Source organism: Sediminivirga luteola (genome assembly GCF_014639315.1).
GTDB classification, from domain to species: Bacteria; Actinomycetota; Actinomycetes; order Actinomycetales; family Brevibacteriaceae; genus Sediminivirga; species Sediminivirga luteola.
Genome location: NZ_BMFY01000003.1, coordinates 112,100 through 225,188 on the forward strand (window position 1 = coordinate 112,100; position 113,089 = coordinate 225,188).

The following is a 113,089-nucleotide window of genomic DNA, read 5'->3' on the forward strand; positions in this document are numbered from 1 at the left end:
ATCCTCGGCACCGGCATGTTCGTCGCCGCCGAGTTCTCCCTCCTGGCGCTGGACAAGCACACGGTGGCGGAGTCCCAGGCCCGCGGCGAGCGGGGCTCCGGCATCGTCGCCAACGGCATGCGGCACCTGTCCACCCAGCTGTCCACCGCGCAGGTGGGCATCACCGTGACCACCCTGCTGACCGGCTACCTGATGGAGCCCTCACTGGGCTCCCTGCTGCAGGGACCGCTGGCGGCGCTCGGCGTGCCCGAAGCCGCCGTCGGCACGATCAGCCTGACGCTGGCGATGCTGGCCGCCACTGCCATGTCGATGGTGTTCGGCGAACTGGTCCCCAAGAACCTCGCCATCTCGGTGCCGCTGCCCACCGGCCGTTTCGCGGTGCCCTTCCAGACGGCCGTCATGATCGCCCTGCGGCCGGTGATCGCGGTGCTGAACGGCACCGCGAACCGCGCGCTGCGCGCAATGGGCATCGAGCCGCAGGAGGAGGGCTCCTCGGGCCGCTCGCCGGAGGAGCTGACCGCCCTGGTGCGGCACTCGGCCCGTTCGGGCACCCTGGACGTCCACACGGCCGACCTGCTGGCCCATACTCTGGCGTTCTCCACGCGCACGGCCGAGGACGTCATGACACCGCGCACCCGGATGTCGACCGTGCCCCGGGACGCCACGGCCAGGGAGATCCTGGACCTGGCCCGGCAGACGGGGTATTCCCGGTTCCCGGTGACGGGTGATGGCCGGGACGATCTGGTCGGCGTCGTGCATATGAAGCAGGCACTCGCCGTTCCGCTGGAGAACCGCGACGACGCCTACGCGGCGGGCCTGATGAGCCCGGCCATCCGCGTGCCGGAGACGCTGCCGCTCGATCCGCTCCTGATGGAGCTTCGCGGGCAGGGCCTGCAGATGGCGGTCGTCGTCGACGAATTCGGCGGCACCGCCGGCATGGTCACCCTCGAAGACGTCGTGGAGGAACTCGTCGGCGAGGTGGCCGACGAGCACGACCGGATGCGCATCACCGTGCGCCCTGCCCGCGACGGCTCGTGGCTGGTGCCGGGCCTGATGCGCCCGGACGAGGTCAACGGCGTCATCCCCGCGCAGATCGCGGAGGATCCGGGGTATGAGACGGTCGGCGGTTTCGTGATGACCGCGCTCGGCCGGATCCCCGAGGTGGGGGACACGGTCGAGATCACCGGCGGCGTCCTCCGGGTGGAGCGCATGCAGCGGCGGCGGGTGGACCGGGTGCGGTTCATCCCGGCGTCTCTGCTGACGGAGGAGGCCTCGTGAGCGACTGGATGGGACTCGTCTGGCTGGTCGTCCTGCTGGCGGGCAACGCCTACTTCGTGGGCGCGGAGTTCGCCGTGGTGGCGGCCAAGCGCTCCCAGATCGAACCACGGGTGGACGCCGGCTCCAAGGCGGCCAAGACCACCCTGTACGCCATGGAGCACGTCTCGGAGATGCTCGCCATCTGCCAGCTGGGCATCACCGTGTGCTCCCTGCTGCTGGGCAACATCGCCGAGCCGGCCATCCACCACCTGCTGGAGGGGCCCCTGGAGTTCCTGGGCGTCCCGGCGGCGCTGTCCGGCGTGATCGGGTTCGTCATCGCGCTGTCGGTGGTGACCTATCTGCACGTCGTGGTGGGAGAAATGATCCCGAAGAACATCTCCCTGGCGGTCTCGGACCGGGCCGCTCTGCTGCTGGCGCCGCCTCTGGTGGCCCTCTCACGGGTGTTCGCCTTCGTGATCGTCCCGCTCAACGGCCTGGCGAACCTGGTGCTGCGGCTGATGCGAGTGGAGCCCAAGGACGAGGTGAACGCGGCCTACACGGTTGAGGAGGTGCAGTCGATCGTCGCCGAGTCCAAGCGCGAGGGCAAGCTCAGCGACGAGGTCGGCCTGCTCTCCGGGGCGCTGGAGTTCTCGGACAAGACCGCGCGGGACGTCATGGTGCCGCGGGACGAACTCGTGACCGTCCCGGCCGGTTCCACCCCGAAGGATCTGGAGCGGCTGGTCGGCAAGCGCGGCTTCAGCCGGTACCTGCTCTCGGACGCCGACGGTGACCTGGTCGCCTATGTCCATCTGAAGGACGTCCTCTACGCGGACAACCCCGAGGACTACTACGCCCCGATCCCGGAGAAGCGGTACCGCTCGCTCGTGAACATCGACGAGAACGAGGAGATCGAGGAGGCTCTGGCGGAGATGCAGCGTCAGGGCAATCATCTCGGCCGGGTGCTCAGCCGCACGGGCGAGTTGAAGGGCGTGCTGTTCCTGGAGGACGTGCTGGAGGAACTGGTCGGCGAAGTGCGCGACGCCATGCAGCGCCGCGCCTAGCGCCGCGGGCCCGTACCGGCCGCTCCGATGCAGGAAGCCGGCCACCAGAATCCTTGGTGGCCGGCTTCCTGCATGGACCCGGTGCCCCGCGCGGACGGGGACGCCGGCTGGTCCTGCCTGAGCACTTCACGATGGCAGCGCGGTGCCCCGCGCGGACGGGGACGCCGGTAGCGCAGCCGCAGCGCTGTCAGCGGTGCTGTTCCGGCTCCTCGCCGCGGGCCAGCTTGTCCGCTCGTTCCTCCCAGAACCCGGCGTTCTTGATGCCCAGCGTGCGGGGATCGAACTGCGGGTCCTTACCCGCCTTGAGCTGGGCGCGGTAGTCGTTGAGCGCCTTGAAGGCCGGCTGCTGGATGACCAGGATGCCCACGATGTTCAGCCAGGCCATGATGCCCACGCCGATGTCGCCGATCGCCCAGGCGCGCCCTTCGGCACCCATCGCCCCGTAGAAGACGATGATCAGGATGGCCACCTGCAGAGCCGCCAGCACGCCGCGCTGGACGGTAGGGCTGCTGACCCCGCGCATCGCGTAGGTCAGGTTGGTCTCCGCCATGTAGTAGTAATAGACCAGCGTGGAGAACGCGAAGAAGGTCAGCGCGATTGCCACGAAGGCCGGCCCGGCTCCAGAGAACACGGTGCTCAACGCGAACTGGGTGTACTCGGCTCCGGGTTCGACGCCCTCGGGCAGGTTGGTGGCCTGGGAGATGACGTCATCGCCGTCGAAGACCTGGAACATTCCGGTGGAGAGCACCAGGAACGCGGTGGCCGAGCAGACCAGCAGGGTGTCGATGTAGACCGCGAAGGCCTGGACCACGCCCTGCTTTGCCGGGTGTGAGACCTCGGTGGCGGCCGCGGCGTGCGGGCCGGTTCCCTGCCCGGCCTCGTTGGAGTAGATGCCGCGGCGCACGCCCTGGTCGATGGCCGCGCCGAGGATGCCGCCGAAGACGGCGTGGGCGCCGAAGGCCGATTCGAAGATCAGTCCCAGCATCGCCGGGATGGCGGAGGCGTTGGCCAGCAGCACGATCAGCGCGATGAGGATGTAGCCGACGGCCATGAACGGCACCACCACGGAGGTGAAGTGCGCGATGCGCTTGACGCCGCCGATGATGATCACGCCGAGGACGAGGGCCAGCACGACGCCGATCATCCAGCGGTCCAGCACCGGGAAGGCGGAGGTGAGCGCCCCGGACATGGTGTCGGTCTGGATGCCCGGCAGGAAGATGCCCAGGGCGACGACCGAGACGACGGCGAAGATCCAGGCGTAGACCTTCATCGGCGTTGCCGCGCGGGTGTGACGGTAGGCCTTCTCGAAGTAGAAGGCCGGGCCGCCGCGGTACTCGCCGGTGCGGGGGTCGCGTTCCTTGAAGATCTGGCCGAGGGTGGACTCCACGAATGACGTCGCCGCACCCAGCAGCGCCACGACCCACATCCAGAAGACGGCGCCGGGGCCGCCGGAGGCGATCGCGACGGCGACGCCGGCGATGTTGCCCGCGCCCACGCGGCCGGACAGCGACATGGTCAGCGCCTGAAAGGAGGAGATGCCGTCCTTCGAACTGCCGCCCTCGCGCAGGTTCCTGATCATATTGGGGATCTGGCTGAACTGCACCAGCTTTGCCCTGATGGTGAAGAACAGGCCTGCCAGGAGGCAGAGCCAGACCAGCCCTGGGCTCCAGACGACGCTGTCCGCCCATTCCAGTATTGCGTCCATTGAGTTCTCTCCTGTGGGGATGCTCACCGTGTGGGGTACGCCCTGTGGGGCGCATCACGTTGAAACCGCGAACTGCACCTTAGCAGGCTTCGGGGCAGGTGAGAGACATGCTGCGCGAGCCGCGTCCTGGTAGCAGGTACGGCTGCCGGATCAGCGCGGTTGCGGGACCGGCTGCGCCGGACCGGCATGGGGCGGCCGCGGTGCGCGAGTCCCGCCGCCGGACCCTTCCGCTGCGATGCCCGGTACGGCTCGCCGCCGTATCCGGTGCCGTTCGGGTTAGACTGAGCCAGCCAGGCGGCACGAGGGCCGGTGTGACGCGGCCCGGTGCGTTGTCTGCGAGGCCGGTCGGGCACATCGAGTGCGAGCAGCGCCTGCCACGGGCCCATGTCAACATCGCCGTTGCAGTTTCGTGATCGTCCCGTGACTGCCACGCGCCGAAGCGTGACTCAGGTCACTGATATGGCCGCTCTTTCCGGGGTGAAGGTCTCGAAACGTGCATGATCCCGCGATCTGTATTACGATCTTGTGACATAGCGCTTCCCCGCCCACCGGTCCCGCGTACGCACTCCTGGGTGTTCCGCGGCCGGTTGCCCAGTGCCCAGATGGATTTTGGAGTCTTATTGTGAGTTCGCAGCTGGATGCGAGTGCGCCGATGACCCGGCGCGAGCGCCGCGCACTCGAGGAAGCTGCCAAGCGGGAGGATGTTCGTCCCGCGTTCCGGAAGGCTACTGCACCCGCTGGTCGCGAGGACGGCGGGAATGAGGGAGAGCCGCCCTCTCTCGCGCCGGTGCCGGCGATCGAGCTGCGGCCCCGGGGATCGGCCCGCAAAGCGCTCAAGCCGCGCCAGCCCGGGCGTTTCGCCGCCGTGGGCGCCGTGGCCGGCGTCGGGGCGGCCGGAGTCGCCCTGGCAGCCGTCCTGATGACCGGTGGCACCCAGCCCGAGCCCGTCCCGGCCGAGGCGAAGGCCGCTCCGGAGCTGAATCCGCTTCAGCCCGCGGCGGTCGGTGGCCAGGGCTCCGAGGGCGACGCCGTCTCCGGCGGCGACCCCGAGGCTGGCGGCGAGCGGATGTCCTCCTTCGCCGGAGGCGTCCCGGACGTCTCCGAGCGCGATCAGGGTGATGCGGCGTCGCGCTCCATCACCCGCACGGTCCTTCCCGGCTGCGACGGCGAGCGCCCGCAGGGCGAGGTGCAGAATGGCCAGCTGCCGGAGGAATGGTTGTGCGAGATCGGCATCGACGGTCATAAGCTCCGTGCGGATGCCGCGGTGGCATTCGCGAAGATGAACGCCGCCTACAAGGCGGACACCGGCAAAGACCTGATCGTCACGGACAGCTATCGCTCCCTGGAGGGGCAGATCTCCGTGGCCGCCCGCAAGCCCGGCTTCGCGGCCCGCCCCGGCACCTCTCAGCACGGCTGGGGCCTGGCCATCGACTTCGGCGGCGGCATGTCCTCGGGAACCGGCCAGCAGTATGAGTGGCTGGTGGCCAACGGCGAGCGGTTCGGCTGGGAGAACCCGGACTGGGCCGCGAGGAACAACTACGAACTCTGGCACTGGGAGTACTTCCCGGGCCGGGACTGACAGCGGCCGGCGCGCCTCCGGCGAGCGGTCTGGGCGCGGTCTTTTCGTGCTAGACTAGCTCAGGCTGCTACGCCGCAGCCCCGCCCCCTTAGCTCAGTGGATAGAGCGTCTGCCTCCGGAGCAGAAGGCCGCAGGTTCGAATCCTGCAGGGGGCACTCATGTGAAGTGTCAGGACATCGTTTCCCAGGTGCCCTGGCACTTTTCTTTTGTCTGGCGCAGGGCTCTGTGTCGGGGACCGCGGGTTATAGGAACAAATGTGTGTACAGGAGGGCGATGGATCGTTGATCTGACACCGATGTAGAGGGTTACACATGCTTTGAAAGCATGTGGAGTGACTCCTGCTTCGAATCAGCCGGCATGTGGTGTATGCGGCACCAAGCTGGTGCGCAACGGTAACCCGGGACCGCAACAGCAGACCGCGCTGCCGGGAGCGCTTCCCGGTGAGGGGTACTGACAGGGTCTCCCTCGGCCGGCCTCGCGGTGGTGAAGTGGAGCAGTACCTTCTCGCGAGCAAGGAGAATCCATGCCTGCTGTTACAGCACTTACCGCACCCTCCGCCCACGCGCCGCTCACCCGGGGCACCGTGTACCGCCGCGATCCGGGCCCGCACGATGTGCAGATCGAGATCCGCTGGGCCGGGATCTGCCACTCCGACATCCACACCGTCCGCGGCGACTGGGGGCCGGTGCCCTACCCGCTGACCGTCGGGCACGAGATCGCCGGCGTCGTCTCCGCCATCGGCGACCAGGTCACTGCCTATGCGGTGGGGGACCGGGTCGGCGTGGGCTGCATGGTCGGCTCCTGCCGGGAATGCGAGAACTGCCGCAACGGCTTCGAGCAGCACTGCCGGAACGGGATGCTGGACACCTACAACGGCAAGCTCCCGGACGGCGCCGTCACGCAGGGCGGTTACTCCCGCTCGATCGTGGTCGATGAGAACTACGTCCTGCGCATCCCGGAGAACCTGCCGTTCGAGAAGACCGCCCCGCTGCTGTGCGCCGGGATCACCACCTACTCCCCGCTGCGGCAGTGGGGCGCCGGCCCGGGCAAGCGGGTCGCCATCGTCGGTATGGGCGGCCTGGGGCACATGGGCGTGAAGCTCGCCCATGCCATGGGTGCCGAGGTCACGGTGCTCTCCCAGACCCTGAGCAAGAAGGAGGACGGGTTGCGGTTGGGAGCGGACCACTACCATGCCACCGGCGACCCGCAGACCTTCGCCGCGCTGCGGGACGCCTTCGACATCATCCTCAACACCGTCAGCGTCCCCATCGACCACAACGAGTACCTGCGGCTGCTGCGCTTCGACGGGGTCATGGTCAGTGTGGGAGTGCCGCCCGAGCCGGCCAGCCTGGATAGCATGACGCTGTTCGACAACCGGCGGATCTACACCGGCTCCAAGATCGGCGGAATAGAGGCGACCCAGGAGATGCTGGACTTCTGCGGGGAGCACGGCATCGTCCCCGAGGTGGAGATCATCGGCGCCGACGAGGTCACTCGGGCCTGGGAGAATGTCCTGGCCTCCAAGGTCCGGTACCGCTACGTGATCGACATCTCCACCCTCAGCTGAGACGGAGGCATCGCGGATGAACGACAAGGACAGCGTACGGGACTTCCTGATGAGCCGCCGGGCGCGCGTGCGGCCGGAAGAGGCGGGATTCCCCCGCCCCGGGCGCTCCCGCAGGGTACCGGGCCTGCGGCGTGAGGAGGTCGCGGTCCGGGCCGGAGTGAGCGTGGAGTACTACACCCGCTTGGAGCGCGGGCACATCGCCGGCGCCTCCGACGCCGTGCTCAACGCACTGGCCCGAGCGCTGCGACTGAGCGAGGCCGAGCGGGTCCACCTGTTTGACCTGGCCGGCCGGGCGCCGGCTCCTCTCACCGCGAGCGCTTCGGTCCCGGAGCGAGTACGGGAGTCCGTGCAGCGCCTGCTCGACGGCATGGACTCCGCTGCCGTCGTGGAGAACCACAGGGCTGACATCATCGCCACCAACGCGATCGGCAGGCTGCTCTACTCCCCGCAACTGGAGATGGACGGCAGACCCAACTCGGTGCGCTTCGCCTTCCTGGACCCCAGGGCCGAGGAGTACTTCGTCGAGTGGGCGGATATCCGGCGCATGTGCGCGGCGTCGCTGCGCATGGCCGCCGGCAGCAATCCGCTGGATGAAAAGCTCACCGCGCTCATCGGCGAGCTGTCCATTCGCAGCCCGCTGTTCCGTCAGGAATGGGCGGGCCACCACGTCCACATCCACCAGACCGGCATCAAGCGCTTCCGCCATCCGGAGGTCGGCCGGCTGGACCTGCAGTTCGACGTCCTGGAGATGCCCGGTGAGCCCGGACTGAAGATCGTCACCTATCACGTGGCTGAGAACAACCCGACTGAGCAGAACTGGCGGCTCCTCGCCTCTCTTGCGCTCACGAAGGAGAGGGGCCAGGAAGGGCACGGGCCGGGCCAGCGCGGGACCGGCCCGGCGCCGGTGCCTGCCCGGTGGCCGGAGGAAGCAGGAGCAGACGGCTGAAACCGCGGTCGTCACGGGGAGGCCGCGCGGCTGCACGTGTGAACCGGTGATCGACCCAATGAACTTCTGGGCGGCTGGGAACTGAGCGGCGTCCGGCTCAGTCCGCGCGGTGGAGCGCGGGACCGCGACGGGCGCGGTGGACGTTCCCCTCGGAGTCGGCTTTCGGCTCCGGCAGCACGGGCCAGCGTTTCAGGAGCGCGTTGCGCAGCTCGTGGTTTTTGCCGCTGGACGCCGCGTTCCATCCGAACGCCGCCACCAGCGCGGCGAGCGAGGCAGCCAGCGTGATGCCGGCGACCGGGCGCAGATCGGCGAAGATGGTCTCGGCGTCGGAGTAGAGGTTGCTCAGATCGCTGATGACCCCACTGCCGAGGACGAGGATCGCGGCCCCGACGGTCGTGCCCGCCCCCGCAAGTCCGGACAGGGCCTGCGCGGCCGCGACGGCATGGCGTTCGGCGTGCCGCCCCAGGAGATCCTCGTCCGGCCGGGCGGCCGAGGGGTCGGCGAGCGCCTGTTGGAGGGATGCCTGTTCCCGGCGCTGGACGGCGCCCTCGACGAGTGTGCCGGCAAGCGCGGCTGCGACGGCCAGCGTCAGGCAGATCGCGAAGCCCCACAGCCCCACGTCGATGAGGCGCTCGACATCGGCCCCGTAGGTGGCGCGGGTACCGGCCCGGCCGCCGGGCCATCGTTCGGCGTCGGGGTGCGTCACTGCAAGCAGCGCGTGCAGCAGCATGAACGCCAGCGCGGCGAGACCGCCGCCGGCGTAACTCAGCAGCGCGCCAAGACCCGGGCGGTGGGCCGGACTGCTCCGGACGGTCTCGTGCGCGGCATCCCAGGCGGCCTGTTCGTCCTCGGTGCGCCAGTGGGCGGCGATCGCCTCGCGGCCGGCCTCGTGCGCGGGGCGGACCGTGTGCAGGACGGACCGGGCGAGCCAGCCGATGCCGGCCAGGTAGGCCACGCCGACGCCGAAGACGATCCATCCTGACACGAAGGGCTCGTCGTAGGTGAGCGTGAAGATCCCCAGGAAGATCACCAGGAAGCCGCCGATGATCAGGTTGATGAGGGCGAAACCCGTGAACGAGCCGAAGGCCTTGCGCACAGTCGCCTCGACTTGCTGCGGATGCGGCACGGCATTCCTGGGCGCGCCTGCCGCTGCCGCGGCGGCCAGCGCACGCGAGGTCGCGACCTCCTTGACTCCCCGGGCCAGGACGACGGCGAGCCAGCCCAGATAGGCGCCGCCCAGGGCAAGGCCGACGCCGACCCTGCTGAGCTGGTCCACGGCGCTGGACAGTACGGGATGGCTCAGCAGGCCCTCTTCGGCGAGGAGACCGGCGGCGAAAGCAAGCACAGTTGCCGCACCGACCCCGGCCAGGAAGGGGATCAGTGTGCGAATCGTCATACCGGCAAGCTCACCGACAAAGCCGGTCGGGTAATCGTGCCAATGTGCGGTGCTCCTGGGCGCCTGCGAGCCTGTCGCAGGCGCATCCGTCGCGGAGGAACCGGCTGTCGGCAGATCTGCTGCCGGCGTGCCAGCTGCCGGAGTGTCAGGGCTCCGGGGGCCGACCGTCGCGGGTGCCGGAGGGGTGGACGGCGGGGATCCGGGCGTTCGCGACGCCGAGGCGAGCGGGCGTGCGTCCGCATCCGCGGCGGGGGAGCCGGAAGAGCCCGGCCGGCCCGTCTCATCGGGCCCGCCGGGCTCGTGGCTCCCAGGGGGAGAAGCGCTCATGACGGCTACTGTAGCCGCACCTGAGCGGGGGTGCGCTTGACGATCAGGAGGCGAGCAGCTCCAGGGTGTCGATCACGCGGTTGGAGAAGCCCCACTCGTTGTCGTACCAGGCGACGACCTTGATGTGGCGTCCGTCGACGCGGGTGAGCGCGGAGTCGAAGATGGACGAGTGCGGATTGCCGACGATGTCGGAGGAGACCAAGGCGTCCTCGGAGTACTCCAGGATACCCTTCAGACGTCTCTCGGCGGCCTCACGGTAGGCGGCCAGCACCTCGTCGACCGTGACGTCACGCGAGACCGTGGTGTTCAGCTCGACGATCGAGCCGACCGGCACCGGCACGCGGATCGAGTCGCCGTTCAGCTTGCCGTCCAGCTGGGGCAGCACCAGGCCGATGGCCTTAGCGGCACCGGTCGTGGTGGGCACGATGTTCTCCGCCGCGGCGCGCGCCCGGCGCGGATCGCGGTGCGGGCCGTCCTGCAGGTTCTGCTCCTGAGTGTAAGCGTGCACCGTGGTCATGAAGCCGTGCTCGATGCCGGCCAGATCGTCCAGCACGGACGCCAGCGGCGCCAGCGCATTGGTGGTACAGGACGCATTGGAGACGATGGTGTGGGACTGGGCGTCGTAGGCCTCGGTGTTCACGCCGTAGGCGAGGGTGACGTCCGCACCGGAGGACGGTGCGCTGACCAGGACCTTCTTGGCGCCAGCGGTCAAGTGGGCGCGGGCGGCCTCAGCGGAGGTGAACCGGCCGGTGGACTCCAGGACGATGTCGACGCCCAGCTCCGCCCAGGGGAGCTTTTCCGGCTCGCGCTCGGCGGTCACGGCGATGCGGCGGCCGTCGACGATGAGGGCGTCCGACTCCGCCTGTACCGGGCGGCCGAGCCGTCCGGCGGTGGTGTCGAAGGCCAGCAGGCGTGCCAGCGCGGCGGGGTCCGTCAGGTCGTTGACGGCCACCAGCTCCAGGGAGCTGTCCCGCTCCAGCAGGGCGCGCAGCACATTGCGGCCGATCCGGCCGAATCCGTTGATCGCGATGCGAGTCAAGGCGTGTCCTCTCTCATGCGTATCTCATGCGTATCGGGTCACTACCAGGGTGGCGCCGCCGATGGAGGAGAGACAGTGGCCGTAACGCCATCGTTCGAAAGGATCTCGCCAAGGCGCCGCGCGCAGCCGCGCCGATGTGAAACGCCTCACCTCGCGGCGTGTGAAGCGGCCCGTTCGTCCCGAAAAACACCATCGTGTTGCCAGGACACCACCGTCTACGGTGTCGTTCTGGCAACACGGTGGTGTCTGGCGAATCCGGGCTCTCTGCCGGAGGGTGCGCCCGTTTCGGTTCCAGCGCCGCGCCGCAGTGCGTTGAACGAGGACGAGCGATGGCCGCACCGGCCCGCGCTCTCTGACCTCAGCCGTGCTGCGAGAAGGTGTGCCGGTACTCCCGCGGCGTGGTCCCCAGGATCTGCTGGAAGTGGCGGCGCAGATTGGCCGCCGTGCCCAGGCCGACATCGGCGGCGATCTGCTCGATGCTGCGCTCCGAGCGCTCCAGCAGTTCCCTGGCCACATCGATGCGCGCGCGCAGGATCCACTGCATGGGCGTGTACCCGGTCTCCTCGACGAAACGCCGGGAGAAGGTGCGCGGGGAGACCGCGGCGTGCTCGGCCAGGTCCTCCAGGGTGAGCGGCTCGCCCAGGTGCAGGAGGGCCCACTCACGGGTGGCGGCGAACCGCTCGCCCAGCGGTTCGGGCACGCTGCGCGGCAGGTACTGGGCCTGCCCGCCGCTGCGGTACGGGGCGGCCACCAGGCGGCGGGCGGCATGGTTCGACGCTGCCACGCCCAGATCGCGCCGCAGGATGTGCAGACACAGGTCCAGCCCCGAGGCCGCGCCGGCGGAGGTGAGCACCTGCCCCTCGTCCACGAAGAGCACGTTCTCGTCCACCAGGATCTGCGGGTGGCGGGCGCGCAGCGCGCGGGAGTAGTGCCAGTGCGTGGTGGCACGGCGCCCGTCGAGCAGGCCCGTGGCGGCCAGTGCGAAGGCGCCGGTGGAGATGGCCGCCAGCCTGGCGCCGCCCCGGTGCGCGTCCAATAGCGCCGTCACGACCGCGGCGGGCGGTTCCTCCCGGTCGGGAAACCGGTAGCCCGGGATGAAGACGGTCTGGGCCCAGGACAGTGCGTCCAGGCCGTGCGCCACATGGTACGAGAGCCCGTCGGCGCCCGAGACCAGGCCCGGCTGGGCGGCGCAGACCCGCACCTCGTAGGGCATGCTGGCGCGGGTGGTGAAGACCTGCGCGGGAATGCCCACATCGAGGGGCTTGGCGCCTTCGAGTACCAGGACGGCGACGCGCCGCAGAGGAGAGCCGGACACCCTCGAAAGTGTAGTCCGCGCGGGCGATCCGCCCCTCCGGAATCCGAGTGCGGGAGGAGGTCTGCCCGCAGCCGCCGCGCTTGAGCCGACGCTTTAGGTGAGGCTACACTTCCACGGGGTCGCGAGGACGCGGCTCACGATCAGGCGCCCCGGGCCCCGGGGCTGACGAAAGGCTCACGACCCGTGACCGTACAGAGGACCCGCATGCTCCGTCTCCTGCGTTCCGGTGCTGCGCTGAGCGCCGCAGCGCTGCTGCTGACCGGATGCCAGTCCGCCTCCCCGGAGGAGGAGACATCCGCGGGCGGCGACTTCGAGCCCGTCGAGATCGAGCATGCCCTGGGTACCGCCACGATCACGGAGGAACCCGAGCGGATCGTCACCCTCGGGCAGGGTTCCACCGAGACCGCGATCGCGCTGGGGACCATCCCGGTGGGCATGGAGGAGTACCCCTGGGGCAGCGACGAGACCGGGTACATGCCCTGGATCCACGAGGCCGTCACGGAAGCGGGCGGCGAGCTGCCGGAGCAGTTCACCGGCGCGGAGGAACTCGATGCCGAGGCGATCGCCGCGCTCGACCCCGACCTCATCCTGGCGCCCTGGTCCGGCCTGACGCAGGAGCAGTACGACGCCATCTCCCAGATCGCGCCCACGGTCGCCTACCCGGAACTGCCCTGGACGATCACCTGGGAGGAGCAGATCACCACGATCGGCGCCGCGATGGGGCAGGACGAGGAGGCCGCGGGGCTCATCGAGGACATCGAGGCGCAGTTCGCCGCCGCCTCCCGGCCGGAGTACGAGGGCATCACGTTCTCCTTCATCTACACCACCGGCCCGGGCACGCTCGGCGTCTTCATGCCGACCGAGCAGCGGGTGGCGATGGTCTCCGCGCTGGGCCTGACGGTTGATCCCGTGGCGGAGACCCTGGAGGAGACCGAGGGCACCGATTCGGCGCTGCTGAGCCTGGAGAACGCCGATGTCCTGGCCGACTCGGACCTCATCTTCACCTTCTACTCCGACCCCGGCACCCGCCAGGAGATCGAATCGCAGGCCGCCTACGCGGCCATCCCGGCCATCGCGCGCGGCTCGGTCGTCGCCCCGGAGGATCAGCCGTTCGTCACGGGCTCGTCCATGATCAATCCGCTCACCGTGCCGTGGGCGCTCGAACGCTACGTCCCGATGATCGACGAGGCCATCGACAAGCTCGACGACTGATTCAGCGGGGCGCCTGCACCTCGTCGGAGGCGTGCCGCCCCAGCTCCTCGACCTCCCAGGTGCCGGCGCCGAAGTGGCGCAGGGTGGTGAGGGAGACATTGCGCACCGGGGGCAGTGAATAGGGATCGGCCTGGAGCAGGTACTCGGCGATCACGCGGATCACCGCGCCGTGCGTCACCGCCCCGACGGCGCCTCCCGGGTGGGCCGCGGCCAGGCGCTCCAGCGCCGCCAGGGCGCGCACCCGCACCTCGTGATCGGCCTCCTGCCCTTCGACCAGACCCGGCCCGAAGGCCTCGCCGCGTTCCGCCCAGGTCATGCCCTCGGCCAGCCCGAAGCTCCGTTCGCGCAGCTCCGGCACCCGCGCGGCGACCTCCAGGCCGAGTTCCCGGCCGATCAGATCCGCGGTGACGGCGGCGCGCATCAGCGGCGAGGAGTACAGCACCTCGAACGGCGGCGCAGGCTGGGCGGCGAGGGCACGCCCGGTCAGCGCCGCCTGCGCCCGGCCGTCGGCGTTGAGAGGGATGTCCGAGGCGCCCTGCAGGCGGCCCAGGACGTTCCAGTCGGTTTCCCCGTGCCGGATCAGCACGATCCGGGTGGGTCCGGATGGCGAGGGCGCCGCCGCGCCGGGCGAGGGAACTGCCGGAGGAGAGACGTCGTCATGTTGCGGGTCGTGGATGTGCATGCTCCCATTGTCCCGTGATTGTCCTGTGAGACAGATTCGCCCCCTCGCGGGCGTGCCAGTAACCTTGGGACAGTGACCCCTGAAGACCTGAAACACGCCATTCGTGCCGCCCTGGAGGCCGCCCACGCGAGCGGCCGCATCGGCGTCCCCGCCCCGGAGACCATCACCGTCGAACGGCCTAAGAACCGCGATCACGGTGACTGGTCCAGCAACATCGCCCTGCAGCTGGCCAAGCCCGCCGGGATGCCGCCGCGGGACCTGGCCGGGATGCTGGCGGAGGAGCTGCGCGCGCACGAGGGCATCGAGGCCGTCGAGATCGCCGGGCCGGGCTTCCTGAACATCACCTTCGCCTCCGGCGCGGCCGGGGCGCTGGCGACCGCGATCGTGGAGGCCGGTGCCGGGTACGGCCGCGGCGACGCCCTCAACGGGCACGTCATCAACCTGGAGTTCGTCTCCGCGAATCCGACCGGGCCGCTGCACCTGGGTCACACCCGCTGGGCAGCGCTCGGCGACGCCATCGCCCGGGTGCTGCGGGCGGCTGGCGCCGAGGTCACCAGCGAGTACTACATCAACGACGCCGGCTCCCAGATGGACGTCTTCGCCGCGTCCGTGCTGGCCAGCCTGCGTGGCGAGCCCACCCCGGAGGGCGGTTACCCGGGCGCCTACATCGACGAGCTCGCCGCCCGCGTGCGCCAGGAGCGCCCAGAGGCAGCGGACCTGCCGTACGAGGAGGCCCTCCCGGTGGTCCGGGAGATCGCCTACACCGGCCAGATGGAGGACATCCGCGCCACGCTGGAGCGGTTCGGGGTGTCCTTCGACGTGTGGTTCTCCGAGCGCGAGCTGCACGAGACCGGTGCGGTGGAGCAGGCCGTGGCCCGGCTGCGCGAGCAGGGGCACGTCTACGACTCCGGCGGCGCGGTGTGGCTGCGCACCACGGACTTCGGCGATGACAAGGACCGGGTGCTCATCCGCGCCGACGGGAACCCGACCTACTTCGCCGCCGACGCCGCCTACTACCTGAGCAAGCGGGATCGTGGCTTCCCCGAGAAGATCTACCTGCTGGGCGCGGACCACCACGGCTACGTGGGCCGGCTCAAGGCCATCGCCGCCTGCGCCGGCGACGATCCGGACGTCAATATCGAGATCCTCATCGGCCAGCTCATCAAGGTCAACGGGGCCCGGTTGTCCAAGCGCGCCGGGAACATCATTGAGCTGGCCGATCTGATCGACTGGCTCGGCGCCGACGCCGTGCGCTACTCCCTGGCCCGCACTCCCGCGGACTCCCCGCTCACCCTGGAGCCGGAGGTGCTGCGCAGCCGCAGCAACGACAATCCCGTCTACTACGTGCAGTACGCCCACGCCCGGACCTGCGGCGTGGCCAGGAATGCCGCCGACGCGGGGGTCGACACTGCCGGCGGCGTCCAGGCAGAGCTCCTGGAACACCCCAGCGAGGCGCTGTTGCTGGCGGCGCTTGCGGACTACCCGCGGGTCGTCGCGCAGGCCGCTGAGCTGCGCGAGCCGCATCGCGTGGCGCGGTACCTGGAGTCCCTGGCCGGGCTGTTCCACAAGTGGTACGACTCCTGCCGCGTGACGCCCCAGGGCGACGCCCCCGTCGAGCCCGTGCACCGGGCACGCCTGCAGCTCAACCGCGCCACCGGCCAGGTGCTCGCCAACGGCCTGGGCCTGCTGGGCGTGAGCGCGCCGGAGCGGATGTGATGGCCGGGCACGTCGCGGGCCCGCTGCACAGCGCTCCCTCACCGGTGTGGCTGCCCTATCCGGAGGACGTCAACGCCCTCCTGCCGCAGTTGTGGTCCCGGAACATCACCCGCGGGACGGACGGGGCGCTGCGGGTGGCCGGGCACTCGGTGAACGATCTGGCCCGTGACTACGGCACGCCGACGTTCGTGCTGGACGTCGACGACTTCCGCTCCCGGGCCCGGGAGTTCCGCACCGCCTTTGAGAAGGCCTTCGCGGCGGCCGGCACTCAGGCGCGCAGCTACTACGCCGGCAAGGCGTTCCTGTGCACTCAGGTGGCCCGGTGGGCGCTTCAGGACGGCCTGGGACTGGACGTCTGCTCGCTCGGCGAGCTCCTGGTGGCCCAGCGCGCCGGGGTGCCGGGGGAGCGGATGACGATGCACGGCAACAACAAATCTCCGCAAGAACTGAGTGCCGCGCTCGACCACGGCGTGAACCAGATCGTGGTGGACTCGCTCGACGAGATCGGCCGGCTCTCCGCCCTCGCCGCCCAGAAGGGCGTCACGGCGCCGGTCGTGATCCGGGTGACCGTCGGCGTGGAGGCCCACACCCACGACTTCATCGCCACCGCCCACGAGGACCAGAAGTTCGGTTTCTCCCTCGCCTCCGGGGCGGCCCGCGAAGCCGCCGAGCGGGTGCACCGGGACCCGCACCTGAACCTGCTGGGCCTGCACAGCCACATCGGCTCGCAGATCTTCGACGCGAGCGCCTTCGAGGTGGCCGCCGCCCGGCTGATGGGCCTGCGCGCCGAACTGCGCCGCGATCTGGGCGCCGGCTGCGAAGAGCTGATCCTCGGCGGCGGCTTCGGAATCTCCTACACCTCCCAGGACACCCCGCAGCCGGTGGACGAACTCGCCGCGGGCATGGCCCGGGCCGTGGTCCGCGCCTGTGAGGACCTGGGCGATCCGCTGCCGCGCACGGTGTCCTTCGAGCCCGGGCGCTCGCTCATCGGCCCGGCCATGTTCACGCTGTACACGGTCGGCACCGTCAAGCCGGTCGAGACCGGCCACGGCGAGCGGCTCTACGTCGCCGTGGACGGCGGGATGAGCGACAACCCCCGCACGGCGCTCTACGACGCCGACTACTCCTGCACCGTCGCCGGGCGCGCCTCGGGCGCGGAGCCGCGGGTCACTCGGGTGGTCGGCATGCACTGTGAGAGCGGCGACATCATCGTGCGCGACGAGTACGCCCCGGCCGACATCGCCGCCGGGGATCTCCTCGCGGTCCCCGGCACGGGCGCCTACTGCCGCCCGCTCGCCTCGAACTACAACCACGTGCCCAGGCCCGGCGTACTCGCCGTGACCGCCGATGCCATCGGCTGGATCGTCCGGCCCGAGACCCATGAGGACCTGCTGTCCACCGATGTGGCGGAGAGCTGGAACGAACGAGGATGAAGGAGTAGGACTACCATGACGCAACCGTTGCGCGTGGCGCTGCTGGGCTGCGGCGTCGTCGGCTCGGAGGTCGCCCGTCAGCTGCTCGGCCGGCCGGAGGAGTTCGCGGCCCGCACCGGGGCCTCGCTGGAGCTGTCCGGCATCGCCGTGCGCAGCCTGGACCGTGAGCGTCCGGGAATTCCCGCCGGGCTGCTGACCACGGACGCCCGGGCGCTCGTCGCCGACGCCGACATCGTCGTCGAGGTGATGGGCGGCATCGAGCCTGCCCGTTCGCTGATCCTGTCGGCGCTGGAGTCCGGCGCCTCGGTCGTGACCGCCAATAAGGCGCTGCTGGCGCAGCACGGCACCGAGCTGATCAAAGCCGCCCACGACGCCGGGGTCCGGCTGGAGTACGAGGCCGCGGTGGCCGGCGCGATCCCCATCGTCCGGCCGCTCGACGACTCCCTTGCCGGTGATCGCGTCACCCGCATCCTCGGCATCGTCAACGGCACCACCAACTTCATCCTGGACAAGATGGACGCCGAGGGCAGCGCCTTCGACGAGGTCCTCGCCGAAGCCCAGGAGCTCGGCTACGCGGAGGCCGATCCCACCGCCGACGTCGACGGGCACGACGCCGCCGCCAAGGCCGCCATCCTTTCCTCCCTGGCGTTCCACACCCCGGTGCAGCTGGACGATGTGCACGTCGAGGGCATCCGGGACGTCTCCCCGCAGTCGGTGGAACTTGCCCGAGAACAGGGCTATGTCATCAAGCTGCTGGCCATCTGCGAGCGGGTGGCCGCCGATGACGCGGCGGGCATGGAACCAGGCGTCTCGGCACGCGTGTACCCGGCGCTGATCCCGCGCGGCCACGCCCTTGCTGCGGTGCGCGGCGCCTACAACGCGGTGTTCGTGCAGGCCGAGCAGGCCGGCAGCCTGATGTTCTACGGCCAGGGAGCCGGGGGAGCGCCCACCTCCTCGGCGATCCTCGGCGACATCGTCTCCGTCGCCCGCCGGCGGGTGCTCGGCGGCCGCGGCAAGTACTCCCCGGCGACCGGCAGGCTCCGGATCGTGCCGCTGGACGAGATCCCCACGCAGTATCACGTCACGCTCGACGTAGCAGACAAGTCCGGCGTGCTCAGCAGAGTCACCGAGGTCTTCGCGGCCCGCGGCGTGTCAATCGAGTCCGTGCGGCAGACCGTCAGCGAGCAGGAGGCCGCCGAAGGGCGCGCCACCCTGGTGATCTCCACCCACCGCAGCGTGGAGTCCGCCCTCGCCGGCACCGTCGGCGATCTGAAGGACCTGGACGTCGTCAACGACATCCGGGCGACGCTCAGGATCGAAGGAGCAGCATGACCCAGGCGAGCCGGCTCTGGCGCGGTGTGATCGAGGAATACCGCGACCTCCTCCCGGTCAGCGAGTCCACCCCCGTCGTCACCCTGGGGGAGGGCGGCACCCCGCTCATCCCCGCCCCGGTGCTGTCCGAGCTCACCGGAGCGCGCGTCTTCGTGAAGTACGAGGGCATGAACCCCACCGGTTCCTTCAAGGACCGCGGCATGACGATGGCAATCTCCCGGGCCGCGGAACAGGGCGCCAAGGCGGTCATCTGCGCCTCCACGGGGAACACCTCCGCCTCCGCTGCGGCCTACGCCACCCGGGCGGGCCTGACCTGCGCGGTGCTGGTGCCGGACGGACGGATCGCGATGGGCAAACTGGCCCAGGCCGTCGCCCACGGCGCCACCATCCTGGCGGTGGACGGGAACTTCGACGACTGCCTCCAGCTGTGCCGCAAGCTCTCCGAGTCGTACCCGGTGCACCTGGTGAACTCCGTCAACCCCGACCGGATCGAGGGGCAGAAGACCGCGGCCTTCGAGGTGGCCGACGTCCTCGGCGACGCGCCGGACGTGCATGTGCTGCCGGTCGGCAACGCCGGGAACATCACGGCCTACTGGAAGGGCTACCGGGAGTACCGCGAGGCCGGCCGCACCACCAGGCTGCCGGCGATGTGGGGCTTCCAGGCGGAAGGCGCCGCGCCGATCGTGGCCGGTCACCCGGTGACCGAGCCGGAGACGGTGGCCACCGCCATCCGCATCGGCAATCCCGCCTCCTGGAAGCAGGCGGAAGCCGCCCGCGACGACTCCGGCGGCCTGATCGACGCGGTGAGCGACCGTGAGATCCTCGAAGCGCAGCGTCTCCTGTCCTCGCGCGAGGGCGTCTTCGTTGAGCCTGGCTCGGCGGCTTCCGTCGCCGGGCTGCTCAAGCGCGCCGGGGACCTGCCGGCGGGCGCCACCGTCGCGGTGACCGTCACCGGCCACGGCCTGAAGGACCCGCAGTGGGGCGCGCAGCTCCCCGACGGCTCGGCCGTGGAACCGGTCCGGGTGCCGGTGGATGCGGTCAGCGCGGCCAGGCAGCTGGGCCTGGAGGACTGACGCGTGCCGGTGACCGCTGGCGCGGGACTCCCCGCCGGCACGGTGGTGGAGGTCTCCGTCCCCGCCACGAGTGCGAACCTGGGACCCGGCTATGACAGCTTCGGGCTGGCCATCGACATCCGGGACACCCTGCGGCTGACCGTCACGGACCGGCAGGAGGCCGAGTTCGTCGCCGTGAGCGGCGAGGACGCGGCGCAGATTCCGCGGGACGAACGGCATCTGATCGCCCGGGCCATCAGGAAGGCGCTGCCGGAGTTCGGCCTGGACCCCGCCCTGCCCCTGCGGCTGGAGTGCCGCAACCTGATCCCGCATTCACGCGGGCTCGGCTCCTCGGCCAGCGCCGTGGTGGCCGGGGTCGCCGCGGCCGGTGCGCTCGCCAAGGCCGCCGGCACCGCGGAACCCTGCGACGAGGACTTCCTGCAGCTCGCCTGCGCCTGGGAGGGGCATCCGGACAACGCCGCGCCCGCCATCTACGGCGGCGTCACGCTCAGCTGGATGTCCGGGCCCCGCGCCCGGACGGCGTGCCTGGCGGCGCATCCCGACCTGGAGCTGGCCCAGCTGGTCCCCGCCACGCGGCTGGACACCGCCGTCGCCCGGGAACTGCTGCCGGCCACGGTGCCGCACGCCGACGCGGCCGCGAACTCCGCGCGCGCGGGTCTGCTGGTGCACGCCCTGACGCGTGAGCCCGCGCTGCTGCTGGAGGCCACCGCGGACCTGCTGCATCAGGAGTACCGCCGCCCGGCGATGCCCGAGACGCTCGGCCTGGTAGACCGGCTGCGCCAGGCGGGGATCGCCGCCACGGTCTCCGGTGCGGGGCCGACCGTCCTGGTACTGGGCACCGGGGGGCTGGCCGCGGCCGTGGAAAGCATTCTCGGCGCGCAGGAGGTTTTCGCCCTGCACCGTGGACGGCTCGCCGCGGAGGGTGTCACGGCCGAGGTGACGAGGATGCTATAGTGGAGTCGTCTCCATCCGAACCGGTCCGTCATGCACGGCCTGGACGGGCGTGATCGGCGCGCGACTGCGCTTTCCAAACGGGCGCGGGCGTCCAGTCGTCCCGAGGATCGGAGCCCCTGAGACTCCAGCACGAACTCCCTGCGGAGCCTGCTGATCTCTTCGATTTTCCACACCGGTTCCGGGTGCGTATCCACGTGTTCCGGACTGTCCATTGCGGCTTCCACCACAGTATCGACTGTGCGGTCTTGACGCCGAGCCGCCAAACGAGGGGGAAGGATCCTTCGTGACTGAATCCACCACGACTTCCGAACAGCCTGCTGTGCGTTCCGGGAGCCTGACCGCCCTGCGGCTTCCCCAGCTGCAGCAGATCGCCGGCGATCTCGGCCTCAAGGGCGTTCGCCGGATGCGCAAGGGCGAGCTCATCGAGGCCATCCAGGCCGCCCAGAGCAACGGTTCCGGCCGCGGCGCCCAGTCCGGCCAGACCCAGGGCAAGCAGAACAACCAGAGCGCCCCGGCACCGTCCGCCGCGCCCGAGGCGCCCGCCGCCGAGCAGGCCCCCGAGGCCGCGCAGCGCGAGCAGAAGACCGAGGAGGGCGGCCGCGCCCCGCGCCGCCAGCGGGCCCCGCGCAAGTCCGCCACTGATGTATCAGCGGCGGTGGCGACTCAGGCCCCCGCTGCCGAGCAGGCTCCGGCCGCCGGCACGCTGGACCAGCCCGGCACCGACTCCGCGGTCCAGACCGACAGCGCCACCCCGGCCGCGCAGGGGCAGCAGCCCGAGGCTCGGGACAACCGCGAGAACCAGGGCAGGGGCAACGGCGGTAACGAGCGCCGGGACCGCCAGCGCGGGGACAATCGTGACAACCGTTCGGGCGATCGCCAGGACGGGCGCGGCAACGACCGCCAGAGGGACGGCGGCCGCGACAACCGCGATGGCGACCGTCAGAACGGCGGCCGTGACAACCGGGACAACCGTGACGGGAGCAAGGACACCCGCGAGGATCGCTCTGGCGAGCAGCAGGGCCAGCGCGGCGGTGACAACCGCGACAACCGTGGCGATGACCGTGACGACCGCCGCGGCGGCCGCGGGCGCCGCGACCGCAAGCGCCGTGGCCGCGGCCGCGAGACCGAGGACGAGCCGCGCGCCGGCGAAGTGCTCATCCCGGTGGCCGGCATCCTGGACGTGCACGACAACTACGCATTCCTGCGCACCTCCGGATACCTTCCCGGCCCCAATGACGTGTACGTCTCCATGGGCCAGATCAAGAAGAACGGCCTGCGCAAGGGCGATGCCATCACCGGTGCCGTACGGCAGCCGCGCGAGGACGAGAAGCCGGGCAAGCGGGAGAAGTTCAACGCCCTGGTGCGCCTGGACACCGTCAACGGCCTGCCCGCCTCCGAATCCGGCCGCCGGGTGGAGTTCGGCAAGCTGACGCCGCTCTACCCCCAGGAGCGGCTGCGCCTGGAGAGCGCTCCGGAACTGCTGGCGCCGCGCATCATCGACCTGGTCTCGCCCATCGGCAAGGGCCAGCGCGGTCTGGTCGTCGCCCCGCCCAAGGCGGGCAAGACGACGGTGCTGCAGCAGATCGCCAACGCCATCACCACGAACAACCCTGAGGTCCACCTCATGGTGGTGCTCGTCGACGAGCGCCCCGAGGAGGTCACGGACATGCAGCGCACGGTGAAGGGCGAGGTCATCGCCTCGACCTTCGACCGTCCCGCCGACGACCACACCTCCGTGGCCGAACTGGCCATCGAGCGCGCCAAGCGGCTCGTGGAGATGGGCTCGGACGTCGTGGTGCTGCTGGACTCCATCACCCGCCTCGGACGCGCCTACAACCTGGCGCAGCCGGCCTCGGGACGCATCCTCTCCGGCGGCGTGGACGCCAATGCGCTCTACCCGCCCAAGCGGTTCTTCGGCGCGGCCCGGAACATCGAGGGCGGCGGTTCGCTGACCATCCTCGCCACCGCGCTGGTGGAGACCGGATCCAAGATGGACGAGGTCATCTTCGAGGAGTTCAAGGGCACCGGCAACATGGAGCTGCGGCTCTCGCGCCACCTCGCTGACAAGCGGATCTACCCGGCCGTCGACGTGAACGCCTCGGGCACCCGCCGCGAGGAGAACCTCATGAGCGGCGAGGAGACGAAGGTCATGTGGAAGCTCCGCCGGGTGCTCTCCGGCCTGGAGCAGCAGCAGGCGATCGAGCTCCTGCTGGGCAAGCTGAAGGACACCGGCTCCAACGCTGAGTTCCTGATGCAGGTGCAGAAGACGACGCCGCTGCCCAAGTCGGCCGCCGACGAGCACTAGCGAAGCACGTACACGCGCATCCGCCCCGTGGCCTTTCCCAGGCTGCCGGGCGGGTGCGCGTGTCTCGTTGTGAGCGTGTAGCCGCCGTCCGCCGAAGGAGCCTTGAACACGATGTCATCCCAGCCGTCCCCGCAGGAGTTCGCAGCGGTCAAGCCGCTGCTGGACGAACATCTCCGCGTGCAGGAGGAGCTCAGCGATCCCGAGGTGCACGCCAAGCCAGGCCTGGCCCGTAAGCTCGGTCGGCGCTACGCCGAGCTGAACGCGATCGTCGCCGGGTACCGGCGCTGGGAGCAAGCCGCGGCCGATCTCGCCGATGCCCGCGAGCTGGCCGCCGAGGATCCGGCGTTCGCGGAGGAAGCGGCGCGCCTGGAGACCGAGGTGGCGCAGTCCGCCGGTGAACTGCGCGAACTCCTCGTCCCGCGCGACCCCGACGACGGCCGGGACGTCATCCTGGAGATCAAGGCGGGCGAGGGCGGCGACGAATCGGCGCTGTTCGCCGGTGACCTGTACCGGATGTACGTCCGGTACGCCGAGTCCCGGGGCTGGCGCACCGAGCTGGTGGACGCCACGCCGAGCGATCTGGGCGGCTGGCGGGATGTCTCGCTCGCGATCTCCAGCTCCAGCACCGAGCCGGGACAGGGCGTCTGGGGGCGGCTGAAGTTCGAGGGCGGGGTGCACCGGGTCCAGCGCGTGCCCGTCACCGAGTCCCAGGGGCGCATCCACACCTCCGCCGCCGGCGTGCTGGTGTTCCCCGAGGTGGAGGTGCCCGAGGAGGTCGACATCTCCCCGAACGACCTGCGCATCGACGTCTACCGCTCCTCCGGGCCCGGCGGCCAGTCGGTGAACACCACGGATTCGGCCGTGCGCATCACCCACCTGCCCACCGGGATCGTGGCCAGCTGCCAGAACGAGAAGTCCCAGCTGCAGAACCGGGAGCAGGCCATGCGGATCCTCCGGGCGCGTCTGCTGGCGCGGCAGCAGGAGGAGGCCGAGGCCGAGGCCAGCGCCCACCGGAAGTCGCAGATCCGCACCGTGGACCGGTCCGAGCGGATCCGCACCTACAACTTCCCGGAGAACCGGATCGTGGATCACCGGACCGGCTACAAGGCCTACAACCTGGACGCGGTCCTCGACGGCGATCTGGAACCGGTGATCGAGTCCTGCCTGCGCGCCGACCAGCAGGCCAGGCTGGACGAGGCCACGGATCCCGCCACCCCGGGGGCGTGATGACCGGCTACGACGCCGTGCTCGCCGAGGCCGCGCGCCGGCTCGCGGAGGCTGGTCTGCCGAGCCCCCGCGCCGATGCGGAACTCCTCGCCGCGCACGCCGCCGGCGTGGAGCGCGGTGCCGTGCGCCGCGCCGCGCTGATGGCCGAGCCCATGCCGGGGGAGGTGCGCCGTCGCTTCGAGGAGCTGGTGGACGAGCGCCGCGCCCGCATCCCGCTCCAGCACCTGACCGGCACGGCCGCCTTCCGCACGCTGACCGTCGAGGTGGGCCCCGGCGTCTTCGTGCCGCGGCCGGAGACCGAGCTGATCGTGGACCTGGTCGCGAGTCTGAGCCCGGAGGCGAGGCGGATCGTCGATCTGTGCGCCGGCTCTGCCGCGTTGACCATCTCCCTGGCCGCCGAACTTCCCGGCACCGAGGTCTACGGGGTGGAGCTCAGCGAGCAGGCGCTCGCCTGGGCGCGCCGGAACGCCGCGGCCAACGCCGGCAGGATCGGCGCGGCCGGGTCGAGTCTGCACCTGCTTGCCGGTGACGCGCTCACGCAGGACCACCCCGGCAGCCCGCTGCGCACGGCCCTTGCCGGGGCCCAGGCGGATGCGGTGGTGAGCAATCCCCCCTACATCGCCGAAGGACAGGAGCCGCTCGATCCCGAGGTCCGGGACCATGATCCGGAGCTGGCGCTCTACGGCGGCGGTGAGGACGGGCTGCGCATCCCGGCCGGCGTCACGCGCGCCGCTGCGGCGCTGCTGGTCCCCGGCGGCGTGTTCATCTGCGAACATGGAAGCGGCCAGGGTGCCGCGATGCGGGTGCTGCTGGGCCGTCACGGCTTCACCGGCATCACCACGCACCAGGATCTGGCCGGCCGCGACCGTTTCACCGCCGGCCGTAGCGCTCCGGGCGCGTCGCACCCGAGCGCTCTCAGGACCCGCCGGGCCGGTGCCGGTGTGCCGACGGCCCGGCCGGCAGGGCAAGGGCAGAACCAGCAAGGAAGAAGGACGCCGTCGCATGAGTGAGGAACGCGGAGAGATCTACGACTGCACGAGCGAGAACGTGCGCAACCTGGTTCTCGAGGAGGCGGCGCGCACGCTCGCTGACGGTGAGCTGGTCGTGATGCCCACCGATACGGTGTACGGCGTCGCCGCCGATGCCTTCTCTCCCCGCGCCGTCCAGGACCTGCTGGCGGCCAAGGGCCGGGGCCGGGAGATGCCCCCGCCCGTCCTGATCGCCCGTCCCGCCGCCTTGGACGGGCTCGCCGCGGATGTGCATCCCCAGGCGCGTGCGCTGGCCGAGGAGTTCTGGCCCGGCGCGCTCACGCTCATCCTGACCGCCCAGCCCTCGCTCGACTGGGACCTGGGGGAGACCCACGGGACCGTCGCCCTGCGGATGCCCGATCATCCCATCGCACTGCAGCTGCTCGAGCGCACCGGGCCGCTGGCGGTCAGCAGCGCAAACCGCACCGGCATGCCGGCCGCGCTCGAGGCCGCCGCCGCGCAGGACATGCTCGGCGGAGCGGTCGCGGTGTACCTCGACGCCGGCCGCGCGCCCGGGGGAGAGGCCTCCACCATCGTCGACACCACCGTCAGCCCATTCCGGGTGGTCCGCCAGGGCGCCCTGCCGCTGGAACGGCTGCGCCAGGTGGTGCCCGATCTGGCCGCCGATGAAGGCGGAGCCGGCTAGAGACGTGCGCACCTATCTGCTCGTCCTGCTCGTCGCCGCGGCGGTGGCGTACCTGATGACGCCCATGGTCCGGCGGGTGGCCGAACGGGCGCTGATCTTCGCCCCGCTGCGGGAACGGGACGTGCACTCGGTGCCGACGCCGCGGCTGGGCGGCGTCGCGATCATGGGCGGCGTGCTGATGGCGTTCCTGGTGGCGAGCCAGACGCCGCTGCTGAGCGCGGTCTTCGCCGATCCGGCGCCGGTGTACGGCATCCTCGGGGCGGGCCTGCTGCTGTGCATCCTCGGCGTGATCGACGACATCTGGGACCTGACCTGGTTCACCAAGCTCGCCGGGCAGGTGCTGGCGGCGGGCATCATGGCCGTCAGCGGCGTGGCGCTGCTGAGCATCCCGCTGGGCGGCGTCATCGTCGGCTCCCAGCGGATGTCGATCGGCCTGACCATCCTGGTAGTCGTCGTGACGATCAACGCGGTCAACTTCGTCGACGGCCTGGACGGGCTGGCCGCCGGCACCGTCGCGATCGGCGGGACCGCGTTCTTCGTGTACAGCTACTGGCTGGTGCAGGACGCCTCCCCGGACTCCTACGCGAACCTCGCCACCCTGGTGACCGCCGCGCTCGTGGGCGCGTGCCTGGGGTTCCTGCCGCACAATTTCAACCCCGCGCGGATCTTCATGGGCGACTCCGGCTCGATGCTGATCGGGCTGCTGCTGGCCGCCTCCACCATCCGGGTGACCGGGCAGGTCGATCCGGCGCTGCTGAGCGACAGCCGCGTGGTGCCCACGCTGCTGCCGATCCTGTTGCCGATCGCGATCGTGCTGCTGCCGCTGGCGGATCTGGTGCTCGCGATCATCCGCCGCCTGATGGCCGGGAAGTCCCCGTTCTCCGCCGACGCCAAGCATCTGCACCACCGGATGCTGGCGCTGGGACATTCGCACGCGCGCGCCGTGCTGATCATGTACTGCTGGGTGGCGGTGATCGCATTCTCCAGCCTCGCGCTGCTGCGCTGGCCGGGGAGGCAGTCCTGCTCATGCTGCTCATCGGGCTGGGCACCACCCTGGTCCTGACGTTCTACCCGCTGGCACGCCGCTGGTGGTCGAGGAAGGAGCTGACGACACGTGACTGAGGCCGATGCTGAATGGAGGCGGCTCTGGCGGCGCATCCTGCTGACCGGGGTGGCGCTGATCGCCGCGGTGGCGGGGCTGGGCGCCCTCATCGGGTACTTCGTCGCCGGGCTGCCCGGGGTGTGGGGCGCGCTCGTCGGCGGTGGCCTGACCGCGGCCTTCGTCGGGATCTCCGCGGCTGTGATGTACCTCGGCAGGAACTGGTCGGTGACGATGCTCGCCGGCGGGCTCGGCCTGGGATTCGCCCTGAAGGTCCTGCTGTTCATGCTGGTGGTGCCCAGGCTCGCGGCGCAGGAGACGATCTACGGGCCGGTCGCGTTCTTCACCATCGTGGCCGCCGTGATCGGCTCGACCGCGCTGGAGGCGATGATGTTCCAGAAGGCCCGGATCCCCTATGTGGACCCCGATGCCGGACGCTGATCCGCTCCTGGTCCCGTCATCGGGGAGAGCCTGGGCGGGCGCGCACCCGCACGCCGGCGAGGGGCCGTGCCCGCAGCCGCCGGCACCGGCCGCCCGCCGGCGGTTTGTGAGGCTGTTCGACGCTTGGTAGAGTGACCGTTGGCGATTGTGATGTTGTTCGCAGCTAGCTCGCTGGGGAGCGCCAGGATCGACGCTGCCGGCTCCAGCCGGCAACCGCGACCGGCTCGCCCGCCGCGACGACGCCGACGTCGCCCACTGATCGCTGTTTGCCGGACCGCCGGAGCCCACACCGCAGACCTTGCGCTGTGGTAGGGCCAGGCCCGACTATGGGAGAGTATGCACATCGTGGACGTCGTGACCGCGGCCGGAACCATCGCCCTCGCAGCCGAAGGCAGCGCGTTCCACCCGCCGTCGATGAAGGACTTCTTCCCGCCGGCCATCTGGTTCGAAGGCACCCCGTTCGAGGTCAACCGCATCGTCCTGATCCGGTTCCTGGCCATCGGCCTGCTCCTGGGCTTCTTCGCCCTCGTGATCCGCAAGCTCGCCGTGGTGCCCTCCCGGGGGCAGTCCGTCGCCGAGATGCTCCTGGACTTCGTCCGGGTGAACATCGTCGAGGAGTCGATGGGCAAGGAGAAGGCCAAGCGCTTCCTGCCGCTCATCACGACCATCTTCTTCCTGGTCCTCTCGCTCAACCTGATGGGCTTCATCCCCGGCATCAACATGGCCGGCACCGCCACCATCGCCGTGCCGCTGCTGCTGGCCCTGATCGTCTACGTCACCTATCACGCCGCGGGCGTGCAGGCGCAGGGACTGGGCCACTACGTGAAGAACCAGATCGTGCTGCCGGGCGTGCCCTGGCCGCTGCACATCATCCTGATCCCGATCGAGTTCCTCACCAAGTTCGTGATCCAGCCGGCCACGCTGACGCTGCGTCTGACCATCAACATGATGGTCGGCCACCTGCTTCTGGTGCTGTGCTTCGCCGCCACCTGGTTCTTCTTCTTCGACGCCTCCGTCGGTTTCAAGGCGTTCGGCTTCCTCACCCTCTTCGGCGGGATCTTCATGACACTGCTGAAGACCCTGGTCGCATTCCTGCAGGCCTACATCTTCGCGCTGCTCGCCTCCATCTACATCAACCAGGCGATGGCCGAAGAGCACTGATCCCACCACCCGCAGCCACACCAATGTGACGGGCCCACCACAAGCACCAGGGTCCGCACCCGTCAAGGAAGGAAACCACACACAGTGGACGCTCTCGCAGAACTCACCGGCACCGTCAACATCGAAGGCAGCATCGCGACCATCGGTTACGGTATCGCCGCCATCGGCCCCGGTATCGGCGTCGGCATCGTCGTCGGCAAGACCCTCGAGTCGACCGCCCGCCAGCCGGAGCTCGCCAACCAGCTCCGCGGCACCATGTTCATCGGTATCGCGCTGATCGAGGTCCTGGCCCTGATCGGCATCGCGACGCCGTTCTTCGTGTGATCCAAAGGAACTGACTCTTATGACTTCGGTGCACATCGCCGCCGGCGGCGACGATATCTCGGGCGCAGACCTGTTCTTCCCGCCGCTTTACGACATCGTGTGGAGCGCGGTCGTCATCGCGATCGTCTTCTTCGCGTTCTGGAAGTGGATCCTGCCGTCGTTCAAGCGGGTGCTCGACGAGCGTGCGGAGAAGATCCAGGGCGGCATCGAGAAGGCCGAGCGCGTCCAGGCCGAGGCCGATGCCGCGCTTGCCGAGTATCAGCAGCAGCTCGCCGAAGGCCGGGCCGAGGCGGCCAGGCTCCGCGCCGAGGCGCAGGAGGAAGGCAAGCAGATCATCGCCGAGCTCAAGGCCCAGGCCAACGCCGAGGCCGAGCGGATCACCCAGGCAGCCCACGCGCAGATCGAGGCCGAACGCCAGCAGGCACTCGTCTCGCTGCGGCAGGATGTCGGGGAGCTCGCCACCGAGCTGGCCTCGCGGATCGTGGGCGAGACCCTCGCCGACGACGCCCGTGCCGCCGCTGTCGTCGACCGTTTCATCGCCGATCTGGAGGCCTCGCAGGCTTCCGGCGCGGCTGCGAAGGAGTAATCGTAAGATGCGTGGAGCGAGCAGAGAGTCCCTGGCCCAGCTCCTTCAGGAGCTGAAGCCCAAGCTGGAGGGACCCGGCGCAGCCGAGACGGGGGAGCAGCTGCTCGACGCCGTCTCGGTGCTGGACTCCTCGGCACCGCTGCGCCGCTCGCTCGCCGACACCGCGGTGGCGGCGGAGGCCAAGACCTCGCTGCTCGACGGCCTCTTCGGCTCGCGTCTGGGGGCGGAGGCCCTCGGCGTGCTCCAGGCCGTGGCGGCCAAGCGTTGGGCCAGCGCCCAGGAGTTCGTCAGCGGCGCGGAGCACCTTGCCGTGACCGCCCTGGCGAGCGCGGCCCGCGAGGCGGGGAGGCTCGCGGACACCGAGGCCCAGCTGTTCGGCTTCGGCGCGACGGTAACGGGGTCCCACGAGTTGCAGCGCGCTTTCGCCAGCCACGACGCCCCGGCGACGGCCAAGCGGGAACTGGCGCACTCGCTCGTGGCCGGGAAGGTCTCCCCGGAGGCCGCCATCCTGATCGGCCAGGCGGCGGCGCATCCGCGCGGCCGCCGGGTGACCCAGGCGCTGGAGGACTACGCGGGGATCGTGGCGTCGCTGCAGTCCCGTGAGGTCGCCGAGGTGACCGTGGCCGCAGCCCTGAGCGCGGAACAGGAACAGCAGCTCGCCGCACGCCTGGCCGGCGTGTTCGGACGGGAGCTCGTCCTCAACGTGAGCGTCGATCCGGGCGTGCTCGGCGGCGTCCGGGTCCGCGTCGGTGACGAGGTCATCGACGACACGGTGGCCGGCCGGCTCACCGCGGTCCGGCGGAAGATCGCCGGCTAGGAGCATCAGCCCGGGGCGGCCGGGCACCCACGTACAGCAGTCTTCAAACGGTCTTTTTCGGTCGTACGTCGGCGAGGATCGCGACGCGAGAGTGAAGGAATCAGAGGAACCACGATGACGGAACTGACAATCCGCCCGGACGAGATCCGGGACGCGCTCGGCAAGTTCGTCGAGTCGTACACCCCCACGAGCGGTGAGCGCACCGAGGTCGGCAAGGTCGTCGAGGCCGGCGACGGCATCGCCCGCGTCTCGGGCCTGCCGGGCACGATGGCCAACGAGCTGCTGCGCTTCGAGGACGGCACGCTGGGTCTGGCGCTGAACCTGGAGGAGCGGGAGATCGGCGTCATCGTCCTCGGCGACTTCTCCGGCATCGCCGAGGAGCAGGACGTGTACCGCACCGGCGATGTGCTCTCGGTGCCCGTCGGCGACGGTTACCTCGGCCGGGTCGTGGACCCGCTGGGCAGCCCGATCGACGGCCTGGGCGACATCAGCACGGAGGGCCGCCGCGAGCTCGAGCTCCAGGCCGCCGGCGTGATGGCGCGCCAGGAGGTCCGCGAGCCGCTGCAGACCGGCCTGAAGGCCATCGACGCGATGATCCCGATCGGCCGCGGCCAGCGTCAGCTGATCATCGGCGACCGCAAGACGGGCAAGACCGCCATCGCGATCGACACCATCATCAACCAGAAGGCCAACTGGGAGTCCGGCGACCCGAAGAAGCAGGTCCGCTGCATCTACGTGGCCATCGGCCAGAAGGGCTCCACCATCGCGGAGGTGCGCCGCTCCCTGGAGGAGGCCGGCGCCCTGGAGTACACCACGATCGTCGCCGCTCCGGCATCCGACCCGGCCGGCTTCAAGTACCTGGCGCCGTACGCCGGCTCCGCCATCGGCCAGCACTGGATGTACCAGGGCAAGCACGTCCTGATCGTCTTCGACGACCTGTCCAAGCAGGCCGAGGCCTACCGTGCCGTGTCGCTGCTGCTGCGTCGCCCGCCGGGCCGCGAGGCCTACCCGGGTGACGTGTTCTACCTGCACTCCCGGCTGCTGGAACGCTGCGCCAAGCTGCACGACGACCTCGGCGGCGGCTCGATGACCGGCCTGCCGATCATCGAGACCAAGGCGAACGACGTCGGCGCGTTCATCCCGACCAACGTCATCTCCATCACCGACGGTCAGATCTTCCTGCAGTCGGACCTGTTCAACGCGAACCAGCGCCCGGCTGTGGACGTCGGCGTCTCGGTGTCCCGCGTCGGCGGTGCCGCGCAGACCAAGGCGCTTAAGGGCGTCTCGGGCACGCTGAAGCTGAGCCTGGCCCAATACCGCTCGCTGGAGGCGTTCGCCATGTTCGCCTCCGACCTGGACGACGCCACCAAGCGGCAGCTGAACCGTGGCGCGCGCCTGACCGAGCTGCTCAAGCAGGGTCAGTACTCGCCGATGCCGTTCGAGAAGCAGACCGTCTCGGTGTGGGCCGGCTCCAACGGCTATCTGGACGAGGTCCCGGTGGGCGACGTGCTGCGCTTCGAGGCGGAGCTGCACGATTACCTGGAGCGGAAGACCGATGTGCTGAGCACCATCGCCGGCACCCAGAAGCTCGAGGACGAGACCGTCCAGAAGCTGGAGTCCGCGATCAAGGAGTTCAGCGCAGGCTTCCAGACCTCCGAGGGCAAGACGCTCGGCAGCGAGCAGTTCGACGCCGCGGAAGAGGAAGAGGTCCACCAGGAGCAGATCGTCCGCCAGAAGCGCTGACGGCAAAGGAAGTAGGGAGACATGGGAGCACAGCAGAGGGTCTTCCGGCAGAAGATCCGCTCCACCCAGTCGCTACGGAAGATTTTCAAGGCGATGGAGCTCATCGCCGCCTCGCGGATCCAGAAGGCCATCGGTCGGGTGCGGGCTGCCGGACCGTACTCCTCGGCCCTCACCCGTGCGGTGTCCGCCGTGGCCACGCACTCGGACGTGGAGCACACGCTGACCTCGGAGCCGGAGACCATCCGGCGCTCGGCAGTGGTCGTGATCTCCGCGGACTCCGGGTTCGCCGGCGCCTACGCCTCCAATGTCGTCCGCGAGGCGGAGGAACTGGTGTCGCTGCTGCGGGAGTCCGGCAAGGAGCCGGTGCTGTACGCGGTCGGCCGCAAGGCCGTCACGTACTACACCTTCCGCGAGCGGGCGCTGAAGAACAGCTGGGAGGGTTTCAGCGAGACGCCCACCCCCGAGGATGCGCGCCGAATCGGCGAGGCACTGCTGGCGGACTTCGGCACCGACGCGGACGACGGCGGCATCGACGAGATCTACCTCGTCTACACCCGGTTCGTGAACACCGTGACGCAGCGGCCGGAGTACCTCCGCCTGCTCCCGCTGGAGATCGTCGACGAGGAGGAGGCGGAGTCGGCCCCGCAGATCGAGGCCTTCCCGCTCTACGAGTTCGAGCCGGACCCGGAGTCCGTGCTGGACGCCCTGCTACCGCGCTACGTCGACTCCCGGATCTTCACCGCCCTGCTGGGTGCGGCCGCCTCCTACCAGGCGGCCAAGCAGACCGCGATGAAGACCGCGACCGACAACGCGGACGATCTGATCAAGCGCTACACGCGCCTGGCAAACACGGCGCGCCAGGCTGAGATCACCCAGGAACTGACAGAGATCGTCGGCGGCGCCGATGCTCTGGCCGCATCGGCGAGCGCCGACTAGCGAACGCGGCCGCTCCACTTCCGCTCAAGAAGCACGAGAAAGAGAACCATGACTGCCACCGCAAGCGAAACCACCGCTGTCCGGCCGGCTTCGGTCGGCCGCATCGCCCGAGTCATCGGCCCCGTCGTCGACGTCGAATTCCCGCTCGACGCGGTGCCGGCGATCTACAACGCCCTGCACACCGAGGTGAAGCTCTCCGAGGGCACCCGGCGGCTGACCTTCGAGGTCGCCCTGCACCTCGGCAACGGCATCGTCCGCACCGTCTCGCTGCAGCCCACCGACGGCCTGGTCCGCGGTCAGGAAGTCGTGGACACCGGTGAGTCCATCACCGTGCCGGTCGGCGACGTGACCAAGGGCCACGTCTTCAACACCGTCGGCGATGTGCTCAACCTGGCCGAGGGCGAGACCCTCGAGGTCACCGAGCGCTGGCCGATCCACCGCGATGCCCCCAACTTCGATCAGCTGGAGTCCAAGACCCAGATGTTCGAGACCGGCATCAAGGTCATCGACCTGCTCACCCCGTACGTGCAGGGCGGCAAGATCGGCCTGTTCGGCGGCGCGGGCGTGGGCAAGACCGTGCTGATCCAGGAGATGATCTACCGCGTGGCCAATGACCACGACGGCGTCTCCGTGTTCGCCGGAGTCGGCGAGCGCACCCGTGAGGGCAACGACCTGATCAACGAGATGGACGAGTCCGGCGTGCTGGGCTCCACCGCCCTCGTGTTCGGCCAGATGGACGAGCCGCCGGGCACCCGTCTGCGGGTGGCGCTGTCCGCGCTGACCATGGCGGAGTACTTCCGCGATGTGCAGAACCAGGACGTGCTGCTGTTCATCGACAACATCTTCCGCTTCACCCAGGCCGGCTCCGAGGTCTCCACCCTGCTGGGCCGCATGCCCTCCGCGGTGGGCTACCAGCCGAACCTGGCCGACGAGATGGGCCTGCTCCAGGAGCGGATCACCTCGACGCGCGGCAACTCGATCACCTCGCTGCAGGCGATCTACGTGCCCGCCGACGACTACACCGACCCGGCGCCGGCGACCACCTTCGCCCACCTGGACGCCACCACCGAGCTCTCCCGCGACATCGCCTCGCGCGGCCTGTACCCCGCGGTGGACCCGCTGGCGTCCAGCTCGCGCATCCTGGACCCGCTGTACGTGGGTCAGGAGCACTACGATGTGGCGACCCGCGTGAAGCAGATCCTGCAGAAGAACAAGGAACTGCAGGACATCATCGCGATCCTCGGCGTCGACGAGCTCTCCGAAGAGGACAAGCTCGTGGTGAGCCGTGCCCGCCGCATCGAGCAGTTCCTCTCCCAGAACACCTACATGGCGGAGAAGTTCACCCAGGTGCCCGGTTCCACCGTGCCGCTGACGGACACCATCGAGGGCTTCAAGAAGATCTGCGACGGCGAGCTCGATCACATCGCCGAGCAGGCGTTCTTCAACGTGGGCGGCCTCGAGGACGTCTACCGCAACTGGGACAAGATCCAGAAGGAGTCCTGATCCATGGCTGAGAACCTGCTCCAGGTGGAGGTTGTCGCCGCCGACGCCGAGGTGTGGTCGGGCCAGGCCCGCCGGGTCGTCGCCCGCACCTCGGAGGGCGAGATCGGCATCCTTCCCAGGCATGAGCCGGTGCTCGGCGTGATCGCCGGCGGCGAGGTGCGTATCATCACCTCAGAGGGCGAGGAGATCAGGGCGAACGCCGACGGCGGCTTCCTGTCCGTCGATCAAGACCACGTCGCGATCGTCGCGGACCGGGCCCAGCTGGTCTGAGCGCCCTCACGCGGTCCGTTCACGCACGTCCATACGGGGTGGCCAAGCATTGACAGCATTCGTGATCGTGCTCCTGTCAGTGCTTGGCCTCGCTGTTTTACTGGTCACGGTGTTCGTCTTCCGCAGGCGCAACCTCGCCCGCTCGGCCAGCAGCTTCGACTGCTCGCTGCTGGTGGGCGAGGGGCACATCGCGGCGCGCCGCCGGCACTGGCGGCTCGGGGTCGCGGTCTACGCGGAGAACTCCCTGGACTGGTACCCGGTGTTCTCACTCGGCCGGCGCCCGGCGCACACGTTCCCGCGGCAGGCCCTGGAGATCACCGGGCGGCGAGAGCCGGACGAGGAGGAACGCTACGCGACGCTCCCGGAGTCGGTGATCGTCGACGTGGCCTTCCGGGGCGCCGGCACGGTCCATCTGGCGATGGCTGCCGATGCCTGCACGGGACTGTCCTCGTGGCTGGAAGCGGCGCCACCGGGGCATAACGATCGGATGGGCCGCTTCACCTAGCGGTACCGGGCAGACCGGCCCGGGGAGATATCGGGCAGACACTGTGGAGGCACTGTGGAGGCATTCCGGATCCAGGGCGGTGACCGCCTTAAGGGGACCGTCTCGGTCCCGGGCGCCAAGAACAGCGTGCTCAAGCTGATGGCCGCGGCGCTGCTGGCCGAGGGCACCACCGTGCTGCGCAACGTCCCGGAGATCCTGGACGTGCGCATCATGTGCGAGCTGCTGCGCCGGCTCGGCTGCGGCATCGACTACGACCCGGCCGCCGGACGGGTGGCCATCGACGTCCCCGCCGAGATCGGCCACCGCGCCGACTACGAGCTGGTGCGCGCCATGCGCGCTTCGATCTGCGTGCTGGGGCCGCTGACCACGCGGCTGGGCGCCGCCCACGTGGCCCTTCCCGGCGGCGATGCGATCGGGTCCCGCGGCCTGGACATGCATCAGGCGGGGCTGGAGGCGCTGGGCGCCACCGTGCGGCTGGATCACGGCTACTTCATCGCCGAGGCGCCGGAGGGGCTGCGCGGCACGGAAGTCCGCCTGGAGTTCCCCTCCGTCGGCGCGACCGAGAACCTGCTGATGGCAGCGACCCTTGCTCGGGGCACTACCGTGATCGACAACGTCGCGCGCGAACCCGAGATCGTCGACCTGTGCACGATGCTTGCCCGGATGGGCGCTCGCATCGAGGGGATCGGCTCCTCCACTCTCAGCGTCACCGGCGTCGAACGGCTGTCCGCCGTGGAGCACCGGGTGGTGGGGGACCGCATCGTCGCGGGCACCTGGGCGTTCGCGGCAGCCGTGACCGGCGGCGATGTGACCGTGGAGGGCGTCGACCCGGCCATCATGACCACCGTCCTGGAGAAGCTGGAGCTGGCCGGCTGCCGGATCAGCACCGGCGAGGGCGAGACGTTCCGCGTCGAGGGACCTGAGCGGCCCCACGCGATCCGTGTCGCGACCCTGCCGTACCCGGGTTTCCCGACGGATCTGCAGCCGTTCGTGGTGACGCTCAACGCCGTCTCGGACGGCCTGGGCATGCTGACGGAGAACCTGTTCGAGGCGCGCTGGCGGTTCGTCCGCGAGCTGGCCCGCCTCGGTGCGCAGGTGAGCATCGACGGCAGGCACGCCGTCATCACCGGCGTGGGGGAGCTCTCCGGGGCACCGGTGGAGGCCAGCGACATCCGCGCCGGCGCTGCCCTGGTCATCGCCGGCATCGTGGCCTCAGGCATCACCGAGGTGACCGGCGTGGACCACATCGACCGGGGCTATGAACGGTTCGCCGAGCGGTTGCGCGCCCTGGGCGCCCGGATCGAGCGGGTGGCCTACGAACAGCGGTCCCTGGAGGAACTGGCGGACCTGGCAGACGGCGGCGGCCGGGAGGGCACGTCGTCGTGACCGGACCGCGGGACGGGTAATGACAACAAGGTCACTGTCCGCTGCCAGGTTCTCTCCCCTAGAATGACCTCAACAGGTCACCGCCGCTTCCCATGACGGGCGGTGCGAGAAGCACACACCCGGCGAACCGATGGAGAGAGTCACTGTGTCAGTAACCGAAGAGTTCCGCACTGCCATGCGCGGCTACGAGAAGTCCGAGGTCGATTCGCGGATCAACCAGCTGCGGGGAGAGATCCAGGCGCTCAAGAAGTCGCTCACCGACGCGCGCGCGCAGGTGGTCGCGGCCGACCGGGCGAAACTCCAGGTCGCCGGGGAGCTCTCCGAGGCGAGACAGAAGCTCAAGAAGCTCTCCAGCAACGAGAAGGACCGGGGCGCGCCGGGCTCACGCATCGATCACCTGCTCAAGATCGCGGAGGCACAGGCGCGGGAGACGCTCTCCCAGGCCACGTCCGACGCCGAGACGATCCGGAACAACGCGCGGGCCGAGGCCGCCCAGCAGCGTTCGGAGGCGCAGAACGAGTGCCACGAGCTGCTCAACTCGGCTCGCTCGGAAGCCGACGCCATCAAGTCCTCGGCGGAACTGCGTGCCCGGGAAGCGGTGGCCGCCGCGGAGAAGCGGGCCAAGGAGATCCGCGAGACCGCCGAGCGGGAGGCCGCGCAGGCCACTACCGGCGCCGAGGCGCAGGCCAAGGAGACCCTGGAGTCCGCTGAGCGCGAAGCCGCGCAGACCACCGCCCGCGCCGAGGCCGAGGCAGCCAAGATCATCGGCGACGCCAAGAAGCAGGCCGAGGAGATCCTCAGCGCCGCGAAACAGCGCGAAGAGGAGCTGCGCAAGGCCGCCGACGCTCAGGACGTGGAACTGGCGGAGAAGCGCCGGGTCTCGGAGGAGGAGCTCAAGGCGGCGCACGACGAGGCGGTCGCGAAGAACCGCGAGCTGGTGGAGCAGGCGCAGGCCCGTGCCCAGAAGGCCGACGCCGAGGCGCAGGAAGCGGCCAAGCGCGCCGAGACCCTGCACGAGGAGGCCGTGGCCAAGGCCGACGAGATCATCGAGGACGGCCGGAAGCGGGCCCAGGAGATCATCACCGAGGCGCGCCGCACGGCTGAGGCGTCGATCGAGGAGGCCCGCGCCGAGGCTCGCCGCAACATCGCCGAGGCGCAGGCGCAGGTGGAGCTGCTGACGAACCAGCGCAAGACGATCACCGCGCAGCTGGACCAGCTGCGCAGCATGTTCGTCGCCCCGGCGAACCTGCTTGCCCAGTCCGCCGGCGATGCCGGGGACCAGGTGGACGAGGACGAGTCCGGCAGCCAGGAGACCCAGCGGATCGAGCTGGAGGACCTGGAGGACGACGACCTCCCGGAGGCCGAGGGCGAAGCCGGGACACCGGAGGACGACCAGCCCGCCGAGCAGGCCGAGGCGGACGAGGAACCTGCTGCCGAGGCTGTGGAACCGGCGGAGGACGTGGAAGAGGCCGAGCCGGGGGAGGATACTGCCGGCGAGGCCGATGGGTCCGAGGAGGCCGAGCCGGCTGAGGAGCAGGACGATGAGCCGACTCAGGAGCTCACGCCGCCTCAGCCGGGCCGTGCTCCGCGGCTGACGGCCGACAAGAAGGGCTGAGCGGCGCCGCTCGCCTCGAACGGACGCTGACTGAACGGCGGCGCTGGTTCACCGACGGCGCTGGTTCACCGACGGCGCTGGTTCACCGACGGCGCTGGCGCGAGGCGAAGCACGCCTTGTGCCAGTGCCGTCTGTTCTCCACCCCGGTCGTCCCGAACGGGCCGTCGTCCAGCCAGGCCACGATATGCGCGCTGGCGGCGCTGACGTCCTGCCGGCAGCCGGGGCACGTGTAGACGCGGCCTGAATCGTTGGGCCGCACCTCCTGCACGATCCAGCCGCCGTCCGGGGCCTCCTGATAGCGCCGCATCCCGGCCAGCGACTCCTCCAGCGGTCGGGCTCCGGTGCCCTGGCGCTGCCACTTGCTGGCGCGGCGCGATGACGATGAACGGGGCATGCGCCGACTTTCTCACAGCCGTATCGGTAGACTCTCCTGACGTGCGACTCGTCATTGCCCAGTGCACGGTGGATTACGCCGGCCGCCTCACCGCCCATCTCCCGCTCGCAGAGCGGCTGCTCATCCTCAAGCAGGACGGCAGCGTCCTGGTCCACTCGGACGGGGGCTCCTACAAGCCGCTGAACTGGATGAGCCCGCCGTGCCGGATGGAGGAGTCCGAGCCGACTCCCACGCAGGCCGATGCCGGCATCGAACGGATCTGGACCGTCCGGCACACCAAGACGGACGACACCCTGGAGGTGTCGATCTACCGCATCCTGCACGACTCCGAACACGACCTGGGCGTGGATCCCGGCCTGGAGAAGGACGGGGTGGAGGCCCACCTGCAGAAGTTGCTCGCCGAGCACATCGAGGTCCTCGGGCCGGGCTACTCGCTCGTGCGCCGGGAATACATGACCGCCATCGGACCGGTGGACATCCTGGCCAGGGACGCCCAGAACGCGAGCGTCGCGGTGGAGATCAAGCGCCGCGGGGAGATCGACGGGGTGGAGCAGCTGACCCGTTACCTGGAGCTGATGAACCGCGACCCGCTGCTGGCGCCGGTGCGCGGCGTCTTCGCGGCGCAGGAGATCAAACCGCAGGCGCGCACCCTCGCCGAGGACCGAGGCATCGAGTGCCTGGTGGTGGACTACGACGCGCTGCGCGGGATGGACGATCCGAGCACGCGGCTGTTCTGAGCCGTGGGAGCGGCGGTCCGCGTCCCGGGGTCCCGTATCGCCGGACCTTGGCTGGCGGTAGGGTGGTGGCTGGAGAAGCCCCGCCGGCTGGTGCCGGTGCCGGGCCCGTAGGATCCTAAGCAAGCTCTCAACGAGGAGGCAGGAAGATCATGCCTGAAGCCGTCATCGTCTCCGGTGCCCGTACGCCGTTCGGCAAGCTGCAGGGAGCCGTGTCCTCGCAGACCGCGGCGGAACTCGGCGCCGTCGCGATCCGGGGTGCCCTGGAGAAGATCAGTCTCGACCCGGCTGCGGTGGAACACGTCATCATGGGCCAGGTTCTCCAGGCCGGTCTCGGTCAGGGACCGGCCCGGCAGGCCGCGCACCTGGCAGGCATCCCGCTGTCCGTCCCGGCGATCACGATCAACAAACTGTGCCTGTCCGGCATCAACGCCATCGTCCAGGCGGCGATGCTGGTCCGCGCCGGCGAACATGAGGTCGTCGTCGCCGGCGGTCAGGAGTCGATGTCGCAGGCGCCGCACCTGCTGCCGAAGTCCCGCGCCGGATTCAAGTACGGCAACGTCACGATGCTCGACCACATGGCCTACGACGGTCTGTGGGACTACTTCACCGACCAGGCGATGGGCGCGCTCACCGAGGACGCCAACTCGAACGGCGACGCCTTCGGCCGCCGGGAGCAGGACGAGTTCGCAGCCGCCTCCCACCAGCGTGCGGCCGCCGCCTGGTCCGAGGGCAGGTTCGCCGACGAGGTCGTGCCGGTGACGGTCCGCACCCGCAAGGGCGAGGTCACGGTGAGCCAGGATGAGGGCGTCCGCGCCGACACCTCTGCCGAGACGCTGAGCTCGCTGCGGCCGGCGTTCGCCAAGGACGGGCTGATCACGCCGGGCAACTCCTCGCCGATCTCGGACGGCGCCGCCGCCGTGATCGTGATGTCCAGGGCCAAGGCCGAAGAGCTCGGCCTGACGGTGCTGGCGGAGATCGGGGCGCACGGCTGGACCGCCGGCCCGGATTCGACGCTGCAGCACCAGCCCGCCGTGTCGATCGAGACCGCGCTGAACCGCGAGGGCCTCAGCCCGCAGGATCTGGACGTCGTGGAGATCAACGAGGCCTTCGCCGCGGTCGGGCTGTCCTCGGCCAAGCAGCTGGGCCTGCCGCACGAGAAGGTCAACGTCAACGGCGGGGCGATCGCGGTGGGACATCCCATCGGCGCCTCCGGCGCGCGGATCGTGCTGCACCTGGCGCTCGAACTCGGCCGCCGGGGCGGTGGCGTCGGCGCGGCCGCGCTATGCGGCGGCGGCGGCCAGGGCGAGGCCCTGGTGCTGCGCGTGCCGAGCTGATCCGCACTCCCCACCAGCGAAGCTGAAGCCGATTTCGAAGGAGCTCGTCATGCTCGTCGCATTCTCCGTCGCCCCGTCCGGCACCGGCCGCGAGGACGGCTCGGTGCACGATGCCGTCGCCGCCGCCGTGAAGGTGGTCCGCGACTCGGGCCTGCCGTGCAGGACCTCCGCCATGTTCACGGAGGTCGAGGGGCCCGACTGGGACACCGTCATGGACGTCGTCAAGCGGGCCACCGAGGCCGTGCTGCCGTTCGGCTCGCGTGTCTCACTCGTCATCAAGGCCGATATCCGCCCCGGCTACGAGGGCGAGCTGGACGGCAAGATCGCCAGGCTCGAGCACGCGCTCGAGGCCGGCGACGACGCCTGAGCACATCCGGCGATGAGCGACCGGAGCCGTTCAGGCCGGCCGAAGAGCGTCTCCGGTCTGCTCGCCCTCGGGGTGGCAGCGGCCGCGAACCTGATCGCCGGTTTCGTCGCGCGCGTCTGGCTCGCGGAACAGGGTCAGGAAGACTTCTTCGGGGAGGGCTTCTTCGACGGGCCCCCGCTCCTGTTCCTGGCGCTCATGCTGGCGATCAGCGGCATCGGGGTGTGCGTCCTGGTGTACAGGTCCGGGAAGGCGCCCGGCGTCGCGTTCAGCCGCAAGCGGTTCGTCGCCCTCGTCTTCGCCTGGATCGTGCCGCTGAGCATCATCGCGATTCTCGGGCTCGTCGGCATCGACCCCTATGGGCACTGGCAGCTCTCACTGGTGGCGCTGAGCATTCCGTTCCTGGTGCTCTCCATGATCGTCGCGCTGCCGTTCCTGCCGATCGTGCCCCGGTTGCTGCAGGCGGCCGGAGTGGGCGAGGGCGCGGAGCGCACCGACTGAGAGGTTCCACGGGTAGCGCACAGTGGGCGGCCGGGGACCTGGGCTCGCGCCGCACCGCGCTGGCGGTGCACAGAACACCACGTACATGACAGAACCACACCGTAGACGGTGGTGTTCTGTCACTACGCGGTTGTTTTGTCACCACGCGATCGCTCGCCGGGCGGCGATTCGACTGAGAGCACTGGCTGAGCGCCAGTGGGCCCGGCAGCGCGGATAGCGCTGCCGGGCACCGCCTCAGTGCGACGCCGGGGCCGGGGAATCCTCGCGGACCCGGGTGATGAACGGGGTCAGGACGACCGCCACGAGGGAGGCGCACGCCCCGACCGTGAACGCCGCCTGCAGACCTGAGACCAGGGCTTCGGCCTCATCGGCGCCGGAGGCCAGCGCGTTGTTCTGCGCGATCGTCATCACCGCGATGAACGCCGCCGTGCCGGCGGCCGCCGCGAGCTGCTGGACGGTGCCGATCGTGGCGCTGCCGTAGGACTGCAGCTTGGGCGGCAGCACGCCCAGGCCGGAGCCGAACATCGGGGTGAGCATGCACGCCAGGGAGACGCTCATGGCGATGTGGCCGGCCAGCAGCATCCAGACCGGGGTGCCGGCGTCGACGAAGGTCAGCAGCCACATCACGATGCTCAGCGCCACCGCGCCCGGGACCACTAGGGGACGCGGTCCGATGGCATCGAAGATCCGCCCGATCACGGGACCGAGCAGGCCCATCGCCAGTCCGCCGGGGAGCAGCAGCAGGCCCGTGGTGAGCGGGTCGATCTGCAGCACGCGCTGCAGGTAGAGCGGCAGCAGGATGACGGTGCCGAACAGGCTGCCCATCGCGATCGTGCTCACCGCCGCGGCGAGCGCGAAGTTCCGGTGGGTGAAGGTCCGCAGGTCCAGCAGCGCCGAATCGCGGCGCTGCAGGTGCAGCTGGCGCCAGCCGAAGACCAGCAGGAACATCACGCCGCCGATGATGCCGGTCAGCGGCAGGGTCATGGGGGCGTCGTGCACCTCGGCGATGGAGCTCAGGCCGAACACGAGGCCGCCGAAGCCGAGCGCGGAGAGCAGCACCGAGAGCAGATCGAGCGGGATGTCGCGGGTCTCGGAGACGTTCTTCAGGTTCTTCCAGCCGAGGAACAGCATGAACAGCGCCACCGGCAGTACCACGCCGAACATCCACCGCCAGGACGCCAGGCTCAAGATGGCCCCGGAGATGGTGGGGCCGATGGCCGGTGCCACGGCGATCACGATGGAGATCCGGCCCATCATGCGCCCGCGCTGGTTGAACGGCACCAGCTGCAGCACCGTCGTCATCAGCAGCGGCATCATGGCCGCGGTCCCGCATGCCTGGATGATCCGCCCGATCAGCAGGACAGTGAAGCCTGGTGCGACCATGCACAGCAGGGTGCCCGCGCTGAAGACGCTCATCGCGCTGATGAACATCTGACGGGTGGTGACGCGCTGGAGCAGGAAGCCGGTCGTGGGGATCACGATGGCCATCGTGAGCATGAACGCGGTGGAGAGCCACTGCGCGGTGGCGGCCGTGACGTGGAGGTCCTCCATCAGCTCTGAGATCGCCACGCTCATGATCGTCTCGTTGAGGATCACCGTGAAGGCGGCGAAGAGCAGCAGCCAGATCGCCTGAGAGGCGGTGCGGGACAGGCCGCCGGGCGCTTCGGCGCTGATCCCCGACGAAGCGGAAGAGGGCGCACTGGGGTTCTGTCGCATGATCGTCCCTGGGGGAGAAGGAGTGAAGGATGTCCGGCTGCGAGGATCCGCCTGTACCGCGAAGGCGCGCAGCCTCACTATGCTACCGGAGCGCCGCCGCGTGCGGCGACCAGTCGTCCGTGACCTTCACCATACCCAGCAGCTCACCGAGCCGTTCAGGTGCGGGTGTCCCTCCGGTCGAGGATCGCGGCGGCTCCCGCGATGGTCACGAGGGACAGCAGTGCCGTGGCCGCCAGCAGCGAGCCCACCGTCGCACCGGCGATCTCACCGCCGTCGGCGAATGTGCCCGTCCCCAGTTGCGTCGCCCGGGTGGCGAGGGCGTACGGGCTGAGGAACACGATGGGGCCGATCTCGGCGAGGAGGAGCACGGTGGAGGCGCCGGCGCCCAGGAACGCCACCGCCACAGGCGCGGCGAAGGACCGCAGCAGCATCGAGAGTCCGGACTGCAGCGCCGCCAGGGGAACGGTGGCGAGCATGATGACCCCGCTGATGAGGAGATAGCGGGCCGGCAGCATGCCCGGCAGCGCGAACACGGCCTTTCCCGCCACCGTGACGCACAGCAGCATGACCAGCTGCATCGCCATCGCCAGGGCGGCGATCACGGCCGTCTTCGCGGCGACCAGGCGCAGGCTGGAGACCGGTGTGCTCATCAGCGCGTTCCAGTTGCCGCCGCGATGCTCGGCCCGCCACACCAGCGAGCCTAAGACCGCCACGCCGATGGCGAGCGGGAAGAGGCCGTAGAAGACGACCGAACGCAGCCAGACGGTATGCCATCCGTCCGCGGGTTGTTGCCCCGCGACGAGGGAGCTCAGCGCACCGGCCAGGACCATCGCGGCCGGCAGCAGCACCACGACGGTCCAGCTCAGGGACCGGGCGAGCTTGGCGAACTCCGCGGCGATCATGCTCATGAGTGTCATCAGGACGCCTCCCGGCGGTCGAAACGAGTGGTGAACACGGCGAAGAGGACGCCGCCGAGCACCGCGAGCGCGGCGATGCTGGCGTAGCCGGGAACGAACGTCACCAGCTCCCCGTCCCGGTACCCGGCGGCGGTGGCCAGCGCGTAGTAGCCCCAGGGCGTCAGATGGGCCAGCAGCGGAGGCAATCCGGTGGCGAAGACGGCCAGCAGGGTTCCCAGCACGCCGATGCCGAGTCCCGCCAGCTGGTTCTCCACCCGGGCGGAGATGAGGATGTGCAGGCCGAGCAGGACGAGGTTGACCACCGCCACGGCGCCGGCGTAACCCCACCACAGTGCCAGGGGAGGCGGGCCTGGCACCGCCAGGGCGATGCCGGCCAGGAGCACCAGACCCGCCTCAGCGGCGGTGACGGCGCACACGACGGCGCCCAGGACCGCGAGCTTGGCACGGCACAGGCCGCCCCGCGTGGCACCGGAGGTCTGGAACAGCAGCCAGCCGTTGCCGTGGTGCTCGATGTCGACCTGACGGCTGGCCAGCACGGCCAGCAGCAGGGGAGAGGTGAGCGGCACCGCGAGTGACATCCCCGCCAGCAGCGCCGCCCAGGAGCGCGTGCCGGGGTCACTGAAATCAGGGCTGCTGAGCGCAGACAGCACGGCGAGCGCGGTCACCCCGACGACCATGACCAGCACGATGATGCCGGTGCGAAGCCGGCGCATCTTGGCGATCTCGGCGCGGATCAGCGCGACGCTCACAGGCCGCCACCTCCGGTGAGGTCCATGAAGACGTCCTCGAGCGACTGCTCCTGGCGGCGCACCTCATAGATGCCGAGGCCGGCTCGCACCAGATGGGAGACGACCTGCGCGGTGGCGTCCGGGCTGAGGCCGCAAAGCCGCAGCAGGCCCTCGTCGATCCGGGCGTCGTGCTGCCCGCTCAGAAGCGCTTGCGCCCGCTGCGGATCAGCGGTGCCGATGAGCACATCGGGCGTGGCGGCGGCGAAGAGCTCGGCGCGCGTTCCCTGGAACAACAGGCGGCCGCCGGCCAGGATGCCCAGGGTGGTGGCGGTCTTGTCGATCTCGCCGAGCAGGTGGCTGGAGACCATCACCGTCACGCCGCCGTCGGCCAGGTGCCGCAGCAGCCGGCGGATCTCCTCGATGCCCGCCGGGTCGAGCCCGTTGGTGGGCTCATCGAGGATCAGCAGCTTCGGCTGGCGGGCCAGGGCCATCGCGATGCCGAGACGCTGCTTCATGCCGAGCGAGTACTCCCGGACCTTCTTGTCCATCTGGTCCTGCATCCGCACGGTCCGGACGGCGAGGTCGATCTGACGCTGCTCGAGATCCAGCATCCGCCGGACGAGCCCTATGTTCTCCGCGCCGGTGAGATGCCCGTATCCGGGCGGCGATTCGATGAGCGAGCCGATCCGGCCCAGCAGCCGGCGCCGGGTGGCGCGGGTCATCGGCTCGCCCAGCACCCGGACCTGCCCGCTGCTGGGGCGGATCAGGGAGAGCAGCATCTTCATGGTGGTGGACTTCCCGGAGCCGTTGGGTCCCAGGAAGCCGTACACGCATCCCTCCGGGACACGCAGGTTGAGATCCTCCACGACGGCGCGTTCGCCGTAGCGCTTGGTGAGGTGGTCCGTGGTGACGATGTATGAGGACATGCCTCCACCGTCCCGGAACGGAGGCGGCGAATCGTCCGGCCGCGGGATGATCTTCGCTATGCCTTTGCGGCGGTATCCGCGCCGGCGGCTATGCCTGAAGGCATACCCGGCGGCGCTCGATCGGCGCCGGTCGATGCACGCCGATCGACGACCGGTCGATGTCCGCCGGTCGTCAGCGGGGAGGCTCGCGCGGTGTGACCAGACCGGATTCGTAGGCGAACACCACGGCCTGGACGCGGTCCCGCAGGCCGAGCTTGCGCAGCACGCTCCCCACGTGGATCTTGACGGTGCCCTCGGCCAGGCCCAGCCGGCCGGCAATCTCGGCGTTGGACATCCCGCCTGCGATGAGGCCCAGCACCTCCCGTTCGCGGGCGGTGAGTCCGGCCAGCGCCTCCGTCCCGGCGTCGTCGCGCCGGTCGCCGGGAGCGCCGGAGGCGACGCCGGGCAGCGCGGTGAAATGCTCCAGCAGCCGGCGGGTGGTGCTGGGGGCGACGACGGCGTCCCCGGCGTGCACATGGCGGATGGCCTGGGTGATCTCCTCTACGCCGGCGTCCTTGAGCATGAAGCCCGCGGCGCCCGCGCGCAACGCCTGATAGGCGTATTCGTCCAGGTCGAAGGTGGTGAGGATGAGCACCTGCGGGGCGGGGGAGGTCTCTGGTCCCTCTGCGGCCGCGCGGATGCGGCGGGTGGCTTCCACGCCGTCCATCCGGGGCATCCGCACGTCCATGACGATGACGTCCACGGCGGTCCCGGCGAGCATCGCGAGCGCGGTGTCGCCGTCATCGGCTTCGGCGACGACCTCGATATCCGGCTGGGACTCCAGTACCATCCGGAAGCCGGTACGGATCAGTTCCTGGTCGTCGACGAGGGCCACGCGGATGCTCATGAGCGCGCTCCCAGGGGGATGCTCGCCACGACCTCGAAACCACCGCCGGGACGCGGTCCGGCGCGCAGCGTCCCGTCGCAGGCGGCGACTCGTTCGCGCATTCCGGCGATGCCGTGCCCGTCGCCGGGCGGGCCGGAGCGGGACATTCCGCGGCCGTCATCGGCGATCCGGACCTCGATCGCCTCACCCCGGCAGCACAGCGTCACTTCGGCCCGCGCTCCCGGTCCGGCGTGCCTGCGCACGTTCGTCAGCGCCTCCTGGGTCACGCGGTACAGGGCCAGCCCGATGCCGGGCGGCACGGGGGAGGCGTCGCCGTCCCGGGTCAGGGTCACCGGCAGGCCCGCCCGGCGCGAGGCGTCCACCAGCGCGCCGAGCTGTGCCAGACCCGGTTGCGGTGCCCGGACGGCGTCCTCGTCACCGCGCAGCAATCCGAGCAGGCGCCGCATCTCCGTGAGCGCCTCGTGTCCGGTCCGCCGGACCTGCACCATCGTGTCGCGGGCGCGTTCGGGCTCGCTGAGCGCCTTCGCCGATGCGCCGTCGGCCAGGACCACGATGACGCTGAGGTTGTGGGAGACGATGTCGTGGATCTCCCGGGCGATCCTCTCCCGCTCCTCGGCGGCGGCGATGGCGGCGAGGGTCTCGCGTTCGCGTTCCAGCTGCCGGGCGCGCTCGCGCACCGCTTCGATACGCTCCCGGCGCACCCGGCTCAGTGCTCCCCAGGTCCAGGCCCACAGCACCGTGACCGCCAGGACGGCGGCTTCGCCGGGACTCAGATGACCGGCGCGCAAGAACGGGGCGACGGCAAAGCCGAGCCAGAGCAGGACGGCGGCCGCCGCGGCGGCGGCGAGCGCCGGGCGGCAACGGGCGGCCACCGCGTACAGGGCGAAGACCAGCATGATGTTCGCCGGCAGCAGACCGATCCCGGCCAGCGACTGCAGCAGCGAGGCACCGAGCGCGACGCCCAGCACCGTCAGCGGCGTGCGGCGGCGCAGCAGCGGGTACGGCAGGCACATGAGCAGGCACAGCAGCACCGCCGCGCTGAACAGGACGGCGCCCTGAGGCCGGTACTCGAGCGTCAGCGGCAGCGTGTAGGCGAACACCGATGCAGCGATGACGCTATCCAGGATCCACGGTCGCCGTGCCGTCCACGTGCCCCGCCGGTTCACGGGGCGTTCGGCGTGCCCGGAGCGTTCCGGGGCGCCAGCGGCGTCGGGGGCGGGACGTGTGGTGCTCACGTTCTGTGACCCTACCGCCCGCGCATCGCCGACGGGCGTCACAGGTGCAGGCGCTTGGCGAGTTCGTGCCGCATCTCAGGACCGCGGGCCAGCAGGAAGAGCGCCAGCACGACGCAGCTCAGGGCCCCGCAGATCGCCGAGGGGAGCGGGCTGCGGACCCAGTCGAGGGCCAGGAACACGAGCGGGACGAGGCCCAGCACCACCGTCAGCGCGCTGTACAGGATGTGCTCGCCCACCTCGATGCGCATCACCCGCACTGTGACGGCCAGGGCGATCACCGAGCAGGCGCACACGATCGGCACCGCGTACGCCAGCGACCAGCCGTGCCAGCCGGTCAGATAGTCCCAGTACACGCAGACCAGGCCGGTCAGGACGACCAGGTAGACGGTGCCCTTGGCCACGTTGCGGCGGGTGCCGACGGCCATCAGGACCACCAGCCACATCGACCCCACGCCGAGGATCACCGAGCGCAGCACGCCGATCCCGGCCGGGTCGCGGCCGAAGAGCAGCTGGACGGCGAACGACACCAGGACCACGGCGATCGAGGCGAGGGCGAGCATCCGCAGCACCCGCCGCCGGGAGAACCGCAGCGGCACGACCGGGAACGGGCCTGGCGCGGCCTGGCCGGTGAGCGCGGTGGCGCACAGCGGGCATCGGGTCCACGGGCCCTCGACGTCGACGCCGCACGCCGAGCAGTGCCTCATCGCCGGCTCTCCTTGAGCTCGTCCTCGGTCACCTGGGCCGCGGCGACGGTCACGTCGACGCCCCTGGAGGTCAGCGTCCGGGCGAACTCCCGGATGTGGTCCGTCTGCGTGAACGGCGAGGTGAAGCTGATCGTGAGCAGGCCGGCGTGTGACATGGCGCAGAACTGCGGCCGCACGGCGGAGACGTGGAAGAGCATGCGGCGCACATGCGAGTCGGCCGGCTCCGGGAGGGTCACGCGGCCCAGATTGGACACCGCGACAGTCAGCCGCCGGTTGCTGATCCAGTTGATCAGGCGCAGAAGCACGTCCTTCACCGGGCGGGGGACGATCCGCAGCACGGGCATCCGCTCGAAGCGGATGAGCCGACGCAGGCTCTTCTCCAGCGCCTCCGGGGTGGCTTTCGGGCGGAACCTGCGTTCGAGCTCCCGGCTGACCGGGCCCGGATCGGCTGCGTCCGGGGTGGTCTCGTCGTAGGTGTGCGCCACCCGCACGATGGCGAAGAAGTTGCGCGGCGAGGTGGAGGGGAAGAACTGGCGGAGGTTCACCGGCACGGAGGCCACCAGCGTGCGTGCTCTGCCCAGGCCCGGCGAGGACAGCCGGATGGATTCGAAGAACACCGCCGTGAGGTACATGGTGAGGGAGACTCCCTCGGCCCGGGCCAGTTGGAGCGCCTGATCCGCGGGCATGGTCAGCTCGACCGTGCGGGGGCGGTTGTCCGGCGTACGGGTGCCGGTGACCCGGTAGACCTTGGTTCTGGGCTTCCGCCTGGGATTCCGCGGCCTGTCAGCGGGCACGGGCGCTGGTCGCCGGGCCCCGGCATCGGCGTCCGCACCGGCAGGTTCCTGTCGCCGGCGCCGCCGAAAGTAGTGTGTGAAGCTGTCGGTGGTCAGCTCGTGCACCGTCTGGACCAGGTCCTCCGTGTGCGGATTCCCGGCAGAGGCGGAGCCGGGACCTCCGGCGGCGGGGGCGTCGGACGGGTCGTCGTTCTGCGCCGGTACCTGGCCTGGCCCGGGCACCTGCCGCGGGTGCCGCAACCGGACGTAGGCCTCGACCATGTCGCTGAGGAACCACAGCGCCCCGGTGCCGTCGGAGAGGGCGTGGAAGAGCTCGAGGATGATCCGCCTGCGGTGGTGCATCACCCGGAACAGCAGTTCGCGCCGGTCGGGCCGGTAGATCGGCGCGCAGGTGTGCTGGTCCTCGAGGGTCACGCAGGGGCGGAGGTCGCTGTCCTGCAGGTAGTGCCAGAACACGCCGCGGCGCAGGACCGCGTGGTACAGCCGGTATCGCTCGTACGTCGCGTCCAGCGCCTGCTGCAACAGCCCGGGATCGACCTCGTGGTCCAGCTCCGCGCTGATGCGGAACACCTTCGGGTCGATGTCGTTGCGGGCGGCCAGGAAGATGTTGGAGGCGTTGTCGAGCCGCACCCAGGCCCGCCGGGTCATGCCGTTCCCTCCTGCCGGCCGGCGGTCGCGCCGCCGTCGAGGAACTCGTTGATCACCTCGTAGGCCTCCCGGAGAGAACGGGAGAAGCGGGGCAGCACGATGAAGCCGTGCAGCGCCCCTTCGACCCGGTGGATCCGTACCGCGTTCCCTGCTTCCTGAAGGGCGCGGCCGTAGGCTTCCCCCTCATCGCACAGCAGGTCGAGTTCCGCCGTCACGACCAGGGTCTCCGGCTGGCCGGAGAGGTCCTCGGCCAGGAGCGGGGCGACGAGCCGGTCGCGCCGCTGCTCCGGGTCCGGGACGTACAACTCGAAGTAGTCCTGCACCTCCGTGTTGGTCAGCCGGTAACCTTCGCCGTGGTGGCGCACGGAGGGGAACGGCGATGTGGCGGGGTCGTGGTCCCAGTGGGTCACGGGGTAGAACAGGATCTGCCGGTTCGCGCCGCGCTGGCCGCGTTCCCGCAGCAGCAGGGAGACGGCCGCGGCGAGGTTGGCTCCGGCGGAGTCGCCGATGAGGACGACCTCGCCGGTCTCGCCTGCTCCGGCGCGTTGCGGGTCCTCCAGCACTAGCCGGGCCATCCGGTAGCAGTCCTCCAGACCGGCGGGGAAGGGGTGCTCCGGCGCCAGCCGGTAGTCGACGGAGACCACGACGCAGCCGGTGAGGTCCGCCATCGTCGTGCACGCGGGGGTGTAGCTCTCGATGTCGCCGGTGACCCAGCCGCCGCCGTGGAAGAAGAGCAGCAGATCGTCGCGCTTCCTCTCCTTCGGCTGGAAGACCCGGACCGGTACCTGGTGGTCGCCGTCGCCGGGGAGGGTCTGCCAGTTCCCGGCACGGTACCGGGGCACCGGAAGCGCCGCCAGCTGCCGCTGCATGCGCCGGACCTTCTCATAGTCCTCCCGCATATTCACCCTGGGCGCGGCGAAGAGCCTCAGCACCGCCCGTACGAACCGGTTCACCGGGGCGCAGTGAGCACGGCGGGCATGGCGGATGCCGGGGCGGACTCGTTCATGGCACCAAGCCTAGCGTTCATGCCCGGCGATGTGCTGCCGATGCACCGTGCTGCTCTGGATTCGGCGGGTCCCGCGGACGGTTCCGCGCGGCTCCCCGCATCGAACGCATGTTCGATATGCTGCTCGTACGGTTCGTCTCCGAAGGAGGGCACAGCATGAGCACGATGAGCACGACGGGCGCAGACCGCCCGTCCGGGGAGTAGCGCCGATGCCATCCGCCGATGACCTGCTCGGCAGGGAGGTCGCCGAGGCGCTGGCCCGGTCGATCCGTGATGCCGCGCCGGGACTGGAGGTGCGATCGCTTTCCGCTGCCGCGGGCGGGCTGGGAGATCTCTCGCTGCGGGAGCGGGCCGACTGCCTGCGGGACGCTCTGCTGGCCGACGTCCCCGGTGACTACCAGGCGCTCGCGCAGGTGGTGCGTGCCGCGGGCCGGGTCTCGGGTGAGTTCACCGGCTGGCTGATCTGGCCGGTGACCGGTGCCGTGGCGTCCAGGGCGGTCCAGGAGGGCACGGCGGAGGCGTTCGACGACGCGATGGACGTGCTCGCCGAACTCACGCACAGGCTGACCGCCGAGTTCTCGGTCCGGCCGTTGCTGCGTCACGATCTGGGGCGCGGGCTGGAGATCGTCCGAGGATGGACGCAGTCGGAGGACGAGCATGTGCGCCGTCTCGCCAGCGAGGGAACCCGGCCCTATCTGCCCTGGGCGGTGCGGGTCCCGGCGCTGACGGCGAATCCGGGCGTGACGATCCCGGTGCTGGACGCGCTCTACCGGGACGAGAGCGAGTATGTGCGCAGGTCGGTCGCCAATCACCTCAATGACCTCAGCCGCGATGTGCCGGACCTCGTGGTCCGGACGGCCAGGGGTTGGCTGGCGGCACCTGCCGAGACCACGCCATGGGTGGTGCGGCACGGCCTGCGCACCCTGATCAAGAAGGGCCACCGCGGGGCCCTGGAGCTGCTCGGCTTCGGCGGTGCCTCCGTGGAGGTCGACGGCCCTGTCGTGAGTCCGGTGGCCGTTCCCTGGGGCGGCAGCGTGACGTTCACCGCGGAACTGCGCAACACCGGTGCAGAGCCGGCTCGCCTGGCCATCGACTATGTCGTCTACCACCGTAGGGCCAACGGTGCGCAGAGCCCGAAGACGTTCAAACTGACCACGCGCACCCTGGGCGCGGGGGAGTCGGTGACCGTCGAGCGGCGTCATTCGTTCCGTGCGATCACGACGCGCCGCTACTACCCGGGACCCCATGCGCTCGCCCTGCAGGTCAACGGAATCGCCACCGAGCCGGTACCGTTCGAGCTGCTGGCTCCGCCCGCCTCGCCGGACGTGGCACTGGAACGGTTGACCTGAGGGCGGACGGGACGGGGGTACGGGCCGTCGGGTAGTGGAGCAGCACGGCGCCCAGTACCGGACTATGGAGTACAACGTGCATCGCGCACTCCCTGCTGTGATCGAGGTGAAGTCTTATGCGGGCCCGCGTACCGGTGATGGCGCTGACGGCGGCGGCGTCGGCGGGCGTCGCCATCTTCTTCACCCTGTACTCGCTGATTCCTGTGACGCGGGGCGAGGAAGCAGGACTGAGCAGCCTGTTCGCGGGAACCATGATGGTGTTCGTCATGGGCGTCCAGGTCTTCACGCCGGCACTGGTGCGCCGCTTCTCGCTCCGCGGCGTCTTGATCGCCTCGCTCCTCGTGCTCGCGGCGGGGGCGCTCCTGACCGGCATCGCCTCCGGGACCGCGGCGTTGCTGGCCGGTGCGGTCGCCAGCGGTTCGGGCTTCGGCGTCCTGATCGTCGCCGGGGCACAGGGGGTCGCGCTGCTTGTTCCGCCCGGCAGACTCGGCCGCGCTCTGGGAACGTACGGGCTGGTGACGATGGCTTCCTCGGCGCTGGGATCGCCGGCGGGCCTGCACATCGCGCTGACGTTCTCTTCGCAGGTGTTCGGGGTGTGCGCTGTGGCCGCGGGCCTGATCGCCGCAGTTGCCTCCCTGGGTGTGCCCCCAGGCGTCGGTAAAGCCGGGACAAGCACCCCTGCCTCGGCGAGTGGGCCCCGCGGGGTGCCGGCACTTGTCTCGGGCGCGCCGTGGCTGGTGCTGGCCGTCTTGCTGGTGGCAGTCGTCCTGCTGTCCCACGGCCTCTCCAGCCTGCCTGTGCTGGCCGCGGCGCACGGCAGTGCCGCCGTTACGGTGTTCGCCGTCCAGGTCGGCAATGCCCTGGGCCGTGGCATCGGCGGCGAACTGGAGGCGAGGATCACGACGCGGGCGACGTTGATCGCGGGGGTGCTCCTGCTGGCTGCGGGCGGGGCACTCGGAGTGGCGACCGGCGGGCAGGGCGCCGTGATCACCGCCGGAGCGCTGATCGGCCTGGGCGTCGGGATCGTGCAGACGGTCACGCTGCACACTGCGATGCGGCGCATGGACTCCGGCCGCGCCTCAGTCGTGTGGAACCTCGCCGTCGACGGCGGCCTGTGGGCCGGAGGCGTCCTGTGGGGCATAGCCATTGCCTCGGGCTTCGTCGTTGCCGGGGCGCTCGTCCTTTCTGTTCTTCTGCTCGGTATCACCGCGGTGGCCGTGCTCCGGCTCCCAGGTCACGGTGACCGCTGAAAACGCCGCGTTGCGATGTGTGCGGGGGCGCCGGGAAGTTGCGAGCCGCGACGGGGTCGGTGAGCACGTTCCGCCGGCCGCTCACCCCTCATGCGCGGGCGGCCTTGGCGAGTTCCCACACCAGCGCGGGGTGCAGGCAGGGCGGATGCTCAGCGTTGTGTGGGCGGCCGGAGGGCCCGGGCGTCGCCGCGGCGTACGGCCCAGAACCCCAGCCCGATCAGTCCGGCGATCAGGAGGATGAGCGCGCCGGTGCCGATGTTCAGGCCGAAGCCGTGGATGGCCAGGTAGGCGACGGACCCGGCGGCGATGCAGTAGTACAGGGTGATCCACGCCGTCTTGCGGATGATGTCGCCCTCCCGGTTGAACAGTCCCACGGTGGCAGAGGCGGCCACGATGTTGTGGATGGCGATCGGGTTGCCGCCTGCGCCGCCAGCTGCCTGGGCCGCCACCACGGTCTCAGGGCTGACGCCGATGGTGTTCGCCGTGGACCACTGGAACTGGGCGAAGGTCAGGTTGGCCAGCGTGTTGGAGCCAGCCACGAATGCGCCGAGGGCGCCGATGAAGGGCGCGAAGAACGGCCAGCTGTCTCCGGCCATGGTCGCCACGCCCTGGGCGAGGACCACGGGCATGGAATCCAGGCCGGATTCGTTGCTGCCGGATTGGATGAGCACCCGGACCATCGGAACGGCGAACAGCAGGGCCACCGCGGTAGCGGCGATCTGCCTTCCGGAGACTTTCCAGGTCTCGGCGATCTGGGTGCCGTTCATCCGGTAGATCAGGTAGGCGATCGCGGAGACGAGGATCATGATGAATCCGGGGGAGTAGAACAGGTCGACATCGGCGTTGATGCCCTCCACCCCCAGGATGTTCTGGAAGGACAGCCGGGTGATCCCGGGATTGGTGAGGAACGCGGTCAGCGGGTCGATGATGCGGGTCATCACCAGCAGCGCCGCCAGAATCACATAGGGGGACCAGGCGCGCACCAGAGTCATCTTCGGTGCCTCTCCGGTCTCCTTCACCTCGCCCGGGGCGATCCGCCCCATCCAGCGTTCCTCCCAGGCTGAGCGCGGACCGAAGTCGAAGGTCTCCTTGGGCATCAGGAATCCCTTCGAGGAGGTGAACATGACCAGGGTGAGACCCACCAGCCCGCCGATCAGGGAGGGGAACTCCGGGCCGATCAGATAGGCCACGGTCACCGAGGGAATCGTCATCGCCAGTGAGGCGTAGACGGCGAAGGGCCAGACCTTCAGTCCCAGCGCGAAGTTCCGCTTCTCGCCGAAGAACCCGGTCAGCAGGCACACCAGCAGCAGCGGGATCAGGATCCCGACCGCCATGTGGATCAGCGCGGTCTGGAAGCCGATGCCGGCCACGTACTCCGGGTAGGTCACGCCCAGCTCGCCGATCCGCTCTTGCATGCCCGGCGAGTTCTCACCCATGCCGTTGCCCACACCGACCACGATGGGGGTGCCCACGGCGCCGAAGCTGACCGGGGTGGACTGGATCATCAGCCCCACCGAGACGGCCGCCATCGCGGGGAACCCCATGGCCAGCAGCAAGGGGGCGACCACGGCGGCCGGGGTCCCGAAGCCGGAGGCGCCCTCGATGAAGCTGCCGAACAGCCAGCCGATGATGATCGCCTGTATCCGCCGGTCGGGGGAGATGTGGTTGAACCCCGCTTTGATGCGGTCCATGGCCCCGGAGACGGTCACGGTGGAAAGCAGAAGCAGGGCGCCGAAGACGATGTAGAGCAGCGTCGCCGCCACGATGAGGCCTTCGAGAGAGGCTGCCACCAGGGCCGTGGGCTGCATCTCCCAGACTGCCCAGGCGATGCCCAGGGCTACGACATAGCTGAGCGGCATCGCATATTTTGCGGGCCATCGGAAACCGGCCAGCAGAATGCCGGCCAGAAGGATAGGTGCGATGGCCAGAAGACTGAGGACTGCCAAGTTATCCACGGTGATAACTGTCCTTTCACAGCGGGAGCTCTCCATTGAGCCCCGGGGATATGTCCTGTGTCATAAAAACGAGTGCGGCGCACGCCATGCGTGTGGAGGCAGGGTGCGTGAGCGATGGCGTGGTTGTGCGCAACCGGCATTGCCGGGCCTCACCGATCAGGAACCTCCTTCACCGTCATCCTCATCAAGCCTCCCCGGTCGAGGCCGCCCCCATGGCCTCCAGCACGGCGGCTGCGACCTTGGCGTCCTCAGCCGGAGGTCCGCCGGCGACTCCGAGGCCGCCGATGAGCACATCGTCGATCACGATGGGCACGCCCCCGGGGATGCGGGTGAGCAGCCCTCCGGTGCCGTTCTCCAGGGCTGTGGCCAGCTCCGGCAGCACCTCGGCGCTGGGCTTGCGGGTGGAGGCCGCGGTATTGGCCTTGCGGCGGGAGGTCTCCACGCTGTGCGGTGTCATGCCGTCGGCGCGGCCGTAGGCCACCAGGCTCAGTGCCGGGTCCACCACGGTCGCGCAGAGCTTGAGTCCGCGCTCGGCGCCGATGTCGATGGTCAGCTGGACGGCCTCGGCGGCCTTGGCGTAGGTGATGACGGGGATGGTGGTGTACGCGGACACTGGCGGGCTCCTTAAGGGTTCAGGGCGTCTGGCTGGTCTGCAGAGCGGCGGGATCCAGGACAGCACCCGGGTTCAGGATGTTCTCCGGGTCCAGCGCCTTCTTGATGCGGTGGTTGAGGTCCAGGGCGTCCTCGCCGATGTAGTCGGCGAGCCAGGGGCGCTTCAGGCGGCCCACTCCGTGCTCGCCGGTGATGGTTCCGCCGAGTTCGATGGCCAGGTTCATGACCTCGCCGTAGGCGGTGTGGGCGCGCTGCTTCTGATCTGCGTCGGTCGGGTCGAAGACCAGCAGCGGATGGGTGTTGCCGTCGCCGGCGTGGGCGATGACGGCGATGACGATGTCGCGGTGCTGCGCGATGGCGGCGATGCCGCGGACCAGATCGCCGAGCCGCGGCAGCGGTACCCCCACGTCCTCCAGCAGCAGGGCGCCCTTTCGTTCCACGGCGGGGATCGCCATGCGCCGGGCGACCACGAAGGCCTCGCCCTCCTCCGGGTCGGCGGTGTAGAACACTTCGGTGGCGTTGTTCTCATGGCACAGCGCCTCGATCTGCTCGATCTCCTTGGTGGCGAACTCCGCAGGCTCATCGGACTGGATGACCAGCATGGCCTCGGCCTCGCGGTCCAGGCCCATCTTGGTCGCGTCCTCCACCGCATTGATGGTCGGGTTGTCCATGAACTCCAGCATCGAGGGACGCATCTTCGAGGAGATCGACAGGATGGCGTTGGTCGAGTCGTCCAGGGTTTTGAAGGTGGCCACCAGCGTCGTCGGCGGGCGCTGTGCGGGGACCAGCCGCAGTGTGATCTCGGTGATCACGCCCAGGGTTCCCTCGCTGCCGATGAACAGCTTGGTCAGGTCCAGGCCGGCCACGTCCTTGACCGTGGGGCCGCCGAGCTTCACGGCGCGTCCGTCGGCGAGCACTACCGTGAGCCCGAGCACGTAGTCGGTGGTCACCCCGTACTTCACGCAGCACAGCCCGCCGGCGTTGGTGGCGATATTGCCGCCGATGGAGCAGAACTCGAACGACGACGGGTCCGGGGGGTACCAGAGCCCGTGCTCGGCGGCCGCGGCCTTGACCTCGGCGTTGAAGGCGCCGGGCTGGACGACTGCGGTGCGGGTGAGGGGGTCGATGCGAATGTCGCGCATCCGCTCCAGGGAGAGCACGATCCCGCCGGTGACTGCGGTCGACCCGCCGGACAGACCGGAGCCGGCACCGCGGGGCACCACCGGGATGCCGCGGGCCGCGGCGAAGCGGATCGTCGCCTGCACGTCCTCGGTGGTCCCGGCCCGGACCACGACGGCAGGAGTGCCGGCGTCCGGGTCGTTGGCCCGGTCCCAGCGGTAGTTCTCCACGGTGGCGGGGTCCGTGACCACGCGATCGGCGCCGAGGGTTTCGATGAGTTCCTGGAAGGACTGCGTCTGGGCAGTGGGGGTCTGGGCCATGGTCTGAGCCTCTCTGCTCGGATACTGACGCTTCAGGCTGCGGCGGAGCAGTGCCGCTTCATCTGGTGTACACCGTACCAGCGAAAGTCCGGTATGCGGAGTGGTCAATCCGCATCGTGGAATTTGTGCCGGTTGATAGCCCCTGCCGATGGGCGTGCTGGGCGTGCTGTGGGTCGTTATCCCCAATGGGAAGGTAAGCATTGCTGTGTGGCGTTACCCGTGCGTAGTATCGTCGAGCATCTACGTGGGACGGGAGGAAATGCCGAGTGCGGCGATACTGGGCCAAGCATCCGAAGAAGGAGCTGGAGGCCCTGCTCGGGGAGTTTCACGAGGCAGGTTGGCGCATCGAAAACCCGAAGCGGAAGTACTACCGCGTGAAGTGTCCGTGTGGGGAACACAAGAAGTCGGTCCACATTTCGCCCAGCGACCCGAACTACGTGAAGAACACGCTATCGTGGCTGTATCGGCAGCCCTGTTACCAGGAGGGGAGGCGTTGATGAGCGTTCTGTTCATGAGGAGAACCTTCGCCACCGCGGGCGTCACTGCTGAGAACTCGGATGAGATCTTCGACAGCCTTGTAGATGAACTAGAGGCCCTTGAAGAGTCGAACGAAGCGCTCCAAGAGGCCACCGTCACGTTTGAGCTGGACCAGGACCGCGTGGCCTTCGAGGTGTATGTTGACGCGCCGGACGGTGATTACGAGGCGGCTGAGATTGTGGCGATGTCATGCATTCGCTCCGCGCTCCACGCTTCAGGTGGTGGAACACCTGGCTGGGAGGACTACTTCCAGCTTTCACACACGGAGTCCACTGTCACCGCCGTGTGAGCGGACAAGTTCGAAAGTGCCCCGGAGAGTGATCTTCGAGGCACTTTTGTCGTTTGGACCGGTTGTGGGGCAGGCGCCGCTTGCTACCGAGTGGTTGCAGGGCTTCGGGCGGGGCGCTGGGATTCACGAGGTCGCCGAGAGCTCGCGTACATCGGAGGCCGCCTCCGGGCGCCAGTTGGCAGTTCACGCGGCCACCCTGCCGCTGCATACGTTCTCGTCAGCGCGGAAGCGTGCAGTCAGGTCAACTGCTGTGTGGCGGTAACGGCCGCGTGGTGCGTTGCTCGACGTGGTCATGGTGGTTCCCGCCGCCGGTGGATATAGTTGCTGTGGTCTTGCCCCCGTAGCTCAATGGATAGAGCAACGGCCTTCTAATCCGTAGGTTGCAGGTTCGAGTCCTGCCGGGGGCGCTCAGTGCCGCAGTGAGTTTTTGGATGCCGCGTTCAGTCGCCGCCGTGTACGACCTCGCCGCCACCGGGCGCCGGCGTCACCACGGTGGGGTCGGTCAGTTCGACGACGACGGGGGAGTCCGGCAGGCCTGGAACGCGCCAGACGCGAGCAGGCGCACCGGCTCCCGGAACCTGCGACTGCAGCAGATAGTCGCCCGCCCGCGGGAATGGCCGCCATGCGGCCGCGACCTCACCACCGGGGAACACGGCCGCCGGTAAACCGGTGACCCGCACCCGGAACAACGAGACCTGACCCTCGTCGGTGGTGCGGACATCCCGGTCCGTCACCGTCCCGGCGAAGCGACGCGCCCGCCTCCCGTGGTCCCGCCACAGCTCCTGCGCGTGCCGCTCGCTGCGTGCGGAGGCCGCGAGATGCATCAGATACGGCCCTCCGATGACGACCCACGGCACCAGGAAGACCGTCAGAGTCAGCGCGGTGTCCAACCGGATCTGCGGGGAGAGCCATGCCCAGGCGACGAGGCCGGCGATGCCGATGCTTCCCGTCGCTGCCAGAAGGTGGAGGACGGTACGAGTCCGCGCGTTCATCCGTCGCCGGTACCGCAAGCTCTCCGGAGCCTCGCGGCCCGAGCCTGGCCCGTCCAGATGCGCCACATGATGCCGTGGGACTTCCGCCCACCAGGGGACGTCCATGCCCGCAGCGTATGCGGGCGTTCCCAACGCCGCGAAGCCCGGCGGTGAACATTTCCGGGACGGGGCATGAAGACCGCGCGACGGGAGAAGCCGCACCCTACCCGGGAGCGCGTTGTGAAGACGTGCCGCCTGCAGGTGGCCGCCGCGCGCCTGTCAGAGTGACACACACGTACTTGTGACGGACGGCAGCAGGGCGCAGACTCGAAGAACGAGAGCACGGTGGCGAGCACATCCGGGGAGGCGCCATGACCGGCGATGCACACGAGGCAGACGAGACCGCACCGACCTCGCGGGAGGATCTGGACGCGGCGGGGCTTCACGACTGGGCCGTGCAGGCGGGAATGCTGCGCACCCGCCTGGCCACGGGAGACTTCGCCACCGGCCTGAGGCTGGTGAACCGCATCGGTGCTGCCGCGGAGGCAGCCGGTCACCACCCCGATGTGGACCTGCGCTATCCGCACGTCGACATCGGCCTCATCAGCCACGACGCCGGAAAGCTGACCGCCCGGGACACGAGCCTGGCACGGGAGGTCAGCGCGATCGCGGCCGAGGAGGGCATCGGCGCAGCACCTCCGGAAGACTGAGCGCCCCTTGGGAGGCTGAGCACCCCCAGAAGACTGAGAGCCCCGGAACGCAGCGCGCCGCCGGAGCGATGCGTGGCGGCGCGAGTACCCTGAGGAACCATGGGCCGCATCATCTTTGACACCGCGACGACTCTCAACGGCTGGATCGCCGATGAGGAGCACTCCCTGGAATGGCTCTTCAGCGTTCCCGTAGGCGAGGCTCCCGCACCGGAACTCGCGCCGCCGGATGCGGCCGTGACCGTGATGGGGTCGAGCACATACGAATGGGTGCTCCGCCAGGAGGGCATCCTTCAGGCCCCGGAGAAGTGGCAGACCGCGTTCGGCTCGCGGCCCGTGCTCGTGTTCACCAGCCGGGAACTCGCGATCCCCGCCGGCGCCGATGTCCGCCTCGTCTCCGGCTCCGTCGACGCTCATCTCCAGACCATCCGGGACCTGGCCGGGGACGGCGATGTCTGGGTCGTCGGCGGCGGGGACCTGGCCGGCCAGTTCGCCGATGCCGGCGCCCTCGACGAGGTGCGCCTGTCCATCGCCCCGGTCGCCTTGCCGGCGGGTGCGCCGCTGCTGCCCAGGAAGATCCTCTCGGACCGGCTCTCCCTGCGCGAGGTCAGCCAGGTGGGAGCCTTCGCCCGGCTCATCTACGAGCTGCGCTGACCTGCGCCGACCTGTCGGGAATGGCCGCGGGAAACCTCCGTGGGCAGGCGGCCGGGCCCTTGCCCGTGCGCGCTCTCTGCGTAGGATCAAGGCATGCCGGAACTACCGGAAGTGCATGCGCTCGCCGTCGACCTGACCTCCCGCCTGGCCGGCCAGGCCATCGACAGGCTTGAGGTGCTGGCCTTCCAGGCGCTCAAGACCACCGACCCTCCCGTGACCGCACTGGCCGGGCTCACCGTGCGCGAGGTGAGACGGCACGGCAAGTTCCTCGACATCGTCGCCGGGGATCTTCACCTCGTCGTGCATCTGTCCCTGGCCGGGTGGATCCGCTGGCGGGAGCACGCACCCGCCCCCTCGGCCTCTCGCCGCAGCACGGTGGCCGCCCGGCTGGTCCTGGACGGCGGCTCCGGCATCGACATCACCGAGGCGGGCACGCGTAAAGCACTCGCCCTGCATCTGGTGCGCGATCCGCAGGACGTCCCCGGCATCGCCAAGCTCGGACCCGACGCCCTGGAGGTCGACGAGGCGGACTTCGCGCAGATCCTCGCCTCGGCCGGCCGCACCCGGATCAAGAACCTCCTGAAGAAGCAGCAGCTCATCGCCGGGATCGGCAACGCCTATTCCGACGAGATCCTGCACGCGGCGCGGATGTCGCCGTTCCAGCTCGCGGCAATGGAACCGGAGCAGGTCTCACGTCTGCACGCCGCCATGCGTGACACCCTCCGCGGCGCCGTGGAACGGGCCGAAGGGCAGCCCGCGAGCGAGCTCAAACGGGAGAAGAAAGGGGCGATGGCCGTGCACGGGCGCTTCGGCGAGTCCTGCCCGGTCTGCGGGGATACCATCCAGCAGGTGGTCTACAGCGATTCCACCTTCCAGTACTGCCCGACCTGCCAGACCGGCGGCAAGAAGCTGTCCGACCGGGGTATGGACCGCCTGCTCAAGTGAGCGCCACCCACCCGGCGTCTGATCAGGTCCCGGCCAGGACCTCGGACTCCAGGCGGGCGTAGCTGGTCTCCATGCCCTCGGTCATCCCGGTGCCCAGGACGGCCTCGCGCATCTCGGCGCTGGCGTAGGTGATGACCAGGGTCAGCAGGGTTCCGCCCTCCACCGGGGTGAGGGTCTGCTCGTTGAGCGCGGGCGGACCGTCGATGCCCTCCATCGCCTCCGTGGCCACCTCCCGGTGCGGTGGTTCGGACTCGCGGATCTCACCGGTGAGGGCGAAACCGTTCTCCCCGTTGGCGTCGGCCCAGGCGTACCGGTAGGTCTGCCCCACCTCCGTGGCCATCTGGCAGTCGGTGAACTGCCAGCCATCGGGTCCCAGCAGCCAGCGCTGAAGCAGCACCGGGTCGTGGTGAGCCTGCCAGACCTGCTCGGGCGTGCCGCGGATGATGCGGCTGATGCGCACCTGCGTATCCCCGAGCAGCTGGGCGTCGGTGCCGCGGCTCGCGGCGAAGGAAGCGAGGTCCGCCAGAACGGCGTCGATCTGGCCCATCGCGGCCTTGGTCCCCTCCTCCATGCCCATGCCCAGGAGCTGCTCGAGTTCCTCGGCGGAGTTGAAGTACGTCGTGGTGACCAGCCGGGAGCCTTCCGTGGTGTCCTCGAAGAGGAACACCATGCGCATGGACGGAAGCTCGGTATTGGGTGTGCCGTCCTCACCCAGGAATCCGTCGAGGACCTCAAAGGCGCGGCCATGGTCCACGTTCAGGTATTCCCAGTACCCGCCCGAGCGTTCGCCGTCGGGACCGGACATGTAGTACTTCGAGCGCCCGCCCGGGTAGAGATCGTGCCGGGTGAAGGTCGCCGGCCATCCCGGCGGGCCCCAGAACTTCTCCAGCTGGCGGGGATCGGCGTAGGCGTCCCAGAGCCGCTGAACCGGCACGGCGAAGTCGGCGACGATCGTCATGGAGAGGGCTTCGGGATCTTTGTCGATTGAGGTGACGGGCATGGCGGTGCCTTCCTTCTTCAGCGGGGGATCACTCTTCGTTGAGGAGCGCGTCGAGCCGCGCGATGCGGCCGCGCCAGATCTGCTCGTAGGCGTCCAGCAACTGCTGGATGCGCCGGAGAGCATCGGGATTCCCACGAACGAGGCGTTCCCTGCCCTTGGGGTGCTTGGTCACCAGACCGGCCCCCTCCAGGACGGCGACGTGCTTCTGCACGGCGGCGAAGGACATCTCATACGCGGTGGCCAGCTGTGACACCGTCGCCTCCTCGGTGAGGGTGCGGCGCACGATGTCGCGGCGTGTGGCATCGGCAAGGGCGCGGAACATCCGGTCGACCTCGTCGTCGCTGAGGCTGCGCTGCGGAGAATTTACAACCATATGGTTGTATGTTAGGCGCTGGGATGGCCGCGGTCAAGGCCTAGGCGGGGCCTATCCACCACGGCGGAATTGACCGATCGATCAACTGCTGGCAAGCTGGTCTTCATCAGAATTGATCGATCGATCAAATCGAAAGGTGCGGCATGGCAGCAGGTGTCTACGTCGAGACGGTGATCGACGCCGGGATGGACCGCCTCTGGCAGCGCACACAGGATCCGCGTCAGCACGCCCGCTGGGACCTGAGGTTCGGGCGGATCGTCCCGGAGGAGGCCGCACAGCAGGAGTCCGCGGCGTCCGGGAGCACGGTGCGGCGCTTCCGTTACGCCACCACGGTCTTCCCCGGCGTCACCGTCAGCGGCACCGGCGTGCACGCGGGGGAGAAGCACCGCCCCGACGGGTCCCGCACGAGCGTGCTGCGCTTCAGCTCGGCGCATCCGCTCTCCTTCATCGCCGAGGGCAGCGGCTACTGGCGTTATCTGCCCTCGCCCGCCGGCGGCATCGTCTTCCTCACCGGCTACGACTACCGGCCGCCGTGGGGCAGGCCCGGTGCGCTGGCCGACCGGCTGATCTTCCGTCCCCTCATCGGGTGGGCCACGGCGTGGTCGTTCGACCGCCTGCGCCTGTGGCTCGAACGCGGCATCACGCCGGAGCGGAGCCGCTTCCACGCCGTGGCGGAGGTGATCACGCGGCTGGCGGCAATCGCCCTGGCCGCGTTCGTCCATCCACTGCTGGCGATCCTGGTCCTCGCCGCGGCGGCACTCATCCCGCCGTCGCCCGTCACGCCAGCGGCCCGCCGGTGCCGCCGGCACCCGGACCGCTCGCGTCACCCGGGACGCACTGGTCCGCCCCAGCGCGATCTGTCCTCCGCGCCAGATGCCGCCGCGCCCGCTGGCGCGGCACCGGGAACCAAGGAGACCGCATCATGACCTCCATCTTCCGTGCCGTGCTGGGAGACGAGTTCGAACGCCTGCACCCGCAGCTCCAGCGCCGGTTCTCCGTGGGACTGACGTCCGATCTGGCCTGCCTGGGCCGCGGCGTGATGGAAGAGATCTGGCACGGCCCGCCGTGGGTCCGCCCGTTCCTGGCGCTCGGCGGCACCAGGAACATCCTGGCTCCGCGGCGCGGGCGCCAGGTGCCGTTCACGATCGAGAACGTCCCCTACCTGGACACCCACGGGCGGGAGACGGTCACCTTCGTGCGCACCTTCCGCTTCCCGGGCCGGTCCCATCGCTTCGACGCCCAGATGGTGCTGGCTCCCGGCGGCGGTCACATCGTCGACTACCTGGGCACCCATCAGCACCTGGTCTCCGACCTCCACCCGGCCGTCGACCATTGGGGCGGGCTGATCATCCGCTCCGGCGCGCACCGGTTCATCGAGGGGCCAGTGGACATCGGCGTCCCGGAACTCATCGGCGCCGATGCGACGGTGCGCGAGTCCTTCGACGACGAGGCCGGCTGCTTCCGGATCCAGGTGAACGTGGTGAATCGCCGGTTCGGGCCGCTCTTCGGCTACCACGGGGCGTTCCGCGCCGAGTTCACCGAGGCGTCGCGGCTCGGCGTGCGCCCCGGGCTGCGTCCCGTGCGGGAGGTGGCCCTCCCGTGAGCGGCTCCACCCGGGAGCGGCTGCTGCGCGCCACGCTCGGGGTCCTGGCCGAGGAGGGCATCGCCAAGGCCTCGGCGCGGACCATCGCTTCGGCCGCGGGCGCCAATCCCGCCCTTGTCTTCTACCACTTCGGCTCCGTGGACGAACTGTTGGCCGCCGCCTGCCGGTACGGTGCCGAGCAGCGGGTGGCCGCGCACCGGGGGCTGCTGCGGGAGGTCGGCTCCTTCAGCGAGCTGGTCGCGGCCGCCCGGCACATCCACGAGACGGAGCGCCAGGAGGGCAGCGTGGCCCAGCTGGGCCAGCTGCTGGCTGGCGTCCGCTCCCATCCAGAACTCGCCGCCGCCACTGCCGAGGGCCTCCAGCTCTGGGTGACCGAGATCGAGGCCGTGCTGCACAGGCTGGTGGAGCGCACGCCGCTGGCCGGCACCGTCGACGTCCCGGGCCTGGCGCGGGCGGTGAGCGCCTCGTTCGTCGGCCTGGAACTGTACGAGAGCGCCGATCCGGACGGCGCCGCACAGGCCTTCGACGCCCTGGAGGCACTGGCCGGCGTGCTCACCGTCCTGGAGGACCTCGGACCCTTGGAACCGCGCCTGCTGCGCCGTCGCCTGCCCCGCAGCTGAGCGGCCGTTGCCGCGTCACGCAGGGCCCGGGTGAATGCACACTCGGTGAACAGCAATTGAACTTCCACTGGTTGCAGGGTATGCAAGTGGACTTCCGCTTAGCGTGGCGATCGTGCTCATCAACCGCATCGTCAAGGCCCACGGGCATCTGCTGACCGAGACCGACCGCAAGCTGGTCTCGGTGCTGCAGTCGCGCCCGGCCGAGGCGGCGTTCTGGCGGGCGCAGGACCTCACGGCGCCCCTGGGACTGCACCAGTCGGCGGCCACCCGACTGGCGCAGCGGCTCGGCTTCGCCGGGTACCCCCAGCTGCGGGAGCTCCTGCGGCAGGACTACCTGGGTTCCGACGGGCCCTCGCAAAGGATCCGTGGGCATCTGGACCGGCATCCTGACGGCCACGAGCTGCAGGAACTGGTCCAGGACGAGGTGGCGGCCCTATCGGCTCTGCCGCAGCACGTCCGTCAGGAGGAGCTGGACGAGCTGGCAGCGCGCGTCATCGCCGCCGACGTCGTCTACCTCTTCGGCCAGGGCAACGCCATCGTCCTGGTCGAACAACTGTCCCGCCGGCTGCGGCGCTTCGGCATCCGGTCCACTCCGCTGGTTGGCTCCCGCCGCGATGTGGCCGAGCGGATCGCAGCGATGCGCGACGGCGATGTGCTCCTGGCGTTCGCCTTCCGCCGGATGCCCGACACCCTCGCCCACGTCCTCGACCTGGCCGCGAAGGAACGCATCCACTCCACCGTGCTGACCGACACCCTGCTGACCATGCGGCCCGAACCCGATTCACTCCTTGCCGCCCCGCGCGGCCGCAGCAGCGAGTTCCTGTCCCTGACCGTCCCCATGGCCATCTGCAACGCCCTGGTCCTGACCATCGCTCGCCGCTACCCGGAGACCGCGCTGGCCTCACTGGACCGGCTCGGCGTGATCCTGGAGCACTTCGAAACCTGACCGCAGCCGTGTCCGCGGCGCGCAGGACCTGCCTGACCCCGCCAGATTCCCGACCGCCACCTGCCCACAGACCGCCAGATCCCGGCCACCACGTCACCACCTCACACCGAAGGAGATCCGCCATGTCCGCACGCGCTGCCATCCCAGTGCTCGCCGCCGCCCTCCCGCTGACCCTCGTCCTCTCCGCCTGCTCCTCCGCTGGAGCCGGCACCACCGGCACGGACGCGGCCGGGCACGACACCCAGCGCTATGACGCCATGTCCCACGAGGAACTCGTGGCCGCCGCCGAGGAGGAGGGCGAAGTCGTCGTCTACTCCTTCACCAGCCGGATCGCCACCGTCGCCGAGGAGTTCCGCAAGGAGTACCCCGGCATCGCCATCACCGAGCACGACATCCCCTCCTCCGAGCAGATCGAACGGCTCGCCAGCGAGCACGCGGCCGGCGCCTCCACCGCCGACGTCGCCTATGTCTCCGATGCGCCGGTCGTCGTCACGCAGCTCATCGAAGAAGGCGTCCTTCTGCCCTATGTGCCCCCGCGCATGGACGACGTGCTGCCGGAGGAGCACAAGGAACCGCTGGTGACGAACCGGCTCTCCACCAAGGTGCTGATGTACAACGAGGAGGCGCACCCCGACGGCGCCCCGGTGGAGAACCTGTGGGAGCTGACCTCCGGGGCGTGGGAGGGCCGCGTGGTCATGGTCGATCCCAACGGCCGCGGCGACTACCTGGACATGGTCACCGAGATGGTGCTCCGCGCCGATGAGATGGACGCCGCCTATCAGGAATGGGCCGGTGAGCCGCTCCAGCTTGACGACGGCGTGGAGAACGCCGGCTACCAGTTCCTGGCGGACCTCTACGCCAACGACGTCATCCTGGTCGACTCCACCGACGCCGTGAACGAGGCCGTGGGCGCCACCGGGCAGGACAATCCGCCGCTGGGGTTCACCACCTATTCAGACCGCCGCGACAACGAGGACGAGGGCTGGGCGCTCCAGGTCGCGGGCGAGGTGGCACCGGCGCCGGGGATCATCTTCCCGGCGATGCTCGGGGTCACGGCAGACGCCCAGAACCCGGCTGCCGCCCGTCTGCTGATCGACTTCATGATGGGCGACGACTCCGCCGACGGCGGTCCCGCCTACGCTCCCTTCTACGTGCCCGGCGATTACCCGGCGCGCAGCGACCTGCAGGACCCCGAGGGCGCGCTGCCACGTGAGGAGTTCGCCGCCTGGCCCATCGACCCCGAGGAGTCCGCTGCGGTGCGCGGTGAGGTCGCGGACTTCCTGCTCACGATCCAGTGACGTCCCGCTGGAGCCGGGCGCTGCTGAACCCGGTGACGCTCCTGGCTCTCGTCGTCCTGCTGGTCTTGGGCGTCCTGGTCGCGGCCCCGCTGGCCGGGCTCATCGGCGCCACCGTCCCGGCCGGGGCCGGCGGCACCGGCACGGGCACCTCCTGGCGCGATGTGCTGGCCAGCCCGATGTCCCAGAACCTGTTCTGGACGCCGCTGCGGAACTCGATCCTGGTGGCCCTCGGCACGGCAGTGCTCTCGACCGTCCTGGGCGGATTCCTCGCCTGGGTGGTGGTGTTCTCCGACATCCCCGGCAAGCGGCTGATCGGCGTCCTGGCCACCATCCCGTTCGCCCTGCCCAGCTTCGCGCTCGCGCTCGCCTGGACCTCGGTGTTCCGCAACGACCGCGTCGGCGGGACACCGGGGCTCCTGGGCAGTCTCGGGATCCAGGTGCCCGACGTCCTGGCCTGGGGCGCCGTCCCGGTCACGCTCACGCTCGTGGCGCACTACTTCTCGCTGAGCTTCGTGATCATCGCCGCGGCACTGGCGTCCCTGGGCGGGGATCTCATCGCCGCCGCCGAGCTCACCGGCGCCTCCCGGCTGCGGGTCGCGGTCCGCATCGCGCTGCCGGCGGTCAGCCCTGCGCTGCTCTCGAGCTTCCTGCTGGCCTTCGCCGAAGGCGTCTCCAACTTCGCGTCCCCGGCGCTCTTAGGCCTCCCGGTGCGGTTCCAGACGCTCAGCACCCGGCTGTACGGTGCCATCTCCACCGGTGACACCGAACGCGGCTACGTCCTCTCGATCCTGCTGGTGGCGGTGGCCGCGGTGGTCCTGTACCTCGGCAACCGCGCGACGCGGGGCAGGAACTTCGCCGTCATCACCGGCAAGTCCAGCCGGCCGCGCCTGGTCCGCCTGCGCGCCTGGCGGCTGCCGGTGCTGACGCTGGCCTGGGCGCTCATCGCCGCCACGACGCTGCTCCCGATGGCGGTCCTGGCCATGAGCACGCTCACCCGCCGCGCCAACAGTTTCGACGCCGGGTTCACCCTGCACTACTGGATCGGCGCCTCTGACCCGGGCATCTCGCACGGGATGGCCGGCGTCCTGCGGGACGCCGCCTTGACGACGGCGACCGGGAACACCGTCGCCCTGGGAGCGTGCGTGGCACTCGGCGCGGTGCTGCTGGGGATGCTCGGCGCCTATGTGGTGCGCCGCCACCGCGGTCCCTTCGTGACCGGCGGCATCGGGTTCCTGTCCTATGTGCCCTTCCTGATCCCCGGGATTGCCCTCGGCGCGGCGTTCATCGCCTTGTTCGGTTCCGGCGCCGGTCCGTTGCCCTCCCTCTACGGGACGTTCTGGATCCTGGTCCTGGCCGGCATCGCCGCTTCCATCCCGTACGCCTTCCAGACCGCCAAGTCCTCCCTGGGGCAGGTCTCGTACGAGCTGGAGGAGGCGGCGACGCTGGCCGGTGCCGGGACCGGCCGGAGGATCGGGAGGATCCTGCTGCCGCTGTCCGCCCGCGGGGTGGTGGGCGGCGCCATGCTGGTCTTCGTCACCGTGGTACGGGACCTCTCGCTGATGGTGCTCCTGGTCACGCCCGCCACGCCGCTGCTGGCGGTGCAGACCTTCCGCTACGCCTCCGAGGGCTTCACCCAGCACGCCAATGCCGTCACCCTGATCATCGCCGCCGTCTCCGTGACGGCCACCATCCTGGCCCGCCGGCTCCAGGGCGCGCGCCGGCCCTGGAATGCCTGAAGGAACCGATCCGTGAGAGTGAAGGACCCCATGACCACCACACAGACCGCCGCGAGCATCTCCCTGGAGGGACTGGCCAAGACCTTCGGCGGCCAGCCGGCCGTCGCCGGGCTGGATCTCAGCCTGCCCCCGGGCGCCTTCCTGGTGCTGCTGGGTCCTTCCGGGTGCGGGAAGACGACCACGCTGCGGATGATCGCCGGCCTGGAGGACCCCACCTCGGGGCGGATCCGGTTCGGTGACCGGGTGATCGCCGACGGCGGGTCCGGGCTGAGCGTGCCGGCGGAGCGGCGGGGGATCGGCATGGTATTCCAGAGCTACGCCCTGTGGCCGCATATGACGGTACGGGCGAATGTGGAGTGGCCCCTGAAGGTCGATGGCTGGAGCGCTGCGGACCGGCGGGCGCGCGTGCAGGAGGTGCTGGCGATGCTCGGCATCGATCAGCTGGCCGGCAGGCACCCCGCGCAGCTCTCCGGAGGTCAGCAGCAGCGCGTGGCCATCGCCCGTACCGTGGCTCCGCGCCCGAAGGTCCTGCTGTTCGACGAGCCGCTGTCCAATCTGGATGCCAGGCTCCGGGTCGACACCCGCGCCGAGCTCGTTCAGGTCCACCTCGCCACTGGCGCCACCAGCGTGTATGTCACCCACGATCAGATCGAGGCGCTCGCCATGGCCACGCATATCGCGGTGCTGCGCGGCGGCAGGCTGGAGCAGTTCGGCACCCCGGACGATCTGCTGCAGCGCCCGCGCACGGCGTTCGTCGCCGAGTTCCTGGGCAGCCCGTCCGCCGTGCTGCTGGAGGGCGAGGTCCGCGGCGGAACACTGCGCAGCGCCTCCCTGGGCGGTGCCGCGCTGGCCGGCGGTCTCGACGCCCCCGAGGGCACCGTGCTCACGGCCATGTACCGGCCGGAGCGCCTGGTCCTCGCCGCAGCGGAAGGAGAGCCTGCGCCGGAGGCGGGAGCGGAGGTGACGGTCCTGGAGGCGACACCCAGCGCCGGCCGTTTCGTGGTGACAGTCGCCGCTGGCGCGGCGGGCAGATTCTCCGTCGTCGCGGAGCAGCGCATCGCCGTCGGCGCCAAGCGCCGGCTGGTGCTGCCACCGGCACCCGACGCCCTGTTCGATGCCGCCGGTGACCGCTGGGAGCCGGCCGGATGAGCACCGCCACGATCCTCCTGGTGCGCCACGGCCGTACCGCGTGGACCGACGAGCGTCGCCTGCAGGGGCGCACCGACATCCCGCTCAACGACGCCGGGTGCAGGGAAGCGCTGGCGCTCCGCCCGCAGATCCAGGAGTGGATGCCGCAGCGCCTGATCGTCTCACCGGCCTGCCGCGCCCGTGCCACGGCCGAGCTGCTCACCGCTGGCGCGCTGCCGTCCGTGCAGGATCCGCGCCTGCAGGAGGCCGGACTGGGAGAGTGGGAGGGACTGACCGCCGAGGAGATCGGCGGCGACTACCGCCGCTGGCGCGCCGGGGTGCTCACCCCCTCCGCGGGAGAGAGCCGTCTGCAGGTGCATGAACGGGTGGCGGCCGCGCTCCGGGACGCTGCGGCCGGCGAGGGACCGGTGCTGATGGTCACCCACGGCGGGGTGATCCGCGCCGCCCTGGAGATCCTGGTCGGCCTGCGCACCGACCAGATCGTCCCGGTCGACGCGGCCAGCCTCACCGTCCTGGAGGTCCCGGCGGCGGACCTGGCGCGTTCCCGCCTCCGCCACTACAACCTGACCGCCCAGGCGCCGGTGCCCTAGCGCTCCGTCGTCCGGCGGGCCGGCGTTCCCTCACACCGCCGGGGAATACCCGCCCGGTCAGGCAGTAGCATCGGCGGTATGGACGTCACCACACCCGAGGCGGGGAGACTGCACGCTGCCCGCCTCGACCCGGCCCGGCTGCGCATCGGGCTGGTCTTCGCGCTGGCCTCTGCCATCTCCTTCGGGCTCTCCGGCCCGCTGGCCCGTGTGCTCATCGATGCGGGCTGGACGCCCGGCGCCGCGGTCGCCGTCCGGGTGCTCGGCGCGGCCCTCGTGCTGACCGTGCCCGCGCTGCTGGCGCTGCGCGGGCGCTGGCATCTGCTCGGGCGCAATCTCAAGCTGATCGCCGGCTACGGATTCCTCGCGGTCGCCGCCACGCAGCTGTGCTATTTCTATGCCGTCAGCGAGATCTCGGTGGCGGTGGCGCTGCTGATCGAGTACACCGCCCCGGCGGCGGTCGTGCTCTGGCTGTGGCTCCGGCACGGCCAGCGTCCCGGACGACGCACCCTGCTGGGTACCCTCATCGCCGCGGCCGGGCTCGTGCTGGTGCTCGACCTGCTCGGCGGCGCCCCGACGTTGACCCTGCCCGGAGTCCTATGGGCCTTCGGCGCGATGCTGGGCCTGGCCTCGTTCTTCATCCTCTCCGCCGATGAACGCTCCGGCCTGCCGCCACTCGTCCTGGTCTGGTCCGGCCTCACGCTGGGCGGGCTGGTGCTCGCGCTGGCCGGCGCCGTCGGCGTCCTGCCCTGGGAGTGGAACACCGCCGACGTAACGTTCGCCTCCGGCCAATGGCAGGTGCCGTGGTGGGTCCCGCTGGCCGGCCTCGCGCTGATCACCGCCGCCCTGGCGTACTGGACCGGGGTGGAGGCGGCGCGGAAACTGGGTTCCCGCCTGGCGTCCTTCCTCGGGCTGACCGAGGTACTCGCGGGCATGCTGTACGCCTGGGTGCTGCTGCATGAGCTTCCCCTGCCGCTGCAGCTGGTCGGCGGAGTCCTGATCATCGCGGGGGTCGTGCTGGTACGCCTGGGCGAGGACCGTATCGTCACCCGACCGCGAGCAGCTTCCTCTCTCTCCGGCGGGCGTGCAGCAGAGGCTCCGTATACCCGCTCGGCTGCTGAGCCCCCAGAAGGATCAGATCCCGGGCGGTCCTGAACGCGACGTCCTCCTCGCCGGAGCCGGACTCCTCGCCGCTCAGCAGCGGCCGGTACTCCGGGTCCCCGTCGTTCTGACGGTCGACCACCGGCGCCAGCCGTCGCAGGCTCGCCTCCACCTGCTCGGCGGTGATGACGCCGTGCAGCAGCCAGTTGGCCAGCAGCTGGCTGGAGATGCGCAAGGTGGCGCGGTCCTCCATCAGGGCGACATCGTGGATGTCGGGGACCTTGGAGCAGCCGACGCCCTGGTCGATCCAGCGCACCACATAGCCGAGGATCGACTGCACGTTCAGATCGATCTCCCGCTCGATGTCGATCTCCTCCAGCTCGCCCGGCTCCGCCAGCGGGGGCGTGAGCAGGCCGTCGAGGCCCAGCGGCTCGCGGCCGGCGAGTTCCCGCTGCCGGGCGGCCACGTCCACCTCGTGGTAGTGCAGCGCGTGCAGCGTCGCGGCAGTCGGCGAGGGGACCCAGGCGGTCGAGGCGCCGGCCTCCGGGTGGGCGCGCTTGGCCTGCAGCATCTCCGCCATGCGATCCGGCATCGCCCACATGCCCTTGCCGATCTGGGCCCGGCCGGCGAAGCCGCTGGCGAGGCCGGCATCGACGTTGCGGTCCTCGTAGTCGAGCATGAAGCGGGCGCTCTTCAGCTGGGCCTTGGGCTTGAACGGCCCGGCATGCATGGCGGTATGGATCTCGTCGCCGGTGCGGTCCAGGAAGCCGGTGTTGATGAAGGCCACCCGGCCGGCCGCCTCGGCGATGCAGGCACGCAGGTTCACGCTGGTGCGCCGTTCCTCGTCCATGATGCCGATCTTGAGGGTTCCCTCCGGCAGTCCGAGCGCGTCCTCCACCCGCCGGAACAGCTCGACCGTGAACGCGACCTCCGCGGGTCCGTGCATCTTGGGCTTGACGATGTAGACGCTGCCGCTACGCGAGTTGCGCGGCCCGGCGGGATTGCGCAGATCGTGCAGCGCGCCGAGCGTGGTGAACATCGCGTCGAGGATGCCCTCCGGCACCTCGTTGCCCTGGGCGTCCAGCACGGCGTCCGTCGTCATCAGGTGGCCCACATTGCGCACGAACAGCAGTGAGCGCCCCGGCAGGGTGAGCGGGCTGCCGTCCGGTGCGGTGTAATGCCGGTCGCCGGCGAGCGTGCGGGTGAACGTCTCACCGCCCTTGGCCACCTCGGCGGTGAGCGTGCCGCGCATGAGCCCGAGCCAGTTCCGGTACCCGAGGGTCTTGTCCTCCGCGTCCACCGCCGCGACGGAATCCTCCAGGTCCATGATCGTGGTGACGGCGGACTCGAGCAGGATGTCGTCGATCCCGGCGGCGTCGTCCGCGCCGATCCGGCCCTTGCGATCGATGACCAGCTCGGCGTGCAGTCCGTGGTGCACCAGCAGCACGGCGTCAGGTCCGGTGACCGGGCCGCGCCAGCCGGCGAGGCCGGAGGGGTCGCTCAGGCCGGTGCTGCCCTCGTCGAGGTCGACGACGAGGCGTCCCTCGGCGATGCGGTAGCCGCGTGCCTGAGCGTGGCTGCCGTGTTCCAGCGGCCAGTGCTCGTCCAGCACCTCCCGGCCGCGTGCGATCACGGCCGCGCCGCGCCGCGGGTTGTACTCGCGGCCGGGCGCCAGATCGCCGTCGCGGCTCAGTACGTCGGTACCGTAGAGGGCATCGTAGAGCGAGCCGAAGCGCGCATTGGCGGCGTTGATGGCGAAGCGCGCGTTCAGCAGCGGCACCACCAGCTGGGGGCCCGCGACCTGTGCGACCTCGGGGTCGATGCCCTCAGGATCGATCTGGACGGGACCGGGATCGGGTGCCAGGTAGCCGACCTCCTCCAGCAGTGCGCGGTAGCCGTCCGGATCGGCGATGGGTCCCGGGTGTGCGCGGTGGTAGGTGTCCAGCCGCTCCTGCAGCTCCTGGCGGATGCGCAGCAGCTCGGCGTTCCGGGGGGTCAGATCCGCGATGATCCCGGCCAGCGATCCGAAGAACGCATCGGCGTCCACGCCCGTGCCCGGCAGCGCCTCCCGGACGGTGAAATCGTGCAGTGCCGCGGCCACCTGCAGTCCGTGAACCGTGATGCGTTCGGTCATGACGCCCCCTCGCGATGCCTCATTTATTCCGTATTGCGGAAAAACTAATTTGCATGATGGAATGAAGTGAATCTAACCGGCCGGGTTCGGGGGTGTCAACGAACGGCGGCGGTCTCAACGAACGCGGTCTCAACGAACAGGGTCTGAGGTGAACAGTCTCTCAGTGAACGGTGACCCAGTGAACAGTGACCCAGTGGACAGCAGCGCCGGCCAGAAGCGGCGCGGGGAGGCGGGCATGGCCGAACGCGGCGGAGTCCAGTCGGTGCAGCGGGTCCTGGATGTGCTGGAAGCCCTGGCCGCGCATGGCGGGGCCATGAGCCTGAGCCGCCTGGCTCAGGAGACGCGGCTCCCGGTGGCCACGCTGCACCGGCTGGCCGGCACGCTGGTGGAACGGGGGTATCTGCGCCGGCTGCCGGACCGCGGGTACGCCCTGGGCTTCCGCCTGGCGCCGCTGGGCGCCACCGCCCACAGCCTCATCGGCGGCCAGGCCGAGGCGATCCTCGCCGGACTGGTGGACGCGCTGGGGGAGACGGCGAACCTGGCGGTGCGGGCGGGAGACAGCGTGGAGTACGTCGCCCAGGCGCCCTCGCCGCACCGGATGCGCATGTTCACGGAGGTGGGCCGCCGCGCGCCACTGCACAGCACCGGCGTGGGCAAGGCGCTGCTGGCCGCACAGCAGGACGCGGAGATCCGCGCCGTGCTCGAGCGCACCGGCATGTCCGCCGACACCGTGCACACCCGCACCGGCGTCCGGGAATTCCTGGCTGATATCGCCCTGGTCCGGGACCGTGGCTGGGCGCTGGACGATCAGGAGCAGGAGATCGGCGTGCGCTGCGTTGCGGTCGCGGTGTTCTCCGCCGATCAGGTCGATCCGGGGGCCAATGTGGCGCTTTCGGTTTCCGGGCCGGTCCCTCGGATGGACGACGCGCTGGTGGAACGCGCGGCCGGGGAGCTGGCCGCGGCCGCTGGGCGCCTCGGCGCGGTGCTGATGGAGGGCTGAGGATCCCGCGTCGGCGCCGCGAGGTCCGGGAAGCGCGCCGCGGCGCGTGCCCATGCACGCGGTCTTCCGGCGCGTCGCGGGCCACGGCTGAGGGACGGGGCGGACATCGGCTTAGGATGAGCGCATCATGACTCAGCCGTCCCCCGGATCCCCCCGCCCCGTGAACGAGCCGGGGAGCGTCCCCGCGCCTGGCGCGGCGCCGTTCCTGGTGTCTCTGGCGGTGCTGCTGGGCTGCCCGGCAGTGCCGTTCGCGGTCGGGGCAACGGCACCCTGGGGTTCCCCGGCGCCGTTCTTCGCGGCGCTGATCGTTCACCTCTTCGCCTGCGTCCTCTTGCTATGGCTGGCATGGCGCATCCGCCGCGCCGGCGGAACGGGCCGACCTGCACTGGCGTTCGTCACTGCCGGCATGGCCGTGCTGGTCAGCATCGTCTCGTTCCTGCTGATGGCATACATCGCCTCGGCCTACGGTGCCAGCGGCGCATGGATGCGGCTGCGCTATGGCGTCGCCGGGCCGTCCGATTCCGGGTACCTCGGTGCGCTCGCCGCTGCCGGCCTGACGGTCATGTCCGCGCTCTGGCTGGTGGTCGTGATGCGGCGGCCACGCCTGGAGGCGGCCGGCCAGGAGGCCGCCGGTGCGTTCCGCAGGCGGGTGGCGGCGGCCGTCGCGCCGGCCCCCAGGCCGGTTGCTCTTGCCGTTACCGGGCCGCAAGACGGTTTCCTGAGGCGGCTTCTCTCCCCGTCCGCTCTTGCCGTGTGGGCCGCTGCCGCACTCGTGACGGTTGCGGGGGTCTGCGCTGCCGGCTTCGGTCCGGACGCATACGCCTTGCCGGCGGCTGCCGCCGTCGTGCTGGCACCCGTCCCCGTGACCGCCTGGGCCGTGACGCAGTCCCTGTGGCGCCCCGATGAGGAGCTCGGCGTGGTGATGGCTGCGCTGTGGCGGACCATGACGGTGCCCTTCGTCACGGTGCCGGGGCTGGCGGCGTTGTCCTTCCTGACCGGCCTGCTGTCGCCGGTACGCAGCGGATTCGCCGCGAGGCCCTGGCCGGCGACCAGCTGGGAGGGTCCGCTGCCGGCGGCCGGGGACTCCGTGTTCGGGTGGCTGGGACTGAGCGTGTTCATCGGGCTGCTGGGAGCCCTGCTCGCCGGCCTGATCCTCAGCGTGGCCGTGGTGCTGCCGGTTGCGGCGTTCTTCATGCCCGAGCGGGTCATCCAGGACAATATGCTGAACACCGACCGGGCGCACTATGCTGCAAATGTCACCTCCGTGCGCGCCTTGAGCCTGCTCGTCCCCCTGCTGTTCCTCATCCCCGGCCTGCTGGTCGCGGCCCGTCAGGGCAGCCCGTGGTGGTGGCTCGGCATCGTGCTCATCCCAGTCGGCTTGTTCCTGATGTACGTCGTGTGGAGCCAGCAGCGCGTGGACCACGGGAAGCGGGCGCGATGGGGCGTGCCGGGCATATCCCATCCGAACGACCCGCCGCCGGAGCCGCTTCCACGGCGTCGCCCGGCTGACGACCCTGCCGCGCCCGGCGATGTTCCGGACGGTTCAGGCCGAGACCAATGACCCGTTCCTATTAAGTGAAAGAAGTCCTCATGGCTCTCAAAGGTGACCCGGCCCTTTCCGGGCGACCCGAGCAGTTCGAACTCGTCGCCTCGCCTCAGCGGGCCAGGTTCTTCCGGACGATGGCGGCGGCCGCGCCCGTCGCACCGCTGGTCATCGCGGTGATCGGCTTCGCCGGCGGTAATATCAGCCTCGGCGTGATCGGCGCGGTGATCGCGGTGGCTGCGCCCGGCGTGATGCTGTGGCTGGCGGGCCAGGTGCGGGAGTGGCGGCTGCGCGACGGCAGGCCGCTGCGTTCGCTGACCCTCGCCTTGAACGAGGACCCCGAGCAGGCGTGGCGGCGGCTGGCCTCCGGCGACCCGGCACAGTACACGCCGATGAAGGTGCAGGCGCCCACCGAGAACGCCGCAGCCAGGCTGCAGGCGTTCTGGCCCGAGGACGAGCGGGTCACGTTCGTCGTCATCGTGAGCGGCAGCGGGCAGCACGCAACCCCCTCGGAGATCATCGAACTGCGAGACGCCCAGCACGAGACCTTCCAGGCGGCCCGCGCACAGGGACTGCAGAAGGCCTACGCCGGCTGAGCCCGCTGCCCTTGGCCTGCGCTACCGTTTATGGGCGTTCTGCGCTACCTTCTGCCGACTGTCTGCACTACCGTCTGCTCACCCCTCGCCGGCGGCCACGGTCGCCTCGGCCCATTCCGTCAGGCCGCCGACGATCGTCAGGGCCAGGATCTCCTGGCCCTCCTCGCTGCGGAGGAACGCGGCCTCCTCGGCATTGCGCATCTCGCCGAGTTCCAGGATCACCGCGGGCACCTCGGCGTGGTTGAGGCCGGCCAGATCCGGGCGGCGGGAGATGCCGTCGGCGCCGTAGGCGGTGTTGATCGGCCGGCCGGCGTCCTCCAGAGCGAGGGCCAGTGCCCGGGCCAGCGCCTCGGAGGGCTCTCCCTGTGCCTCGTTCAGCGGCGGATCGGAGACGATGACGTGGAAACCCTGGGCGGAAGCGGATTCGGAGCCGTTCGCGTGCAGGCTCAGCAGGGCATCGGCGTCCGCGTCCCCGGCGAACCGGCCGCGTTCGTCGACGCAGGGGCCGACGCCCTCATCGTCCTCCCGGCTGAGCACCACCTCGGCACCGCGCTGCTGGAGCTCTTCGCGTAGGAGCTGGGCCATCTCCCAGGTGAACACGTGCTCGGGCCAGCCGTCGTTCGTCGCGGTGCCGGTGGTGTTGCAGGCTTTCTGGCCGCCCCTGCCATCGGGCACCGGCGTGTTGATCTGCCCGGGATTGGCGGCGTTGCCGCCGTTGTGCCCGGGATCGATCGCGATGGTCATGCCCTCTAGTGCAGTCGCTGGATGCTCCTCCGGCGCCGCTGGGCTCTCCTCGCCCGCGGGATCACCGTAGCGGTCCCGGTCGTTTCCGTCGTCCTGCCCGGCCGCTGTGGTGGCCGCGCCAGGAGAGGCCTCGGCGCGGGTCTGCGGGCTGGCGGTCGCCGCGCAGCCTGAGGTGAGAATGACGATGGCGGCCGCACAGAGTGCGACCGCCATCCTCGGGCTCATCGGTTGTCCGGGCCGGTTCGGCGATCTCAGGCGTCTTGGGCCTGCAGGCGCCCGGACTCGTCGTGGATCTTCGCGTCCCGCGCTTCCAGGGCCTCGGCGTGCCGGCGGCCGTGGTGGGCGCAGAACAGCAGTTCGCCGCTGCTCAGCTGGACGCGGACATACGCCTGTGCCCCGCACTGATCGCAGCGATCGGCGGCCGTCAGCGAGGCATCGGCGGCGAGGGTCGGCATGGCATCCTCCAGAATCGGGTATCCCTTGTCTCACCGTTCTAGCACGAATAGGGCGGCAGCTATTCCTCCGCGGAGGCCTGGAAGCCCTGCGTTCGCCCCCCGCTGAATCCTGTCATGAGCCCGCGCGCCCGGCATGCCCGTTCAGGGCGCGCCTTCCCGGGCTCTGTCCGTCCCGCGCAGTAGAGTGATGAGGGCCCTAGGACAGGGCGATGAACACGTCGAAGACGCAGCGCGAGACGATACGAGGAGTTGATCAGTGGCGGCGGCCGAATCCTACAGCGCACGGCACCTCTCCGTCCTGGAGGGACTCGAGGCGGTGCGCAAGCGCCCGGGCATGTACATCGGCTCCACCGACTCCCGCGGCCTCATGCACTGCCTGTGGGAGATCATCGACAACTCGGTGGACGAGGCCCTGGCGGGGTTCGGCTCCCGGATCGAGATCACCCTGCACCCGGACGGCTCGGTCGAGGTGGTCGACGACGGGCGCGGCATCCCGGTGGACGTCGAGCCCAAGACGGGCCTGACCGGCGTCGAGGTCGTCATGACGAAACTCCACGCCGGCGGCAAGTTCGGTGGCGGCTCCTACGCCGCCGCCGGCGGCCTGCACGGCGTGGGCGCCTCGGTCGTGAACGCGCTTTCGGCGCGGATGGACGTCCAGGTCACGCGCGGCGGCAAGGTCCACCAGATGTCCTTCCGCCGCGGCGAGCCGGGGGAGTTCCGCGACGGCAAGGACGGTCCCTCGCCGGACGCGCCGTTCAGCCCTTTCGAGCAATCCAGCGAACTGAAGATCGTCGGCAAGGCCAAACGCGGCGTGAGCGGAACCCGGATCCGGTACTGGTCCGATGCGCAGATCTTCCTCAAGACCGCGCAGTTCTCCTATGCCGAGCTGGCCGACCGCGCCCGCCAGACCGCCTTCCTGGTGCCCGGGCTGCAGATCGTCGTCCGCGACCGGCGGGGAGTCCAGCGGGACGAGGAGGGCCAGCCGCTGCCGGAGGTGGAAGAGGTCTTCCACTACGAGGGCGGCATCTCCGAGTTCGCCGACTACCTGGCGATCGATCCGCCGCTCACGGACACCTGGCGGTTGCAGGGCGCCGGCACCTTCACCGAGACCGTGCCGGTGCTCAACGACAAGGGGCACATGGTCTCCACGGACGTGGAGCGCGAGGTCGTGGTGGACATCGCGCTGCGCTGGGGGACCGGGTACGAGACCCGGGTGAAGACCTTCGTCAACATCATCGCCACGCCCAAGGGCGGTACGCACCTGAACGGGTTCGAGCAGGGGCTGCTCAAGACCGTGCGGAAACAGGCCGAGGCCCAGGCCCGGCGGCTGAAGATGGGCAAGGACAAGCTGGAGAAGGACGATGTGCTGGCCGGTCTGACCGCGGTCGTCACCGTCCGGCTGGCCGAGCCTCAGTTCGAGGGCCAGACCAAGGAGGTGCTGGGCACCTCGGCGGTGCGGCAGATCGTCTCCCGCACCGTGGAGCAGGAACTCACCGCCCTGCTGACCAGCTCCAAGCGGCAGCTGAAGCAGCAGTCCTCGGTGCTGCTGGAGAAGGTCGTCGCGGAGATGAAATCCCGCATCGCGGCCCGCACCCACAAGGAGAACCAGCGGCGCAAAACGGCACTGGAGTCCTCCTCGCTGCCGGCCAAGCTGCGGGACTGCCGCAGCACGGACGTCGAGTCCAGCGAGCTGTTCATCGTGGAGGGCGACTCCGCGATGGGCACGGCGATCCCGGCCCGCAACTCCGACTTCCAGGCGCTGTTCCCCATCCGGGGCAAGATCCTCAACGTCCAGAAGGCAAGCGTCGGCGATATGCTCGCCAACGCCGAGTGCGCAGCCATCATCCAGGTGATGGGAGCCGGTTCCGGCCGCAGCTTCGATCTGTCGGCCGCCCGCTACGGCAAGGTCGTCATCATGACGGACGCCGACGTCGACGGCGCGCACATCCGCACGCTGCTGCTGACCCTGTTCTTCCGGTACATGCGCCCCCTCATCGGCGCCGGGCGCGTCTTCGCGGCGGTGCCGCCGCTGCACCGGGTGGAGGTGATCCGCGGCCGGGGCAAGCCCAATGAGTACGTCTACACCTACTCCGACGCGGAGCTGACCGCGCTGCTGAAGAAACTCGAACGCTCGGGCACCCGGTACAAGGAGCCGATCCAGCGGTACAAAGGACTGGGCGAGATGGACGCCGACCAGCTGGCCGAAACGACGATGGATCCGAGCCTGCGCACGCTGCGCCGTGTCACCATGACCGACGCGGAGGACGCCGAACGGGTCTTCGAACTGCTCATGGGTTCCGAGGTCGCTCCGCGGAAGGACTTCATCGTGACCGGCGCGGCCGGCCTGGACGCGGACCGCATCGACGCCTGAGACCGCATCCGGCACGACCGGCGCTCGGGCCGCCGGGGCGGCGGCTTCCGCCTTGCGGTCCCTTCCCGCGCTACAGGTAGAGACCGCTGCCGAGGACCATCACGGTGGGCACCAGGAACAGCCCAACCGCGGCGGCGATGAGCGTCGTCCGGGTGCGCAGGCTCACCTGGGGGAGCGGCGCTGACAGCCGTTGCAGCCGGTAGCGCACATCGGGTCGCAGGCCGCCGTCCTCGCCCGCGGCGGTCTTCTCGATGGCGCTGCGCAGATCCTCGCACGGCACGCGCCGGCGGGCGGCGTCATCGGCCATGATCTCGATCAGCTCGCGCACGCTCGCCAGCGCCGCCTTGGGGGCGAAGAAGCCCGGGCTCGCCTTGCGCCAGGCCAGGAACGGCAGCATGAGCACATCGTGGCGCAGTCGCAGATGCGCCGTCTCATGCTCCACGACCGCGCGCCGCTCCGCCTCGTTCAGCAGGCTGACCAGGCCGGTGGAGAGCACCGTCGTGGGTGTGCCACCCGAGGGCAGGCAGTAGGCGACGGGGGCGCTGGTGGGCAGGATACGGGTGTGCGGGTCATCGGCGTCGGGAGTGGTCAGGACGGTCAGGAGGGCCCGGTGCCGGCGGCGCTGCTGCTGGGCGCGGAACGCGGAGTAGGCGAGCATGAGGCACAGGTGCGCCAGATACAGCAGGCCCAGGACGAGGAGGATCAGGCGCAGCGCGGGCATCGTGCCGCCGTCGATCAGGGCGCGGTGATCGCGCAGGGCCAGGACCGCCGCCGGAAGATTCCCGCCCAGCGGGGCCAGCGCGTAGACGATGACGGCGCCGATCAGCGCCAGGCCGCCGGAGAGGCCGATGGACTGCCACAGCACCAGATAGGCGAGCGGGTCCGAGGTGGTGCGGCGTCGGCGATGCAGCGCCAGGGGGACGGGCCAGGCCAGCAGCAGCGCGAGCACGGCCAGCAGCCCTCCGATGACCAACATGGTCCAATCCTAGGGAGAGAGGGGCCTTCGAGCGAAAGCGACCGGGCCATCCGCCGGCCCCGAGGTGCGCAGGGCGTGCGTCGGGATCGGTCAGCTGGAACCGAGAAGCCGGCGCAGGAGGGCAGTGTCTTCCTTGTCCACGGTGCCCAGGAACCGGGCCAGCACGGCCTCGCGGTCCGGGGCCTGGCCGAGAGCATCACTCATCAGCTCGGCCACGTGCTCCTCGCGGGAGGAGGCGGCGCGGTAACGATGCGGGCGCTCGCCACGGCGGCGGGTGACGAACTTCTTCTTCTCCAGCCGCGAGAGCACCGTATGCACGGTGGTGAGGGCGAGGTCGCGGTCGGCGAACGACTCCCGGATCTCCGCCGCGGTCAGGCCGTCCTCGGCCGCCCACAGCTGATCCATGACGCTGCGTTCCAGCTCTCCAAGCGTTTCCACGGTGTGTCCGCATCCTCCTGGTCTCGGGTCCCGTCGACACAATTCTACGACGGATAGAACTTCCGCGCCAGAAGTTCTACACTTCGTAGAAGAAGAACTTCTACACGATGTAGAAGTCGGGCGGTTCCCGCCCTCCTGCGATACGAAGTGGGGTACGCATGGATCCGGTCATGATCGGCCGCTGGCAGTTCGGCATCACCACCGTCTACCACTTCTGGATGGTGCCGCTGACGATCGGGCTCGGGCTCCTGGTGCTGGTGTTCCAGACGCTCTGGATGCGCACCGGCAAGGAACGCTACTTAAGGGGCACCAAGTTCTGGGGCAAGCTCTATCTGATCAACTTCATCATGGGCGTGGCCACGGGCATCGTCCAGGAATTCCAGTTCGGCATGGCCTGGAGCGAGTACTCCCGGTTCGTCGGCGACGTCTTCGGCGCCCCGCTGGCGATGGAGGCACTGCTGGCCTTCTTCCTGGAGTCCACCTTCCTGGGCCTGTGGATCTTCGGCTGGGACCGGCTGAGCAAACGCCTGCACCTTGCGGTGCTCTACGGCGCGGTCATCGGCTCCTGGGTCTCGGCGTACTTCATCATCGTGGCCAACTCCTGGATGCAGCACCCGGTCGGCGTCGAGCTTATCGACGGCCGCCCCCGGATGGTCGACGCCTGGGCGGTGTTCACCAACGAGACCGCGCTGGCCGCCTTCAGCCACGCCATCTTCGGCTCGGTGGCCGTCGGTGCGGCGTTCCTGCTGGGCATCGCCTGGTACCACCTGTGGCGGCGCCGCGTGGACGGCATCGACACCGTCGACGCCACCGGCCGCGTGGTGGTCGGTGAGGCCCCCGACGTCCCCGGCCGGGACAAGGAGGACTACCACGTCTGGTGGCGTTCGCTGCGGCTGGGCGCCTGGGTGGGGCTGGTCGCGTTCGCGGGGGTGGCCGTCACCGGCGACATCCAGGCGAAGATCATGTTCGAGCAGCAGCCGATGAAGATGGCCTCGGCGGAGGCCGCCTGTGAGGACACCACGGACTTCTCGGTGCTGTCCATCGGCGACATCTCCTCCAACGACTGCGATGACGTCTTCCACCTGCTGGAGGTCCCGGGCCTGCTGTCCTACCTCGCCAACGGCGATCTTCACACCGAGGTGGAAGGCGTCTCGACGCTCATCCCGCAGTACCAGGAGGCCTACGGCACTCACCTGCCAGGCGCCGAGTACCTGGGCGACCGCGCCGGCGCGGAGATCGACTACCAGCCGCTCATGATCGTCACCTACTGGGGCTTCCGGATCATGATCACCTTCGGCATCCTCGCCGCACTCGGCGCCGCCTACGCCCTGTGGGCGACGCGGAAGGGCACGGTGCCGGCCAGCAAACGCCTGACCAGGCTCGCCCTGTGGGGCATCGCGGCACCGTTCATCGCCAACTCCGCGGGCTGGATCTTCACCGAGATGGGCCGCCAGCCCTTCGTGGTGGCGCCCAATCCGACCGGCGTCGACGGCGTGTTCCTGTTCACCCAGGCGGCCATCTCGCCGGGCGTGAGCGCGGGGGAGATGCTGTTCTCCCTCATCGCCCTCACCAGCGTCTACGGCGCGCTCATGGTGGTGGAGCTCAAGCTGCTCATGAAGTACAGCCGCGGCGGGGTCGCGGCGGCCATGCCGGAGCTGGCCGAGACCCGGAAGAAACCCGAGGTCCACAGCGACGACGACGTCCTCTCCTTCGCCTACTGACTCACCGCCCACCGAATACGAAAGGACCACGATGGAAGCGCTCCCGGTCATCTGGTTCGTCCTCATCGCCGTGCTCTGGCTCGGCTACCTCTTCCTGGAAGGCTTCGACCTGGGCGTCGGCGTGCTGATGAAGCTCTTCACCCGCGACGAGAAGGAGCGACGCGTGCTGCTCAACTCCATCGGGCCGGTCTGGGACGGCAACGAGGTGTGGCTGCTCACGGCCGGCGGCGCGACCTTCGCGGCCTTCCCGCTCTGGTACGCCTCGCTGTTCTCCGCCCTCTACCTCCCCCTGACCCTCGCCCTGCTGGCACTGATCTTCCGCGCCGTGGCGATCGAGTACCGGGGGAAGGGCTACTCCGATGCATGGCGGTCCTTCTGGACCAATGCGATGGCCATCGGATCAGGGGTCGCCGCGTTCTGCGTCGGCGCGATGCTCGCGGTCACCACGACCGGCTACCCGCTGGACGCGAACGGCGACAACACCGGCGGACCCTTCGCCTGGCTGCACCCCTACGCCATCCTGGGCGGCCTGGGCGTGCTGGGCTTCAGCGTCCTGCACGGCCTGTACTTCCTCACCCTCAAGACCGACGGCGACGTCCGGCACCGTGCCCGCGCGGCCGCCGTGCGATTCGGCCCGGTGCTGCTGCTCCCGCTGGTGGGCTGGGCGCTGCTGGTGCAGTCGCAGAACGGCAAGACGGTCGGCTGGCTGCTGATCGGCGCGGCCGCCGCCCTGGCCGCGGCGGCCTGGGTCAACCTGGCGCGCGGGGCGGAGAAGCGGGCCTTCGTCTGCCAGGGCCTGTTCCTGCTGGCGGGCGTGGCGAGCATCTTCACGAATGTGTTCCCCGTCGTGATGCCCTCCACGCTCGATCCGGCCTTCGATCTGACCGTGTACAACGCCTCGTCCTCCACCTACACCCTGACCATCATGGCGGTAGTCGCCGCGATCGGCCTGCCCGTGGTGCTGGCCTACCAGATCTGGAGCTATCGCGTCTTCCGCCGCCGGATCAGCACCGCGCACATCCCCGAGCCGCACGTCATCCCGGTCGCCATCCGGGGTGCGCAGCCATGAGCGGCGCCCGGGGCCGGGAGCGGCCGGAGAGCCCGCTGGCCCTCGCCGGCGCTTCGCCCGCGGGACTGCGCTCGCTCTGGATTCTCGGAGTCCTGGCCGCGGCGCAGGCGCTGGCCCTGATCCTGGTCGCGGAGGGACTCGCCCGGGGCCTGACCGGGCTGCTGGCCGGCGGCGGGACCCCGGAGCAGCGCGCCGCCGGAATCACCGGCGCCCTGTTCCTGGCGGTCGGCGGCGCGGCGCTCCGGGCCGCGGCCACCTGGCTGACCGGCCTGGTCGCCGCCCGCGCCGCCACCGGGGTCAAGGAGTCGCTCCGGGCCCGGCTGGCCCGTCGTGTGGTGGACGGCGGCGGCAGGGATATCCCGCTGGGGGAGGGCCGGCTCGCCATCGCCGCGACCCGCAGCCTCGACGATGTGGACGAGTACTTCACCGCTGTCCTGCCGGCCATGCTCGCCTCGGCGGCGGTCCCGGCGATCCTGGTGGCGCGGTTCGTCCTAGCCGACTGGGTCTCAGCGCTCATCGTCGTGCTGTGCCTTCCGCTGGTGCCGGTGTTCATGATCCTCATCGGGCGCTACACCCAGGATCGCGTGCAGGACGCCCAGGACGCGCTCGACCGGCTCTCGCGCAGCCTGGTCGAGCTCGTGCGAGGCCTGCCGGTGCTGATCGGCCTCGGGCGGGCCGGCGCCCAGCGGGAGACGCTCGTACGGCTGGCCGGTGACTACCGGGCGACCACCATGACAACGCTGCGGGTGGCGTTCATCTCCGCGCTGGCACTGGAGTTCATCGCCACCATCTCGGTGGCGGTGGTGGCGGTGTTCATCGGCGTCCGGCTGGTGTACGGGCACCTCGACCTGCAGACCGGCCTGATGGTGCTGATCCTCGCGCCGGAGTGCTTCACCCCGCTGCGGCGGCTCGGCGCGGCGTTCCACGCCTCCGAGAACGGGATGGCGGCGTACCGGCGGTTACGCGATGTGCTCGCCTCCCGCCCGTCCGCCGCGGGGGGACGTCCGCGTCAGCATGCCGGCGAACCGCTCGCCGTGCGCGACCTGGAGCTGCGCTTCGCGGACCGCCGCGACCCGGTGGTCGGCGGACTGGATTTCACGGTGGCACCGGGGGAGCACCTGGTGCTGCGAGGCGCCTCCGGCAGCGGGAAGTCCAGCGTGCTGACCATCCTGGCCGGTTCGCTGCGGCCGGGACCGGGCATCACGGTCTCCGGGGAGCTCACCGGGATGCCGGCGCCGGGCGAGACCGTGCTGCTCCCGCAGCAACCCCGCTTCCTCGCCGACGACGCGGCCGAGGAAGTCCTCGCCTACGCGCCCGCCGGCTGGGACCGTACGCGGGCCCGCGCCGTCATCCGCAATCTGGGCGTGGACCCGGACCGGCCGGTCCCGGCGCTCAGCCCCGGCGAGCAGCGACGCCTGGGCCTGGCCCGCGTCCTGGCGCGCGTCGACGGCGGGGCACGTCTGGTGCTGCTGGACGAGCCCACAGCGCACCTCGACCGGGACGCCGCCGCGCTGGTACTGCGCGCCCTGGCGGATCTGCGCGGGCGAGTCACGATGATCAGCGCCACGCACGATCCCGCGGTCACGGCGGTGGCCGACCGGGCCATCAGCGTGGACGCCGCCGGAGCACAGGATGGGCGGGAGGCCACAGAGACCCCGGAGCTGCCGGACGGGTCATCGGCGGCGGAACCCGTGCCGCAGCGCCCGCTCGCCCCGGACGAGGACCTGCGCGGGCCCGCCCGGTACGAGCCCCCGGCTGCGGGCCGCCCCGGTGACCTGCTCGCCGAACTGGTCGCGGTGCTGCAGCCCTGGCGCCCCCGGTTCCTCCTGGCGGTGCTCACCGGCATCGGCGCCGCGGCGGCGGCGATCGCGCTCACCGCGGTCTCCGGCTGGCTGATCGTCCGTGCCTCATATCAGCCCCCGATCATGATGCTGCTGGTGGCGATCGTGGGGGTCCGGTTCTTCGGGCTGGCCCGCGCCGTGCTGAGGTACTGCGAACGGCTCCTGCTGCACGATGCCGTCCTGCAGTCGATGACGGCGCTCAGGCTGCGGGTCTGGGACGCCCTGGTGCGCCGCGGCCCCGCGCACCGCGAGCTGCTGCGGGGACCGGTCGCGCTGCGGCGCCTGATCGCCGATGTCGACGAAGTCCGCGACCTGGCCCCGCGCGCCGTCACGCCCCTGCTCAGCGGCGTGCTCCTCACGCTCGGTGCGGCCGGCGGGCTGTCCTTCATCGCCCCCGCGGCAGGGACCGTCCTATTGCTCGCCGCTGGCGGCGCGGTGCTCGGCGGCTGCCTCATCACGATGGCCGCCGATGGCCGGGCCGGGGTGCGGACGCAGGCCTCGCGGCTGGCGCTGCTGCGAGACTGGGCGGCGTTCCTCGGCGCACGCGAGGACCTCGTCGCCGGAGGCGCGGCTGAGCGGGTGCTCGCCCGGCTCGCATGCCGGGACCGGGAGGCGGGCCGGCAGGCCGTGCGGGTGGCGGCGGCCGCCGGCCTGGGTCAGGCCTGGGCGGTGCTGCTGTGCCTGCTGGGTGCAGCCGCCATGCTCTGGCAGCTGGCTCCGGAGACCGCGGCCGGCGCGCTGCCGCTGGAACTTCTGGCCGTATGCGTGCTGGTGCCGCTGGCTTTCGTCGACGTGTGCATCGACGGCATCGCCGCGGTGCACCACTGGCCGCGGCTGCGTCGCGCGCTGCTGAGCGTCCGCGCACTGCGCGACGAGTCCGCCGGGCACGAGTCCGCCCAGCCCGCCGATGGTGATGGTCCCGGGGTGCCACCGGTGCGCTCACTCGTTCTGGAGGACGTCGCCGCCCGCTGGCCCGGTGCCCCGGACGAGGCGTTCTCCGGGGTGACGGCGCGGATGGCGCCCGGCGACTGGCTGACCGTGACCGGTCCCTCGGGCTCGGGCAAGACCACGCTGCTCAGCGTGATCCTGGCCTTCCTGCCACCCAGCCGCGGCCGGTACGAACTCAACGGCGCGGATGCCCGCGGCCTCGCGCCGGCGCAGCTGGCCGGACGGATCGCCTGGTGCCCGCAGGAGGCACATGTCTTCGACTCCACCGTGCGGGCGAATCTGCTCCTGGCCCGCGATCCCGCGCAGGCGCCCGATGAGGCCAGGATGCTCCGCGTCCTGGCGGAGGCCGGGCTCGGGGAGTTCGCCGCGGCGCTGCCGCAGGGCCTGGACACCCCCGTGGGCCCGGGCGGCTCGCTGCTCTCCGGTGGCCAGCGCCAGCGCCTCGCAGTCGCCCGGACCCTGCTGACCGGCGCCGAGGTGATCGTGCTGGACGAACCGACCGCGCATCTGGACGATCAGACCGCGATGCCGATGATGTCCCGCCTCCGGGACGGCATGGCCGGTGGCGAGCGCACCCGGATGACGGTGCTCGTGACGCACGACGAGCGCCTGGCCGACCCCGCCGATGCACGGGTCAGGCTGGGCCGGGCGCCGGTCCGGGCCTAGTCCTTCTTGCCGCCGAACATGATCTCGTCCCAGCTGGGAACGCTCGCGCGGCGCCCGCGGGGGCGTTCCTCGGTCTCCTCGGCGGGTGAGCGCCGGGGCACGGTGTCGCGAGCCGGCTCCGGCGTCTGCTCCTCGCCGGTGCCGCGCAGGGCGTCCAGTTGCCCGGTCTCGTCCCGCATGGGGACGGTGTCGTATTTGGCGGACTCGTACCCGCCGCCCGCCTCATCCGGGGCCGCGTTGCCCTCGTCGGCGGCCACGTCCTCGGAGGCCATGCCCGGCTCATCGAGCAGGGAGAGCTGGTCCTGCAGCGTCCCGGCGCCCGGCCGGCCCTTCTCCTGCCCGGGGCGCGGAAGCGCGAAGATCTCCGCCTCGCCGGTTTCCTCCGGCGTGGCGGCGTGCGCACCGGGCATGCGGTCCGGATCGTCGGTGAAACCCGTCGTGTCCTCCTGCACGGCGTGCAGGATCCCGTGCCGTGAGACGCGTCCGGAGCGGAAGTCCTGTCCCGGGGCGCCCTCGGGTGTATCGGCCGGATCGGCGCCCCGCTCAGAGACCGGGCGGCCTCGGCGCTGGCGCAGCTGCTCCAGGATGCGACCGGTCTCGGCGGCGTGGGTGTCGCCGCCGGCAGTCCGGTCCTCCGCGGCGCGCACGCCCGAGGCGGATGCCTCATCGGCCTGGATGTTGAACACCCGCTCGCCGGCCGGGCCGTAGCTCGGGATCGGCCCGGTGTCGGAGGGGCCGCCGTCGGAGAGCCACAGGGCCTCCTCGTTCTGCGGGGTCAGCGCACCGGAATGGAACAGCCACTCCGCGGCGCGCCGGCGTCCGGCCGCCTCGAAGGACAGTTCGACCGTCCACTTGCCGTCCTGCCTGCGCCAGGCGTCCCAGGACATCGTCTCCAGGTCGACCTCGCGCATGCTCAGGCGCTCGGTGCACAGGTCGAGCAGCGGGCGGGGGTTCCCCTCCGGACGGTTCTCCGGATAGACCCGGGTACGGCGAGCCCGCTCGGCGATGTGGGCGCGCTCGGCCAAGACGGGGCCCTCGTACCGCGCGACGAACGACCGGTCGGCGCCGGTCTCGGCGATCACGTCCTCGACGCTCAGGCCGGCGCGGATGAGTGCCTGGATGTCCTTGGGCCGGACCGCGTCGCCGGTTGCCGCCGACTCGCCGTCGCCGGGCGCACCGGGACGGCCGGCGCGGGCGCGCCGGACCAGGGCGAAGAGGTCCTCGTCGAGCGGCAGCCGGTACTCGGTGCCGTCCCCGTCGTGCAGCAGCAGGTGCGTGCCGTCCTGATCCGCTTCGTGAAGCGTGAGTACGGACATGGAGGTGCCTTTCCCATCGGTGCTTTCTTTACGATGGTGCCAGAACAAGGAGCCTTCGCCTGGGAGGCAGCCCGGGCGAGTCGCCGATCCGCCGGCCGCAGCCGGCGGGCGCATTCGGCCCAGCGCTCTACAGCGCGTAAAATAGTGCCACATGACGACCGACTTCCACTCGGCATCCGCGCAGACGGACGGAGCCGCTCAGACCACGTCCAGGGACAGTTCCGACGCCCTCGCCCCCTATGACGCGCTGGTACTGATGTCGTTCGGAGGGCCCAATGCGCCCGAGGACGTCGTGCCGTTCCTGCGGAATGTCACCGCCGGGCGGGGCATCCCGGAGGAGCGGCTGGTCGAGGTCGGCGAGCACTACTACGGCTTCGGCGGCAAGAGTCCCATCAACGAGCAGAACATCGCGCTACGGGCGGCCCTGGAGTCCGAGCTGCGGCGCCGAGGCGTGACCCTGCCCGTGCTGTGGGGGAACCGCAACTGGGAGCCCTACCTCACCGATGAGCTCAGAGCCGCCGCGAAGGGCGGTGCCCGCCGGTTCCTCGCGGTCACCACCAGCGCGTACTACTCGTACTCGTCCTATGAGCAGTACCAGGAGGACTTCGCGCGGGCCACCGCGGCGCTGGCCGAGGAGGGCCTGGACGTCCGCATCGACGCCGTCCCGCAGTACTTCGACCATCCCGGCTTCGTCCGGACCCAGCGCAGGATCGTCCGTGAGGCGGCGGAGGAGCTGGCCGCGGCCATGGGCGCCGGCAGCGCGGCGAACCTGAGTGAGAATGTTCACATCCTCTACGTGACCCATTCGATCCCGTTGCCGATGCAGGAGGACTCGCGCAAGTACGGCCTGGGATACCGCGAGCAGCACCTGAAGGTGATCGAGGAACTCGCCGCGGAGCTGTCCTCCGCCGGCATCGAATGGCCGCACGAACTGGTGTACTGCTCGCGCTCGGGACCGCCGCAGAACCCGTGGCTCGAACCGGACGTCAACGACCGCCTGGAGGAACTCGCCACGGCCGGGGCCGCTGGCGTGCTGGTGGTGCCGATCGGCTTCGTCTCCGACCACATGGAGGTGAAGTTCGACCTGGACACCGAAGCCCGCCAGACCGCTGCGGCACAGGGCTTGGCCTATGTACGTGCCGCCACAGTGGGCACCGACCCGGAATTCGTGTCGGGTCTGGTGGACCTGGCGTTCGAGCGCGCCCGGCAGATGCGCGGTGAAACGGCACCCTGACCGGGCCTGACCGGTTGGCTGAGACCGGTACGCGCGAAGCGCCGTGCACGGATCCGTCCGTGCACGGCGCTTTCTCGTCGTACGGTTGCGAGAGGCCTTCTCAGCCCGCTTGGGGTTCGCGTCCAGGCTCTCCGGGCTCCTCGATGATGGGGATCGCCCCCGTCTCGGCGGTGAGCACCTGCTTCATCTGACCGGTGTCCAGGTCATTGCGCTCGGCGAGCTCGATGAGTGATTCGAGTTCGCTGATCAGCAGCTCCTCCAGGTAGTCGTTCTCATCGGCGCGTGCTTTGGCAAGCTCTGCGCGCACGAGTTCGATGCGCTGGTCGATGCCGGCTTCGAACTCACTCATGTCACGTCACCTCTTCTCGATGGGGCATTCGGCGTGGGTGGCGCCAAGCCGCTGCGTTCACGTCGCCTGTCCAGGCACGGGAGCGACTCTGCCGAAGTGCCATCGCAGCGCTGCTTCACGATACGTTGCCAGCATAGACCCCCGATGACAATCCCGGGTGCTGGGACAAGCCTGGCAGGACCCTGAGCCCGTGTTGCACTTTCCCCTGATCACGGGCACAATTTGTGAAGCGTTCGCAAGGGTGCCGCGTATGATCACGGGCTTCGCCGGCCACGTTCCATGCAACAAAGGACCGGGATCTTCGCGGAATATCGTGCGGCAGTGCGGTGTTCACCGTGCGATCTCCAGAGGGTTCACCGGTACCCGCAGGCGGGGTTGGAACGACGAGACTATGTGCGGAGTGTGATCAGTTTCATGGCAACCGACTACGATGCGCCTCGCAAGAACGACGAGGACATCCGCAGCGACTCGATCGAGGAGCTGAAGGCGCAGCGTAATCAGCGGCAGGCGAGCCAGGTCGATGAGGATGAGGCGGTCGCGGCGGACAGCTTCGAGCTGCCGGGTGCGGATCTGTCCAATGAAGAGCTTTCCGTCCGCGTGCTCCCCAAGCAAAGCGATGAGTTCACCTGCAGCGAGTGCTTCCTGGTGCGGCACCGTTCGCAGCTCGTGATGAACGAGGACGGCAACCCGGTCTGCCGGGATTGCGCCTGACCCGCGCGGCGAAGAGGCAGACGCACGAGGAACGCAAAGACACACCTGAAGACTCGGCCGCGGCGGAACGCCGCGGCTGAAAGGGGGACGGCCATCGCGGCCCGTCCCCCTTTCGTCGTCTTGGCTCGCATTCACGCGCCGCCTGCGAGGCGCGCTATCAGGCGGTGCGGCCGGACCTGGAGCAGGCGCCACCGGATCGCCGATGGGTCAGTGGGTCCCGATGGGTCAGCGGGCCGGCCGACCCAGCGCGGCGGCGAGCTCCTGCGGCCGGCGCGAGCTGAGCAGCCAGTAAGGCGTGGGATCGGCCGGATCATCGAGATAGACCCGGACCAGGCTGCGCACCCAGGGGCGGGTGAGCAGGAAGGCGCGGGCGTCCAGCCCCGGGCCGAGCGCTTCCCGGGCCTGGTCGCCGGAGAGCGGTTCGGCGGCGGAGATGTGCCGGAGTTCGATGTGCGCGGCACCGGCGCGCAGTTCTGCGTCGGTCACGCTCACCGTTGCCGCTGACCGGAGCAGGACCAGTGCGGTCACGATCGCCGCGGCGCCCCCGGCGGCGATGGCGGGACCGGCGCCGATCGGCACGGCCATCAGCGCGGACAGGGCGGCGATGGCAGCGCCCAGCAGTGCGATCCAGGCGGACGGCCAGAGACGTTCCCGGTACACGGGCGTGCGAGTGGTTTCCTTGGGCACGGAACACGATTCTATCCGGCGGTCCTGACTGCCCGCTGATGCCGGGTGATCCGGCATGACGGCCCGCGCGGCCCGCGCCCGCTCCGCCGGCCTCCCGGGGCCGGGCGGGCATCCGCTAGAGTCGGAGTCTGTGACAGCAGAACAACAGCCGACCGTCAGCTTCACGCGACTGCACCCTGGGGCGACCCCGCCGGCCTTCGGCCACCCGGGCGATGCGGGCGCGGATCTGAGCACCGTGGAGGCGTTCAGCCTGGCACCGGGGGAGAGGCACACCGCCGCCACCGGCATCGCCATCGCCTTGCCGGCCGGATGGGCGGCATTCGTCCATCCCCGTTCGGGGCTGGCCGCGCGCCACGGCATCACGGTACTCAACGGACCCGGCACCATCGACGAGGGGTACCGGGGTGAGATCAAGGTGCCGCTGGTCAACCTTGACCCGCGCGAGACGATGGAGTTCCACCCTGGCGACCGCATCGCGCAGCTGGTCTTCCAGCGGGTCGAGTCGCCCGAGCTGATCGAGGTGGACGAGCTGCCGGGCGCCACCAGCAGGGGCACCGGTGGCTTCGGTTCCACGGGAGGCTTCACGAGTAACGGCACGCAGTCTGGCCGGACGCAGACCGGTCAGGCACAGACCGCTCAGATGTAGCGGGACCGGGCCTGACAGCGGGCCGCGCGCACGGGAAGCACGAGAAGACGATGAGAGGGAGGGCCTTGACGATGGGCCTGTTCGACGCATTCCGCCGGCCGAAGAGCACACCGCCGGAACAGGAGAGCAAGACCGCTGACGTAGCGGACACAGTGGATGCAGAGGAACTCCACGAGGAGAGCGACGCCGAGGACACGGCGGACGCCGACGAGGAGGACGCCGATGAGGAACTGCACGCCAAATCGGCACCGCTCGACCGCCGTGAGAAGGGCCCCTTCGACAGTGCGGAGGCGCCCGAGACGACGGGCGAGGACGGCAAGAAGCAGCCCCGCCTGGACCTCGGCGCGCTCAAGCTGCCCGTCCGGCACGGCATGCAGGTCCGCCTCGACGTGGACGACAAGACAAAGCGGATCATGTCCGTGACCGTCGTGAGCGAGAAGTCCACCCTCCAGCTGCAGGCGTTCGCCGCTCCCCGTTCCGAAGGCCTCTGGAACGTGGTGCGCGGTCAGCTGCAGGAGTCGATCGCGGCCCAGGGCGGCGAGGCCCGTGAGCTGCACACCGAGATCGGCAGGGAGCTGCTGGCGAAGATCCCGGCCACCGCCAAGGACGGCCGCAAGGGATTCCGGCTGGCGCGCTTCGCCGGAGTCGACGGCCCCCGCTGGTTCCTGCGCGCGGTGATCGGCGGCAAGGCACTGACCGACGAGGAGGCACGCGCTCACATCGTCTCGCTGCTGCGCGGGGTGGTGGTGGACCGGGGCGAGGAGCCGCTGCCCCCGCGTGAGCTCCTGCCGCTCACGCCGCCCAAGCAGCAGACCGAGGGCGCGGACGGCGCCCAGGACGCCGCGGAGAAGGGCGAGGACATCGACCCGTTCGAACGCGGGCCCGAGATCACCGAAGTCCGCTGACCATGACGGACACGGGGGACCCGGCGCGCCCGGCCGCGGCCGGTGACGAGGGCACCGGCGGCAGGGATTCCGTCGACCGGCTGGAGGAGGCGGCCCGGAACTCCTCACTCGCCCGGGCCGCGGAGGGATCGGTCTACGAGGCGATCGGCGGCGGCTGGGGCATCGTCTCCGCGGTGCTGCCCGGCGCGCTCTTCGTGGTGATCTACAGCGTGCTGCATGAGCTGGCTCCGGCCCTCATCGCCGCCATCGGCGCGGGAGTGCTGCTGATGGCCGTCTCCCTGATCCGCCGGCGGCCGTTCTCGCAGGCCATCGGCGGCCTGCTCGGAGTCGCCGCCTGCGCCTTCATCGCCTACCGCAGCGGAGAGGCCAGCGATTACTTCGTCCTGGGCTTCTGGACGAACGCCGGCAGCATCCTGCTCCTGCTCACCTCGCTGGCGCTGCGGCACCCGCTCATCGGCGTCCTGGCCGGCATGATCTCGCCGGACTTCGCCGGCTGGCGCGAGGACCCTTCGCTGCGCCGGATCATGACGATCCTGACCTGGGCCTGGGCAGGCGTCTTCGCGCTGCGGATCGCCGTCCAGCTGCCGTTCTACTTCGCCGACGACGTCGCGGTCCTCGGCACGCTCCGCCTGGCCATGGGACTGCCGCTGTTCGCCCTGATGCTGTGGGTCACCTGGCTGGCTCTGCGTCGCCGGAACGCACGGTCATGAGGCGCCGGTGACCGGCCGTTCCGAGGCGGTGCTCGAACTCACCCTCGGCAAGCCCGCCGATGCCGGCCGCTGCGTCGCCCGGCACGAGGGCAGGGTCGTGTTCGTCACCGGGGGTCTGCCGGGCGAGCGGGTGCGGGCGCGGGTTCAGGACGCAAGCCGTTCCCGCGCGGAGCGGTTCCTGCGGGCCGAGGTGGTCGAGGTGCTCGACGCCTCCCCGCACCGGGTGCCGGATCGCCGCGGCGAGTTCGCCGCCGGCCCCGAGACGGAGTTCGGCGGCATGGAATACGCGCACGTTTCGCTGGACGAGTCCCGGCGCCTGAAGGCCGCCGTGGTGACCGAGCAGTTCCGGCGTCTGGCCGGGATCGACGTGGCCGGCGTGCTGACCGGGAAGGCGGCGAGCGAGCCGCTCCCGCCGGGGACGACGCCGGCGGCGTTCCCGGAGACCGCATGGCGGACCCGCGTGCAGCTGGCCGTCGCCGGGGAAGGCGACATCGGCGCCCGTCGTTCCCGTTCCCATGAGGTGGTCCCGCTGCGTCGTCCGCCCCTGGCGAGCCACGCCATTCAGGCACTGGATCTGGCTGCAGTCGATCTGCGCGGGCTGACCGGCATCGAGATCGCTGCACCTGCCGCGGCAAGCCCGGGGGCCGCGGTGCTGCATGCCGCAGCGGGCACACCGGAAGCCCGGATCGCGCAGATCGCCGACGAGCTGGCCGGCAGGGCCCTGTCGGTGCTGCGCGCCGGAACCGAGCGTCCCCGCTTCCGGCACCGCGCCGGCGGCCGCGGCACCCGGCGCGGTGCGCACCGTACCGGAGCCGCCTCGGCGGCCGGAGGCTCCAGGCTGCTTCACGGCGAGCCCGTGCTGCGGGAACGCCCGTGGCGCGGTCTGACCGTCCCGGAGTTGCCGGACATCGAGCTCGGCGTCCCCGCCGACGGCTTCTGGCAGGTGCACGGGCATGCGCCGGCCGTGCTCACCGACCGGGTGCTGAGTCTGGCCGGCCCGGTGCGGGGGCAGCGAGTGGCCGATCTCTACTGCGGCGCGGGTCTCCTCGGTCTGGCCCTGGCATCCCAGGGGGCCGAGGTGCTGGGCATCGAGGCCTCCGCCGCAGCCGTCGGCGCCGCCCGGCGGAACGCGGCCGCGATGGGCGCGGATGCCAGGTTCGAGAACGCGCGCATCGAGGACGTCCTGGGCACATCGGAGACGCTGCGCGGACTGGATACGGTGGTACTCGACCCGCCCCGCGCCGGCGCCGGACGCGCCGTGGTGGAGGCGATCGCGGCGGCCGAGCCGGACCGCGTGGTATACATCTCCTGCGATGCGGCCACACTCGCCCGCGACGTTGCGTATTTCGCGCCCCGCGGCTACGCACTTTCCCACCTCGAAGTGCTCGATCTGTTCCCGCTCACGGGACACGTCGAATGCGCGGCGCTGCTGGAGAGAACCGGGTCCTGACCCGCCGAGCAGGCTCGCCTTGCTTTGTGCCGGCGGCCGCGAAGCGGTAGTATTTATCTCGACATCAAGATACTTTTGCGCATATTTTCCTTGCGTAATCCACCAGCACTGGATGCTGCACCTGGCGCTGTGTAGGTTTCGAGATAGACGTGCATGTTCCGCATCGCATGAGGGAGAGTGACGATGAGTCAGATTGACAGCTTCGGGGCCAAGGGCACCCTCGAATCGGGAGGGAAGTCCTACGAGATCTACCGGCTGTCCACGGTCGACGGGGCTGAGAAGCTCCCGTTCAGCCTGAAGGTCCTCCTGGAGAACCTGCTGCGTACCGAGGATGGCGCCAACATCACCGCCGACCACATCCGCGCGCTCGGCGGCTGGGATCCCACCGCCGAGCCGGACACCGAGATCCAGTTCACCCCGGCCCGCGTCGTGATGCAGGACTTCACCGGCGTGCCCTGCATCGTCGACCTCGCCACCATGCGCGAGGCGGTCAAGGACCTGGGCGGAGATCCGGACAAGATCAACCCGCTCTCGCCCGCCGAGCTCGTGATCGACCACTCCGTCCAGATCGACGCCTTCGGCAGCGCCGACGCGCTGGCGCGGAACATCGACATCGAGTACCAGCGCAACGGCGAGCGCTACCAGTTCCTGCGCTGGGGCCAGACCGCCTTCGACGACTTCAAGGTCGTGCCCCCGGGCATGGGCATCGTGCACCAGGTGAACATCGAGTACCTGGCGCGCGTCGTGATGCCGCGCGAGGTCACCGTGAACGGCGAGAAGGTGCTGCGCGCCTACCCCGACACCCTGGTGGGCACCGACTCGCACACCACGATGGTCAACGGCCTGGGCGTCCTGGGCTGGGGCGTGGGCGGCATCGAAGCCGAGGCCGCCATGCTCGGCCAGCCTGTCTCCATGCTGATCCCGCGGGTGATCGGCTTCAAGCTGACCGGCGAGATCCCCTCCGGCGTGACCGCGACCGATGTGGTGCTGACCATCACCGAGATGCTGCGCAAGCACGGCGCCGTGGGCAAGTTCGTCGAGTTCTACGGCGAGGGCGTCTCCGAGGTCCCGCTGGCCAACCGCGCCACCATCGGCAATATGAGCCCCGAGTTCGGCTCCACCGCCGCGATCTTCCCGATCGACGAGGTGACCCTGGACTACCTGCGCCTGACCGGCCGCTCCGAGGAGCAGATCGCCCTGGTCGAGGCGTACACCAAGGAACAGGGCCTGTGGCACGACCCGGCGCGGGAGATCGCGTTCTCCGAGTACCTGGAGCTGGACCTGTCCACTGTGGTCCCGTCGATCTCCGGGCCCAAGCGCCCGCAGGACCGGATCAAGCTCTCGGAGTCCAAGTCGCAGTTCCAGAAGGACATCACGAACTACGCGACCGACGGCGAAGTGGACAAGTCCGTGCAGGTCGCCACCGCCGACGGCCGCGAGTTCGAGCTGAGCAACGGCGCCGTGTCGATCGCCTCGATTACCTCCTGCACCAACACCTCCAACCCCTCGGTCATGATGGCCGCGGGCGTGCTGGCCAGGAATGCCGCGGCCAAGGGCCTGAAGTCCAAGCCGTGGGTGAAGACGTCCATCGCCCCCGGATCCAAGGTGGTCACCGACTACTACGAGAAGTCCGGTCTGCTCCAGGAGCTGGAGAAGCTCAACTTCTACGTCGTGGGCTACGGCTGCACCACCTGCATCGGCAACTCCGGCCCGCTGGAGCCGGAGATCTCCGAGGCCATCCAGGAGAACGACCTCTCCGTGACCGCGGTGCTCTCCGGCAACCGCAACTTCGAGGGCCGGATCAGCCCCGATGTGAAGATGAACTACCTGGCCTCGCCGCCGCTGGTCATCGCCTACGCCCTGGCCGGCAGCATGAACTTCGACTTCGAGAACGATCCGCTCGGCTACGACGAGGACGGCAACGAGGTCTACCTGAAGGACATCTGGCCCGACCCGGCCGAGGTGCAGAAGATCATCGACGAGTCCATCTCCACGGACATGTTCACTAAGGAGTACGGCTCGATCTTCGACGGTGACGAGCGCTGGCAGGCACTCGACACCCCCGAGGGCTCCACCTTCGCCTGGGACGAGAAGTCCACCTATGTGCGCAAGCCCCCGTACTTCGAGGGAATGTCGCTGACCCCGGAGCCGGTGGAGGACATCGCCGGCGCCCGCGTGCTGGCCAAGCTGGGGGACTCAGTCACCACCGACCACATCTCCCCGGCCGGCTCCTTCAAGGCGGACACCCCGGCGGGCAAGTACCTGGTGGCCAACGGCGTCGAGCGCAAGGATTTCAACTCCTACGGCTCGCGCCGCGGCAACCACGAGGTCATGATCCGCGGCACCTTCGCCAACATCCGGCTGCAGAACCAGCTGCTGGACGGGGTCCAGGGCGGCTTCACGCGCGACTTCACCCAGGAAGGCGGCCCGCAGACCACCATCTTCGACGCCTCCCAGAACTACCAGCAGGCGGGTATCCCGCTGGTGGTCCTCGGCGGCAAGGAGTACGGTTCCGGGTCCTCGCGTGACTGGGCCGCCAAGGGCACCGCGCTGCTGGGCGTCAAGGCCGTCATCACCGAGAGCTTCGAGCGGATCCACCGTTCGAACCTGATCGGCATGGGCGTCCTGCCGCTGCAGTTCCCGGCCGGTGAATCGGCCGGGTCCCTGGGGCTCGACGGCACCGAGACCTTCGACATCTCCGGTATCAGCGCGCTCAACGAGGGCCGCACGCCCAAGACGGTCCACGTGACCGCCACCAAGGAGAGCGGCGAGAAGGTCGAGTTCGACGCCGTCGTCCGCATCGACACCCCCGGCGAGGCGGACTACTACCGCAACGGCGGCATCCTGCAGTACGTGCTGCGCCAGCTGGTGAGCCAGCAGGCCTGAGCAGCTAGCCGGCAGGCAGCCTGCAGGCGAGGCGCCGTCGCCCTTCCTTCCGAGGACGGGCGGCGGCGCCTCCTGCATGGTGCGGCAGCCGCGCATACGGCATGCAGCAGAAGTACGCGTACGCTCCCGTGTCTCACCGGTTAGCGACCGCATCGCTCCGGGAAACGGGAGCTGGGAGCGCCGGCGTCCGGCCGTAGACGGCGGGACTGTGACGGCACGGTCGCGCCCGGAAGCCGCTCCGGCAATGCTCCGGCAACGTGGTGGTGTTGAACGTGCGCGGCGGGACACCGGCGTGGCCCGTAGGAGCGGGCGGGGTGGGTTTCGTACCCTGGAGACGTGAACATGCCGTTGGAACTGGGAGATCCGTCCGGGGAGTTCGCCCGGGTGTGCGAGGTGCTGCGCAGCGCCGGTGAGTGGGCCCATGTGCGGGTCGAGGAGATCTCACCGCCGAGCCGCCTGGCTCCCTACGCCTTCGCCGTCTCCGCGGATGTCCTCGCCTCCGAGCAGAACATCCGCCAGGACGAGGACATCGAGGAACTCGCCACCGGCCGGCTGGTCCTGCTGTTCGACCCGGCCGCGCCGCCGGAATGGGACGGCTGCTACCGCATGGTCTCCTACATCCGTGCCGAACTGGAGACCGAACTGGGCAACGATCCGATGATCGGCTCGGTCACCTGGTCCTGGCTCACCGAATCCCTTGACGACGGCGAGTGCCAGTACCGGCACGCCGGCGGCACCGCCACCCGCGTGCTGTCAGAGAGCTTCGGCAGCCTGGCCGGCCGCCCGCAGAGCATCGACGTGGAGCTGCGGGCCTCGTGGACGCCCATCATCCCGGCACCCGAGGCCGCCGCAGCTCATCTGCACGCCTGGGTGCGGACCCTGCGCACCGTCGCCGGAGTGCCTCCGCTCCCGGAGGGCGTCACGGCGATGCCGGGGCTGCGCCGGTGACCGCATCGCATCAGCCGCCCGGCGCCCCGCCCGCCGGAGATCCGCCGCAGGAAGAGGCGCCGGAGCTGCCGCTGCTGGGCGAGCCCGCCGACGGCATCCCCGAGGTCATCGGCACGGCAGAGGGGCTCGCCGCGGTGGCCGCGGAGCTCGCCGCAGGCACCGGGCCAGTCGCGGTCGATGCCGAGCGCGCCTCCGGGTTCCGCTACGGTCAGCGCGCCTTCCTGGTGCAGCTGCGCCGGGAGGGCACCGGCACGCTGCTGCTGGACGCCGAGGCGCTCGGCGACCTGGATCTCCTGCAGCCGCACCTGGCCGGCGCCGAATGGGTGCTGCACTCGGCGACGCAGGACCTGCCGTGCCTGGCCGAGCGCGGCCTCGTCCCCGGCCGTCTGTTCGACACGGAGTACGCGGCCCGGCTGCTCGGCTGGGAACGCTTCGGCCTGGGCGCCGTGGTGGAACGCACCCTGGGCGTCCGCCTCGCCAAGGAGCACTCCGCCGTGGACTGGTCCACCAGGCCGCTGCCGGAGGACTGGCTGCGTTACGCGGCCCTCGACGTGGAGGTCCTGCTGGCCGTCCGGGACGTCCTGGCCGCCGAACTCGAGGCGGCGGGCAAAACCGGATGGGCGGAGCAGGAGTTCGCGCATCTGGCCCGCTTCGCCCCGGCCGTTCACGACGAACCGTGGCGGCGGGTCAAAGGCGTCGGGCGCCTGCCCGCCCGCCGCCATCTGGCCGTCGCCAGGGCACTGTGGGAGCTGCGCGACGACCGGGCGCGCGAAGCCGATCTCGCCCCCGGCCGGCTGCTGAGCGACCGGGCGCTGCTGGCCCTGGCCACGCGTCCGCCGGGCAGTGCCCGCGAGCTGAGGGACATCATCGCCAGGACCGACCGCCGGCGCGTGCCCGGTGCCGAAGACGCCCAGCGCTGGTACGCCGCGGTGCAGGAGGCCAGTGCCCTGCCCGAGGAGGCGCTGCCGAGCCGCCATCCCGAGGCAGCCCCGCGCTCCCGCCGCAGCCAGGCGGAGCGCAATCAGATCAAGGAGCGCCTGGCCGCCCTGAAGGAGGCGCTGCGCGCGCGTGCCGCGGCCCTGCACATGGGCGCGGAGATCCTGCTCTCGCCCGCCGTGGTCCGGGAACTGGCCGGGGAACGCCGCTTCGCCTCGGCCGCCCACGTGCAGGAGGAGGCCGTCGCCGCGTACCTGCGTGATCACGACGCCCGCCCCTGGCAGATCGAGCAGGCCCTCGCGCCTGTCACCGAGGTCCTGCGCCGGCACGCGGTCTGAGAGAATGGAGCCATGACCGTCTCCGCCGACACCAGCCCCCTCCTGGCCGCCGCGCGCGGCCGTAACCGCGCTCACACGCCCGTGTGGTTCATGCGCCAGGCAGGCCGCTCCCTGCCGGAGTACCGGCGGGTCCGCGAAGGCACCACGATGCTGGAGTCCTGCCGCCGGCCGGAGCTGGTCACCGAGATCACCCTGCAGCCGGTCCGCCGGCACGGCGTGGACGCCGCCATCTTCTTCTCCGATATCGTCGTGCCGCTGCAGGCCGCCGGGGTGGATGTGGAGATCGTGGCCGGGACCGGACCGGTGATCGCCGAGCCGATCCGCACCGAGGCAGACGTCGAGGCGCTGCCGGAGCTCGATGAGGAACAGATCGCCGATATCGCCGAATCCGTGCGGCTGCTGACCGCCGAACTCGGGCAGACCCCGCTGATCGGCTTCGCCGGAGCCCCCTTCACCCTGGCCAGCTATCTGATCGAAGGCGGCCCGAGCCGCAATCACGAGCGCACCAAATCGCTCATGATCGCCCGCCCCGAGCTGTTCTCGGCGCTGCTGGGCAAGCTCTCGCGGATCTCGGAGACCTTCCTGCGCGTGCAGCTGCAGGCCGGCGCGAGCGCCTTCCAGCTGTTCGACTCCTGGGCCGGATACTTGGGCGAGGCGGATTACCGCGCCCATGTGCTGCCGCACAGCTCCCGGATCTTCCAGGCCCTGGGCGGCGGCCCGCAGCCGGGCATCCATTTCGGCGTGCAGACCGGCGAGCTCCTGGGCGCGATGTCCGAGGCGGGCCCCGAGGTCGTGGGGGTCGACTTCCGGGTGGACCTGGCGGCTGCCTCGTCCCGTGTGCGCCCCGGCCAGGCGCTCCAGGGCAATCTGGATCCGGCACTGCTCTTCGCCCCCTGGGAGGCGCTGCGGCCCCGGATCGACACCATCCTGGAGGCCGGGCGCGCGCACGGCGAGCGCACCGGCGCGGAAGCCGGCGCCCATATCTTCAATCTGGGCCACGGTGTCCTGCCGGCCACGGATCCCGACGCCCTGCGCCGGGTGGTCGACTACGTCCACGAGCGCACCGCCTGAGCATGCCGGACCGGCGGATGGCCGTCATCGGCGGCGGGATCTCCGGGCTCACCGCGGCCCGGGATCTGCTCGGCCAGGGTGCCGGGGTGCACCTCTTCGAGGCGGGCCCGCGGTTCGGCGGGCTGATCCGCGGGACCACCCTTGGCGGCGTCCTGCCGGTGAGCGCCGACACCGGTGCCGAAGCCTCCCTGTTCCGGCGCCCGGAGACCGCGGCGCTGTGCCGGGAGCTGGGACTGGACCTTCAGCACCCTGATCCCTCGCAGCAGGCGCGCATCCTCAGCCGAGGCGGCTTCCATCCCGTTCCCGGCGGCGTGATGGGGATCCCCGGCGATCCGGATCAGCTGGCCGGGTTGCTGGACGAGTCCGAGGTCGAGCGCGTCCGGGACGAACGCATCGTGCCGGTGCACGAGGACCTGACGGTGGGGGAGTTCCTCGCCGGCCGGTTCGGCGTCGCGCTGGTCGACCGCGTGGTGGATCCGCTGCTGGGCGGGGTGTACGCCGGCAGCGCCTGGGACCTCTCCCTGCAGCAGACGGTCCCGGCGTTCTGGGAAGCCGCCCGGACCGGACGCAGCCTGATCGCGCTGGCAGCCGCGGCCAGCTCGCCCGGTGAGGGCACTGCGGGCACCGACGGCGGCAGTTCTGCTCATCGCCGCACACCGGTCTTCATGGGCCTGCGCGGCGGCATGAGCCGGCTGGTCGCGGCCCTGGAGGAGGATCTGCGCCACCGCGGAGCGCAGCTGCACCCGGATGCACCCGTCACGGCGCTGGAGCGCGCCGGGGAGGGGTGGACGCTGCGCACGCCTGCCGGCCCGGTCCCCGGATCGTTCGACGGCGTGATCCTGGCGCTGCCGGCCTGGGCGGCAGCGCCTCTGCTGCGCCCGCACGCCCGGGACGCCGCCGCTGCGCTGGACCGGCTCGAATGGTCGTCCCAGGCCGTGGTGACGGTGCTGCTTGAAGTCAGCACCCCGGCGGGCCTCCCGGAAGGCTCGGGCTTCCTGATCCCGGCGCTCGAGACCCGTGTGATCAAGGCCGCCACCCACTCGTGCAGGAAATGGCCCTGGCTGGCGCAGGCGCTGCCGCCGTCGACGGCGCTGGTGCGGATGAGCATCGGCCGGCACCGGGACGAGCGGCTGCTGGGCCTGGACGACGACGAGCTGATGCGACGCGCCCTGGAGGACTACCGCCGCCTGACCGGCACGACCGCCGGCGTCCTCGCCTCGGAGGTCACGCGCTGGCAGCGCAGCCTGCCGCAGTACGCTCCCGGCCATGCCGGTCTCGTCGCCCGCGCGGAACGGGCGCTGCGCGCTGCCCCGGGACTGGCGCTCGCCGGGTCGTCGTACGACGGTGTCGGCATCCCCGCCTGCATCGGCCGGGCACATCGTGCCGCCTCCGCGCTGGCGGGAGAACCAGCGGACCGCCCGGCGGGACCATGAGGACAGCCGCCGCGTGCGCGGCGGAGCAGTGAGAAGACAGCAGCAGTGAAAGAAGGGAAGAGAAAGCCATGACGACGTCCGGCTACACCAAGCCCAGTGACGACGAGATCGAGCGGATCAACGCCTCGGTCCACTACCTCGCCTACAGCGTGTTCAAGGTCAGCGCCCCGCTGACGGCAGGTCCCAAGAAGCTGGCACGGGAGGTGGAGTCCGCCCTGGGCGGCCTGGCGAAGGACGGCCTGGTGGTGCGCGGTGTCTACGACGTGGCGGGCCTGCGCGCCGACGCCGACATCCTCGTCTGGTGGCACGCCCCCCAGGCGGAGACGGTTCAGGCGGCCTATCACGCCCTACTCGCCTCGGGCCTGGGCATCTCGCTGACTCCGGTGTGGTCCGCGATGGGCGTTCACCGGCCCGCCGAGTTCAACCGGTCCCATGTGCCGGCCTTCCTCACCGACGCCGAGCCGGGACGCTACCTGTGCGTGTACCCCTTCGTGCGGTCCTACGAGTGGTACCTGCTCCCCGATGACGAGCGCCGCACCCTGTTGCGCAACCACGGGCAGGCCGCTGCCGGATACGAGGACGTCAAGGCCAACACCGTGGCCGCCTTCGCTCTGGGCGACTACGAGTGGCTGCTGGCGTTCGAGGCCGAGGAGCTGCACCGGATCGTGGATCTGATGAGGGATTTCCGGGCCACCGAGGCCCGCCGCCACGTGCGCGAGGAGATCCCGTTCTACACCGGCCGGCGCCGCGGCTGGGCAGAGCTCCTGGAGGCGTTCCCGCGGGCCTGAAGCCTGACCGGACCACGACGAAGGCGCCGATGCGTACCCGCGCACCGGCGCCTTCGTCGTGCGCAGCCCGGACGCTCCGCGATCATGCCAGTGCGAACTCACTCGCAATATTGTGTGTAAACATCTCATGACGTTGCTGTCTGACTGTTGCCCTCGGCGCGTTCTCGTGTTCGTATAGACGAAAGCGAATTCAGAATGTTAGCTGCGTCACACTGACGCGGATCGTGCGGAGGGGCAGGGAACGTGGCGGCAGGCGCATCCGGGCATCACCCCTCGGAGGGCGCCATCGGCGCGGCGGAGGCAGACGTCCTGACCGCAGCCGGGACGCAGGCAGTGCTCGGTGAGGCGATCCGGCAGCGACGCCGGGCCCGCGGGATGCGCCAGGGCGATCTGGCCGAGGCGGCCGGCCTGAGCGTCTCCTTCATCAGCCAGTTCGAACGGGGCCGCACCGACGCCAGCATCAATTCGCTCACCCGGATCTGCGCGGCGCTCGGGATCACCCTGGGCGCGCTGTTCCAGGACGGGCCCCGCGCCGTCGAGGTGCTCAAGGCCGAGGACGTCAAGGTCATCGATCTGGAGGGCGCCACCAAGCGCGTCTACACCTCCGCCGAGCTTCCCGGGGTGGACGTCTACACCGTCGACCTGCCGCCGGGCGGGTCCTCGGGGGCGAAGGCGTACACCCACGACGGGCAACGAGAGCTGATCATCTGCCGCAGCGGATTCGTCGCGGTGGAGATCGATGAAAGGCAGTACCTGCTGCGGGCCCGCGACAGCATCGTCTTCCCGTCGGAGACGATGCACCGGGTGGAGAACATCGGCACCGCCGATGCGGAGATCACCTGGGTCGTGAGGGACCTCTAGCGGGACGGTCACGAGGACCGGGGCTGCACACACACTGGGAGGACTGGACATGACGAACAGAACACACGGCTACTGGCGGCCGGCGGCGGTCGTCGCGGCAGGCGCGCTCCTGCTCAGCGGCTGCATGCAGGGCGGTGCCAGCGACGCGGAGGTCGACGAGTCGGTATTCGCCGACCCGGTCGTGGGAGAGGCGCCGGCCGACTCGCTCGACGGCGTCACCCTCACCTACGTCTCCTGGGGCGGCGAGTTCCAGAACGGGCAGATGGAAGCCTTCGGCAACCCGTTCGGCGAGGTCACCGGCGCGGAGATCCTCGACGACGGCCCCACCGACGCCGCCCAGCTGCGCGCCCAGGTGGAGTCGGGCAATGTGGCCTGGGACGTCGTGAACGCCAGCCCGATGCAGAACGCCGCCTACTGCGGCGAGCTGTACGAGGAGATCGACTGGGACCTCATCGACACCTCGCAGTTCCCCGAGGGCATGCCGCAGGGCGACTGCTACATCGCCTCGCTCGGCTATGTCTACGGGATGTTCTACAACGCCGACACCTACGGCGATGACGCTCCGCAGAGCTGGGAGGACTTCTTCGACACCGAGCGCTTCCCCGGCACCCGCGCGATCGACGGCCGGCCCACTCCCACCGCGGGCACCTACGAGGCAGCGCTGATCGCCGACGGCGTTCCCGAGGACGAGCTCTATCCGCTGGACCTGGAGCGCGCGGTCGCCAAGTGGGACTCTATCTCCGACTCGCTGACCTACTGGAGCTCCGGTGCGGAGCAGACGCAGATGATCCAGGGCGGTCAGGCCGACATCGTCTTCGGCTGGAGCGGCCGGATCTACGAGGCGAACCAGAGCGGCGCGAACTTCGTGCCGGTGTGGAACGAGGCGTTCCTGCAGGCGGACAGCTTCTCCATCGCCAAGGGCACCCAGAACCTCGCCGCGGCGCACGCCTTCATCAACTACGCCCTCGGCGCCGAGCAGCAGCAGACCATGGCCGAGCTGACCTCCTACTCGCCGGTGAACGTCAACTCCGAGCCCGACTTCAGCCCCGAGGCCCAGGAGTTCGACGTCTCCCGGCCCGAGGTGATCGAGCAGACCGCCGCTGCGGACGAGCAGTACTGGGGCGAGAACATGGAGGAGCTCAGCACGCGCTGGGACGAGTTCCTCAACAGCTGAGCCCGTGCCGTCCATCCGAAGTGAGGAGGCTGGTCCATGACCACCGCCACCCGCCCGGCCGGTTCCGGCGCGCCCCCGCGGGCGCGCCGGGGCCTGGGCCCCTACGGCATCCTGGTGCTGCCGGTGATCCTCATCGTCGTGCTGTGCTTCGTGGTGCCCATGCTCACGGTGCTCGTGCGAGCGGTGACCGAGCCGGAGCCGGGCCTGCAGAACTTCGCCTGGCTGTTCGCCAGCGATCACACGCTCGCGCTGATCGGCCGCACCCTGCGGCTGGCCGGCGCGGCCACCCTCATCACGGCGCTCATCGGCTACCCCTACGCCTATGCCATGGCGACGGCCGGGCCCCGGGTGCAGGCCATCATGCTGCTGGTCGTGCTGCTGCCGTTCTGGACGTCGATGATGGTGCGCACCTTCGCGTGGATCATCATCCTGCAGAACAACGGCGTGCTCAATGCGATGCTCACCGGCGTGGGACTGCCGCCGCAGTCGCTGCTCTACACCCAGACCGCGGTGCTGATCGGCATGTGCCAGGTGCTCATGCCGTTCATGGTGCTGCCGATGGTGGCGGTGATGAGGTCGATCGACATGCGGATCCCGCTCGCGGCGCAGACCTTCGGCGCACCGCCGGTGAAGGCGTTCTTCACCGTGTACCTGCCGATGTCCCTGCCAGGGGTGCTCTCCGGGGCGCTCATCGTGTTCATCCTGTCGCTGGGCTTCTACGTCACGCCGGCGCTGCTGGGCTCCCCGCGGGAGCAGATCCTGCCCAATGCGCTGTTCAACCAGATCGTCGACCTGCTCAACTGGGGCCAGGGCGGTGCGCTGGCGGTGGCGCTGCTGGTGACGGTCGGGCTCGCCTTCGTGCTGGTCTACCTCGTGACCCGGGCGCTCGGGCTGAAGGTCAACGTGGCGGGGGGAGCGCAGCTATGAGGAAGTCCCGTATCGCGCTCTACGCGTTCTGCGTCCCGGTGGCGCTGTGGCTGGTGGCGCCCACCCTGGTGGTGATCCCGCTGAGCTTCACCGCGGACCGCTCACTGGCGTTCCCGCCCCGGGAGTTCTCCTGGCGCTGGTACGAGAGCTTCTTCTCCAGCTCGCAGTGGCTGGGAGGCCTGCTGAACTCGCTGCAGATCGGCCTGCTCGTCGCGATCATCGCGACGGTGCTGGGCACGCTCGCCGCCTATGGCCTCAGCCGGGTCTCCGGCTTCCGGAAGACTTTCTCCAACAGCCTGCTGGTGCTGCCGATGCTGGTGCCCTCGGTGATCTTCGGCGTCGGCCTTTACGCCCTGTTCCTGCGGATGGGCCTGGTCGGCACGCTGCCCGGCTTCTTGATCGCCCACACCATGCTGGCGCTGCCCTATGTGGTGGTGAACGTCGGCGCGGTGCTGGTCTCCTACGACCGGCAGCTGGAGCGCGCCGCGTGGATCTCCGGGGCCAGCAAGCCCAAGGCGTTCCTCACCGTGACCGTCCCGGCGATCATGCCGGGTGTCGCCTCCGGGTTCCTCTTCGCGTTCATCACCTCGTTCGACGAGGTGATCGTGTCGATGTTCATCTCGAACCCCTATCTGCAGACCCTTCCCGTGCGGATGTACTCCTCGCTGCAGCGCGAGGTCGATCCGACCATCGCCGCGGCGGCCTCGGTCATCATGACCATCACGACCGCCGCCGCCCTGATCGCGATCTTCGCCCGCACCCGACGAAAGGCCGATACATGAGCCCCGAGCACTCCGGCGATGTCACCGGTGCCGCGCTTCAGCTGCGCGGCGTGACTAAGCGCTTCGGGTCCTTCACCGCGATCGAGGACATCTCGCTGACGATCGAGCCCGGGGAGTTCGTCACCTTCCTGGGGCCTTCCGGCTCAGGCAAGACGACCACGCTGAACTGCATCGCCGGCTTCGAGGAGGTCACCGCGGGGGAGATCCTGCTGGGCGGGAACTCCCTGACCAGCCTGCCGATTCACAAGCGGAACCTGGGCATGGTGTTCCAGGGGTACGCCCTGTTCCCGCATATGACGGTGGAGAAGAACATCGCCTATCCGCTCAAGCAGCGCAAGCTGCCGCGGGCCGCCATCGCCCGGGACGTCGCGTTCGCGCTTGAGACCGTGGGACTGACGGAGTTCAAGGACCGCATGCCCACGCAGCTCTCCGGCGGCCAGCGGCAGCGCGTGGCGCTGGCCCGGGCGATCTGCTTCGGCCCGCCGCTGCTGCTGATGGACGAACCGCTGAGCGCGCTGGACAAGGCGCTGCGGGAACAGCTGCAGCTGGAGATCCGCCGCATCCACCGCGAGCTCGGCACCACGGTGGTGTTCGTGACCCATGACCAGGACGAGGCGCTCGCGCTGTCCGACCGGATCGTGGTGTTCGACAAGGGCCGGATCGTGCAGATCGGCACGCCGCGCGAGCTCTACCAGAACCCGGAGAACGTCTTCGTCTCCGAGTTCGTGGGTGAATCGGTCATGATCGCCGGCAGCTACGCCGACGGCGAGTTCAGCACCGAGGCGGGGCGCTTCAGCACGGCTGCCGCCTCGAGTTCCCCGCAGTGGAGCGGCCCGGCGCAGATGATGATCCGTCCCGAGCGGATCGGCATCGCCGGCGCGGAGGCCTCCGCGCCGGCGAGCGGGGACGGCTCCGGCGATGCCGTCCATTCGGTGCGGGGCGTCATCGAGGACATCACCTATGTCGGCAATGCGGTCAAGTACCGGGTCGGACTGCCCGGGGGCGGCGGGATCGTCCGCTCGCAGGACATCGGCGGCACGGTGGGGGACATCGGCGCTCCCGTGCGGCTGAGCTGGAACCCCGCCGACGCCAGGATCCTGGCACGAGAGGACGCCTGAACATGACTGGAATGCCCAATGGCCACGGATCCTTCTGGCTCCACTCGGTGCCGGACCCGCGTGGGCCCCGCCCCGCCCTCGGGGAGGACCTGGACGCCGATGTCGTCATCGTCGGCGCCGGTCTCTCAGGGCTGTGGACCGCTTACTGGCACGCCCGCCGTGCACCCGGTTCCCGCATCGTCGTGCTGGAGCAGGAACGCGTCGGCTACGGCGCCTCGGGGCGCAACGGCGGCTGGCTCAGCGGCAAGACCGTGGGGCAGCGCCGCCGTCTGCTGGCCGCGGGGCACAGCGCGGCGGAGGCGCTGGCGATGGAACGCCGGGTGTTCGACGCGGTCCGGGAAGTGCCGGAGATCTTCGAGCGCGCCGGCAAGGACGTCGACGCCGTGCGTGGCGGGTGGATGCAGATCGCCCGTTCGGAGAGCGAACTGGCCAGGATGCGGGAGTACGTGCGCGCAGAACGCGCCTGGGGACTCGGCGAGGAGGACATCACCCTGCTCTCGGCGCAGGAGGCCGCGGGCCGGGTGAACGTGCCCGGGATCCGCGGGGCGGCTTACAGCCCGCACGCGGTCAGGCTGCACCCGGCGAAGCTGATGTACGCTCTGGCCGAGCTCTGCGAGGAGGCCGGCGTGCGGATCTTCGAGCAGTCCAGGGCCGAGGAGATCGCCCCAGGCATGTGCCGCACGGCCGGCGGCAGCGTGCGGGCACCCGTGACGGTACTGGCCACGGAGGGGTACACGGCGGCGCTGCCGGGCCGCAGACGTGAGCTGCTGCCGATGCTGTCCTCGATGGTGGTGACGGATCCCCTGAGCCCGGACCAGTGGGAGCGGATCGGCTGGGAGGCCGCGGAGTGCATGAGCGGCGCCCAGCACATGTACTTCTATGCCCAGCGCACCGCCGACGGGCGGATCGCCATGGGCGGCCGCGGCAAGCCCTACCGCTGGGGTTCGGCCCTGGACGAGGACGGCGCCCTCGACCCGCGCACGGTGGAACAGCTCTGCCGCACTCTGCAGGACCTCTTCCCGCAGGTGCGGCTGTCCTTCGCCCATTCCTGGTGCGGTGTGCTGGGCGTGACGCGAGACTGGTCGCCGTTCATCGACGTCCAGGCGCAGCACGGCGGAACACGCCTGGTCCGGCTGGGCGGCTATGCCGGGCAGGGCGTCACGGCGGCTTACCTGGCGGCGCGCACGGCCGCCGATCTCATCGCCGGGGAGGACACGGAACTGACCCGCTCCACCTGGGTGCGGCCGCTGCCGCGCAGATGGGAACCGGAACCGCTGCGCTGGGCCGGCGCGAACGCCATCTACAAGCTGTACCGGATGGCCGATCACGCCGAACGCGGCCGCGGCGGCACGGCGACCTCGTCGTTCGCGCTCCTGGGCCACAAGCTCGCCGGCCGCTCCTAGCGGAAGCGTACGGTCAGTCCCCGGCAGGCTCCAGGTCCAGGCTGATGGAGTTGATGCAGTACCGCTGATCCGTCGGCGTGTCGTATCCCTCGCCGGCGAACACGTGGCCCAGATGGGAATCGCAGGTGGCGCAGCGCACCTCCACCCGCTCCATTCCCAGCGAGTCGTCACGCAGATAGCGGACCCGGTCCTCCGCGAGGGGCGCGTAGAAGGCGGGCCAGCCGCAGTGCGCCGGGAACTTCGTGGTGGAGCTGAACAGGGCGGCGCCGCAGGCCCGGCAGCGGTAGGTGCCGGCGGTGGTCGTCTCGGTGTATTCGCCCGTGTAGGGCCGCTCGGTGCCGGCTTCGCGCAGCACGTGGTATTCCTCGGGGCTCAGGCGCCGCCGCCAGTCGTCCTCGCTCAGGGCACGCGGATCGGGCAGCTCCGCTGAGCCGGCGGCACCGGTCGGCCCGGCGGGCTCGCCGGGGCGAGCGGGAACAGCACCGGGAACATCATGTGACGAGGTCATGGGCTTCCTTCGCTGGCGGACTTCACGCGGGTGTGGCTCGCGCTGGGGTGGGCGTACGGTGTTTGTACTGGGCTCTGCTGTGGTGAACAATGATAGGCGTGACCACGCCATTTCTGAACCGGAACTCGGACCAGTCCCAGCGCAGTGCCCTGCGGTGGCTGGCCCTGGGCCTGGGAGCGGGCGCCGCGGCGGGAACGCTCCTGTCGGTGGCGAGCTCGGGACTGGCGGTGTATTTCGCCCGCCGGATCGTGGTGCCCCAGAACGCGCCGGAGGAGACCGAGATCCTGCACGTGCAGGGCTTCGACGACGAGATGGTCATCCATCTGCCGGCCACCACCGACACGATCGTCCCAGGCCGGTACAGCCTGTTCTTCCACTCCGGCCGCGGGCACGCGCGCATCGGCGACATCATCGAGTACGATCCGCGCTCCAGGACGGTCGCCAGGGCCGTGCTGGCCGTCGACTCAGGGGATCTGCGCCGCGCCCGCTGGGGCCACTGGTCCGGCGTCTACTACACCGGTCCCGAGCACGCCGGGGTCCTGGCCGAGGACATCACCCTGACCTCCGACATCGGCGACCTCCCCGCCTGGTTCCTGCCGACCGACGCCGCGCAGCCGGAAGACACCTGGGCCATCCTCATCCACGGCCGCGGTGGCACCCGTGCCGAGGGCCTCCGCGCGGCGGCCACGCTCAATGCGCTCGGCGTTCCCGCCATCCTGCCGGCCTACCGCAACGACGCCGAAGTGCGCCGCGGCAAGGCCAGCCGGTACGGGCTCGGTGACACGGAGTGGCTGGACATCGACGCGGCCATCGAGCACGCGCTGCGCTCCGGGGCCTCCCGCGTCGTGCTGTTCGGCTGGTCGATGGGCGGGGCGATCGCGCTGCAGGCGGCGTCGCGGGGCCGGTTCACCGACCGGATCGCCGGCCTGGTGCTGGACGCGCCGGTGCTGGACTGGTTCAACGTGCTGGACCGCCAGGCCCGGGTGAACAAGCTGCCCACGCCGATCGCACGCCTGGTCCTGGAGATGATCACCCAGCCCTGGGCCAGGCCGTTCACCGGCCTGGACACGCCGCTGGACCTGAAGCGGATGGACTGGGTCACGCGCGCCGCGGAACTCGATGTGCCGGTCCTGCTGATCCACAGCAAGGACGACGAGTTCGTCCCGATCGAGCCCTCGCTCAGCCTGGCGAAGGTCCGCGCGGACCTCG

103 protein-coding genes and 2 tRNA genes (2 of these 105 cut by a window edge) are annotated in these 113,089 nt (G+C 70.2%); 75 read left to right on the forward strand and 30 right to left on the reverse strand.

The genetic code is table 11. The features are described 5' to 3' along the window. A protein-coding gene (locus tag IEW13_RS03950; protein WP_188549640.1) for a hemolysin family protein crosses the window boundary here: on the forward strand, positions 1 to 1,278 show its 3' portion. The gene continues 36 nt to the left of window position 1, outside the view; the window shows 1,278 of its 1,314 coding nt (coding positions 37–1,314); the start codon falls outside the window, past its left edge; its stop codon occupies positions 1,276 to 1,278. Beyond that, complete coding sequence (locus IEW13_RS03955) at positions 1,275 to 2,318, forward strand: hemolysin family protein (protein WP_229744919.1); 1,044 nt, start codon at positions 1,275 to 1,277, stop codon at positions 2,316 to 2,318. Before IEW13_RS03950 ends, IEW13_RS03955 begins: the two co-directional genes overlap by 4 nt. Before the next feature lie 187 nt (positions 2,319 to 2,505). Here IEW13_RS03955 and IEW13_RS03960 read toward each other — a convergent pair whose 3' ends face one another. Continuing rightward, the gene (locus tag IEW13_RS03960; RefSeq protein ID WP_188549641.1) at positions 2,506 to 4,023 is read right to left on the reverse strand and encodes an alanine/glycine:cation symporter family protein; all 1,518 of its coding nucleotides are present in this window, start codon (positions 4,021 to 4,023) and stop codon (positions 2,506 to 2,508) included. Between the two features lie 622 nt (positions 4,024 to 4,645). Between IEW13_RS03960 and IEW13_RS03965 the strand changes: the two genes are divergently transcribed. The 4 genes from IEW13_RS03965 (at position 4,646) to IEW13_RS03980 (ending at position 8,115) form a co-directional block, all read left to right on the forward strand. Further along, the gene (locus IEW13_RS03965) at positions 4,646 to 5,602 is read left to right on the forward strand and encodes a M15 family metallopeptidase (protein WP_229744920.1); all 957 of its coding nucleotides are present in this window, start codon (positions 4,646 to 4,648) and stop codon (positions 5,600 to 5,602) included. Positions 5,603 to 5,684: 82 nt separating this feature from the next. Then, positions 5,685 to 5,757, forward strand: a tRNA-Arg gene (locus IEW13_RS03970). Between the two features lie 368 nt (positions 5,758 to 6,125). Then, the gene (locus IEW13_RS03975) at positions 6,126 to 7,169 is read left to right on the forward strand and encodes an NAD(P)-dependent alcohol dehydrogenase (RefSeq protein ID WP_188549642.1); all 1,044 of its coding nucleotides are present in this window, start codon (positions 6,126 to 6,128) and stop codon (positions 7,167 to 7,169) included. Positions 7,170 to 7,185: 16 nt separating this feature from the next. Next, complete coding sequence (locus tag IEW13_RS03980) at positions 7,186 to 8,115, forward strand: helix-turn-helix transcriptional regulator (RefSeq protein ID WP_188549643.1); 930 nt, start codon at positions 7,186 to 7,188, stop codon at positions 8,113 to 8,115. Between the two features lie 97 nt (positions 8,116 to 8,212). On the opposite strand, the gene IEW13_RS03985 is transcribed toward IEW13_RS03980, so the two are convergent. The 3 genes from IEW13_RS03985 to IEW13_RS03995 all read right to left on the reverse strand — a co-directional run bounded on the left by IEW13_RS03985 (position 8,213) and on the right by IEW13_RS03995 (position 12,192). Next, the gene (locus IEW13_RS03985; RefSeq protein WP_188549644.1) at positions 8,213 to 9,511 is read right to left on the reverse strand and encodes a hypothetical protein; all 1,299 of its coding nucleotides are present in this window, start codon (positions 9,509 to 9,511) and stop codon (positions 8,213 to 8,215) included. Between the two features lie 370 nt (positions 9,512 to 9,881). Further along, a complete protein-coding gene (gene gap / locus IEW13_RS03990; protein ID WP_188549645.1) occupies positions 9,882 to 10,877 on the reverse strand; it encodes a type I glyceraldehyde-3-phosphate dehydrogenase in 996 nt (331 codons plus the stop codon). Positions 10,878 to 11,235: 358 nt separating this feature from the next. Further along, positions 11,236 to 12,192, reverse strand: coding sequence for a GlxA family transcriptional regulator (locus IEW13_RS03995; RefSeq protein ID WP_188549646.1), 957 nt, complete (start codon positions 12,190 to 12,192; stop codon positions 11,236 to 11,238). Between the two features lie 204 nt (positions 12,193 to 12,396). Between IEW13_RS03995 and IEW13_RS04000 the strand changes: the two genes are divergently transcribed. After that, complete coding sequence (locus IEW13_RS04000) at positions 12,397 to 13,404, forward strand: iron-siderophore ABC transporter substrate-binding protein (RefSeq protein ID WP_188549647.1); 1,008 nt, start codon at positions 12,397 to 12,399, stop codon at positions 13,402 to 13,404. Between the two features lies 1 nt (position 13,405). On the opposite strand, the gene IEW13_RS04005 is transcribed toward IEW13_RS04000, so the two are convergent. Then, positions 13,406 to 14,086: a histidine phosphatase family protein gene (locus IEW13_RS04005; protein WP_188549648.1), complete on the reverse strand. Its 681-nt coding sequence runs from the start codon at positions 14,084 to 14,086 to the stop codon at positions 13,406 to 13,408. Positions 14,087 to 14,158: 72 nt separating this feature from the next. Between IEW13_RS04005 and argS the strand changes: the two genes are divergently transcribed. The 22 genes from argS (at position 14,159) to IEW13_RS04115 (ending at position 38,186) form a co-directional block, all read left to right on the forward strand. Continuing rightward, on the forward strand, positions 14,159 to 15,802 hold the full coding sequence (argS, locus tag IEW13_RS04010) for an arginine--tRNA ligase (protein WP_188549649.1): 1,644 nt from the start codon (positions 14,159 to 14,161) through the stop codon (positions 15,800 to 15,802). Further along, positions 15,802 to 17,235 (forward strand): diaminopimelate decarboxylase, encoded by a 1,434-nt coding sequence (lysA, locus tag IEW13_RS04015; protein WP_188549650.1) that lies wholly within the window; start codon positions 15,802 to 15,804, stop codon positions 17,233 to 17,235. Before argS ends, lysA begins: the two co-directional genes overlap by 1 nt. A gap of 15 nt (positions 17,236 to 17,250) precedes the next feature. Then, the gene (locus IEW13_RS04020) at positions 17,251 to 18,567 is read left to right on the forward strand and encodes a homoserine dehydrogenase (protein WP_188549651.1); all 1,317 of its coding nucleotides are present in this window, start codon (positions 17,251 to 17,253) and stop codon (positions 18,565 to 18,567) included. Then, the gene (thrC, locus tag IEW13_RS04025) at positions 18,564 to 19,640 is read left to right on the forward strand and encodes a threonine synthase (protein WP_188549652.1); all 1,077 of its coding nucleotides are present in this window, start codon (positions 18,564 to 18,566) and stop codon (positions 19,638 to 19,640) included. The genes IEW13_RS04020 and thrC overlap by 4 nt, the downstream gene beginning before the upstream one ends. Before the next feature lie 3 nt (positions 19,641 to 19,643). Beyond that, positions 19,644 to 20,594, forward strand: coding sequence for a homoserine kinase (gene thrB / locus IEW13_RS04030; RefSeq protein WP_188549653.1), 951 nt, complete (start codon positions 19,644 to 19,646; stop codon positions 20,592 to 20,594). A 283-nt stretch (positions 20,595 to 20,877) separates the two neighbouring features. Further along, a complete protein-coding gene (gene rho, locus IEW13_RS04035) occupies positions 20,878 to 22,899 on the forward strand; it encodes a transcription termination factor Rho (protein WP_188549654.1) in 2,022 nt (673 codons plus the stop codon). Positions 22,900 to 23,010: 111 nt separating this feature from the next. Then, the gene (prfA, locus tag IEW13_RS04040) at positions 23,011 to 24,126 is read left to right on the forward strand and encodes a peptide chain release factor 1 (protein ID WP_188549655.1); all 1,116 of its coding nucleotides are present in this window, start codon (positions 23,011 to 23,013) and stop codon (positions 24,124 to 24,126) included. Beyond that, positions 24,126 to 25,136, forward strand: a complete 1,011-nt coding sequence (gene prmC, locus IEW13_RS04045) for a peptide chain release factor N(5)-glutamine methyltransferase (protein ID WP_188549656.1) — start codon at positions 24,126 to 24,128, stop codon at positions 25,134 to 25,136. The genes prfA and prmC overlap by 1 nt, the downstream gene beginning before the upstream one ends. Continuing rightward, on the forward strand, positions 25,129 to 25,800 hold the full coding sequence (locus IEW13_RS04050; RefSeq protein WP_188549657.1) for an L-threonylcarbamoyladenylate synthase: 672 nt from the start codon (positions 25,129 to 25,131) through the stop codon (positions 25,798 to 25,800). The genes prmC and IEW13_RS04050 overlap by 8 nt, the downstream gene beginning before the upstream one ends. 4 nt (positions 25,801 to 25,804) lie before the next feature. After that, positions 25,805 to 26,863 carry an MraY family glycosyltransferase gene (locus IEW13_RS04055; protein ID WP_229744921.1) on the forward strand — a complete coding sequence of 353 codons (1,059 nt, stop codon included), beginning with the start codon at positions 25,805 to 25,807 and terminating at the stop codon, positions 26,861 to 26,863. A 51-nt stretch (positions 26,864 to 26,914) separates the two neighbouring features. Further along, positions 26,915 to 27,340, forward strand: a complete 426-nt coding sequence (locus IEW13_RS04060; protein ID WP_188549658.1) for a Cg1360 family ATP-synthase-associated protein — start codon at positions 26,915 to 26,917, stop codon at positions 27,338 to 27,340. 336 nt (positions 27,341 to 27,676) lie between these two features. Further along, the gene (gene atpB / locus IEW13_RS04065) at positions 27,677 to 28,501 is read left to right on the forward strand and encodes a F0F1 ATP synthase subunit A (RefSeq protein ID WP_373283542.1); all 825 of its coding nucleotides are present in this window, start codon (positions 27,677 to 27,679) and stop codon (positions 28,499 to 28,501) included. 84 nt (positions 28,502 to 28,585) lie between these two features. Further along, entirely contained in the window at positions 28,586 to 28,825 is a 240-nt protein-coding gene (gene atpE / locus IEW13_RS04070) for a F0F1 ATP synthase subunit C (RefSeq protein ID WP_188549659.1), read from the forward strand. 19 nt (positions 28,826 to 28,844) lie between these two features. Continuing rightward, the gene (locus tag IEW13_RS04075; protein ID WP_188549660.1) at positions 28,845 to 29,411 is read left to right on the forward strand and encodes a F0F1 ATP synthase subunit B; all 567 of its coding nucleotides are present in this window, start codon (positions 28,845 to 28,847) and stop codon (positions 29,409 to 29,411) included. Between the two features lie 7 nt (positions 29,412 to 29,418). Continuing rightward, the gene (locus IEW13_RS04080) at positions 29,419 to 30,228 is read left to right on the forward strand and encodes a F0F1 ATP synthase subunit delta (RefSeq protein ID WP_188549661.1); all 810 of its coding nucleotides are present in this window, start codon (positions 29,419 to 29,421) and stop codon (positions 30,226 to 30,228) included. A 114-nt stretch (positions 30,229 to 30,342) separates the two neighbouring features. Next, positions 30,343 to 31,971, forward strand: coding sequence for a F0F1 ATP synthase subunit alpha (atpA, locus tag IEW13_RS04085; protein WP_188549662.1), 1,629 nt, complete (start codon positions 30,343 to 30,345; stop codon positions 31,969 to 31,971). A gap of 21 nt (positions 31,972 to 31,992) precedes the next feature. Continuing rightward, a complete protein-coding gene (locus IEW13_RS04090; protein ID WP_188549663.1) occupies positions 31,993 to 32,907 on the forward strand; it encodes a F0F1 ATP synthase subunit gamma in 915 nt (304 codons plus the stop codon). 48 nt (positions 32,908 to 32,955) lie between these two features. Then, positions 32,956 to 34,410 (forward strand): F0F1 ATP synthase subunit beta, encoded by a 1,455-nt coding sequence (gene atpD / locus IEW13_RS04095; protein ID WP_188549664.1) that lies wholly within the window; start codon positions 32,956 to 32,958, stop codon positions 34,408 to 34,410. A 3-nt stretch (positions 34,411 to 34,413) separates the two neighbouring features. Next, on the forward strand, positions 34,414 to 34,680 hold the full coding sequence (locus tag IEW13_RS04100; protein WP_188549665.1) for a F0F1 ATP synthase subunit epsilon: 267 nt from the start codon (positions 34,414 to 34,416) through the stop codon (positions 34,678 to 34,680). Between the two features lie 67 nt (positions 34,681 to 34,747). After that, entirely contained in the window at positions 34,748 to 35,185 is a 438-nt protein-coding gene (locus tag IEW13_RS04105) for a DUF2550 domain-containing protein (protein ID WP_188549666.1), read from the forward strand. Positions 35,186 to 35,239: 54 nt separating this feature from the next. Beyond that, positions 35,240 to 36,571, forward strand: coding sequence for a UDP-N-acetylglucosamine 1-carboxyvinyltransferase (murA, locus tag IEW13_RS04110; protein ID WP_188549667.1), 1,332 nt, complete (start codon positions 35,240 to 35,242; stop codon positions 36,569 to 36,571). Between the two features lie 145 nt (positions 36,572 to 36,716). After that, on the forward strand, positions 36,717 to 38,186 hold the full coding sequence (locus IEW13_RS04115) for a coiled-coil domain-containing protein (RefSeq protein ID WP_188549668.1): 1,470 nt from the start codon (positions 36,717 to 36,719) through the stop codon (positions 38,184 to 38,186). Between the two features lie 82 nt (positions 38,187 to 38,268). Here the strand turns inward: IEW13_RS04115 and IEW13_RS04120 are convergent, their stop codons facing one another. Then, the gene (locus tag IEW13_RS04120; RefSeq protein WP_229744923.1) at positions 38,269 to 38,580 is read right to left on the reverse strand and encodes an Rv1322 family protein; all 312 of its coding nucleotides are present in this window, start codon (positions 38,578 to 38,580) and stop codon (positions 38,269 to 38,271) included. Between the two features lie 41 nt (positions 38,581 to 38,621). Here IEW13_RS04120 and nucS point away from each other — a divergent pair, with 41 nt between their 5' ends. The 4 genes from nucS to IEW13_RS04140 all read left to right on the forward strand — a co-directional run bounded on the left by nucS (position 38,622) and on the right by IEW13_RS04140 (position 41,516). Beyond that, the gene (nucS, locus tag IEW13_RS04125; protein ID WP_188549669.1) at positions 38,622 to 39,317 is read left to right on the forward strand and encodes an endonuclease NucS; all 696 of its coding nucleotides are present in this window, start codon (positions 38,622 to 38,624) and stop codon (positions 39,315 to 39,317) included. Between the two features lie 149 nt (positions 39,318 to 39,466). Then, positions 39,467 to 40,651: an acetyl-CoA C-acetyltransferase gene (locus IEW13_RS04130; protein ID WP_188549670.1), complete on the forward strand. Its 1,185-nt coding sequence runs from the start codon at positions 39,467 to 39,469 to the stop codon at positions 40,649 to 40,651. Positions 40,652 to 40,700: 49 nt separating this feature from the next. Next, positions 40,701 to 41,018, forward strand: coding sequence for a thiamine-binding protein (locus IEW13_RS04135; protein ID WP_188549671.1), 318 nt, complete (start codon positions 40,701 to 40,703; stop codon positions 41,016 to 41,018). 12 nt (positions 41,019 to 41,030) lie between these two features. Then, complete coding sequence (locus IEW13_RS04140) at positions 41,031 to 41,516, forward strand: hypothetical protein (protein ID WP_188549672.1); 486 nt, start codon at positions 41,031 to 41,033, stop codon at positions 41,514 to 41,516. A gap of 234 nt (positions 41,517 to 41,750) precedes the next feature. Here IEW13_RS04140 and IEW13_RS04145 read toward each other — a convergent pair whose 3' ends face one another. The 9 genes from IEW13_RS04145 to IEW13_RS04185 form a co-directional block, all read right to left on the reverse strand. After that, positions 41,751 to 43,232 (reverse strand): DHA2 family efflux MFS transporter permease subunit, encoded by a 1,482-nt coding sequence (locus IEW13_RS04145; RefSeq protein WP_188549673.1) that lies wholly within the window; start codon positions 43,230 to 43,232, stop codon positions 41,751 to 41,753. 155 nt (positions 43,233 to 43,387) lie between these two features. Next, on the reverse strand, positions 43,388 to 44,149 hold the full coding sequence (locus tag IEW13_RS04150; RefSeq protein ID WP_229744924.1) for an ABC transporter permease: 762 nt from the start codon (positions 44,147 to 44,149) through the stop codon (positions 43,388 to 43,390). Next, the gene (locus IEW13_RS04155) at positions 44,149 to 44,898 is read right to left on the reverse strand and encodes an ABC transporter permease (RefSeq protein WP_188549674.1); all 750 of its coding nucleotides are present in this window, start codon (positions 44,896 to 44,898) and stop codon (positions 44,149 to 44,151) included. The genes IEW13_RS04150 and IEW13_RS04155 overlap by 1 nt, the downstream gene beginning before the upstream one ends. Continuing rightward, entirely contained in the window at positions 44,895 to 45,803 is a 909-nt protein-coding gene (locus tag IEW13_RS04160; RefSeq protein ID WP_188549675.1) for an ABC transporter ATP-binding protein, read from the reverse strand. The genes IEW13_RS04155 and IEW13_RS04160 overlap by 4 nt, the downstream gene beginning before the upstream one ends. Before the next feature lie 172 nt (positions 45,804 to 45,975). Continuing rightward, a complete protein-coding gene (locus IEW13_RS04165) occupies positions 45,976 to 46,689 on the reverse strand; it encodes a response regulator (RefSeq protein ID WP_188549676.1) in 714 nt (237 codons plus the stop codon). Beyond that, positions 46,686 to 47,924, reverse strand: coding sequence for a sensor histidine kinase (locus tag IEW13_RS04170; RefSeq protein WP_188549677.1), 1,239 nt, complete (start codon positions 47,922 to 47,924; stop codon positions 46,686 to 46,688). Before IEW13_RS04170 ends, IEW13_RS04165 begins: the two co-directional genes overlap by 4 nt. A gap of 38 nt (positions 47,925 to 47,962) precedes the next feature. After that, on the reverse strand, positions 47,963 to 48,628 hold the full coding sequence (locus tag IEW13_RS04175) for a DUF6320 domain-containing protein (protein ID WP_188549678.1): 666 nt from the start codon (positions 48,626 to 48,628) through the stop codon (positions 47,963 to 47,965). Further along, complete coding sequence (locus IEW13_RS04180) at positions 48,625 to 50,070, reverse strand: alcohol acetyltransferase (protein ID WP_188549679.1); 1,446 nt, start codon at positions 50,068 to 50,070, stop codon at positions 48,625 to 48,627. The genes IEW13_RS04175 and IEW13_RS04180 overlap by 4 nt, the downstream gene beginning before the upstream one ends. Further along, positions 50,067 to 51,023 (reverse strand): alpha/beta hydrolase, encoded by a 957-nt coding sequence (locus tag IEW13_RS04185; protein ID WP_229744925.1) that lies wholly within the window; start codon positions 51,021 to 51,023, stop codon positions 50,067 to 50,069. The genes IEW13_RS04180 and IEW13_RS04185 overlap by 4 nt, the downstream gene beginning before the upstream one ends. Before the next feature lie 262 nt (positions 51,024 to 51,285). Here IEW13_RS04185 and IEW13_RS04190 point away from each other — a divergent pair, with 262 nt between their 5' ends. Both IEW13_RS04190 and IEW13_RS04195 read left to right on the forward strand, forming a co-directional pair. Next, positions 51,286 to 52,425 carry a DNA alkylation repair protein gene (locus IEW13_RS04190; RefSeq protein ID WP_188549680.1) on the forward strand — a complete coding sequence of 380 codons (1,140 nt, stop codon included), beginning with the start codon at positions 51,286 to 51,288 and terminating at the stop codon, positions 52,423 to 52,425. A 116-nt stretch (positions 52,426 to 52,541) separates the two neighbouring features. Beyond that, positions 52,542 to 53,675 (forward strand): MFS transporter, encoded by a 1,134-nt coding sequence (locus IEW13_RS04195; RefSeq protein ID WP_188549681.1) that lies wholly within the window; start codon positions 52,542 to 52,544, stop codon positions 53,673 to 53,675. A 149-nt stretch (positions 53,676 to 53,824) separates the two neighbouring features. Here the strand turns inward: IEW13_RS04195 and IEW13_RS04200 are convergent, their stop codons facing one another. The 3 genes from IEW13_RS04200 to IEW13_RS04210 all read right to left on the reverse strand — a co-directional run bounded on the left by IEW13_RS04200 (position 53,825) and on the right by IEW13_RS04210 (position 57,681). Continuing rightward, positions 53,825 to 55,666, reverse strand: a complete 1,842-nt coding sequence (locus tag IEW13_RS04200; RefSeq protein ID WP_188549682.1) for an L-lactate permease — start codon at positions 55,664 to 55,666, stop codon at positions 53,825 to 53,827. Between the two features lie 148 nt (positions 55,667 to 55,814). After that, the gene (locus tag IEW13_RS04205; protein ID WP_188549683.1) at positions 55,815 to 56,243 is read right to left on the reverse strand and encodes a GlcG/HbpS family heme-binding protein; all 429 of its coding nucleotides are present in this window, start codon (positions 56,241 to 56,243) and stop codon (positions 55,815 to 55,817) included. Positions 56,244 to 56,262: 19 nt separating this feature from the next. Beyond that, entirely contained in the window at positions 56,263 to 57,681 is a 1,419-nt protein-coding gene (locus IEW13_RS04210) for an FAD-binding oxidoreductase (RefSeq protein WP_188549684.1), read from the reverse strand. Between the two features lie 496 nt (positions 57,682 to 58,177). On the opposite strand from IEW13_RS04210, the gene IEW13_RS04215 reads away from it, so the two are divergent. Further along, a complete protein-coding gene (locus tag IEW13_RS04215; protein WP_188549685.1) occupies positions 58,178 to 58,507 on the forward strand; it encodes a hypothetical protein in 330 nt (109 codons plus the stop codon). Between the two features lie 334 nt (positions 58,508 to 58,841). Continuing rightward, positions 58,842 to 58,914, forward strand: a tRNA-Arg gene (locus IEW13_RS04220). Between the two features lie 33 nt (positions 58,915 to 58,947). Here IEW13_RS04220 and IEW13_RS04225 read toward each other — a convergent pair. Further along, entirely contained in the window at positions 58,948 to 59,604 is a 657-nt protein-coding gene (locus IEW13_RS04225; protein ID WP_188549686.1) for a hypothetical protein, read from the reverse strand. A gap of 245 nt (positions 59,605 to 59,849) precedes the next feature. Between IEW13_RS04225 and IEW13_RS04230 the strand changes: the two genes are divergently transcribed. The 3 genes from IEW13_RS04230 (at position 59,850) to IEW13_RS04240 (ending at position 61,784) form a co-directional block, all read left to right on the forward strand. Continuing rightward, positions 59,850 to 60,188, forward strand: coding sequence for a 4a-hydroxytetrahydrobiopterin dehydratase (locus tag IEW13_RS04230; RefSeq protein ID WP_188549687.1), 339 nt, complete (start codon positions 59,850 to 59,852; stop codon positions 60,186 to 60,188). Positions 60,189 to 60,287: 99 nt separating this feature from the next. Next, positions 60,288 to 60,839, forward strand: a complete 552-nt coding sequence (locus IEW13_RS04235; protein ID WP_188549688.1) for a dihydrofolate reductase family protein — start codon at positions 60,288 to 60,290, stop codon at positions 60,837 to 60,839. Positions 60,840 to 60,932: 93 nt separating this feature from the next. Next, positions 60,933 to 61,784, forward strand: a complete 852-nt coding sequence (locus IEW13_RS04240) for an Fpg/Nei family DNA glycosylase (protein WP_188549689.1) — start codon at positions 60,933 to 60,935, stop codon at positions 61,782 to 61,784. A gap of 22 nt (positions 61,785 to 61,806) precedes the next feature. Here IEW13_RS04240 and IEW13_RS04245 read toward each other — a convergent pair whose 3' ends face one another. Together IEW13_RS04245 and IEW13_RS04250 are read right to left on the reverse strand one after the other, a co-directional pair. Next, entirely contained in the window at positions 61,807 to 62,784 is a 978-nt protein-coding gene (locus tag IEW13_RS04245) for an SRPBCC family protein (RefSeq protein WP_188549690.1), read from the reverse strand. A gap of 28 nt (positions 62,785 to 62,812) precedes the next feature. Further along, positions 62,813 to 63,157, reverse strand: a complete 345-nt coding sequence (locus IEW13_RS04250; RefSeq protein WP_188549691.1) for an ArsR/SmtB family transcription factor — start codon at positions 63,155 to 63,157, stop codon at positions 62,813 to 62,815. A 143-nt stretch (positions 63,158 to 63,300) separates the two neighbouring features. On the opposite strand from IEW13_RS04250, the gene IEW13_RS04255 reads away from it, so the two are divergent. The 9 genes from IEW13_RS04255 (at position 63,301) to IEW13_RS04295 (ending at position 72,251) form a co-directional block, all read left to right on the forward strand. Then, positions 63,301 to 64,083: a hypothetical protein gene (locus IEW13_RS04255; RefSeq protein WP_229744926.1), complete on the forward strand. Its 783-nt coding sequence runs from the start codon at positions 63,301 to 63,303 to the stop codon at positions 64,081 to 64,083. After that, a complete protein-coding gene (locus IEW13_RS04260) occupies positions 64,080 to 64,760 on the forward strand; it encodes a DUF4166 domain-containing protein (RefSeq protein ID WP_188549692.1) in 681 nt (226 codons plus the stop codon). Before IEW13_RS04255 ends, IEW13_RS04260 begins: the two co-directional genes overlap by 4 nt. Beyond that, complete coding sequence (locus IEW13_RS04265; protein ID WP_188549693.1) at positions 64,757 to 65,380, forward strand: TetR/AcrR family transcriptional regulator; 624 nt, start codon at positions 64,757 to 64,759, stop codon at positions 65,378 to 65,380. Before IEW13_RS04260 ends, IEW13_RS04265 begins: the two co-directional genes overlap by 4 nt. Before the next feature lie 103 nt (positions 65,381 to 65,483). Then, on the forward strand, positions 65,484 to 66,326 hold the full coding sequence (locus IEW13_RS04270) for a MurR/RpiR family transcriptional regulator (RefSeq protein WP_188549694.1): 843 nt from the start codon (positions 65,484 to 65,486) through the stop codon (positions 66,324 to 66,326). A 122-nt stretch (positions 66,327 to 66,448) separates the two neighbouring features. Then, positions 66,449 to 67,624 carry an ABC transporter substrate-binding protein gene (locus IEW13_RS04275; protein WP_188549695.1) on the forward strand — a complete coding sequence of 392 codons (1,176 nt, stop codon included), beginning with the start codon at positions 66,449 to 66,451 and terminating at the stop codon, positions 67,622 to 67,624. Beyond that, the gene (locus IEW13_RS04280) at positions 67,621 to 69,360 is read left to right on the forward strand and encodes an ABC transporter permease (protein ID WP_188549696.1); all 1,740 of its coding nucleotides are present in this window, start codon (positions 67,621 to 67,623) and stop codon (positions 69,358 to 69,360) included. The genes IEW13_RS04275 and IEW13_RS04280 overlap by 4 nt, the downstream gene beginning before the upstream one ends. 30 nt (positions 69,361 to 69,390) lie before the next feature. Next, entirely contained in the window at positions 69,391 to 70,509 is a 1,119-nt protein-coding gene (locus tag IEW13_RS04285; protein ID WP_188549697.1) for an ABC transporter ATP-binding protein, read from the forward strand. Then, positions 70,506 to 71,099 carry a histidine phosphatase family protein gene (locus tag IEW13_RS04290; protein ID WP_188549698.1) on the forward strand — a complete coding sequence of 198 codons (594 nt, stop codon included), beginning with the start codon at positions 70,506 to 70,508 and terminating at the stop codon, positions 71,097 to 71,099. Before IEW13_RS04285 ends, IEW13_RS04290 begins: the two co-directional genes overlap by 4 nt. A gap of 78 nt (positions 71,100 to 71,177) precedes the next feature. Further along, positions 71,178 to 72,251 (forward strand): EamA family transporter, encoded by a 1,074-nt coding sequence (locus IEW13_RS04295; protein ID WP_188549699.1) that lies wholly within the window; start codon positions 71,178 to 71,180, stop codon positions 72,249 to 72,251. Here the strand turns inward: IEW13_RS04295 and IEW13_RS04300 are convergent. Next, entirely contained in the window at positions 72,142 to 74,331 is a 2,190-nt protein-coding gene (locus tag IEW13_RS04300) for a malate synthase G (protein WP_188549700.1), read from the reverse strand. The two genes, IEW13_RS04295 and IEW13_RS04300, sit on opposite strands and share 110 nt — an antisense overlap. A 235-nt stretch (positions 74,332 to 74,566) precedes the next feature. On the opposite strand from IEW13_RS04300, the gene IEW13_RS04305 reads away from it, so the two are divergent. The 3 genes from IEW13_RS04305 (at position 74,567) to IEW13_RS04315 (ending at position 77,470) form a co-directional block, all read left to right on the forward strand. Next, positions 74,567 to 75,331, forward strand: coding sequence for an IclR family transcriptional regulator (locus IEW13_RS04305; protein ID WP_188549850.1), 765 nt, complete (start codon positions 74,567 to 74,569; stop codon positions 75,329 to 75,331). A gap of 127 nt (positions 75,332 to 75,458) precedes the next feature. Next, complete coding sequence (locus IEW13_RS04310) at positions 75,459 to 76,892, forward strand: hypothetical protein (protein ID WP_188549701.1); 1,434 nt, start codon at positions 75,459 to 75,461, stop codon at positions 76,890 to 76,892. 29 nt (positions 76,893 to 76,921) lie between these two features. Continuing rightward, positions 76,922 to 77,470, forward strand: a complete 549-nt coding sequence (locus IEW13_RS04315; protein ID WP_188549702.1) for a hypothetical protein — start codon at positions 76,922 to 76,924, stop codon at positions 77,468 to 77,470. A gap of 78 nt (positions 77,471 to 77,548) precedes the next feature. Here IEW13_RS04315 and IEW13_RS04320 read toward each other — a convergent pair whose 3' ends face one another. Beyond that, positions 77,549 to 78,427 carry an N-acetylmuramoyl-L-alanine amidase gene (locus IEW13_RS04320; RefSeq protein ID WP_229744927.1) on the reverse strand — a complete coding sequence of 293 codons (879 nt, stop codon included), beginning with the start codon at positions 78,425 to 78,427 and terminating at the stop codon, positions 77,549 to 77,551. A gap of 38 nt (positions 78,428 to 78,465) precedes the next feature. After that, the gene (locus tag IEW13_RS04325) at positions 78,466 to 78,669 is read right to left on the reverse strand and encodes a DUF7455 domain-containing protein (protein ID WP_188549704.1); all 204 of its coding nucleotides are present in this window, start codon (positions 78,667 to 78,669) and stop codon (positions 78,466 to 78,468) included. Between the two features lie 256 nt (positions 78,670 to 78,925). On the opposite strand from IEW13_RS04325, the gene IEW13_RS04330 reads away from it, so the two are divergent. After that, positions 78,926 to 81,040 carry a DNA gyrase/topoisomerase IV subunit B gene (locus IEW13_RS04330; RefSeq protein ID WP_188549705.1) on the forward strand — a complete coding sequence of 705 codons (2,115 nt, stop codon included), beginning with the start codon at positions 78,926 to 78,928 and terminating at the stop codon, positions 81,038 to 81,040. 70 nt (positions 81,041 to 81,110) lie between these two features. Here IEW13_RS04330 and IEW13_RS04335 read toward each other — a convergent pair whose 3' ends face one another. Both IEW13_RS04335 and IEW13_RS04340 read right to left on the reverse strand, forming a co-directional pair. After that, positions 81,111 to 82,016, reverse strand: a complete 906-nt coding sequence (locus tag IEW13_RS04335) for a M56 family metallopeptidase (protein WP_188549706.1) — start codon at positions 82,014 to 82,016, stop codon at positions 81,111 to 81,113. Between the two features lie 90 nt (positions 82,017 to 82,106). Then, positions 82,107 to 82,454 carry a BlaI/MecI/CopY family transcriptional regulator gene (locus IEW13_RS04340; RefSeq protein ID WP_188549707.1) on the reverse strand — a complete coding sequence of 116 codons (348 nt, stop codon included), beginning with the start codon at positions 82,452 to 82,454 and terminating at the stop codon, positions 82,107 to 82,109. Positions 82,455 to 82,612: 158 nt separating this feature from the next. Here IEW13_RS04340 and IEW13_RS04345 point away from each other — a divergent pair, with 158 nt between their 5' ends. From IEW13_RS04345 to cydD, 3 genes are read left to right on the forward strand one after another with little or no spacing between them, the layout of a single operon-like run. Then, entirely contained in the window at positions 82,613 to 84,175 is a 1,563-nt protein-coding gene (locus IEW13_RS04345) for a cytochrome ubiquinol oxidase subunit I (protein ID WP_188549708.1), read from the forward strand. Between the two features lie 31 nt (positions 84,176 to 84,206). Next, the gene (cydB, locus tag IEW13_RS04350) at positions 84,207 to 85,244 is read left to right on the forward strand and encodes a cytochrome d ubiquinol oxidase subunit II (RefSeq protein ID WP_188549709.1); all 1,038 of its coding nucleotides are present in this window, start codon (positions 84,207 to 84,209) and stop codon (positions 85,242 to 85,244) included. Beyond that, positions 85,241 to 88,699 carry a thiol reductant ABC exporter subunit CydD gene (gene cydD, locus IEW13_RS04355; RefSeq protein WP_188549710.1) on the forward strand — a complete coding sequence of 1,153 codons (3,459 nt, stop codon included), beginning with the start codon at positions 85,241 to 85,243 and terminating at the stop codon, positions 88,697 to 88,699. Before cydB ends, cydD begins: the two co-directional genes overlap by 4 nt. On the opposite strand, the gene sepH is transcribed toward cydD, so the two are convergent. Then, on the reverse strand, positions 88,696 to 90,015 hold the full coding sequence (gene sepH, locus IEW13_RS04360) for a septation protein SepH (RefSeq protein ID WP_188549711.1): 1,320 nt from the start codon (positions 90,013 to 90,015) through the stop codon (positions 88,696 to 88,698). The two genes, cydD and sepH, sit on opposite strands and share 4 nt — an antisense overlap. A 151-nt stretch (positions 90,016 to 90,166) precedes the next feature. Here sepH and IEW13_RS04365 point away from each other — a divergent pair, with 151 nt between their 5' ends. Continuing rightward, entirely contained in the window at positions 90,167 to 91,249 is a 1,083-nt protein-coding gene (locus IEW13_RS04365; protein WP_188549712.1) for a ferrochelatase, read from the forward strand. A gap of 100 nt (positions 91,250 to 91,349) precedes the next feature. Here the strand turns inward: IEW13_RS04365 and IEW13_RS04370 are convergent, their stop codons facing one another. Continuing rightward, positions 91,350 to 91,598: a hypothetical protein gene (locus IEW13_RS04370; RefSeq protein WP_188549713.1), complete on the reverse strand. Its 249-nt coding sequence runs from the start codon at positions 91,596 to 91,598 to the stop codon at positions 91,350 to 91,352. Between the two features lie 414 nt (positions 91,599 to 92,012). Here IEW13_RS04370 and IEW13_RS04375 point away from each other — a divergent pair, with 414 nt between their 5' ends. Continuing rightward, positions 92,013 to 92,309, forward strand: a complete 297-nt coding sequence (locus IEW13_RS04375; RefSeq protein WP_188549714.1) for a DUF4193 domain-containing protein — start codon at positions 92,013 to 92,015, stop codon at positions 92,307 to 92,309. A 225-nt stretch (positions 92,310 to 92,534) separates the two neighbouring features. Here IEW13_RS04375 and IEW13_RS04380 read toward each other — a convergent pair whose 3' ends face one another. Then, complete coding sequence (locus IEW13_RS04380; protein ID WP_229744928.1) at positions 92,535 to 92,996, reverse strand: DUF3093 domain-containing protein; 462 nt, start codon at positions 92,994 to 92,996, stop codon at positions 92,535 to 92,537. 130 nt (positions 92,997 to 93,126) lie between these two features. On the opposite strand from IEW13_RS04380, the gene dut reads away from it, so the two are divergent. From dut to IEW13_RS04460, 16 genes are all read left to right on the forward strand, one after another. After that, a complete protein-coding gene (dut, locus tag IEW13_RS04385; protein WP_229744929.1) occupies positions 93,127 to 93,642 on the forward strand; it encodes a dUTP diphosphatase in 516 nt (171 codons plus the stop codon). Positions 93,643 to 93,713: 71 nt separating this feature from the next. After that, positions 93,714 to 94,547 (forward strand): DUF3710 domain-containing protein, encoded by an 834-nt coding sequence (locus IEW13_RS04390; protein WP_188549717.1) that lies wholly within the window; start codon positions 93,714 to 93,716, stop codon positions 94,545 to 94,547. 2 nt (positions 94,548 to 94,549) lie between these two features. Continuing rightward, positions 94,550 to 95,257 carry a DUF3159 domain-containing protein gene (locus IEW13_RS04395; protein ID WP_188549718.1) on the forward strand — a complete coding sequence of 236 codons (708 nt, stop codon included), beginning with the start codon at positions 94,550 to 94,552 and terminating at the stop codon, positions 95,255 to 95,257. A gap of 7 nt (positions 95,258 to 95,264) precedes the next feature. Then, entirely contained in the window at positions 95,265 to 96,707 is a 1,443-nt protein-coding gene (locus IEW13_RS04400) for a class I SAM-dependent RNA methyltransferase (protein WP_188549719.1), read from the forward strand. Positions 96,708 to 96,884: 177 nt separating this feature from the next. Beyond that, a complete protein-coding gene (gene acnA, locus IEW13_RS04405) occupies positions 96,885 to 99,593 on the forward strand; it encodes an aconitate hydratase AcnA (RefSeq protein ID WP_188549720.1) in 2,709 nt (902 codons plus the stop codon). A 342-nt stretch (positions 99,594 to 99,935) separates the two neighbouring features. Further along, positions 99,936 to 100,541 carry a DUF3000 domain-containing protein gene (locus IEW13_RS04410; RefSeq protein ID WP_188549851.1) on the forward strand — a complete coding sequence of 202 codons (606 nt, stop codon included), beginning with the start codon at positions 99,936 to 99,938 and terminating at the stop codon, positions 100,539 to 100,541. Next, positions 100,538 to 101,815, forward strand: a complete 1,278-nt coding sequence (locus IEW13_RS04415; protein WP_188549721.1) for an HRDC domain-containing protein — start codon at positions 100,538 to 100,540, stop codon at positions 101,813 to 101,815. Before IEW13_RS04410 ends, IEW13_RS04415 begins: the two co-directional genes overlap by 4 nt. A gap of 12 nt (positions 101,816 to 101,827) precedes the next feature. Then, positions 101,828 to 102,886 carry a uroporphyrinogen decarboxylase gene (gene hemE / locus IEW13_RS04420; protein ID WP_188549722.1) on the forward strand — a complete coding sequence of 353 codons (1,059 nt, stop codon included), beginning with the start codon at positions 101,828 to 101,830 and terminating at the stop codon, positions 102,884 to 102,886. A 17-nt stretch (positions 102,887 to 102,903) separates the two neighbouring features. Then, positions 102,904 to 104,319 carry a protoporphyrinogen oxidase gene (gene hemG / locus IEW13_RS04425; protein ID WP_188549723.1) on the forward strand — a complete coding sequence of 472 codons (1,416 nt, stop codon included), beginning with the start codon at positions 102,904 to 102,906 and terminating at the stop codon, positions 104,317 to 104,319. A 68-nt stretch (positions 104,320 to 104,387) separates the two neighbouring features. Then, positions 104,388 to 105,107 carry a hydrogen peroxide-dependent heme synthase gene (gene hemQ / locus IEW13_RS04430; protein WP_188549724.1) on the forward strand — a complete coding sequence of 240 codons (720 nt, stop codon included), beginning with the start codon at positions 104,388 to 104,390 and terminating at the stop codon, positions 105,105 to 105,107. Between the two features lie 243 nt (positions 105,108 to 105,350). Then, positions 105,351 to 105,968 (forward strand): cupin domain-containing protein, encoded by a 618-nt coding sequence (locus tag IEW13_RS04435; RefSeq protein WP_188549725.1) that lies wholly within the window; start codon positions 105,351 to 105,353, stop codon positions 105,966 to 105,968. Positions 105,969 to 106,017: 49 nt separating this feature from the next. After that, complete coding sequence (locus IEW13_RS04440) at positions 106,018 to 107,142, forward strand: ABC transporter substrate-binding protein (protein WP_188549726.1); 1,125 nt, start codon at positions 106,018 to 106,020, stop codon at positions 107,140 to 107,142. 36 nt (positions 107,143 to 107,178) lie between these two features. Beyond that, positions 107,179 to 108,069, forward strand: a complete 891-nt coding sequence (locus IEW13_RS04445) for an ABC transporter permease (protein WP_188549727.1) — start codon at positions 107,179 to 107,181, stop codon at positions 108,067 to 108,069. Continuing rightward, on the forward strand, positions 108,066 to 108,851 hold the full coding sequence (locus IEW13_RS04450; RefSeq protein ID WP_188549728.1) for an ABC transporter permease: 786 nt from the start codon (positions 108,066 to 108,068) through the stop codon (positions 108,849 to 108,851). Before IEW13_RS04445 ends, IEW13_RS04450 begins: the two co-directional genes overlap by 4 nt. After that, complete coding sequence (locus IEW13_RS04455; RefSeq protein WP_188549729.1) at positions 108,848 to 109,969, forward strand: ABC transporter ATP-binding protein; 1,122 nt, start codon at positions 108,848 to 108,850, stop codon at positions 109,967 to 109,969. The genes IEW13_RS04450 and IEW13_RS04455 overlap by 4 nt, the downstream gene beginning before the upstream one ends. A gap of 2 nt (positions 109,970 to 109,971) precedes the next feature. Then, positions 109,972 to 111,372, forward strand: coding sequence for an NAD(P)/FAD-dependent oxidoreductase (locus tag IEW13_RS04460; protein ID WP_188549730.1), 1,401 nt, complete (start codon positions 109,972 to 109,974; stop codon positions 111,370 to 111,372). Between the two features lie 13 nt (positions 111,373 to 111,385). On the opposite strand, the gene msrB is transcribed toward IEW13_RS04460, so the two are convergent. Then, on the reverse strand, positions 111,386 to 111,880 hold the full coding sequence (gene msrB / locus IEW13_RS04465; RefSeq protein WP_188549731.1) for a peptide-methionine (R)-S-oxide reductase MsrB: 495 nt from the start codon (positions 111,878 to 111,880) through the stop codon (positions 111,386 to 111,388). A gap of 98 nt (positions 111,881 to 111,978) precedes the next feature. On the opposite strand from msrB, the gene IEW13_RS04470 reads away from it, so the two are divergent. Then, positions 111,979 to 113,089, forward strand: partial view of an alpha/beta hydrolase family protein gene (locus tag IEW13_RS04470; RefSeq protein WP_229744930.1) — the 5' portion only. It continues 122 nt past the right edge of the window; the window shows 1,111 of its 1,233 coding nt (coding positions 1–1,111); the start codon lies at positions 111,979 to 111,981; the stop codon falls past the right edge of the window.

Bases quoted from the DNA above. Each gene is read 5' to 3' on its own strand.
- IEW13_RS04345 (WP_188549708.1), top strand. From the start codon at position 82,613: ATGGATCCGGTCATGATCGGCCGCTGGCAGTTCGGCATCACCACCGTC.
- hemG (WP_188549723.1), top strand. From the start codon at position 102,904: ATGGCCGTCATCGGCGGCGGGATCTCCGGGCTCACCGCGGCCCGGGAT.
- IEW13_RS04075 (WP_188549660.1), top strand. From the start codon at position 28,845: ATGACTTCGGTGCACATCGCCGCCGGCGGCGACGATATCTCGGGCGCA.
- IEW13_RS04120 (WP_229744923.1), bottom strand. From the start codon at position 38,580: ATGCCCCGTTCATCGTCATCGCGCCGCGCCAGCAAGTGGCAGCGCCAG.
- IEW13_RS03980 (WP_188549643.1), top strand. From the start codon at position 7,186: ATGAACGACAAGGACAGCGTACGGGACTTCCTGATGAGCCGCCGGGCG.
- IEW13_RS04310 (WP_188549701.1), top strand. From the start codon at position 75,459: ATGACTCAGCCGTCCCCCGGATCCCCCCGCCCCGTGAACGAGCCGGGG.
- lysA (WP_188549650.1), top strand. From the start codon at position 15,802: ATGGCCGGGCACGTCGCGGGCCCGCTGCACAGCGCTCCCTCACCGGTG.
- IEW13_RS04395 (WP_188549718.1), top strand. From the start codon at position 94,550: ATGACGGACACGGGGGACCCGGCGCGCCCGGCCGCGGCCGGTGACGAG.
- IEW13_RS04240 (WP_188549689.1), top strand. From the start codon at position 60,933: ATGCCGGAACTACCGGAAGTGCATGCGCTCGCCGTCGACCTGACCTCC.
- IEW13_RS04285 (WP_188549697.1), top strand. From the start codon at position 69,391: ATGACCACCACACAGACCGCCGCGAGCATCTCCCTGGAGGGACTGGCC.
- IEW13_RS04000 (WP_188549647.1), top strand. From the start codon at position 12,397: ATGCTCCGTCTCCTGCGTTCCGGTGCTGCGCTGAGCGCCGCAGCGCTG.
- IEW13_RS04335 (WP_188549706.1), bottom strand. From the start codon at position 82,016: ATGTTGGTCATCGGAGGGCTGCTGGCCGTGCTCGCGCTGCTGCTGGCC.
- IEW13_RS03985 (WP_188549644.1), bottom strand. From the start codon at position 9,511: ATGACGATTCGCACACTGATCCCCTTCCTGGCCGGGGTCGGTGCGGCA.
- sepH (WP_188549711.1), bottom strand. From the start codon at position 90,015: ATGTCCGTACTCACGCTTCACGAAGCGGATCAGGACGGCACGCACCTG.
- IEW13_RS04130 (WP_188549670.1), top strand. From the start codon at position 39,467: ATGCCTGAAGCCGTCATCGTCTCCGGTGCCCGTACGCCGTTCGGCAAG.
- IEW13_RS04250 (WP_188549691.1), bottom strand. From the start codon at position 63,157: ATGGTTGTAAATTCTCCGCAGCGCAGCCTCAGCGACGACGAGGTCGAC.
- IEW13_RS04315 (WP_188549702.1), top strand. From the start codon at position 76,922: ATGGCTCTCAAAGGTGACCCGGCCCTTTCCGGGCGACCCGAGCAGTTC.
- atpA (WP_188549662.1), top strand. From the start codon at position 30,343: ATGACGGAACTGACAATCCGCCCGGACGAGATCCGGGACGCGCTCGGC.
- prmC (WP_188549656.1), top strand. From the start codon at position 24,126: ATGACCGGCTACGACGCCGTGCTCGCCGAGGCCGCGCGCCGGCTCGCG.
- IEW13_RS04290 (WP_188549698.1), top strand. From the start codon at position 70,506: ATGAGCACCGCCACGATCCTCCTGGTGCGCCACGGCCGTACCGCGTGG.
- IEW13_RS04460 (WP_188549730.1), top strand. From the start codon at position 109,972: ATGACTGGAATGCCCAATGGCCACGGATCCTTCTGGCTCCACTCGGTG.
- atpB (WP_373283542.1), top strand. From the start codon at position 27,677: ATGCACATCGTGGACGTCGTGACCGCGGCCGGAACCATCGCCCTCGCA.
- IEW13_RS04210 (WP_188549684.1), bottom strand. From the start codon at position 57,681: ATGGCCCAGACCCCCACTGCCCAGACGCAGTCCTTCCAGGAACTCATC.
- IEW13_RS04160 (WP_188549675.1), bottom strand. From the start codon at position 45,803: ATGTCCTCATACATCGTCACCACGGACCACCTCACCAAGCGCTACGGC.
- cydB (WP_188549709.1), top strand. From the start codon at position 84,207: ATGGAAGCGCTCCCGGTCATCTGGTTCGTCCTCATCGCCGTGCTCTGG.
- IEW13_RS04325 (WP_188549704.1), bottom strand. From the start codon at position 78,669: ATGCCGACCCTCGCCGCCGATGCCTCGCTGACGGCCGCCGATCGCTGC.
- IEW13_RS04050 (WP_188549657.1), top strand. From the start codon at position 25,129: ATGAGTGAGGAACGCGGAGAGATCTACGACTGCACGAGCGAGAACGTG.
- IEW13_RS04090 (WP_188549663.1), top strand. From the start codon at position 31,993: ATGGGAGCACAGCAGAGGGTCTTCCGGCAGAAGATCCGCTCCACCCAG.
- IEW13_RS04180 (WP_188549679.1), bottom strand. From the start codon at position 50,070: ATGACCCGGCGGGCCTGGGTGCGGCTCGACAACGCCTCCAACATCTTC.
- IEW13_RS04375 (WP_188549714.1), top strand. From the start codon at position 92,013: ATGGCAACCGACTACGATGCGCCTCGCAAGAACGACGAGGACATCCGC.
- IEW13_RS04275 (WP_188549695.1), top strand. From the start codon at position 66,449: ATGTCCGCACGCGCTGCCATCCCAGTGCTCGCCGCCGCCCTCCCGCTG.
- IEW13_RS04195 (WP_188549681.1), top strand. From the start codon at position 52,542: ATGCGGGCCCGCGTACCGGTGATGGCGCTGACGGCGGCGGCGTCGGCG.
- IEW13_RS04445 (WP_188549727.1), top strand. From the start codon at position 107,179: ATGACCACCGCCACCCGCCCGGCCGGTTCCGGCGCGCCCCCGCGGGCG.
- IEW13_RS04450 (WP_188549728.1), top strand. From the start codon at position 108,066: ATGAGGAAGTCCCGTATCGCGCTCTACGCGTTCTGCGTCCCGGTGGCG.
- IEW13_RS04300 (WP_188549700.1), bottom strand. From the start codon at position 74,331: ATGACCGAACGCATCACGGTTCACGGACTGCAGGTGGCCGCGGCACTG.
- IEW13_RS04230 (WP_188549687.1), top strand. From the start codon at position 59,850: ATGACCGGCGATGCACACGAGGCAGACGAGACCGCACCGACCTCGCGG.
- IEW13_RS04320 (WP_229744927.1), bottom strand. From the start codon at position 78,427: ATGGCGGTCGCACTCTGTGCGGCCGCCATCGTCATTCTCACCTCAGGC.
- IEW13_RS04390 (WP_188549717.1), top strand. From the start codon at position 93,714: ATGGGCCTGTTCGACGCATTCCGCCGGCCGAAGAGCACACCGCCGGAA.
- IEW13_RS04080 (WP_188549661.1), top strand. From the start codon at position 29,419: ATGCGTGGAGCGAGCAGAGAGTCCCTGGCCCAGCTCCTTCAGGAGCTG.
- IEW13_RS04190 (WP_188549680.1), top strand. From the start codon at position 51,286: ATGCCATCCGCCGATGACCTGCTCGGCAGGGAGGTCGCCGAGGCGCTG.
- IEW13_RS04020 (WP_188549651.1), top strand. From the start codon at position 17,251: ATGACGCAACCGTTGCGCGTGGCGCTGCTGGGCTGCGGCGTCGTCGGC.
- prfA (WP_188549655.1), top strand. From the start codon at position 23,011: ATGTCATCCCAGCCGTCCCCGCAGGAGTTCGCAGCGGTCAAGCCGCTG.
- IEW13_RS04455 (WP_188549729.1), top strand. From the start codon at position 108,848: ATGAGCCCCGAGCACTCCGGCGATGTCACCGGTGCCGCGCTTCAGCTG.
- IEW13_RS04235 (WP_188549688.1), top strand. From the start codon at position 60,288: ATGGGCCGCATCATCTTTGACACCGCGACGACTCTCAACGGCTGGATC.
- IEW13_RS04175 (WP_188549678.1), bottom strand. From the start codon at position 48,628: ATGAGGCACTGCTCGGCGTGCGGCGTCGACGTCGAGGGCCCGTGGACC.
- IEW13_RS04295 (WP_188549699.1), top strand. From the start codon at position 71,178: ATGGACGTCACCACACCCGAGGCGGGGAGACTGCACGCTGCCCGCCTC.
- IEW13_RS04200 (WP_188549682.1), bottom strand. From the start codon at position 55,666: ATGGAGAGCTCCCGCTGTGAAAGGACAGTTATCACCGTGGATAACTTG.
- IEW13_RS04365 (WP_188549712.1), top strand. From the start codon at position 90,167: ATGACGACCGACTTCCACTCGGCATCCGCGCAGACGGACGGAGCCGCT.
- cydD (WP_188549710.1), top strand. From the start codon at position 85,241: ATGAGCGGCGCCCGGGGCCGGGAGCGGCCGGAGAGCCCGCTGGCCCTC.
- IEW13_RS04440 (WP_188549726.1), top strand. From the start codon at position 106,018: ATGACGAACAGAACACACGGCTACTGGCGGCCGGCGGCGGTCGTCGCG.
- atpD (WP_188549664.1), top strand. From the start codon at position 32,956: ATGACTGCCACCGCAAGCGAAACCACCGCTGTCCGGCCGGCTTCGGTC.
- IEW13_RS04140 (WP_188549672.1), top strand. From the start codon at position 41,031: ATGAGCGACCGGAGCCGTTCAGGCCGGCCGAAGAGCGTCTCCGGTCTG.
- IEW13_RS04410 (WP_188549851.1), top strand. From the start codon at position 99,936: ATGCCGTTGGAACTGGGAGATCCGTCCGGGGAGTTCGCCCGGGTGTGC.
- IEW13_RS04215 (WP_188549685.1), top strand. From the start codon at position 58,178: ATGAGCGTTCTGTTCATGAGGAGAACCTTCGCCACCGCGGGCGTCACT.
- msrB (WP_188549731.1), bottom strand. From the start codon at position 111,880: ATGACCTCGTCACATGATGTTCCCGGTGCTGTTCCCGCTCGCCCCGGC.
- IEW13_RS04245 (WP_188549690.1), bottom strand. From the start codon at position 62,784: ATGCCCGTCACCTCAATCGACAAAGATCCCGAAGCCCTCTCCATGACG.
- IEW13_RS04255 (WP_229744926.1), top strand. From the start codon at position 63,301: ATGGCAGCAGGTGTCTACGTCGAGACGGTGATCGACGCCGGGATGGAC.
- hemQ (WP_188549724.1), top strand. From the start codon at position 104,388: ATGACGACGTCCGGCTACACCAAGCCCAGTGACGACGAGATCGAGCGG.
- IEW13_RS03975 (WP_188549642.1), top strand. From the start codon at position 6,126: ATGCCTGCTGTTACAGCACTTACCGCACCCTCCGCCCACGCGCCGCTC.
- IEW13_RS03960 (WP_188549641.1), bottom strand. From the start codon at position 4,023: ATGGACGCAATACTGGAATGGGCGGACAGCGTCGTCTGGAGCCCAGGG.
- thrC (WP_188549652.1), top strand. From the start codon at position 18,564: ATGACCCAGGCGAGCCGGCTCTGGCGCGGTGTGATCGAGGAATACCGC.
- IEW13_RS04005 (WP_188549648.1), bottom strand. From the start codon at position 14,086: ATGCACATCCACGACCCGCAACATGACGACGTCTCTCCTCCGGCAGTT.
- IEW13_RS04150 (WP_229744924.1), bottom strand. From the start codon at position 44,149: ATGACACTCATGAGCATGATCGCCGCGGAGTTCGCCAAGCTCGCCCGG.
- IEW13_RS04225 (WP_188549686.1), bottom strand. From the start codon at position 59,604: ATGGACGTCCCCTGGTGGGCGGAAGTCCCACGGCATCATGTGGCGCAT.
- IEW13_RS04305 (WP_188549850.1), top strand. From the start codon at position 74,567: ATGGCCGAACGCGGCGGAGTCCAGTCGGTGCAGCGGGTCCTGGATGTG.
- IEW13_RS04370 (WP_188549713.1), bottom strand. From the start codon at position 91,598: ATGAGTGAGTTCGAAGCCGGCATCGACCAGCGCATCGAACTCGTGCGC.
- IEW13_RS04100 (WP_188549665.1), top strand. From the start codon at position 34,414: ATGGCTGAGAACCTGCTCCAGGTGGAGGTTGTCGCCGCCGACGCCGAG.
- IEW13_RS04260 (WP_188549692.1), top strand. From the start codon at position 64,080: ATGACCTCCATCTTCCGTGCCGTGCTGGGAGACGAGTTCGAACGCCTG.
- hemE (WP_188549722.1), top strand. From the start codon at position 101,828: ATGACCGTCTCCGCCGACACCAGCCCCCTCCTGGCCGCCGCGCGCGGC.
- IEW13_RS04135 (WP_188549671.1), top strand. From the start codon at position 40,701: ATGCTCGTCGCATTCTCCGTCGCCCCGTCCGGCACCGGCCGCGAGGAC.
- IEW13_RS04145 (WP_188549673.1), bottom strand. From the start codon at position 43,232: ATGCGACAGAACCCCAGTGCGCCCTCTTCCGCTTCGTCGGGGATCAGC.
- IEW13_RS04165 (WP_188549676.1), bottom strand. From the start codon at position 46,689: ATGAGCATCCGCGTGGCCCTCGTCGACGACCAGGAACTGATCCGTACC.